Annotated in this window: 93 protein-coding genes, 1 other RNA gene and 4 pseudogenes; 68 read left to right on the top strand and 30 right to left on the bottom strand. The window is 45.7% G+C overall.

Going from position 1 to position 99,371, the window contains the following annotated elements:
- From HGT73_RS11235 to HGT73_RS11165, 15 genes and pseudogenes are all read left to right on the top strand, one after another.
- Positions 1–1,059: DUF2345 domain-containing protein (locus tag HGT73_RS11235; RefSeq protein ID WP_214215004.1), on the top strand; the 1,059-nt coding region annotated here is incomplete at its 5' end.
- Between the two features lies 1 nt (position 1,060).
- On the top strand, positions 1,061–3,070 hold the full coding sequence (locus HGT73_RS11230; RefSeq protein WP_214215001.1) for a lipase family protein: 2,010 nt from the start codon (positions 1,061–1,063) through the stop codon (positions 3,068–3,070).
- Positions 3,063–3,833, top strand: coding sequence for a hypothetical protein (locus HGT73_RS11225; RefSeq protein ID WP_214214998.1), 771 nt, complete (start codon positions 3,063–3,065; stop codon positions 3,831–3,833). The genes HGT73_RS11230 and HGT73_RS11225 overlap by 8 nt, the downstream gene beginning before the upstream one ends.
- Before the next feature lie 853 nt (positions 3,834–4,686).
- Positions 4,687–4,953: a PAAR domain-containing protein gene (locus HGT73_RS11220; RefSeq protein ID WP_214214996.1), complete on the top strand. Its 267-nt coding sequence runs from the start codon at positions 4,687–4,689 to the stop codon at positions 4,951–4,953.
- A gap of 33 nt (positions 4,954–4,986) precedes the next feature.
- Positions 4,987–6,117, top strand: a complete 1,131-nt coding sequence (locus HGT73_RS11215) for a hypothetical protein (RefSeq protein ID WP_244968542.1) — start codon at positions 4,987–4,989, stop codon at positions 6,115–6,117.
- The gene (locus HGT73_RS11210) at positions 6,104–9,517 is read left to right on the top strand and encodes an ImcF-related family protein (RefSeq protein WP_214214992.1); all 3,414 of its coding nucleotides are present in this window, start codon (positions 6,104–6,106) and stop codon (positions 9,515–9,517) included. Before HGT73_RS11215 ends, HGT73_RS11210 begins: the two co-directional genes overlap by 14 nt.
- On the top strand, positions 9,517–11,115 hold the full coding sequence (gene tssA, locus HGT73_RS11205) for a type VI secretion system protein TssA (RefSeq protein ID WP_214214990.1): 1,599 nt from the start codon (positions 9,517–9,519) through the stop codon (positions 11,113–11,115). Before HGT73_RS11210 ends, tssA begins: the two co-directional genes overlap by 1 nt.
- A gap of 72 nt (positions 11,116–11,187) precedes the next feature.
- Positions 11,188–11,661 (top strand): hypothetical protein, encoded by a 474-nt coding sequence (locus HGT73_RS11200; protein ID WP_214214979.1) that lies wholly within the window; start codon positions 11,188–11,190, stop codon positions 11,659–11,661.
- Positions 11,662–11,724: 63 nt separating this feature from the next.
- Positions 11,725–13,488 carry a type VI secretion system baseplate subunit TssF gene (tssF, locus tag HGT73_RS11195; RefSeq protein ID WP_214214976.1) on the top strand — a complete coding sequence of 588 codons (1,764 nt, stop codon included), beginning with the start codon at positions 11,725–11,727 and terminating at the stop codon, positions 13,486–13,488.
- A complete protein-coding gene (gene tssG, locus HGT73_RS11190; protein ID WP_214214973.1) occupies positions 13,443–14,546 on the top strand; it encodes a type VI secretion system baseplate subunit TssG in 1,104 nt (367 codons plus the stop codon). Before tssF ends, tssG begins: the two co-directional genes overlap by 46 nt.
- Positions 14,527–15,063, top strand: a complete 537-nt coding sequence (gene tssJ, locus HGT73_RS11185; RefSeq protein WP_214215027.1) for a type VI secretion system lipoprotein TssJ — start codon at positions 14,527–14,529, stop codon at positions 15,061–15,063. The genes tssG and tssJ overlap by 20 nt, the downstream gene beginning before the upstream one ends.
- On the top strand, positions 15,056–15,508 hold the full coding sequence (gene tssE, locus HGT73_RS11180) for a type VI secretion system baseplate subunit TssE (protein ID WP_214214971.1): 453 nt from the start codon (positions 15,056–15,058) through the stop codon (positions 15,506–15,508). Before tssJ ends, tssE begins: the two co-directional genes overlap by 8 nt.
- Positions 15,509–15,627: 119 nt before the next feature.
- Positions 15,628–16,005: pseudogene (locus HGT73_RS11175) on the top strand (GIY-YIG nuclease family protein); the annotation flags it as partial.
- A gap of 47 nt (positions 16,006–16,052) precedes the next feature.
- The gene (locus HGT73_RS11170) at positions 16,053–17,432 is read left to right on the top strand and encodes a VasL domain-containing protein (protein ID WP_214214969.1); all 1,380 of its coding nucleotides are present in this window, start codon (positions 16,053–16,055) and stop codon (positions 17,430–17,432) included.
- A gap of 324 nt (positions 17,433–17,756) precedes the next feature.
- A pseudogene (locus tag HGT73_RS11165) lies at positions 17,757–18,305 on the top strand (DUF4942 domain-containing protein); the annotation flags it as partial.
- A 567-nt stretch (positions 18,306–18,872) separates the two neighbouring features.
- Here the strand turns inward: HGT73_RS11165 and HGT73_RS11160 are convergent.
- Positions 18,873–19,781, bottom strand: a complete 909-nt coding sequence (locus HGT73_RS11160) for a LysR family transcriptional regulator (protein ID WP_214214957.1) — start codon at positions 19,779–19,781, stop codon at positions 18,873–18,875.
- A gap of 97 nt (positions 19,782–19,878) precedes the next feature.
- On the opposite strand from HGT73_RS11160, the gene HGT73_RS11155 reads away from it, so the two are divergent.
- Both HGT73_RS11155 and HGT73_RS11150 read left to right on the top strand, forming a co-directional pair.
- Positions 19,879–20,754: a pirin family protein gene (locus HGT73_RS11155; protein ID WP_214214955.1), complete on the top strand. Its 876-nt coding sequence runs from the start codon at positions 19,879–19,881 to the stop codon at positions 20,752–20,754.
- A gap of 12 nt (positions 20,755–20,766) precedes the next feature.
- Positions 20,767–21,435: an isochorismatase family protein gene (locus HGT73_RS11150; RefSeq protein WP_214214952.1), complete on the top strand. Its 669-nt coding sequence runs from the start codon at positions 20,767–20,769 to the stop codon at positions 21,433–21,435.
- Positions 21,436–21,708: 273 nt separating this feature from the next.
- On the opposite strand, the pseudogene HGT73_RS11145 reads toward HGT73_RS11150, so the two are convergent.
- From HGT73_RS11145 to HGT73_RS11125, 5 genes and pseudogenes are all read right to left on the bottom strand, one after another.
- Positions 21,709–22,638 (bottom strand): annotated as a pseudogene (locus tag HGT73_RS11145) (IS630 family transposase); the annotation flags it as partial.
- 44 nt (positions 22,639–22,682) lie between these two features.
- Complete coding sequence (locus HGT73_RS11140; protein ID WP_214214949.1) at positions 22,683–23,294, bottom strand: invasion associated locus B family protein; 612 nt, start codon at positions 23,292–23,294, stop codon at positions 22,683–22,685.
- Between the two features lie 8 nt (positions 23,295–23,302).
- Positions 23,303–23,800: an invasion associated locus B family protein gene (locus HGT73_RS11135; protein ID WP_214214946.1), complete on the bottom strand. Its 498-nt coding sequence runs from the start codon at positions 23,798–23,800 to the stop codon at positions 23,303–23,305.
- An 87-nt stretch (positions 23,801–23,887) separates the two neighbouring features.
- Positions 23,888–24,622: an outer membrane protein assembly factor BamE domain-containing protein gene (gene bamE / locus HGT73_RS11130; RefSeq protein WP_214214937.1), complete on the bottom strand. Its 735-nt coding sequence runs from the start codon at positions 24,620–24,622 to the stop codon at positions 23,888–23,890.
- A 37-nt stretch (positions 24,623–24,659) separates the two neighbouring features.
- Positions 24,660–27,401: an ESPR-type extended signal peptide-containing protein gene (locus HGT73_RS11125; protein ID WP_214214932.1), complete on the bottom strand. Its 2,742-nt coding sequence runs from the start codon at positions 27,399–27,401 to the stop codon at positions 24,660–24,662.
- A 773-nt stretch (positions 27,402–28,174) separates the two neighbouring features.
- Here HGT73_RS11125 and crcB point away from each other — a divergent pair.
- From crcB to HGT73_RS11040, 17 genes and pseudogenes are all read left to right on the top strand, one after another.
- Positions 28,175–28,552, top strand: coding sequence for a fluoride efflux transporter CrcB (crcB, locus tag HGT73_RS11120; protein WP_214214929.1), 378 nt, complete (start codon positions 28,175–28,177; stop codon positions 28,550–28,552).
- Between the two features lie 90 nt (positions 28,553–28,642).
- A complete protein-coding gene (locus tag HGT73_RS11115; RefSeq protein WP_214214927.1) occupies positions 28,643–29,509 on the top strand; it encodes a BadF/BadG/BcrA/BcrD ATPase family protein in 867 nt (288 codons plus the stop codon).
- A 400-nt stretch (positions 29,510–29,909) separates the two neighbouring features.
- The gene (locus HGT73_RS11110) at positions 29,910–30,209 is read left to right on the top strand and encodes a hypothetical protein (protein WP_214214922.1); all 300 of its coding nucleotides are present in this window, start codon (positions 29,910–29,912) and stop codon (positions 30,207–30,209) included.
- Between the two features lie 180 nt (positions 30,210–30,389).
- Positions 30,390–30,635: a hypothetical protein gene (locus HGT73_RS11105; protein ID WP_214214918.1), complete on the top strand. Its 246-nt coding sequence runs from the start codon at positions 30,390–30,392 to the stop codon at positions 30,633–30,635.
- Entirely contained in the window at positions 30,635–30,928 is a 294-nt protein-coding gene (locus tag HGT73_RS11100; RefSeq protein WP_214214915.1) for a hypothetical protein, read from the top strand. The genes HGT73_RS11105 and HGT73_RS11100 overlap by 1 nt, the downstream gene beginning before the upstream one ends.
- Positions 30,912–31,229, top strand: a complete 318-nt coding sequence (locus HGT73_RS11095) for a biofilm development regulator YmgB/AriR family protein (RefSeq protein WP_214214911.1) — start codon at positions 30,912–30,914, stop codon at positions 31,227–31,229. Before HGT73_RS11100 ends, HGT73_RS11095 begins: the two co-directional genes overlap by 17 nt.
- A gap of 505 nt (positions 31,230–31,734) precedes the next feature.
- Positions 31,735–32,061, top strand: coding sequence for an AraC family ligand binding domain-containing protein (locus HGT73_RS11090; protein ID WP_214214908.1), 327 nt, complete (start codon positions 31,735–31,737; stop codon positions 32,059–32,061).
- Between the two features lie 2 nt (positions 32,062–32,063).
- The gene (locus tag HGT73_RS11085) at positions 32,064–32,819 is read left to right on the top strand and encodes a glycosyltransferase family 2 protein (protein WP_214214906.1); all 756 of its coding nucleotides are present in this window, start codon (positions 32,064–32,066) and stop codon (positions 32,817–32,819) included.
- A 64-nt stretch (positions 32,820–32,883) separates the two neighbouring features.
- On the top strand, positions 32,884–34,566 hold the full coding sequence (locus tag HGT73_RS11080; RefSeq protein ID WP_214214905.1) for a hypothetical protein: 1,683 nt from the start codon (positions 32,884–32,886) through the stop codon (positions 34,564–34,566).
- A gap of 5 nt (positions 34,567–34,571) precedes the next feature.
- Positions 34,572–35,063, top strand: a complete 492-nt coding sequence (locus HGT73_RS11075; RefSeq protein WP_214214904.1) for a hypothetical protein — start codon at positions 34,572–34,574, stop codon at positions 35,061–35,063.
- A gap of 1 nt (position 35,064) precedes the next feature.
- Complete coding sequence (locus tag HGT73_RS11070) at positions 35,065–36,075, top strand: WavE lipopolysaccharide synthesis family protein (protein ID WP_214214903.1); 1,011 nt, start codon at positions 35,065–35,067, stop codon at positions 36,073–36,075.
- Positions 36,076–36,095: 20 nt separating this feature from the next.
- Positions 36,096–36,734 (top strand): PI-PLC domain-containing protein, encoded by a 639-nt coding sequence (locus HGT73_RS11065; protein WP_214214898.1) that lies wholly within the window; start codon positions 36,096–36,098, stop codon positions 36,732–36,734.
- Positions 36,724–37,362, top strand: coding sequence for an HAD family hydrolase (locus HGT73_RS11060; RefSeq protein WP_214214897.1), 639 nt, complete (start codon positions 36,724–36,726; stop codon positions 37,360–37,362). The genes HGT73_RS11065 and HGT73_RS11060 overlap by 11 nt, the downstream gene beginning before the upstream one ends.
- A complete protein-coding gene (locus HGT73_RS11055; RefSeq protein ID WP_214214896.1) occupies positions 37,356–38,075 on the top strand; it encodes a sugar phosphate nucleotidyltransferase in 720 nt (239 codons plus the stop codon). The genes HGT73_RS11060 and HGT73_RS11055 overlap by 7 nt, the downstream gene beginning before the upstream one ends.
- 29 nt (positions 38,076–38,104) lie before the next feature.
- A complete protein-coding gene (locus HGT73_RS11050) occupies positions 38,105–40,111 on the top strand; it encodes an autotransporter domain-containing protein (protein ID WP_214214894.1) in 2,007 nt (668 codons plus the stop codon).
- A gap of 52 nt (positions 40,112–40,163) precedes the next feature.
- Positions 40,164–41,236, top strand: a pseudogene (locus HGT73_RS15080) (acyltransferase family protein).
- A gap of 26 nt (positions 41,237–41,262) precedes the next feature.
- On the top strand, positions 41,263–41,514 hold the full coding sequence (locus HGT73_RS11040) for a FaeA/PapI family transcriptional regulator (RefSeq protein WP_214214889.1): 252 nt from the start codon (positions 41,263–41,265) through the stop codon (positions 41,512–41,514).
- A gap of 65 nt (positions 41,515–41,579) precedes the next feature.
- Here HGT73_RS11040 and HGT73_RS11035 read toward each other — a convergent pair whose 3' ends face one another.
- Positions 41,580–42,188 (bottom strand): hypothetical protein, encoded by a 609-nt coding sequence (locus HGT73_RS11035; RefSeq protein ID WP_214214887.1) that lies wholly within the window; start codon positions 42,186–42,188, stop codon positions 41,580–41,582.
- A 419-nt stretch (positions 42,189–42,607) separates the two neighbouring features.
- On the opposite strand from HGT73_RS11035, the gene HGT73_RS15005 reads away from it, so the two are divergent.
- On the top strand, positions 42,608–43,078 hold the full coding sequence (locus HGT73_RS15005) for a hypothetical protein (protein ID WP_214214885.1): 471 nt from the start codon (positions 42,608–42,610) through the stop codon (positions 43,076–43,078).
- Between the two features lie 49 nt (positions 43,079–43,127).
- On the opposite strand, the gene treF is transcribed toward HGT73_RS15005, so the two are convergent.
- Positions 43,128–44,792 carry an alpha,alpha-trehalase TreF gene (gene treF / locus HGT73_RS11025; protein ID WP_214214884.1) on the bottom strand — a complete coding sequence of 555 codons (1,665 nt, stop codon included), beginning with the start codon at positions 44,790–44,792 and terminating at the stop codon, positions 43,128–43,130.
- Positions 44,793–45,060: 268 nt separating this feature from the next.
- Between treF and HGT73_RS11020 the strand changes: the two genes are divergently transcribed.
- Positions 45,061–45,855, top strand: a complete 795-nt coding sequence (locus HGT73_RS11020) for a siderophore-interacting protein (protein ID WP_214214881.1) — start codon at positions 45,061–45,063, stop codon at positions 45,853–45,855.
- Here HGT73_RS11020 and HGT73_RS11015 read toward each other — a convergent pair.
- From HGT73_RS11015 to trmB, 4 genes are all read right to left on the bottom strand, one after another.
- Positions 45,834–46,841, bottom strand: coding sequence for an MDR family oxidoreductase (locus HGT73_RS11015; protein ID WP_407073162.1), 1,008 nt, complete (start codon positions 46,839–46,841; stop codon positions 45,834–45,836). The two genes, HGT73_RS11020 and HGT73_RS11015, sit on opposite strands and share 22 nt — an antisense overlap.
- 62 nt (positions 46,842–46,903) lie before the next feature.
- Positions 46,904–47,620: a DUF2884 family protein gene (locus HGT73_RS11010; protein ID WP_214214875.1), complete on the bottom strand. Its 717-nt coding sequence runs from the start codon at positions 47,618–47,620 to the stop codon at positions 46,904–46,906.
- 70 nt (positions 47,621–47,690) lie between these two features.
- A complete protein-coding gene (locus tag HGT73_RS11005) occupies positions 47,691–48,017 on the bottom strand; it encodes a YggL family protein (RefSeq protein ID WP_214214873.1) in 327 nt (108 codons plus the stop codon).
- A complete protein-coding gene (trmB, locus tag HGT73_RS11000) occupies positions 48,017–48,736 on the bottom strand; it encodes a tRNA (guanosine(46)-N7)-methyltransferase TrmB (RefSeq protein ID WP_214214870.1) in 720 nt (239 codons plus the stop codon). The genes HGT73_RS11005 and trmB overlap by 1 nt, the downstream gene beginning before the upstream one ends.
- Before the next feature lie 143 nt (positions 48,737–48,879).
- Here trmB and mutY point away from each other — a divergent pair, with 143 nt between their 5' ends.
- The 3 genes from mutY to mltC are packed head-to-tail and all read left to right on the top strand — an operon-like array spanning position 48,880 to position 51,364.
- The gene (mutY, locus tag HGT73_RS10995; RefSeq protein WP_214214868.1) at positions 48,880–49,953 is read left to right on the top strand and encodes an A/G-specific adenine glycosylase; all 1,074 of its coding nucleotides are present in this window, start codon (positions 48,880–48,882) and stop codon (positions 49,951–49,953) included.
- Between the two features lie 12 nt (positions 49,954–49,965).
- Positions 49,966–50,244 (top strand): oxidative damage protection protein, encoded by a 279-nt coding sequence (locus tag HGT73_RS10990; protein ID WP_214214865.1) that lies wholly within the window; start codon positions 49,966–49,968, stop codon positions 50,242–50,244.
- Positions 50,245–50,287: 43 nt separating this feature from the next.
- Positions 50,288–51,364, top strand: a complete 1,077-nt coding sequence (gene mltC, locus HGT73_RS10985) for a membrane-bound lytic murein transglycosylase MltC (protein ID WP_214214862.1) — start codon at positions 50,288–50,290, stop codon at positions 51,362–51,364.
- 55 nt (positions 51,365–51,419) lie between these two features.
- Here mltC and hemW read toward each other — a convergent pair whose 3' ends face one another.
- From hemW to HGT73_RS10965, 4 genes are read right to left on the bottom strand one after another with little or no spacing between them, the layout of a single operon-like run.
- Positions 51,420–52,565 carry a radical SAM family heme chaperone HemW gene (gene hemW, locus HGT73_RS10980; protein ID WP_214214860.1) on the bottom strand — a complete coding sequence of 382 codons (1,146 nt, stop codon included), beginning with the start codon at positions 52,563–52,565 and terminating at the stop codon, positions 51,420–51,422.
- A complete protein-coding gene (gene rdgB, locus HGT73_RS10975; protein WP_214215022.1) occupies positions 52,558–53,169 on the bottom strand; it encodes an RdgB/HAM1 family non-canonical purine NTP pyrophosphatase in 612 nt (203 codons plus the stop codon). Before rdgB ends, hemW begins: the two co-directional genes overlap by 8 nt.
- Positions 53,170–53,172: 3 nt before the next feature.
- Positions 53,173–53,727 (bottom strand): YggT family protein, encoded by a 555-nt coding sequence (locus tag HGT73_RS10970; protein ID WP_214214846.1) that lies wholly within the window; start codon positions 53,725–53,727, stop codon positions 53,173–53,175.
- A 13-nt stretch (positions 53,728–53,740) separates the two neighbouring features.
- Positions 53,741–54,445 (bottom strand): YggS family pyridoxal phosphate-dependent enzyme, encoded by a 705-nt coding sequence (locus HGT73_RS10965; protein WP_214214837.1) that lies wholly within the window; start codon positions 54,443–54,445, stop codon positions 53,741–53,743.
- Between the two features lie 14 nt (positions 54,446–54,459).
- Here HGT73_RS10965 and HGT73_RS10960 point away from each other — a divergent pair, with 14 nt between their 5' ends.
- On the top strand, positions 54,460–55,497 hold the full coding sequence (locus tag HGT73_RS10960; protein ID WP_214214836.1) for a type IV pilus twitching motility protein PilT: 1,038 nt from the start codon (positions 54,460–54,462) through the stop codon (positions 55,495–55,497).
- Here the strand turns inward: HGT73_RS10960 and ruvX are convergent.
- The 8 genes from ruvX to metK form a co-directional block, all read right to left on the bottom strand.
- A complete protein-coding gene (gene ruvX / locus HGT73_RS10955; protein ID WP_214214834.1) occupies positions 55,460–55,882 on the bottom strand; it encodes a Holliday junction resolvase RuvX in 423 nt (140 codons plus the stop codon). The two genes, HGT73_RS10960 and ruvX, sit on opposite strands and share 38 nt — an antisense overlap.
- Positions 55,882–56,445, bottom strand: coding sequence for a YqgE/AlgH family protein (locus HGT73_RS10950; protein ID WP_214214833.1), 564 nt, complete (start codon positions 56,443–56,445; stop codon positions 55,882–55,884). The genes ruvX and HGT73_RS10950 overlap by 1 nt, the downstream gene beginning before the upstream one ends.
- A 57-nt stretch (positions 56,446–56,502) precedes the next feature.
- Positions 56,503–57,453, bottom strand: coding sequence for a glutathione synthase (gene gshB / locus HGT73_RS10945; RefSeq protein WP_214214832.1), 951 nt, complete (start codon positions 57,451–57,453; stop codon positions 56,503–56,505).
- Between the two features lie 97 nt (positions 57,454–57,550).
- Positions 57,551–58,282: a 16S rRNA (uracil(1498)-N(3))-methyltransferase gene (gene rsmE / locus HGT73_RS10940; RefSeq protein WP_214214830.1), complete on the bottom strand. Its 732-nt coding sequence runs from the start codon at positions 58,280–58,282 to the stop codon at positions 57,551–57,553.
- An 88-nt stretch (positions 58,283–58,370) separates the two neighbouring features.
- Entirely contained in the window at positions 58,371–59,072 is a 702-nt protein-coding gene (locus HGT73_RS10935) for an endonuclease (protein ID WP_214214815.1), read from the bottom strand.
- Positions 59,073–59,165: 93 nt separating this feature from the next.
- On the bottom strand, positions 59,166–59,681 hold the full coding sequence (locus HGT73_RS10930) for a SprT family zinc-dependent metalloprotease (protein WP_214214805.1): 516 nt from the start codon (positions 59,679–59,681) through the stop codon (positions 59,166–59,168).
- A gap of 50 nt (positions 59,682–59,731) precedes the next feature.
- Positions 59,732–61,129: a sugar porter family MFS transporter gene (locus HGT73_RS10925; RefSeq protein ID WP_214214802.1), complete on the bottom strand. Its 1,398-nt coding sequence runs from the start codon at positions 61,127–61,129 to the stop codon at positions 59,732–59,734.
- Between the two features lie 362 nt (positions 61,130–61,491).
- Positions 61,492–62,646 (bottom strand): methionine adenosyltransferase, encoded by a 1,155-nt coding sequence (gene metK / locus HGT73_RS10920; protein WP_214214800.1) that lies wholly within the window; start codon positions 62,644–62,646, stop codon positions 61,492–61,494.
- 621 nt (positions 62,647–63,267) lie between these two features.
- Here metK and speA point away from each other — a divergent pair.
- The 10 genes from speA to HGT73_RS10870 all read left to right on the top strand — a co-directional run bounded on the left by speA (position 63,268) and on the right by HGT73_RS10870 (position 75,075).
- Entirely contained in the window at positions 63,268–65,244 is a 1,977-nt protein-coding gene (gene speA, locus HGT73_RS10915; RefSeq protein ID WP_214214798.1) for a biosynthetic arginine decarboxylase, read from the top strand.
- 55 nt (positions 65,245–65,299) lie between these two features.
- Positions 65,300–66,229 carry an agmatinase gene (speB, locus tag HGT73_RS10910; protein ID WP_214214792.1) on the top strand — a complete coding sequence of 310 codons (930 nt, stop codon included), beginning with the start codon at positions 65,300–65,302 and terminating at the stop codon, positions 66,227–66,229.
- A gap of 37 nt (positions 66,230–66,266) precedes the next feature.
- Complete coding sequence (locus tag HGT73_RS10905; RefSeq protein ID WP_214214790.1) at positions 66,267–66,677, top strand: YidB family protein; 411 nt, start codon at positions 66,267–66,269, stop codon at positions 66,675–66,677.
- Between the two features lie 123 nt (positions 66,678–66,800).
- Complete coding sequence (tkt, locus tag HGT73_RS10900) at positions 66,801–68,789, top strand: transketolase (RefSeq protein ID WP_214214788.1); 1,989 nt, start codon at positions 66,801–66,803, stop codon at positions 68,787–68,789.
- A gap of 286 nt (positions 68,790–69,075) precedes the next feature.
- Complete coding sequence (gene epd, locus HGT73_RS10895; protein ID WP_214214785.1) at positions 69,076–70,104, top strand: erythrose-4-phosphate dehydrogenase; 1,029 nt, start codon at positions 69,076–69,078, stop codon at positions 70,102–70,104.
- 40 nt (positions 70,105–70,144) lie between these two features.
- Complete coding sequence (pgk, locus tag HGT73_RS10890) at positions 70,145–71,308, top strand: phosphoglycerate kinase (RefSeq protein WP_214214783.1); 1,164 nt, start codon at positions 70,145–70,147, stop codon at positions 71,306–71,308.
- A gap of 88 nt (positions 71,309–71,396) precedes the next feature.
- Entirely contained in the window at positions 71,397–72,476 is a 1,080-nt protein-coding gene (gene fbaA, locus HGT73_RS10885) for a class II fructose-bisphosphate aldolase (protein ID WP_214214780.1), read from the top strand.
- A gap of 183 nt (positions 72,477–72,659) precedes the next feature.
- Positions 72,660–73,517, top strand: coding sequence for a small-conductance mechanosensitive channel MscS (gene mscS / locus HGT73_RS10880; RefSeq protein WP_214214778.1), 858 nt, complete (start codon positions 72,660–72,662; stop codon positions 73,515–73,517).
- A 134-nt stretch (positions 73,518–73,651) separates the two neighbouring features.
- A complete protein-coding gene (locus HGT73_RS10875) occupies positions 73,652–74,284 on the top strand; it encodes a LysE/ArgO family amino acid transporter (RefSeq protein WP_214214775.1) in 633 nt (210 codons plus the stop codon).
- A 23-nt stretch (positions 74,285–74,307) separates the two neighbouring features.
- Positions 74,308–75,075 (top strand): oxidative stress defense protein, encoded by a 768-nt coding sequence (locus tag HGT73_RS10870; RefSeq protein WP_214214773.1) that lies wholly within the window; start codon positions 74,308–74,310, stop codon positions 75,073–75,075.
- Here the strand turns inward: HGT73_RS10870 and HGT73_RS10865 are convergent.
- Positions 75,017–75,919, bottom strand: a complete 903-nt coding sequence (locus HGT73_RS10865) for a LysR family transcriptional regulator ArgP (RefSeq protein WP_214215019.1) — start codon at positions 75,917–75,919, stop codon at positions 75,017–75,019. The two genes, HGT73_RS10870 and HGT73_RS10865, sit on opposite strands and share 59 nt — an antisense overlap.
- A 151-nt stretch (positions 75,920–76,070) precedes the next feature.
- Here HGT73_RS10865 and rpiA point away from each other — a divergent pair, with 151 nt between their 5' ends.
- Positions 76,071–76,739: a ribose-5-phosphate isomerase RpiA gene (gene rpiA, locus HGT73_RS10860; RefSeq protein WP_214214771.1), complete on the top strand. Its 669-nt coding sequence runs from the start codon at positions 76,071–76,073 to the stop codon at positions 76,737–76,739.
- A gap of 227 nt (positions 76,740–76,966) precedes the next feature.
- Positions 76,967–78,205, top strand: a complete 1,239-nt coding sequence (gene serA / locus HGT73_RS10855; RefSeq protein WP_214214769.1) for a phosphoglycerate dehydrogenase — start codon at positions 76,967–76,969, stop codon at positions 78,203–78,205.
- A gap of 19 nt (positions 78,206–78,224) precedes the next feature.
- Here the strand turns inward: serA and HGT73_RS10850 are convergent, their stop codons facing one another.
- From HGT73_RS10850 to zapA, 3 genes are all read right to left on the bottom strand, one after another.
- Complete coding sequence (locus tag HGT73_RS10850; protein ID WP_214214766.1) at positions 78,225–78,830, bottom strand: 5-formyltetrahydrofolate cyclo-ligase; 606 nt, start codon at positions 78,828–78,830, stop codon at positions 78,225–78,227.
- Between the two features lie 73 nt (positions 78,831–78,903).
- A non-coding RNA gene (ssrS, locus tag HGT73_RS10845) (6S RNA) lies at positions 78,904–79,087 on the bottom strand.
- 41 nt (positions 79,088–79,128) lie between these two features.
- On the bottom strand, positions 79,129–79,458 hold the full coding sequence (zapA, locus tag HGT73_RS10840; protein WP_214214765.1) for a cell division protein ZapA: 330 nt from the start codon (positions 79,456–79,458) through the stop codon (positions 79,129–79,131).
- A gap of 163 nt (positions 79,459–79,621) precedes the next feature.
- Between zapA and HGT73_RS10835 the strand changes: the two genes are divergently transcribed.
- From HGT73_RS10835 to trhA, 9 genes are all read left to right on the top strand, one after another.
- On the top strand, positions 79,622–80,191 hold the full coding sequence (locus HGT73_RS10835; protein ID WP_214214763.1) for a YecA/YgfB family protein: 570 nt from the start codon (positions 79,622–79,624) through the stop codon (positions 80,189–80,191).
- 39 nt (positions 80,192–80,230) lie between these two features.
- Positions 80,231–81,577: a Xaa-Pro aminopeptidase gene (gene pepP, locus HGT73_RS10830; protein ID WP_214214762.1), complete on the top strand. Its 1,347-nt coding sequence runs from the start codon at positions 80,231–80,233 to the stop codon at positions 81,575–81,577.
- On the top strand, positions 81,574–82,752 hold the full coding sequence (gene ubiH, locus HGT73_RS10825; protein ID WP_214214751.1) for a 2-octaprenyl-6-methoxyphenyl hydroxylase: 1,179 nt from the start codon (positions 81,574–81,576) through the stop codon (positions 82,750–82,752). Before pepP ends, ubiH begins: the two co-directional genes overlap by 4 nt.
- A 15-nt stretch (positions 82,753–82,767) precedes the next feature.
- Positions 82,768–83,973: an FAD-dependent 2-octaprenylphenol hydroxylase gene (ubiI, locus tag HGT73_RS10820; protein ID WP_214214749.1), complete on the top strand. Its 1,206-nt coding sequence runs from the start codon at positions 82,768–82,770 to the stop codon at positions 83,971–83,973.
- A gap of 13 nt (positions 83,974–83,986) precedes the next feature.
- On the top strand, positions 83,987–84,643 hold the full coding sequence (gene pncA / locus HGT73_RS10815) for a bifunctional nicotinamidase/pyrazinamidase (protein ID WP_214214748.1): 657 nt from the start codon (positions 83,987–83,989) through the stop codon (positions 84,641–84,643).
- Between the two features lie 343 nt (positions 84,644–84,986).
- Positions 84,987–86,081: a glycine cleavage system aminomethyltransferase GcvT gene (gcvT, locus tag HGT73_RS10810; protein WP_214214746.1), complete on the top strand. Its 1,095-nt coding sequence runs from the start codon at positions 84,987–84,989 to the stop codon at positions 86,079–86,081.
- Between the two features lie 17 nt (positions 86,082–86,098).
- A complete protein-coding gene (gcvH, locus tag HGT73_RS10805; protein ID WP_214214736.1) occupies positions 86,099–86,485 on the top strand; it encodes a glycine cleavage system protein GcvH in 387 nt (128 codons plus the stop codon).
- 8 nt (positions 86,486–86,493) lie between these two features.
- Complete coding sequence (gene gcvP, locus HGT73_RS10800) at positions 86,494–89,364, top strand: aminomethyl-transferring glycine dehydrogenase (protein ID WP_214214734.1); 2,871 nt, start codon at positions 86,494–86,496, stop codon at positions 89,362–89,364.
- A 131-nt stretch (positions 89,365–89,495) separates the two neighbouring features.
- Entirely contained in the window at positions 89,496–90,149 is a 654-nt protein-coding gene (gene trhA / locus HGT73_RS10795) for a PAQR family membrane homeostasis protein TrhA (RefSeq protein ID WP_214214731.1), read from the top strand.
- 115 nt (positions 90,150–90,264) lie between these two features.
- Here trhA and ygfZ read toward each other — a convergent pair whose 3' ends face one another.
- Positions 90,265–91,230 (bottom strand): tRNA-modifying protein YgfZ, encoded by a 966-nt coding sequence (gene ygfZ, locus HGT73_RS10790; protein WP_214214724.1) that lies wholly within the window; start codon positions 91,228–91,230, stop codon positions 90,265–90,267.
- Between the two features lie 226 nt (positions 91,231–91,456).
- Here ygfZ and sdhE point away from each other — a divergent pair, with 226 nt between their 5' ends.
- Together sdhE and HGT73_RS10780 are read left to right on the top strand one after the other, a co-directional pair.
- The gene (gene sdhE / locus HGT73_RS10785; RefSeq protein WP_214215016.1) at positions 91,457–91,723 is read left to right on the top strand and encodes an FAD assembly factor SdhE; all 267 of its coding nucleotides are present in this window, start codon (positions 91,457–91,459) and stop codon (positions 91,721–91,723) included.
- On the top strand, positions 91,698–92,114 hold the full coding sequence (locus HGT73_RS10780) for a protein YgfX (RefSeq protein ID WP_214214723.1): 417 nt from the start codon (positions 91,698–91,700) through the stop codon (positions 92,112–92,114). Before sdhE ends, HGT73_RS10780 begins: the two co-directional genes overlap by 26 nt.
- Positions 92,115–92,118: 4 nt before the next feature.
- Here HGT73_RS10780 and fldB read toward each other — a convergent pair whose 3' ends face one another.
- Positions 92,119–92,637 carry a flavodoxin FldB gene (fldB, locus tag HGT73_RS10775; RefSeq protein WP_214214721.1) on the bottom strand — a complete coding sequence of 173 codons (519 nt, stop codon included), beginning with the start codon at positions 92,635–92,637 and terminating at the stop codon, positions 92,119–92,121.
- A 114-nt stretch (positions 92,638–92,751) separates the two neighbouring features.
- Between fldB and xerD the strand changes: the two genes are divergently transcribed.
- From xerD to lysS, 5 genes are all read left to right on the top strand, one after another.
- Positions 92,752–93,666: a site-specific tyrosine recombinase XerD gene (xerD, locus tag HGT73_RS10770; protein WP_214214718.1), complete on the top strand. Its 915-nt coding sequence runs from the start codon at positions 92,752–92,754 to the stop codon at positions 93,664–93,666.
- Between the two features lie 28 nt (positions 93,667–93,694).
- Entirely contained in the window at positions 93,695–94,396 is a 702-nt protein-coding gene (dsbC, locus tag HGT73_RS10765) for a bifunctional protein-disulfide isomerase/oxidoreductase DsbC (RefSeq protein ID WP_214215009.1), read from the top strand.
- A 4-nt stretch (positions 94,397–94,400) separates the two neighbouring features.
- Entirely contained in the window at positions 94,401–96,131 is a 1,731-nt protein-coding gene (gene recJ / locus HGT73_RS10760) for a single-stranded-DNA-specific exonuclease RecJ (protein ID WP_241623023.1), read from the top strand.
- Positions 96,132–96,216: 85 nt separating this feature from the next.
- Positions 96,217–97,315, top strand: a protein-coding gene (gene prfB / locus HGT73_RS10755) for a peptide chain release factor 2 (protein WP_214214716.1) whose coding sequence is annotated in 2 segments (ribosomal slippage) — positions 96,217–96,291 and positions 96,293–97,315 — 1,098 coding nt in all. Because the reading frame shifts where the segments join, the coding sequence is not laid out codon by codon here.
- A 9-nt stretch (positions 97,316–97,324) separates the two neighbouring features.
- Positions 97,325–98,845: a lysine--tRNA ligase gene (lysS, locus tag HGT73_RS10750; protein WP_214214713.1), complete on the top strand. Its 1,521-nt coding sequence runs from the start codon at positions 97,325–97,327 to the stop codon at positions 98,843–98,845.
- Positions 98,846–99,371: the final 526 nt, after the last annotated feature.

Below are 99,371 nucleotides of genomic sequence, written 5' to 3'. Positions count from 1 at the left end.
ACGCGTAACGTTATCCGCACAGCTGGCCTGAACAAGCTGCGGATGGAGGACAAGCGCGGAGAAGAGCACGTCAAGCTCAGTACAGAGTACGGTAGTAAGACCCAACTTAATTTAGGGCACAACGTCGATGCTTCTAGGGCTCTTCGTGGCGAGGGGGCGGAGCTGCGCACTAACGACTGGGTCAGCGTTCGTGGTGGTAAGGGGATTCTACTCACTGCAGATGCTCAGCCTGACGTCGGCAGTAAAATGCTTGAAATGGACAGGGCTGTAGAACAACTGGAGCAGGCACTCACGCTGGCAAGAAGCCTCCAGGCAGCAGTAAAGGGGGCGCAGGCAACGGTATCTGACATCGACAGCCAAAAGAGGCTAAATAGCTCACTGAAATATCTAAAAATGCCAGGATTGCTGGCCAGTGCTCCCGCTGGAATAGGCATTCTGAGTCCTGAGGCTGTCCGGCTTGCTTCAGGCGGGGCAAGTATTGGCATGATGTCAGGTAAAAACACCGATATCAGCACTGGGCAGTCGTTCACTGTAGCGGCAAGCGAGGCGGTAAGTTTGTTTGCTCAGGCTGCAGGAATGAAAATGTATGCCGGGGCAGGGAAAGTTGATATTCAGGCACAAGCGGACGCCATGAATGTCTCAGCATTACAGGACATCACTGTCGTCAGTGGTCAGGGGAGCGTGAAGGTAAATGCCAGTAAGCAACTGATTTTAAGTTGCGGTGGTGCTTATATAAAGCTTAGCGGTGGGAATATTGAGCTGGGATGTTCGGGAAATATTTTGCTGAAAGCGGCCAATGTTAATCAGACAGGCCCTGCCAGCTTAGATACCCCACCAGAGACTTTCCCGAAAGGGTACAGCGAAGGGTTTACCACAACGTCCTCAGCCAACGGAGCAGTCAAGCCTTTCACCACATATAAAATTACGACGGCTGAAGGGGACGTTTATGAGGGCATTTCTGGTGCAAATGGAGAAACATCTCCAATATTTACGTCTATGCCATCGCAGTTAAAAATCGAATATCCGCGAAATATTACTGATAGCCAGGAGGGCGAATAACATGACTACAGCTGTATCCTCACTCTGCCGTAAAAATCCCCATGCTCCATGCGAAGAGCAGATGCCCTACTGGGTTGAATTTCAACTGGTTGATGAGCAGGGCGATCCCGTGGCGAATATGCCATGGACTGTGGAAAGCGCTCATCCTGTCTCCGGGCTAGTGGAGGGATTCACTTATTCTGGTCAGAGCGATGCTGACGGACTAATCAGAGTCGATATGCCGCATGGGCTGGAACTGAGGTTGACGTTAGATAGCAATCAGCTGGCTACGGAAATGGAAAAACGTGCCTTGCGTGTTAGCAGGGATGCGGAAAATGATTCTGTTGTTCGCCCCGGTGCAGAAGATAAGGGTTATATCTGGCACTATGCGGTATTGGGCGAACTATGCCATCAGAAACCTGATTTGCAATTAAGAGAAGGGGAAGAGCTACCTTTATTCCATTTTCCGAACAGCAGTTCATTCCAGGGTGTTAAGGTCAGAACAAATGAGCTTGAAAAACGCCATATGATTGAAATATGCCCGTTCAGAGCCTGGGAGCTTGTTCTGTATCATCAAAAGGACTATTCCATTGCGAATGGGATTAACCTAGGGGCAGCAGCAACACTTGCTTATGCAGATGACAGTGCTCTGGACACCGTGTCAATTAGACGCTTTTTTATTAATCAGTGTCAGGATCTTTCTCGCTTACCCCAGCTTTGTAAAGACGGCTCTGCATGGAATACGCTGGTACAGGATGTTCCCTTTAGTGAACGATATTATCCCCCGGTATTTATAGATACTTCGCCTAAGGTAGCCAAGAATAATTCACAGGCAACAGCACAGGCAGAGGGCGATATTGCTGCAACAAAGGCGGACGGTGATACGCAGCTTTATTATGTTTATAACGCGGATAAGGTGATTGTTGCCTGGCGCGGAACTGCCAGTGTGTTTGATGTAGGAACGGATCTTGCGTTCAGACCTGTAAATTCAGAATTATGCGATATAGATAAAACGCAATGCACTCGGTTACTACCTGCTGGGAAAGTACATACTGGGTTTTGGAGTGGATATAGCCGGGTTGAGCGATTATTCTCCAAGGAAGTAAAAATACTCAAAGACCTGGCTGAACGATTAGATATATTTATCTGCGGTCATAGTCTTGGCGGCACCTTGGCATTGATTCAGTCCGTAAATTTAAAAATCGATGATCCTCTTTTATACACCTATGGAATGCCGCGAACCTTTACCCGCGATGCCATGGTTCAATTGTCGGGGATTACTCATTTCCGCCATGTCAATGATAATGATCCTATTCCAGCCCTACCGGCAGAAGCCAACCTTGATAACGAGTTATATAAATTATGGGGATGGTTTGGCGGAACACTGGGCTTTTTTTGGTCAGTGGGTGAGCTTCTTGCTTACCAGATGGTTACTTGGGGAGACTGCTTCTGGCACCACGGCAATACTGTGGCTTTTCTAACGGTCACCCAGAGCCGGGAATGGCATGAGTGTAAGAGGGATCTCCCCACTCCGGCGGGGTGTATTACCATCAGAAATCGACTTCCACTAAAGGCTAAGCTTTATCTGGTGCCCGCTCTGGCGGAACAAGAGATGCAACAGGCCGGGAAGAAACAGAAAGAATTTAAAGCATCATTGACGCAATCGGATTTAAAAGATTTCTTCCCTGAAGGCAGCAACCCAGACAGGGGGGTTAATATAAATATTTTTGAACACTTTATGACATCCTATATGCCCTATATGTATAACAAGTTATTAGAGCTGATTGATAAAGCTGGAATAGTGGAAAAACGCACATTTACCGAGCACAGGTATAATGTTGATTCATTCAGGGAGCAGATGGAAGAAAATAAAAATGACATTCCTGAGAAGGAATTGGTAAGAAATAGCATCTTTCTGATTATAGACGGGCTGCTTGGTATTTCTCTTGCCTCAACGTTATCCATGTCGTCAGGCAACGATACGCTTTTACGGTTTGCTCAATATGGAGAGGAGGTAATGGAAAATGTCTAATCAATCAAAAATTATTCTGCTTTCCCTAGTGTTGTTTTTCTCTGCAGGATGCAGTATTAGTCAAGTCGTTAACAAGACGTTATCTCCACCAACGGATACAAAGTGGGTCAATATTGAAGTGAGAAATCCATCTCAGTATACAAAACCTTTCCCGCTAGAAGTCAGATACATCTCGTATGAATGCAAGAAAAAGAGAATTAGCGGCTTTGATGGCTCAGTGATCACCGAGCCCAGCTATAACGCTATTAGTATCCCCATGCAGCAAGAGAACGGGGATATCTGGAAAGGGAAAGTGGCTGTAACCGGCGGTGGCTCCTGCAAATGGGCGCTTAGCGCCGTAACACTTGGCATTCAATATAGTGATGCCACTCATCTTGGTAAGGATCTTGTGCCTGGTACGGAAGTAGGGGTATCGCTTGCTTTTGATAATGATGCTTCGCGGAATGGGCAATTTACCTTTGTCACGGGAGATATAGATTTATCGCCTAAATATTATCCTTACATAAGAGAAAAGAAAATGGGGGGGGTAGAGAATAGCTTATCTCTATTTGGTAAGAAAGATTTCCTGTTATTACGTGTTGGTGATATTCGTTTCGTGAGGTTTTCCCCTGAAATAGATGAAGGGAAAATAACAAGATTTGTCGGATTAGAAAAAAAAGTAAAAGGAAAATATCCAAAAATAATTTATCCGGATGGGAGTATTGCTCCGGAAAAAACGCTTTTCCCTGATTTCGATAAAGTCGATAAAATGGGCGTGAAATAGAAAGTTGTATAAAATTTTTTTTAACTTGAGCTTGGGAAGGGCGTTTTTTTAACCACCGTGCGGTAATATTATTTTTTTATTTTTATCCGATAAAGAGAATAGGTGATGGAACATGTCTAATCAATAAAAAATTATTCTGCTTCCATTGGTATTATTATCATCAGGGTACAGCATAAGTAGAACTGTTAACAAAAAATCATCCCCGCCTGCGGATACAAAATGGGTCAATATTGAAGTGAGAAATCCATCTCAGTATACAAAACCCTTCCCGCTGTGAGTCAGATATATCTCGTATGAATGCAAGAAAAAGAGAATTATCGGCTTTGATGGTTCGGTGATCATCGAGCCCAGCTATAACATTATTGGGAACCCCATGCAGCAAGAGAACAAAGATATTTGGAAAGCAAAATTTAGGTATCGAGTATATAGACGCGATACTTCTTGGCAAAGATCTTGTTCCTGGTATGGCAGTAGGTGTGGCCCTCGCCTTTGATAATAATGTTTCTCGTAATGGACAATTTACCTTTATCGCAGGAGATGTAGATATATCTCCTAAATATTACCCTTACATAAGAAAGAAGAAAATGGGAGGAGTGTAGAATAGCTTATCGCTATTTGGTAAGAGAGAGTTTCTATCATTGCAAGTTGTTGAGATTAGTTCGATGAAATTTCCCATAAGATAGATGAAGTGAAAATAATAAGGTTCGTTGGTTTATAAAAGAAAATAAAAGGTGAATATCTAAAGGTTATTTATCCAGATGGAAGTGTTACTCCTGAAAGAACGCTTTTCCTATTTTAATAAGGTAGACAAAATGGACATTAAATAATTTTATTTATTTTTCTAGGATTAAAAATGACAAAAGGCTCAGTTTTGCTTGGTGACAAAACCTCACACGGCGGAAAAGTGATCTCCGCCTCTTCCAATATTACTGTTGATGGGAAAAAGGCCGCATTAGTGGGTGATAGGGTAAGTTGTCCGGTAGATGGGCATGGAACTAATCCTATCGTGGAAGGATCACCGCATCGTACCTTTGACGGTCGGGCTGTCGTCGTCGATGGCTGCAAATGTCAGTGCGGTTGTACTGTAATTTCAAGTGCTCAGAACAGCACAGTAGGATAATCAATGGGCTGGGAAAGGACGAAAGGAATAACGATGGAGTTACCTCCTGAGCCATCTTTTACGGGATGGCTGTTGGCAGGAGGGGGTGCCGCGGTTGTGGGTACTTTTCTGTTTATCCTGCATGCGTCAGGCATGGTTAGGGCACTGGCTGTATTCAATATCTGGTGGCTGGCATCCAGCCCGTTTCTTGGCTGGTTTTTCCTGTTTTGTTTGCGGGGATGGCTGTGGGGCAGAACAGTCAATGAATATCAGTTTTTGCAGAAGGAAGCGGAGTATGGACAGCAACAGTGGGAGGCCTGGGCTGGACGCTATCTGGCCGTGCTGGGAAGCAGCATATTGCTACCTTCCGGAGTAACCTCTGAGACCATTGCTAAATCAACTGCTGCAGATGCGCCGCAATTTCTTTCACTGACCAGCCATTTTGATACGCAATCGGTGAATTCCACCTCCTTGCTTGAACTGGGGCTGGCCGGTGTACAAAACGCGATTGCGATGTTGCCTGCGACAGTGCCGTTCAACATCACCATTGTAAGCGACATGATTTCGTCTGACTTCGAGACTCATTTCCGCAAATCATGGGGGAAAATTTATCCTGGGCGTGCGCTGACAGGCTCGGTCTCATGTTGTGAAACCCTTTCTTTTGCCTGGGTCGAAGAGCGCCTTAAAAATCCCGTTTTCGACATTGATTTAATCCTGATATTGCAGCACCAGGGGGCTGAACAGTATTCCGATGCACTCTCGGCGCTGCTACTTACCAGCGATGATGTTGCTGAAAAATACCAGCTTTCTCACTCTGCTCGCATATTGCGACCGATGCCGCTGGACATGAAAAATTTCAGGGCTGATATAGGTTTGTTCCTCGAAACACAAACAATCGCCTGTCAGACATCAAACGTATTTTGTGACTGTGGGCACTGGAATGACGGGTTTGCTGATCTAATGACCGCGTCTCAATCACATCTGACACTGTGGGTGCCCCAGGAAATAGATGTACTGGAAAAATATAACGGAATTCCAGGGGCCGGGAGTGCGTGGCTTCTAGCCTCATTACTGGCCGATATCGTGTCCGTCAGCAACAAACCTATTTTAGGATTGTTTACCTCAGGTAATGATCGTTTTGTCAGTACTGTTACCTCAGGGAGTAAAAATAATGATGCCGGGTAGTCCATGGAGCAGAGGGGGGCTTGCCGGCATAATAGCCTGCATCTCAGCGATTATAATGGCCATGATCCTTCATTTCGGCCCCTCGCATGGCCTTGATACCCGACCGATGCAAGTGCTTGCATTCATTGCCGTATGGATAGTCCTGCTGATTGTTTTCTATACGTCGTTCATGTTCCGGTTTATGAAGGAAAGGTATCATCGCTGGCGGGAACAGAAGAACAATGCGTTGCCTGCTGATGAATCAAGAGTTGCCCGGACTCCGCCTCGCAATGTCACCGTTGATACTATCCGTGACGCCATGCGTAACCTCTACGGTCGGTGCTGGGGACGTAAAACACGCATCCTGTTGATAACCGGTACTGCCACTGAAGTAGAACAACTCACTCCAGGTCTTACGGCTCATCTCTGGCAGGAAGATCGCGGCACGCTGTTGCTGTGGGGCGGTGACCTCAATACGCCAGCAGACAGTGCCTGGCTGACCGCGCTGCGCAAACTGCGCCGCCGTCCGGTGGATGGACTGGTGTGGGTCACTTCGGCCTTTGACCAGCTCTCAGCACTAGGGCTGGAGCAGCAGTTGCCGGTACCGTCTGAAAGCATCATGGATTCCCTGTCTCATGCCATCAGCGCCCGTATGGATGCGCTGGGCTGGAAGCTCCCTTTATACGTTTGGTCCCTGCATCCACGTGCCGGTAAGTCAGAAAGTCGCATCACGCAGGCGACCGGCTGTCTGTTGCCTGCCGGTTGTCGTAGCGAAGTTCTGGCAGAACAGCTCTCCGCCCTGACGCCCGAGCTGACTTCACACGGCCTGCAGCAGACCTGCTGTGAAGTGAAACATAACTTCCTGCTGACGCTTGCCGACCAGCTTATTCGTGAACCGGAGAGCGTTACCGCGCCGTTGTCGGTAATGCTCAACCCGTACCGCCCGCTGCCTCTGGCCGGTGTGGTGTTCAGTCAGCCCTCTGCTGGTGCCGAACGTGCCGTGATGCACCACTGGGGCATGGATAAGCGCTGGGATATTTTGCCTGAGTCTGTCCGCACGCTTCCTACCGGACTGCGTCCGTGCAAGCCGGGCATTCCATGGCGTAAAGTGGTTGTGTTAGTTGCTGCTCTGGCGATGGTGGGCTGGACTGTGTGGATGGGCATCGCGTATGTCACCAACCGGAGCCAGATTGCTGATGCGAATGCCCAGGCCGCACTTGCCGCCCGACAGAATCAAACCCTAGAGCAGCATCTGCATGCACTATCTGAACTCCAGAAAACGCTGGCCCGTCTGCAATACCGTTCAGAGCATGGCGTGCCGTGGTATCAGAAGGCCGGACTGAGTCAGAATAACGCGCTTCTGGCAGTCCTCTGGCCACGTTACCAGGATAGCGCGCTGCCGCTGCTGCGGGATGCGGTCGCAGACCATCTGCAAAAACAAGTCGGTACCTTTAACGCGCTGCCGCCGGGCAGTCCGCTGCGTGAGCAGATGGCAAAAACCACTTATGACCAGCTCAAACTCTACCTGATGCTGGCCCGCCCGGAACATATGGACGCCGCATGGTTCAGTTCGGCGCTGCTGCACGACTGGCCAAAACGTGATGGTGTAAAAGATGGCGTCTGGCAAGGCGTAGCCCCACCACTGCTGTCTTTTTATGGCGCTCAACTGGTTGCGCATCCTGAGTGGAAGCTCCGTGCTGATGAAAACATGGTCAGCCAGGCGCGCTCCCTGCTGGTTCGTCTGATGGGCGTACGTAACAGTGAATCGACCCTGTACCAGAAGATGCTCTCGCAGGTGGCGCACCAGTATGCCGATATGCGTCTGGAAGATATGACCGGGGATACCGATGCGGCCCGCCTGTTCAGTACCAGCGAAATAGTTCCGGGGATGTTTATCCGTCAGGCCTGGGAGCAGGCGGTGCAGCCGGCCATTGATAAAGTGGTGAAGGCGCGCCGGGATGAGCTTGACTGGGTACTCACGGACAGCAGGCAGCCGGTGAAGTCGCAGGATGAGACCTCGCCAGAAGCGCTGAAAAAGCGTCTGACGGAGCGTTACTTCGCCGATTTCAGTGGTGCCTGGCTGTCGTTTCTCAACAGCCTGCGTTGGAACCGGGCCACGACATTGTCCGATTCCATTGACCAACTGACCCTGATGGCCGATGTGCGCCAGTCTCCTCTGGTGGCGCTGATGAATACCCTGAACGTACAAGGGCGTACCGGACAGACCGGGGAGGCGATTTCCGACTCGCTGGTGAAATCAGCGAAAATTCTGCTCGGTGGTGACAATAGGGATGCCATTGACCAGAGTGCTGGTATTCACGGTCCGTTGGATGCAACCTTTAGTCCGATATTGGCGCTGATGGATAAAAGCAACACCGGTGCGCAGGCGCTGAGTCTGCAGTCCTATCTGACCCGTGTGACACAGGTGCGCCTGCGTCTTCAGCAGGTGACTAATGCTGCCGACCCGCAGGTGATGACCCAGACTATTGCCCAGACTGTATTCCAAGGCAAAGCGGTAGACCTCACCGAAACCCGTGACTACGGCAGCCTGATTGCCGCCGGTCTGGGGCAGGAGTGGAGCGGATTTGGCCGCACGGTATTTGTGAATCCAATGGAGCAGGCCTGGCAACAGGTACTGACCCCGGCGGCTGAGAGCCTCAATGCCCAGTGGCAACAGGCAGTCGTGGCTGAGTGGAACAGTGCTTTCGGAGGCCGTTATCCCTTTAACAACTCCAGCAGCGATGTTTCCCTGCCGCTGCTCGCCAAATACCTCAACGCGGATTCCGGGCGTATCGCCCAGTTCCTGCAAACCCGCCTTAAAGGCGTGCTGCACAAAGAGGGAAACCACTGGGTGCCGGACAGCATCAATTCGCAGGGGCTGACCTTTAACCCGGCGTTCCTCAATGCTATCAATACTCTGAGTCATATCTCGGATGTGGCCTTCACCGAAGGCAATGCCGGCATGAACTTCGAGTTGCGTCCGGGCACCGCCGGGGGTGTGATGCAGACCGATATGGTTATCGACAGCCAGAAACTGACCTATGTAAACCAGATGCCGGTATGGAAGCGGTTCACCTGGCCTGCTGATACTGAAGCCCCGGGGGCCAACCTGAGCTGGGTTAGCACGCAGGCCGGGACCCGTCAGTACGCCGATATTCCGGGTAGCTGGGGGTTGGTCCGCCTGCTGGATAAAGCCGCCGTCAGTGCCTATCCGGGTGTGAGCAGCAGCTACAGCCTGAGCTGGAAAGCCCAGGACGGTCGCACGCTTAATTACACCCTGCGAACCGAAGCAGGCGAAGGCCCGTTGGCGCTGCTGAAGCTGCGTAACTTCCGTCTGCCGGAAACCATCTTCAGCACCACCGGAGTTGCAGTGCCAGACCAGCTCGCCGGTTTGAACAGTGATGCCGAGGAGGTCTACTAATGAGCACACTCAATGCCTTACTCAGTGCCTGCCAGACAGAACAGGAACCATTACTGGTAGCAACCCGTGAACGCGTGGCGCAGTGGGACAACTGGCTGCAGTCGCTATCAGGATCCTTGCCCGTTGGCGAAGATCCGGGCTATGACGATGACTTCCAGCAGATGCGTGAAGAGGTCAACAAACTCTCCGGGGCAGACACAGATCTTATCTGTCGGCTAGCTGAGAAGCTGCTGACCACGACGGCCAAAGATATCCGTGTGGCGACGTACTACTGCTGGGTGAAGCTGCACCGGGAAGGTGAGCAGGGGCTGGCCGAAGGACTTGAACTACTGGCCGGTCTGCTGGAGCGCTTTGGGTCACAGTTGCACCCGCAGCGTGACCGCAGCCGAAAGGCGGCGCTGGAATGGCTGGCAGGATCGCGCATGACCGACTCGCTTTCACTGTATCCGGAAGTGGTCAGAGAAGAGGCGATACGAACTACCGGCGCATTGCTGCTGATATCACAGCTTATTGAGAATGAGCCGGATGAAACCCGTCCGGAACTCAATGCGCTTTACGGTGCGCTTGAAAGTCGCCTGCAGAAAGCGGGGGGCGTGGATGCGGTGGTACCACAGAACGCCAGTGTCAGCGATACCCCTTCGGCTGCCAGTCACAGCAATGCCCCTGCCATCGGGCGCATCACCTCCGGTCAGGATTTGCTGGCCCAGGCCCGCACCCTTACCGAATACCTGCGCGAGCAGCCGGACGGCTGGCTGTCAGCACACCATCTGATGAAGAGCCTGCGTCACGACACCCTGCGAGCCATCCCGGCCTCTGATGCACAGGGGCGTACTCGCATCGAACCGCCACGGGCAGATCAGCGTGCGTTACTCAAACGCCTCTACCTGCAGCAGAACTGGGCCGAAATACTGGAAACGGCCGACAGCACATTTTCCCGCGGTGCCAATCACCTGTGGCTGGATTTACAGTGGTACATCCACCAAGCGCTGACGAAATCCGGACAGGAGACGCTGGCCGACATTGTCGCGGCTGATCTGAAAGGGTTGCTGTCGCGCCTGTCCGGGCTGAAGACGCTGGCGTTCAGTGACGGCACGCCGTTTGCGGACGAAGTGACGTTGAACTGGATCCAGCAGAGCGTGCTGGACACCGTCGGTGGTTGGGGTAAAGACACGCCATCAGCCCCGGCCACCGCTGGTAACGACGACATTCTGTCGCTGGAGCCGGAGGCCGTGGCGATGGCCGACAGTGAGGGCCCTGATGCCGCGCTGGGCTGGTTACAGACCCGGCCGGGAATGACTACCGATCGTCAGAAGTGGCTGTTGCGCCTACTGATGGGCCGAATTGCTGAGCAGTACGGTAAAAATGACCTGGCGGTGCATCTGTTTGCCGAGTTGGGTGAGCGTGCCCGTGAGGTGACCCTCAGTGACTGGGAGCCTGAGCTGTTGTTCGAGGTACAGGCTCGCCATCTGAAACTCCTGCGCCTGAAAGCCAGTCGCAGTGAGGCTGATAAGGTCCGCCTGAATCCACTGATGGAACAGTTGCTGGCTGGGCTGATTGCGGCTGATCCATCAAGAGCTTCAGTGCTGTGCGGTTCGTGATCAGGAGCAGACCGTTTTATATCCCTTAGTTTGAAGAAAACAATTAGCGATTATTAAAAGGTGAGTATATTTATGAGGTTTTTTTATTTTGTTTTTGCCCTCTTATTTTTATCGGGATGCACTTCCTCTGTAAATGTCCATAAGGAATGGAGTGAACTTAAGTATTATCGCATTGATTTCTCTGGTCACGAGATAAAAAAACTACCTCAAGGTGCCAGACTGGTTAAGGAGAAAAAAGATGTTGCGATAGGCGTTCTGGATAGTAATGGTGATACCGGTGAATTTGTCGTTTCAGGACGTATTACCGAAAACGACTATATAATCGAACCAATGTGGCATTTTTATGATTATTCTGAAGGTTTTACAACGACCACTCGTGATGGCAAGGTAAAGCCTTTTATCACTTACAAAATTACTAATAAATGTCATCCAGATGATAGCTATACGGGAATAAGCGACAATCAAGGCAGGACGGTTCTGTTTGCAACAGAAAAACCATGTGAGTTGGAAATTACTTTCCCACGTGAAATACATCATGGTGAATAAAATGAAAATGGCAATTGCAAACCTGTCCGTTATTGTCGGGAATTCTTCTGAAGCGAGAGCATTATGGAAGATTTGACTCTACGTTATTACGACGCGGAAATGCGCTACCTCCGTGAAGCCGCAAAAGAGTTCGCGCAAATCCATCCCGATCGTGCAGCAATGCTTGACCTGGATAAGGCCGGCACACCCGATCCGTATGTTGAACGTCTGCTTGAAGGGTTTGCCTTCTCAATGGGGCGGCTGCGTGAAAAGATTGACGACGACCTGCCGGAACTGACCGAAGGGTTGGTCAGCATGCTCTGGCCACACTACTTGCGCACCATTCCCTCACTTTCGGTGGTGGCGTTTATGCCCGCGCTTCAGGCTGTGAAGATGGCGGAATTGATGCCCGCGGGTCTGGAGGTGTACTCCCGCCCGGTGGGGCCGAAAAATACGGTCTGCCGCTACCGTACCACGCAGGATGTGATGCTCAACCCGCTGAACATTTCTGGGGTAACCATGACCACTGAGCCTGACGGGCGCTCGTTGCTGCGGCTACGGTTTGCCTGCAGCACGCAGGCGGACTGGTCCCATGCGGACCTCTGTCACCTGAGTCTCTATCTCGGGGGGAGCGCACCCGTCAGCAATCAGCTTCACCTGATGCTGACCAAACGGCAAGCTGTCCTGTATATGCGTCTGCCCGGGCAGACCGATCGGATTCGTCTTGACGGGTACTTCTCGCCGGGGGGATTCGCGGAGGAAGACGGGCTGTGGCCGAAGGGCGATACCGCCTTCAGTGGTTACCAGTTGCTTCTGGAGTATTTCACCTTCTGCGACAAGTTTATGTTTGTCCACCTCAATGGCCTGGACGGTATTACACCGCCTGCCGGGGCAGAGTACTTCGACATCGAAGTCGTGTTCAGCACGCCGTGGCCATCAGACCTGCCGGTGACTGATGACGCGGTTCGTCTGCACTGTGTGCCGGTGATTAACCTATTCACCCTGGAAGCGGACCCGCTCACCATTACTGGGCTTGAAAGCGAATACCTGCTCCGTCCTAAGCGATTGCAGGACGGACACACAGAGATTTATTCCGTGGATTCTGTCACCGGCTCAAACCGCACCAGTGATGCCGAATACGTGCCGTTCAGCAGCTTTCGCCACAAGGGCGGGATGATGCGCCGTCATGCACCCCCCCGTTACTACCACACCCGCGTGAAGCGCAGCGTGACCGGACTGTATGACACCTGGCTTATCCTTGGGGGGCACCAGTGGGAAGATGACCGCCTGTTTGAGCGTGAAGCCGTGTCGCTGCAAATCACCGGCACCAACGGCCAGCTGCCGCGCCGGGCACTGCAGAGCACACTGCTTGACCGCTGCGAGCAAGTGGTCGGTACACCGCTTTCAGTACGCAACCTCTGCAAACCAACGCTGCCAGTTTATCCTCCTTCTGAAGACCGTTTCCACTGGCGGGTTCTGAGCCACCTCGGCTCCGGGTTTCTGAATATGATGAGTACTGCCGAAGTACTGCGTGGGACGCTGGCACTCTATAACTGGCAGGAAGATGAACTGAATACTCGGCGTCTGGAGGCGATTCAGTATGTGGAGCACCACCGCCTGCAACGTTTTGAGCAGGGCTACCTGCTACGGGGGCTGGATATTGCAGTGACCCTCGACAGCAACGGCTTTACTGGCGAGGGCGATATTCACCTGTTCGGTGAAATGCTCAACCGGTTCTTTGCTCTGTATGCTGATATGAACCAGTTTAACCAGCTCACCCTTATTGTTCAGCCAGAAGGAAAATGCATCCGGTGGAAAGAGAATCACAGTCCGCGTCTGCCCGGCTGATAGCGCAACTGGGAGACCGGCTGCCATATATCAACTTTTACCGCTTCTGCCAGTTGCTGGAGCAGAGCCAGCCGGACAAACCGGTTACGGGCAGTACTTGGCAGGTACGTCATGAACCGGTACGTTTTCGGCCACATCCGGGGATGGGCTTTCCGGCATCTGAAATCAAAGGGATTGAGCAGTCCGAGCATTCGCATTTACCGCCAACGGTACGCATCACCTTTATGGGGCTTTACGGCGTGGAGTCCCCGCTGCCGACGCACTATATCGATGACATTACCCAGCGACGGCAAGGGTATGAGGCCACCGCGGATTTCCTCGATATCTTCAATCACCGGCTGATTGCCCAGTACTACCGTATCTGGCGTAAATATTCCTACCCAGCGACATTTGAAGACGGCGGCAAGGACAACACCTCTCAGTACCTGCTGGGGCTAGTGGGACTCGGCATTGACGGCTGTGCACAAAACATTGCCACCCCGACCTCACGCTTTTTGGCACTGCTGCCGGTCATGTTGCTACCCGGACGTACCGCAGAAGGTATGGTCTCGCTGGTGCGTCTGCTAGCACCCAACACGCAGGCGAAAATCTGGCAGCACGATAAACGCCGTGTGCCGCTGAAGAAGCCGCTGACGATGAGCGTCAGCCAGCCCGTCACCCTGAAAAACCGCCCGGTGATGGGCAACTATGCTACTGACGTGAGCAGCCAAATACTGATGCGACTGGCCACCACTGACTCGGCAGAAGTGCAGGGCTGGCTGCCCGGCGGCGAATTGTACACGGACCTGATGGCGCTGCTGCATGTTTATCTTGGCTCCCGCCTCGATGTGCGGTTACAGCTGTGTGTCGACAGAAGTCTGTTGCCTGACGCTACCATGAGCAGTAAACCCAACGCCGGGGCAGTGCAGCTGGGCCGCACTGCCGTGATGCGACCGCTGAATACAGCTAAGACCGCATCACACCCAAAAACAATCACCATTAATCTGGGCCGCTATGAGCGGGTACAGGAAACTATTCACCGCAGGGAGACCGATGAAGATGGCGATTACCGCTGGTAAATTTCCTCTGGCTGCGCTGGCAACTGGTATCACCTTGATGCTGGCGGGTTGCGGGCTTACTCAAAAAGTGACAGACGGCACCATTGCTGTGACTAAATCGATTTTTTATAAGCAGATAAAAAAACTGCATCTGGATATTCGGGCCCGCGAGGCCGTGAACAGCAATGCTGGCGGCGTGCCACTGTCGACGGTGGTGCGTATTTATCAGCTCAAAGACCGGAAAACATTTGACACGACAGACTACCCGTCACTGTTCAAGGCGGACAGCCAGGCCATTAAAGCAGACTTGATAGCTGAGAAAGATATCCGCCTGCAGCCAGGTGGGGCGGTGATGGTGGATATGCCGATGGATGAAAATGCGCAGTATGTCGCAGTGGCTGGCATGTTTATGTTGCCGGACCAGGTGAACAACACCTGGCGGGTGGTGCTGAGCCGTGATGACCTCGATCCGGATAAAGCCCGAGTGATTGAGGCCGGTAACAACCGCCTGACCCTGAAGGCACTTAACGATGAGTGAGTCATCCCGTCCTTCACTGTATGAAACACTTTATGGCAACTTCACCGGCGACCTCGACCTGCATCAAGTCAGCGAGCAGAACCAGGTCATTTTGTCCGTACTCGACAATATGCAGCGTATCCTCAACTGTCGTGCCGGCACGCTGGCGCATCTGCCGGACTATGGACTGCCGGATATGACCAGAGTTCTCCAGGGTATGCCGGGTACCGCCCATGGGCTGATGGGTACCTTGTCGGCTGTTCTGCTCAAATACGAACCGCGTCTGAAAAAAATTACTGTCGTCCTGCTGGAGCAAAACGTCCCCGGCGAGTTTCGTTATGCCATTGATGCTGAGTTGAAGGGCATTGGCCTCGTACGCTATGGCACCGAGTTTATGCCCGAGGGACGAGTGATGCTGAGACATCTGAAGCAACAGCAGTATCTTGACACTGCAACCCGTCTGTAAGGCCAGATAAAACCATGTCAGTAAAATCACAGTTTCTCGAAAAATTGCAGATCAGACAGTCTGCTCCGGGTTCATCTGTCAGTAAGAGTCAGACTGATATTGCAGAGTTTCGACTGCGAATGGCCCAGCTCACGAAACAGGGACACGTGTATGTGATTTTGAATATCGGTTCCTTCGGTGAAAACGTCTTCAAAATCGGTATGACCCGACGGCTGCGGCCTATGCAGCGTGTGAAAGAACTGAGCGGGGCAGCCGTGCCGTTTGATTTTGACGTCCACGCCATGATTTCCTGCGATGATGCACCTGCGCTTGAAAAGACACTGCATGATCCTTTGGAAAGCTACCGGATTAACCTGCGTAAGGAGTTTTTCCGGGTTGAACTCAGTAAAATTATCGATGAGGTTGAGCGTCATCATGGGCAGGTTGAATATATTGCTGACCCGGTGGCGCTACAGTATCTGCAGAGCCTCGAATATGCAGAAAGCGAAGCCGCATAAGCCTTAATCATCCTTATTCCCGGACACGTCAAAATGGACAATTGGTCATGAATGACATTACCCAACGTAAGATTAAAACCGGCGGTGACCCGCGCTCGCTACCGGATTATGCCGCCTTGCGTGATGAGCTGAGTAAGCTGACGCATCCGGCTCGCCCGGATGTGAACTGGCGTTATGCGGAAAAACGCTGTCTCTCACTGTTCGAGCACAACGGTGTGGAATTGCAAACAGCAGCTTGGTATACGCTTGCGCGTACGCAGCTGGCCGGTTTATTCGGGCTCAATGAAGGGCTGGTGATACTCGAGGCCCTGATAAGCCATCAGTGGGGGGCACTGTGGCCTCAGCCAGTCCATGCGCGCATGGAAATTCTCAGCAGTCTGAGTCAGCGTCTGCAGCAACGAATGCGCTCGCTCCCGCTGAATTACAGCGACCTCAGCCAGTTGTACCGGGCGGAGCAACTGCTTACAGGTCTGGGAGATGTACTGCAGCGTCTGGAGCTTAAACATCTGAGTCAGCTTGAGACGTTGCGTACCCTGATGCACAACAGTGCTGTTCGGCTGGAAAATAGCGATGGCATAACCACTACCGGGTCGAGCATTCAGCCTGGTATCGTATTGCCTGCCACCGTGATGAATGATACGACAGCATCCACGAGAGACTTTGCTGGTGGACCGGATGAAGATACGCCAGCGAGTGCAGCGAAGTGGGTTTACGTTGCGCAACCGGAACCGCAGTCGAATGTGGAAGTGCTGTCGACAATGCCTGTTACGGTTAAAAAGTGGACATCCTTCACTGTCGGCATGTGTACCATGCTGGTGATAAGCATAGTCTCTGCGTGGAGCTGGCATTTTCTACACCGTCCAGACCCTCTACAGACTCAGCTTGTTGCTTCACTGGCTCCGTTCCCTGCACCTCTCACGTCTGAACAACTGGGGATGTTGCGTCAGCAGACTTCGCTACCGCAGGACATTATCGCACAGACACAGCATCAGCTTGCCCGACTGGATAAGTTGCCTCCTGACTGGGATATTGCATACAGCAGAAAACTCATCGAACAGGTTCAGGTATTGTGGCCGGATCAGGCTAAGACCCTAGTACAGCAGTGGCAGCAGCAGATTAATATCTCAGTACTTCCTGTCGATAAAACGAACGGCTGGCATGAAGGTATGACGCAGCTTCAGGCTCTTGCCAATAAACTGAATGCACTTGATGGTCAGAAGGGAAAATACATCACCGTCAGTGAACTTAAATCTCAGGTCTTTGGCATGCTGACAAGCTTCCGGCAGACCGTGCCGGTGGAGGAACAGCTTCGGCAGTTGAAGCTGCTCCCTGAAAACTCTCCGCAGCGTCAGCAGCAGATTCAGCAGGCTGAGCAGCACCTCCGGGCTCAGGTCTATATGCTGGCGCAGGAAAAACATCGTGAGTGATGCAAAAGGAACTGGCGGGGTGGGTAAAACATAGTGACACCGTAATCACCGGTCGGCCACCGAAGAAATTGCCACCAGACTGGGCAGAAGCGTCAGTGCAATGAGGGCGGCAGTGGTCAAATTTGACCTTGGAATAGGGAAAAATAGACCCTGGTCGGAAAGGGAAATAGTGTTTATGCATGCGCACTACAGTAAAGGGATTGATAAAATAAAAGCGCCGTTGCCGGATCGTACCCGGGAGGCCATTTTTGCCCAGACCGGAAAAATGGGGCTGACTGAGGCCCGGCTCTGGCAGCCTGTTGAGGACCCCTCACCGAACCCGAAGTGTTAACCGGCTACACCGACATAATTTGCTTCACTAATATTGAGCGTGTCGTCACGGGACGTAATAACGCACTGGAATGCATTGATACTCTGATCCAGCAACTTGATACGATCTCTCAGGTAACCATCAGCATTGGCGGCGGTACGTCTAATGACTGGGCCATGCGGAAGGGGCACCGTTATGGGAGCTGGTTAACAGAAGCGCCTGAAACTTCCATGAAAGCCATCACCCGCAATATCGGTCGTAGTATCTGGTGTAATCTGATGAAGAAATCCGACATGATCGCGCTGATGGACGCTCAGGCATGTGACGAGTGGTACAACAGTCTGGAGAGGGGTGACATACCCGCCATAAGTAAGGCCAATATTATCAGTACCTTTGAACAGTTGCATCAAAGCAAAGCAGAAGTCTTTGAGCGTGGGATCATTAACGTCTTCAAATCACTAAGCTGGGACTCCAAGAGCAACAGCCCCTGTATGTTCGGTAAGAAAATCATCGTCGATGGTCTGGTGCAATATGACCGCTGGGGATTTCATTTCCGCCATGGCCGCAGGCTACGGCTTCCAACGATTTGAAGCGATACAAGGTATTACGCCCGGAAAATACGGACCGAGGGTACAATTAAGGGTATAAAATTAATCACATCAAAAATAAACAATAAAAATCAATGTGTAATTACAACACATCGATTCCGAGTTCGGGCACCACTATTTAAAAGGCCTCGCAGAAATGCGGGGCTTTGTCGTTTCTGGGGTATGATCGCCATAATTAATGCATCAAGAAGGTTACTTAGCTTTCTGCAAGTCGTTTGCCTCATTTTGGGGGCTTTTTGCTGCAACTATTTATTTTTGCGAAATCGAATGGCCTTATTACGCGTTAATAATCCCCATAAGCGTTATTTTTCAAAAGATGCTATTTGTCGGATATTTCACAGTGCAGGGGAAGACAATAATTCTGTTGCAGCCACTTAAGTGCGATGGTTGTCATTGACTGGGCTATGACGTGATAAGGTTCGTGAGTGCTTTGATCGCGTATCGGCATTCCATAATGTATTTAATATTATTATCTGTAGATACACGATAAAATCGTTGGACCTTGTAAGACTTCAAACATCGTCAATTAGTTGGGGTCGTCCCCTGCTCAAGCGTTACTTTCAATATTTCATGGGCTATATCTATAAAAGCCCTAAGTTTTGGTGACATGTATCGGTGTCTTGGATAGATAAGATGAATGGGATCTTTTTTGGCATACCAGTCTGGAAGAAGGCGGACTAAACCTCCTCTATCGTAGGCCATGTTGCATTGATAGTCGGGGAGTAAAGCGATGCCTTTTCCCGCCATCGTCATGGTTTTAATCAGGCTGATATCATCGGCAACGATAGATTTATCAATCAGAATAGTCAGGCTTGTATCGGCATTATGTAATGTCCAGGCATCTCTACCCATTGGAGTGAATTGCAGACAGCAGTGATGCCGAATATCTTGAGGTGTAGTAATTTCCGGGTGTGTAGTCACATACTCCTGGCTCGCAAAAATTTGCCATTCCGCATAACCTGCTCGTTTTGCAATTAACGTTGAATCATCTAGATCACCAGTACGAATTGCGACGTCAATACCTTCTGCGATAAGGTCCATATATCTTTTTATCAGTACAAACTCTAATTTAACCTCAGGCCAGCGTTTATTCATTTCATCGATAATCGCTGAGAGCAGCGGATTACCAATATCAAAAGGTGCTGAAATTCTTAGTACACCACAAGGTTCACCAATCGCTTCAAAAATGGAAGATTCTGCATCGAAAATGTGAGCTAACCCTTCGGCAGCATGCGTATAATACTGCTTACCTGCATCCGTCAGATGTAACTGCCGAGTAGTTCTCTGCAACAAAGTCATCCCCAGCCTTTTTTCCAGCATAGCAACGCGATTACTCACTGTTGATACCGGGATATTCAGTAACCGAGCCGCAGCACTAAAGCTACCCGCCTGCACGACCTTCACGAAAACGGCAATTTGATTAAAGTCCATTATCCAATCCAATGGAAAGTTATTTCAATTTTTACATACTACTCTAAAAATAAATTAATGGTTAGATTATCACCATTATTTTTTGAGGAGAAATGACATGAAAAAGGTCGCTTTCATTAAACGTAGTAATGGTAAGCACTGGGTAGGTGATGGCTTTCCAGTCAGAAATATTTTTTCCTATAACGATATAGCTGAAGAAATGTCGCCTTTTTTACTCATGGATTATGCCGGACCGACTAATTTCCCAGCCACCAATAAAAAATTGGGCGTTGGTCAGCATCCACATCGTGGTTTTGAAACTGTCACTATTGTTTATAAAGGTGGCGTTTCTCATCAGGATTCTTCAGGTGGCGGTGGCAGTATTGGTCCGGGTGATGTGCAGTGGATGACTGCCGCATCCGGCGTTTTGCATGAAGAGTTTCATAGCCCTGAATTTGCAGCTACGGGGGGGGATTTTGAAATGGTTCAACTGTGGGTCAACCTTCCGGCTAAGGATAAGATGAGTCACCCAGGCTATCAAGGCATCTTAAATAACGATATTCCTGAAGTTTCCTTACCCAATGATGTCGGGACATTACGTTTAATAGCAGGAGAATATAACGCCTTACGTGGTCCGGCTAAGACGTTTACTCCGATGAACGTCTGGGATATTCGAGCCAAGGCAAATGCGAAGATAGTCTTTGAGCTTCCTGAAGGGCATACCAGCGCACTGTTTGTCTTAGAAGGATCTTTGAAGGTAAGCGAAGCACATAATGTGATTTCCGCTGAATTAGTAGTAATGGAAAGATCTGACACTAAATTGGTGATTACTGCGGAAAAAGATACAAAATTCCTTTTATTAAGTGGGGAGCCAATCAATGAACCCATTGTTGGCCAAGGCCCCTTCGTGATGAACAGCCGGCAAGAAATTATGCAGGCGGTAACAGATTTTCAAAGCGGACGTTTTGGAAAAATAGAACGAACTATCAATTAAGATGAGGTAATTATGAGTTCAACAAATGGAATGATCGATCCGGATGATGCCGTTATTTTATTGATTGACCATCAAAGCGGTTTATTCAATACCGTCAGAGATGTCCCGGTAAACGACTTACGCCATTATGTGACGGCGATATCAAAAGTCGCCTCACTACTTAATATTCCAGTAATCACTACAGCTTCTGTTCCAGATGGTCCAAACGGTCCACTCATCCCAGAAGTCCATAAATATGCGCCTCATGCGGTTTATGTCCCGCGTACAGGGCAGATTAATACTTGGGATAATCCTTTATTCGTTGATGAAGTTAAAAAAACGGGTAGAAAAACACTGATTATCGCCGGTACATTAACCAGTGTTTGTATGGCATTTCCAGCAGTCAGTGCGGTCAAAGAAGGCTACAATGTTTATTGTGTCGTTGATGCGTCCGGCAACTGGTCAAAAATGGCAACAGATATTACCATTGCACGTGTCGCGCAAGCGGGTGCAGTGCCTACCGATACCTTTGCGATTGTTGCAGAATTAATGCGTACATGGAACCGCTCAGAAGGATCGCAATTTGCTGAAATTCTTTCAGAGCATGTTTGCCATGAATACAAATGCTTAATAGAAAGCTTCGGTAAAGCACAGGCTGTTGTGAAAGATGGGCCGGAAACGAACTTGGAAAATTATCGATAATCTTATTCAGATCATCATAGGGCCGGAAAGATATATATTTACCATCAGAAATAACGCCTAATGAAGTAATGTCAGTCAGTTAAGTCACTGACTGGCTTTTTTATGTGCTTTTGGATACTTACGAGGTATTTGCTTCACTACTTTCGGAAAGGCGATCTCTCATCTTATCGGTAACTTCGGCATTTATGCCATAGCTGTAGTAATCAATAAAAACTGGCGATCCAGATAATTAGGGATCTCAATGTGTTCCCTAAATAGCTGCGCCTAATACCGCTACATTTTTACCAGTCCATGTTTCCCACCGGGAAACGGGCTGACAGTTTCCATAAAATGACGAACTTTCTTCAACAGTTGCCACATTGAACGGTACTGATGATTACGCGTTATCGTGTCATGAAGTGCCTGCCATAACCGTTCAACATGATTCACCTATGGTAAGTAAACCGGTTGGTAAATCACCCTGAACTTCGGATTTTCATGCAACCAGCGCTGCGTTTCTCGGCTTTTGTGGATTATGTAGTTATCCACGATCAGCGTTATTGTTTTTGCCCGCCGGTACGTCGCTTTAAGGTGTTTTAGCAGACTGATGAACAACAGCGAACATTTACTGCTCCCGCCTACATAGCTGACTTTTCCCGTTCCGCTGTGCAGCGCGCCTGCCAGATAATATTTTTCATTCTGTCCCGGTGTTATCACACGTTTTTGTTGTCCGCGGAGTTGCCCGTTCGCGCCGATTTTAGGATTGAGATGGATATCCACCTCATCTTCATAAAATACCGGATGTTCTGCGCTACATTCGTCCAATGCTTTATGGATGGCGGCCATCTTTTCATCTTTATGCGGGTCACGGATACGCAGAGTTGGCGCGGCTCTTCGCCATACCAGACCCGCTAAAGGTAGCCAGCGGCGGATTGTTCCAGGATGAAGTTTATATCCGGTTATCTCATTAATTTTTATCGCCAGAAGTTCTGTGCTCCAGCGGGAACGCTGGTAGCCAAAATCACCAGGAGCATGTCTGATTAGTTCACGTAATAGTGTGCAGATATGCTCAAATGGCCAGCGACGGGCACCCCCGGCGGGTAAAGACTTCAGCCCTTCAACACCTGACAGCGTGAACCCGTTAATCCAACGTCCAACGGAAGAACGGGCACAGCAGAGCGTTCTGGCAACGTGACTCACACGGTCACCCCGATGTAGCATCAAACTCAAATCAGTAACAAAAACAGCACTGATCTCACTGAGAAGATTTATTGATGTTGGTAGAGCGATAACAGCCGAGACAGTGCATCATTGAATTCGGAAAGGGACACGTCTGTCTCTGTTGGCTGAGGATTCTCAGGAAAATAATAGGTTATCCCAATATGATCAGCCGCTTTAAACTGGTCAATGATACTTATAGGGATAATTAATTTAAACCGGCAACCTTGGGTATTACAATTCAAATATGTAGAGTGTTGGCTCGCTTGTTCACCTTTTATGCTCATCGCGAAACGGATCCCTTTCCTGAGATCTACCCCTAAGGGGGCGAATGCTTCAGCGATTAATTGCTGTTTATCATTAACGTTAAAGGCTAAATGAACGGCATCATCACTTTTAACCGATGATAAGGTACAAGCTGATTGGCTATTAATAATACATTCAACTTTCCAATTTTGATAAATTTCATCAACCTGATTTACATGTAATGGGAGTTTTTCCCGATCCAGTGAGCCACTGATAACGTTACTACCCCTAACGTGTTTTACTGTCGTTTCCGGGAAATTAATATGAATGATATTCTTTTTCACCAGCAGGTATGCACCCACGATTACGATAACTATGGCCGCTAATGAAAATAGCAGGGTATTTTTATTTTTCACGATATCCCCTATTTCTTTGGTAGGATGCTTAATAATTGCTCAATGCCAAGTAGGCTGATTGAAAATCTTTTTATTTCATGAGGCGTTGATGAAAAATAAGAGATATTCATTATTTTATTGGAAGAGATACTACTTAAGTTGTCGACGTTAGCTTGTGACATACAACCTGTTTTGTAACAGGCAACAAAGGGGACATTAAAAGGAGAATTATCGGCTAAACTGAGTGATAAGTTATCGATTAAACTGACATCCAGAGGTGTACCTATATAGAGCGTAGCGCTATTTCTAGATTGCAGCTTAAAATTTACTAACAGGCTTCTAGTGTTATTTCCATCAAAAATTTGAGAATAGAGTATACATTTATCAAAGGATTGGCCTGTACACTGAAGGGTCCATTGCCCAGCCGTCGCTTTAATAGGAAATGAGCTATGTTTTGTTTTTGGTGTAGCAAGAGCCATTTGGCTAGTCATCGCGGCAAATATAATAAAAAAAATAATTTTCTTCATGCTATTTCCTAAAATTAAATACCCTTTATCACTTATCAAAGCGAAAACCTAAATCGATCCTTAATAGATCAATCTAGGCTTCTATTTTTATTGTGATTTGATATAAATATCGACACGTCTAAAGTTCTGAGCACAGGGCATACTATCATCGCTTTGTGTAATACATTGCTGTTGAACGGCATCTAAGTCAGAGTCACTTTTTAGTGTAAATTGGCCGGGTGCAAGACCTAACTGCGTTGCCAATAGTTGCTGGACAGTTTTTGCTCTTTCTAATCCTAGGGTATAGTTAGGCAATGTTTGGCCAACGGTATCAGCATTACCCACCAGTGTAATGTGTTCAATATTTATTGATGATGATTTCATTTGGTTCACTAATGCAGTAAGTTGTCGCTGACTGCTTGGATCTATATCAGTGGCCCTATATTTAGCAAAGCCGAAGAGAACGCTCGCTGTCTTAATATTATTCACCCTATCATTGGGACATTGTTTCCCTTTCCAAGAGAGTTTTTGTGCAATATCGTTCTTAAATGTAATTTTTAACTGACAGCGGTTATAGCTATTGGTATTTAGGTTATGGATATCTAAAACATAATTCCAGTTATTTGAAATAAACTCATTAAATTGTGGGTTACCTAACGCGACACGTACAGCATCTTTGTTTGTTCCAACAGTAACATGAGCGACTTGCTCAGGTTCGTATTTAATGACCTGAGATAAATAACTATCCTCAATTTTTGGAAAGCCATCCGGACCGTAACTTGTACAGCCCACCAATGTCGTCATCGCGATAAGTAGTAAATTTTTGAATCGATTAATCATCATTATTATGCATCCAATGTAAGTGAGTAGTGATAATGGCTTAGTTAATGACACCACTAATACCGACTCTGACAATAGGTTGACCTTCAGTCCCGACAGCAGCCCCTGCAGTAAGAGACCAGCGTCCATCATCCGCCGTTCTCCTAAAGGTTATGCCTAACGCACCTTGATCATTGTAATAAGAGCTACCCATTGCGTAAGTAAATTTACCGGCAACGTAAGGCGCAGGTTCCATTGCGGCAACCCCAGCGATACCTGATGATAATCTCCGTTCCACTTTATTAATATGATGATTCATTTGGTCAAACCCTTGTTGCGTGTCATAAGCGAGGTTATCGACTTTATTATCGACGGCGCCTAAGGCATCCCCAACATTATTGTAACTTCCCCCTGCAACATTATAGGTGGGGGCTGTAATATTCCCGTTGGCATCGACTTTTGAACCACCACCAAAGTAGTTTGCAACACTACTATTCGTTTTATAGAGCTGCGCACCATTAATCGCATCGTGAGAAGAAGATGAAATTTCACCGGCAGCAACATTGGTTATTTTTTGATTGCCTGCGTTGATACCTTGATCATTAATCGTGACATTCCCTACATTCACAGAATTAGAATGCACTGAATTAAAATTAACGTCTTTAGAGGTGGCGACAGTGTAAATAGTGTGGCCATCCTTTGCGTCATTAGAACTTGTGACTTGAATATTATCTCCGGCATCAACCTCTGTTTTTGCCGCTTCAACAGCAGAACTATTTTGTTCGCTCAGTGCATGCAATTGATCTTCAGTCGCGGCCTGGCCTGAAACATAGTTATTCGGATCCCACGTTGTATTGGTTAAACCATCTTCTGTACCAGTGCTACCATTAATCGTGATTTTCCCTGCTTGAACAGTCCCGGTATTACCATTGATAGCAACTCGATTGTCACCGGTACCATCGGTAATCGTGCCGTCCTTACCGTTTATTTCAATGGCGTTATTATTACTGCCGATAGTGACGTCATTACTCAGTGCAACTGAAACGTTATTACCACTATTCGTTACCGAAATATCTTTATCACCAGTTATGGTTACCGTGCTAGTGGGGCTAACATTACTTTTCGCGTTTTCACCGCTATCCGTTTCAATATTCCACCCTGCGGAGGCGATATTCTTGACGCTATTGAGTTGACTTACATTAACCGCATCATCATCTGCCGTGCCTGCTGCAAGATGGGTAATTTTCTCTCCTCCCATATCAATACCTGTATTCGATATGATCACTGGGCCAACGGTTACTTGATTCGCAGTAATTGCATCGAAGTCCGGATCTTCTGCCAACTGTACTTGAATACCGCCTTTACCGTCGGTGACGGTCTGCACGTTTTTCGCCGAGTAACTCCCACTCACTGGCGTTGAGCTGCTGTCGAAGGTGACCCCCGAGGCGGCAGTGGTGGCGCCATAGAGATTAAAAGTCGACCCTAAAGGCAGGTTAAAGCTATCGCCGGACGGGGCGGCAAAGGAGTAGCCCTCTGCAACGGTATCCTCAACAGAGTAAAGTTGGCTGCCATTGATGGCATCCGTTGAACCTTGACTCACTAATCCGGCGGCAACATTCTGTATTCTTCTTTGCGAAGAGCTATTTCCTACTGAAACGACCCCTGATGATTGGCTTCCAGCATAATTCGAGAAAGTTGTCGCATTATTCTCACTGTTTGTAATGGTGGTACTTGCAACACTACCATTCCCACCAGTCGTTGAATCAGCATCGACATAAGAAGAAGCGTCCCCTAGAAAAACCGAATTATCTAAGGTTGAACTGATATTATTGCCTAATGCAAAAGTATCTGCTGTTTCAATACTATTATTGTTGCCGATTGCAAAACTATTCGCTGCGCTAACGGTACTCTGGTTACCTAGAATACCGGAGCTAGTCGCTGTTGATGTCACATCGCTACTATCACCTATGCTGATCGCATCGGCAGCATCTGCTTTAGCATAGGTTGAAATTGCCAACGCATTCTCTGCACTCGTCTCAGCCCAGTTACCGATAGAAAATGATTGTAGCGCTGTTGCTGAAGAGTTATCACCAATGGCAAACGCCCTATTTGCCGTTTTATTGGCTTCATAGCCAATTGCTGCACCAAAACCCCCAGATGCTGACGACTGAGCGCCGTAAGCTATATCTCTGGAACCGGTTGCAGAAGCGCTACTACCAATGGCGGAAGATGAGTCACCGGAACTCGTTGCACCAAATCCCATCGCTAACGATGATCCGCCAGAAGCTACTGCCTTAAATCCATAAGCCGCGTCAAAAGTATTGAGCGATTCTGATTCAAATCCGGAGGAGAGGGACCATTTTCCTAATGCTTTAGACTCTTCCCCTAAAGCAGTAGAAAATTCATCGGCTATAGCCCTAGTTCCAAGAGCGATACTATCGTTATCATTGGTTTCAGCTCCAGCGCCTATAGCTGTCGAATTCAAGCCATCTGATACTGCACCTATACCGATTGCAATGCTTCTAAGCTGCTTTACCTCTGCACCATTTCCTATTGCCACACTATCAACGGCATTCGCGTCTACCTTTGAACTAGAACCTATCGCGATACTGTCTGTTGCTGTCGAGTCGACACTTCCCCCGCCTAATTCAAGGCTATCCGCGAAAACTGAACATGAAATAAGGGTGAGTACAGAGGAAGCTAATGCTTTCTTAAATAAAACTTTCTTTGATTTCGCGAACTCAGATGTCACACACCAAGCAGACAAGCTAGCATTCCAAACAACATTGTATACTTTGTTCATATGAGCTCCATTATGTATTTTTATATAAATCGTCGACTTAAGATAAACATCTGCTTGCAACTTCCAATAAAGCTATATGTTTAATTCAACGTTTATACTGTTATTTTTTATTTAGAATAGATGCTTTTCCCTATTGGTTTTCTTTTTTTATAAAAATATTTTTTAAATATGCATATGGATACTTATATGTTTCTAGGTGTAATTTTTTTTACATTATTTATTAATTAAAATTTCACTATGAAAAAATGGATTTTTTTGTTTATTAACAATGTGTTAATGGTTATGGATGGTGTGGCTTTAACTGTTTTTTCGTGAAATTTTATCTTTTTAGTATGTTTTTTATTAATTGATAGAAAATCCTTATATCCATCAGGCTAAATAAAATTTTGAGGGGGTGGTGGCTATAACAATAGAGAAGCAGTCTAGATATGTCAGTAAAGTATTAGTTCAAAACGGCATTATTAATGTATAAAATTTTTATAAAAAAATACCTATCAGAACAATGCTTTATAAAAATATTACACACGAATAAAGTATATTTTTACGATGGAAATAACGCCTCCTAATAGTTATTAACTGGGTATTTTCTAATGAAAATGTATTGCACTTTTTTATGCTTTAAACGTAGTGGTTTTGTTCATATCCATCGCTAACCAGGAGGGGGAGGTAAAGGTTTTTAAAATTTTTCTAACACCTATCTCTTTTTCTGACAATTGCAGAGAACTTGATATGATAATGCTTTAAACCTTAATGTTATCAATCAGGAATCATCCATGTTCAAATCCTTACTAGCAGTCATTATCGGAGGGGCTTTAGGGTGTATTATCCGTTGGTTGCTAGCGCTTAGATTAAATAGTTTATTTCCTACTTTGCCGCCAGGAACACTGTTAGTGAATCTTATCGGTGGCTTTATCATCGGTGGCGCGGCAGCCTATTTTCTTCGACAACCGCAACTTGATCCCTTTTGGAAGGTTTTTATCACAACAGGGCTTTGTGGCGGAATGACAACGTTTTCAACTTTTTCTCTGGAAGTATTTTCACAGTTACAAGGGGGCAACTATCTCTGGGCGCTAGGATCAATCTTCGTCCATATTATCGGCTCACTACTGATGACGGCCTTAGGGTTTGTGATCGTTTCCGCTATCGTATAAAAAGGCGCTGTGGGCTGAACTGAAGCCAATACTGTTCTAATCATTTTCCATGATAGACGGTCATGCATTATTGATGAGGATAAAAAGAATATGATTCAGTATCGAATAGGGATTGACGGTGGCGGTACGCATTGTCGTGGGCGATTAGTTAATCAGCAGGATCAGTGTTTGGCTGAATTTACCGGGGGACCCGCCAATATTTATAGCCAATTTGAGTCGGGATTGAAAGAAGTAGAAAAAGTCGTTACAGAGCTATTTAAACGTGCCCACTTATCGACAACAGAATACGCAAACAGCGTTATGGTGGCTGGGTTAGCGGGTGCCAATGTTCCTTCGATAAAACAACGCTTAACACAGTGGAATATTCTAGGATTAAAGCATGCCATAGTTTCTGACGTCGAGACAGCCTGTTTTGGTGCGCATCTGGGACATCCGGGCGGAGTTTTTATTTGTGGGACGGGTAGTCAAGCGGCAGTTTGGGATGGAACTCGATTCTATTTACTCGGGGGATGGGGGGCTCAGTTGTCAGATCTTGCCTCGGGAGCGGTATTGGGGCAAAAAGCATTACGCATGGCACTACTGGCCCATGAAGGAATAATGACAAGCAGTCCTTGCATGCAATACATAATGGAAGACTTTAAAAACGATGCGGAGATCATGCTGTTATGGACTCAGCACGCCGAACCTAAAGATTGGGCAAAGTATGCGAAAGCAGTCTATGAATTCGCTCAGTGTAGTGATCATCATGCCACCACTTTAGTGAAACAGTCTGCAGTCGACGCGGAAATGATGATTACGGCTGTAATGCGCTACACTCAAGACAATATTACGCTTTTAGGAGGGATAGCAAAACCACTGATACCTTGGCTATCCGATGAGATACGTTACCGCATTTCTCAAGCGAAAGGCGATGCTCTCGATGGAGCATTATTATTGTCCAAACATTACTGGGCATAAAATTACTGGTTTCACACTGTAACATAAAGTTAATAGATGGTTTATTATGTTGAGATTATGTTATTTATGTGATGCTATGCGTTAAATGTCGATGATAGTAAGTATCATAATTTTTATGAGCCCTACACTTTTTCAGAAAGCCACCAAGAGAGCCAGCGATGAAGTGGGTGAATAATATAATAAAGAGTTAGTAATTTGTAATGTTATCATAAGGTTATTCATAATATCTTTACATTAAAACCGGTGTCCTCCTATACTGATATTATCTTAATCAAAAGCGTGCAATGGCATTGTATAGAAGAAGCACATAAGTAGGTGCTGACTAGAAATAACGCGTTTTTAGACTATACTTAGTTGCATAGTAAGATATGTATTTTTACTCCAGTGTAAGGAGGTCTATTTGTATATTTCTGATGAAGTAAAGCGTAATGAATTGATTGGTGAAGTTACCATCCGCCTTATCTTCAACAGGGAAGAAGTCACAACAGATAATTTAGTCAGTGAACTTAAGTCGATGGCTGAAAATGAAACTGATGAGGTCCGATTACTGCTGATGCATGAAGTTAGGCGCTGGCTGTTAGGCTACCTAGGTTTAGGATGCTTAACCCCTGAACGTGCAGGCTGGTTAGATAAGTTAGATTCTGCATCGTTAGGTTCACCGGCGGATTTACGACTAGTGGTCTCCCGTGATGAAGATTAACTCCGCTAGGAGGGCTTGCAGTCACATTGCAAGCTCTCTTGACTTTTTGAGCCAAAATCCTACTTTTGTAAATTCCTCCCCGATAGATCAATAAAATTAATCTTATCTGTACAATTGAAGAACTTTTGTTTATTTTATAGGAAATAGTTAGGGTCCTATTAAATAGACAAGGAGTTAAAGATGCGTCAGCAAACCTATGACTTACATCTTGCCAAAAGAAATGGCTCTTCTGCAATAAATGAACAGTTATCCAATGACCAGCTGATGGGGATGCTTATCGTTGAGCTGCTTGAGTCCGGTAAAACCCTTAATCGTAAAAGTATCTGTACTAAATTGATGAACTGGATTGAGCTGGCTGAAAACGATAACCTGATTAAGCGTTACCAAGATTTGATGCTTTTGGTGCTTGATCGAGAACTGAATTAATGTCTAAGGACAATGGCTTTACGCAACAGCATGTGGACGACATGATCGGTGAAGCCGTAATCATCCTGCTGAAAACAGGAGGTCCAATAACGACAACTGAATTGTTGAATCAGTTATCAAATATGGCAAAAAAAACAAGCAATCCCCAGAGAGCAGAAGCATGTTTGCAGGGTATCTACGAGATAAAACAAAGTATCTCTAAAAATTATCAGAAACGTAGTCAATTTCTCAAAAACCAAAGCTTAATCTTTGAAAGCGGTACTCATAGATATCAATATGACACTAAACATTAATTTTTTCTTAGGAGAGACGACTTCTAAGCCTTCCAACACACTTACTCACTTTTCTTCGGTAAGTCATACAACTACGGCGGTAGAATTTATCCCAACTATTGACACCAGCTTTGAGAAAGAAAAAAAAGTTCTCGGGCGAACTGTAAAACAGCTATTAATTGAAACTGGTCAGGTCAGCAACAAAGCTATTATTATTAGCCTGGTTAAACAACTTGAAATTTCACAGGAAAGCAAAAAGACTCACATTCTACGAAGTGCCCTTGAGATCATCGTTGGTATCACGCCTGACGATATTTTTTAACCCCTTATCTTTACATCTAAAATTCTTCCCCAATATTAATCCATCATCTAATCAGTAGTTATTATCATATTTATATATTATAAAAACATTTAAAAATAATACATGATACTGTTAAAATTCATTATAAAATAAATTATTTTAATTATTGGTTTTAAATAAATTTTTAATATCGTATTTTCCTAGTAGACGATCTTTTAGAATAATTAGCCATTTTATATTGTTATATTTAAATCGCTAATTATTACTCTGCTAGATGAATATATCGCTAATAAAAAACATCAGCATCTTAAATTTTTTCAGATTTATTTTACAGCGTGAAAAAATCGATATACTATAGCGCACATAAAAACTGGACAGTTAAATATATATATAAATATATAATTCAACATGCTATTTATCTATAAAGAATCGATATTTAATATTATTTCGTTAAGTTAAACCTATAAGAATTTATCCTATTATTAACTTTTTTATTGAACTTTGAGTAATTAACTAGGTGAGTAAAATGAATATAGGAAAGCTAGAGCTTATGCATAAAGGCTGGTTTATTGGTAATTTTATTCCATCCCTTTATCCTACTTGTGATGTGGAAGTTGCAGTTAAGTACTATCAGCAGGGAGACCACGAACCAAGGCATACCCATAAAATCGCTACTGAAATTACTGTTATCATTGAAGGTGAAGCGAGAATGGATAAAAATCACCTTAAAAAAGGCGATATTATAACTCTTTTACCAGGTGAAGAAACGGACTTTCACGCAATAACAAATGTGACAACAGTGGTTGTTAAACTCCCCAGTGTTAAACATGATAAATATATGAATATTGAATAAATATGATAAATATAATAATTCCTATGGCTGGAGAGGGTAGCCGATTTAAAAAAGAGGGTTTCCCTGATCCAAAGCCACTGATTAAAGTTAACGATAAACACATGATAGAGCTAGTGGTCAATAATATAAAACCTACTTGCGAACATCGATTTATATTTATTTGCCAAGCTGAACATTTATCTACGACTCATTTAGAGAAAATATTGAAAAGAACCTGTGATAACGCAATTATTATCTCTATGGATAGGAAAACAGCCGGGGCAGCGGAAACGGTATTAGTTGCAGAAAAGTATATCAACAATGACTCACCATTGATGATAGCTAACTGTGACCAATGGATAGATATCGATATCAATGAATATCTTGATGCTTTTAATCACCAAAAGAGTGATGGCATGATAATGACAATGACAGCTAACGATCCCAAATGGTCTTATTTACGTATCGCGCAACAAGGATATGTATGTGAGGTACGAGAAAAAGAAGTCATCTCCACTGAAGCATCGGTGGGTATTTATAACTTCAAGAGGGGGAGTGATTATTGTTATGCTGCTAAAAGAATGATTGAAGATAATAATTTATCTAACGGTGAATATTATGTCGCACCCACCTATAATTACCTAATTCAAGAAAGAAAATCAGTTATTGATTTTTATAATATCGGGGAAGAATACAAAGGAATGTATGGCTTAGGAATTCCTACAGACCTTAGTAAATTCTTAAAAAATAGTATATCAAAAAAAGCCACTGATTTTTAAGTTAGTTATGAATATTATACATTGTAAAAATGACAAGAAATTATGCCTGAAAAAAACATTCAGGGTGTTCAATAAAGATAAGTATAAAGATTTTTTATCTGAAAGTACGACTGTCATTACCTTTTCAAAAATACACCCTACCGTTTCAGCGGAAAAGTTGATTATTAATGGTGTGAAAAGGATATCTTTATCAAGTCATGATGATATATTTCTTCATAATGTGCAGTGTGAATCACCTTTCTATGCTCAAATACTTTGGGATATTACTCACCAACTTCATTTGGGTGGCTTTATTTATATAGAAGAGCCTTTACAGGTTGATAATCTTCTACAAAAAGACTACTACCATCAATCCTTTGAATTAGTTGAGGTGATTGACGGTTGTATATATAAATATAAGAAAGTGATGCCCCTACCAATTGAAAAAGATAGAGGGCTTGAATGCTGGTCATTCTGTATTCCTGTAGGTAACGATGATCCAGTTTTTCTTAATAAATGCATAGAAAGAATAATTGAAATAAATATACCGCATAAAGAAATTATTCTATGTGGTGATCCACATCCTGAATTTAAATTTTTTGACAAGGTGAAGATAATAAGTGATGAGCGTCAGAGTGAAGAAAACCATATCACAAAAAAGAAAAATTTACTGGTAAACGCTGCACTATATAATAATGTTTGTATACTCCATGATCGGGTACTATTACCTCTTAATTTTTATGATGCTATTACAACATTCGGTGATTTTTTTCCAATAACCGGCTTTCAATCTTTCTATTTCCAAGATAAGCATAATTTTCTACCAAGGAAATATTCAGATTTTAATACAATATCGCAAGATCTTACTAAAGAGATAAATATAAAAGATGTAGTGAGAGAAAATACTAAACTCATTAGTAAACTTTTTTACTGTTATCAGCATCCTGCGCGATCACATTTTGGACATGATTATCTTACAGGTAGTTTATACCTAACTAAAAAAAGTCTATGGACTAAATACCCACAAAATGAGAATTTATTTTGGAATGATTATGAAGATATAGAATTTGGTATCAGAATAAGTAGTCATGGTGTTCCCTGTAGAATAAATCCCAATACGATAACGCAAAGCATGAATTCACGCTCAGTCATTCATTATTATGGATATGTCGCAACCAATAATATCAGTGGCAAACTAACTATGTCTCGTAGCGTGACTGAGCAAATACCTTTTATAAAAAGAAAACCGCTATTTCGTATCTCTAAAGAAGAAGCGAGAGAAAGAATTTATTCTTTTGCAAAAAAATATGGAGCAAATAAAAATACGTTATTTCAAATATCTTGTTCCAGCATGTCTGGACTATCAAGATATCTTATTATTAAAAAAGTCATTAGTGATGTGACGGTAAAACTTCCCTATATCGAGGAGTTTATGGCCGATTTTTCCGCCAATATTCTCTGTGAACCAATGGCACCTAATGAATATGAAGACATTATCAGAATTATGTTTTCATCGGCCAGTCCAAAAGTAAAGAAAAGAACACTAGTGATGAGTTTTATTTTGAATAACCAACTTTTTCATTCCTTTAGCTCATCACCTTTTTATAAGAAAAATGATGATTGGTTTATCGAAAAATGTAAGATGACTAATATTGGGAATTTCATCTCAGCAATAAACTTAAAATATATTATCCCAGGCGTTTATTTCCCTCATGGTATTAAAGAAGTTTATCGATGTCTACATGGCACGACGCTTTGGAAGGAATAAGAAATATGAAACTGCGTATCAGTGGCGTAACTGAAGAAGAATATGGTCTATGGCGTAATAATGGTGTATCAAAGCATATTTCATATACAGAAAATAATGAATCAATTTTTACCAAAATTGGTTTTCAACTAGAAGATATAAAAAGTTTTGAGTTGGATCTAAATCATACTAACCATATTATTTTTGTGAAGATTCATAATAATAAGACCTACGATCTATATCGAGAACATTTAATTACACTAATAAAAATGATGATTATTAATAAAAAAGAGTATGATGTTCATATATATATTGTTTCAGATAAGAACCAAGACTATAAAAATGAGTTAACTAACTTTTTTAATCTCAATACTCATTACGAAAAAAAACAAACCTATGGTGAGAATATGGCAATTATTAAATGCCTATCTATGAGATTTCTAGGTTTTACTATCACTAATTTGTTTTTGAAAATCAGTAGTTGTTCAACGTATTTTCTAAAAAAAGAAAGTAAGTAGTATGCATCAGATATCTTTTGTTTTTCAAGGGAAAGTGTTTTTTGATGAAAACTGTACCAGAGTTATAGAGAACATAGCGATAGTAAGAAAGAAATACCCGAACTCTGAAATTATCATCTCCACTTGGGAATTAGAAGCTGACGAAAGGAGTTTGTTTTTAAAAGAAATAAAACCATTAAATGCTATCGTTATATTTAACAGTGATCCCGGCCCTTTAGTTTATCGAGAAGGGAGTTATCAGTGGGTTACCAATATAAATAGGATGATTGTTTCTTCTTTTAAAGGGATTGAACGTTCAACTCGCGATTATATAGTAAAGCTAAGAACCGATAGTTTTTTATATAATGATAACTTAAGAAAGATTTTTTCACGTAAAAAAATGATCGACAATCTATTTACTAGAAGCAGAGAGTATTCTTTTTTTGAAGAAAGAATGATCAATTGTAATTTATTTGCAAGACATAGTCGTTCCTATCGTTCTTTTCTTTTTCATCCAGGAGATATTATGCTACTTGGTAAGAAGAGTGATATGTATGAGCTGTACTGCACCCCATTAGTTGATAGATCTATATTTGAAGTTACATTTAATTATTCCTTGTTTAGTTTGATGAAGTACGTGCCAGAACAGTTTATCTGGGTTAACTATCTTAAGAAGAAAATGAATGGTTTACAATTTTCTGGAAATAAAGAAAACTCCAAAAAATTAATGTTACTTTCTGAGAGGTTATATATTAATAATTTCATTCCATTAAGTTGCTATCAACTTGGCTTTATATGGCCAAAGCATACTACTAAATATAAAAATAAAGGGGAGGATACTATTTACCAGTTTAAAGACTGGGTTATCTTAAATAATATCCATAATGGAAAAAATAAAAATAGAGATGTTACTTATCCTATCAGTTTCAATGTCAAAGTATCTTTAATGAAACTATGGTATTTCATTCTTTACTTTCCATTAAGATGGCCTGCTATCAGGAGAGTTATAATGGATATGAAAAGTAGAGAATAATTATAAATGGAGTCAAAGGAATGATCTCAATATCACATCGAGGATATTGGTTAAATCCATCTGAAAAAAATACAATTAGTGCTTTTAAACGATCCTTTTCACAAGGGTACGGTACTGAGACTGATATTAGGGATTTCAATGGAGAACTAGTGATTAGTCATGATATTCCTTCCGTAGAGTGTATTAGTTTCGAGTGTTTTTTGAAATTATTTATAGCCTACGATTATAGGCTGCCTTTAGCACTAAATATAAAATCAGATGGTTTGGCAAAAAGGATAAACGAATATCTAAAGTTTTATAAAGTGGATAATTATTTTTGTTTTGATATGTCTATACCCGATACTCTTCATTATATAGAAGAGGATATGAATATTTTTATGCGCCGTAGCGAATATGAAATCGATAACGATCTTTTCAAATATGCGAAAGGTATTTGGTTAGATAGTTTTCATCGGGATTATTTGGATGAAAAAAATATTATGAGTTATCTCGAAGCTGGAAAAAAAGTCTGTATCGTCTCGCCAGAGTTACATCGAAGAGATGAGAATGAGATGTGGAATAATATAAAGTTATTATCTAGTGACTATTATAACTCCGAGCAATTAATGCTCTGTACAGATAAAATCGAAAAAGCGGTAGAGTTCTTTTATGAAAAATAAAATTAAAGCTGTAATTTTTGATATGGATGGTGTTCTTATCGATGCTCAGCAGTGGCATTACTATGCTTTAAATAGGGCATTGGAACTGTTTGGTCTACAAATTGATTATGAGCAGCATCTTCGACGTTTTGATGGTTTACCAACTAAAAAAAAGTTAGATATTCTTCGTAAGGAGAAAGATCTACCTTTAAAGTTATTTGATTTTATCGATCAACTAAAACAGAAATATACACTTGAAATTGTCGAGACTTGCTGTCACCCACAATTTCAACATGAATATCTGTTATCTCGATTAACGGCGGAAGGATACAAGTTAGCCGTTGCTTCTAATTCGATAAAAAATACTATTGAAGTCATGCTTACAAAGGCAAATATTCTTCATTATTTTGACTTTTATCTCTCTAATCAAGATGTCGTACAGAGCAAACCATCACCAGAAATTTACCTAAAGGCAATTGATAAACTGAATCTCTTACCGCAAGAATGTTTAATCATCGAAGATAATGAAAATGGGATTAATGCCGCCAAGGCCAGTGGCGCTCATGTCCTAGCGATTGGTAAAATTGAAGAGGTCAATTACATCAATATAAAGAATAAAATATCTGTATTGGAGAAAGGACTATGCTAACAATTATTACTCCTATGGTAGGTGAGGATTTATATCAAACATCCTCTGAAAACTCATTCCCAAAGATTTTGAATGAAATTGATGGAAAAACTATTTTTGAATATTCACAATGTTATTTGAAATCAATCGAAGATAACTATAATAAAATCTATATTAGACCTAATTTTTCTAATCAGCAATATATGATTGATAACATTATTCAAAGAATAGTCGGGGAGGACGCGATATTGATTAACGTTAACAATAATACTGCAGGTGCTCTTTGTACATGTCTTCTAGCGGCTGAATACTGGGATGATGATGATGAACTCATTATAACATCATCCGATCAATATCTTGATATTAATTGTCAGTCAGTTATAAATGAATTTAGGGAAAGTAATACCGATATTGGGTTGATAAGTTTTTCTTCTGTGCATCCAAAATGGTCATACATTAAAAGAGATGACAGTAACTCAATAATTGAAGTTGTCGAAAAAAAAGCAATCAGTGATGAAGCGATGGCAAGTTTTTTCTATTTCAACAAAGCCAGTCTATTTTTTAAATTAGCTAAATCTGCATTATTAAAATCAAGATCAACTAATAATATATTTTACTTGTCAGCATGTGTGAATGAAGCAATTTTAGATGGGGGTGTCGTCTCAGCAAAAATAATTGAAAATAAAGAGTATTACAATTTCTACGATTTCAATGCCATTAATAGGTTTAGTTAATACATAACGTTGTTTAATAAGGATATTAAATGAAAAAATCATTTACATCACTGATATTCCTATCATTTTTCAATACATCAGTATGTGCTTTTGAAAATGTGGTAAGTTTTGGTGATAGTTTAAGTGATGGTGGTGCATTAGATTTTTTGAACTCTAAAACGAGATATATATCGGGTGATAACTCCCTGCTCTATAATGAAATAATCTCACTCAATTATACAAATAAATATCTTACTGTTAGTACTGAAGGGGGGAATAATTACTCTTTATCAGGTGCGACAGCAAGTAAAACACCTCTTCTAATTTATAAAACTGAGAATCAAATCAATGAATATTTGAATAGAAATAATGGAAAAGCGAATAAAGATGATCTCTATTTATTTTGGGCCGGTGCAAACGATATCACCGCTGACGTGGAAATGAGTTTATTAACCCTTAATTTCAAAAATCTCTTTAACGATGGGGTAAATTACCAACTCTCTGATGCACCGGTGGCTGTGGCAAGGCAAGTCGGTACGTTGCTTGATAAGGGGGCTGGACTTGTTGTGGTTCCTAATTTACCTAATGCAGGATTAAGTCCTTGGACGGCAACAGCGCTATTCGGATTTTCACAAATGTTACTCGGCGGTAATCTCCTTGACCTACCTAGCCTGTACAAGATCCAAGATCAATCGTTACGACAAGAAGGTAACGTATATGGTGAAGAACAGCGTCAAGAGGCGATTATTAACTCTTTATCAAAAGTGCTTAATAACTACGGTCTACAGTTTCCACACCAAGTTATTGCCAATGTCTATCGAACGTTACTCTCTATGGAGAACCGTCTTACCGTTCAGTTTAATCACGATTTGGAATCGAGCCTCTCATCATTAACTGGAAATATTGCCTATATAGATAGTTATAGCTTGTTTCAAGAAATGATCGACCATCCGACTACTTATGGGTTTGATAATATTTTAGTTCCTACCTGTCAAATTGGTGTGGGGGCGCCGTTCTGTGATCCATCGCACCCTACATGGCACAATGATCAAACCTATCTTTTTTCTGATTGGTTCCATCCAAGTCCTGAAGCACATGCCATCATTGCTCAATACATTACTGCGCTTGTTAATGCACCAATGATGGTTAGTCAGCTGGCTGAACCTGTGCGCGCACTGATGTTGGGGCAAAATAGCTTTTTGATGTCTCAGCTTAGTCTTTTTCGCCAAAATAAGGTTAACAGTCGTCCTTACCAACTCTTTGGCGGCTACCAAGGACAGTCTCTTTTTTCTTCTTCGACCAGGAATCAATCACGAGGGCAAAGTAACATTGGCATTATTATTCAAGCAAATAACGCGCTCAGTGTAGGCGGGGCATTGAGCGTAGGCCAAGCGAATCGTTCTCGATTGAGTCCCTATCTCCATACTCGGTTTATGAATAAAACCATGTCTGTTTTTGCTCAATTGTTATTGGGTCAAAGTTGGTTATCGACACAAGTTAGTATGGGGGATATTAAATTTGATGAGGTGAAACGTATTATTCCTTTGGGTAAAGCATTAAGGGCAGAACGTTCGACGACCAAGGGGAACCATTTTAGTGGTTCGATTAACGCAGGTTATGACTTTTTGTTAAACAATAATATCTCTCATGGCCCTCATGCTTCTGTGCTTTATAGAAAGGGTAAAATTAACGGGTTTACTGAAAAAACGTCTACAAGCAGTTCAATGATGTTTAGCCGTCACCGTTTCTCAGACAGTTATTTATCGACAGGATGGCATTTCTCTTGGAAGAAAAATAGGTTTAATCCTTTCTTGGAAATTAACTATTTACATCCCTTGTATACAAAACAGAGTGCAATAAAAGCTAGTCTTAAAACGACGGATACAAAATTCAGTACAGAAATAAAAAATAGTGAAAGTTCTAATGTTAATATTAAATTAGGTGCGGCATTTAATATTAATAATAGAACTCAGGCTTATACAACGGTAGATTTCCCTAAATTAAAAAATGGTCTTTCTGATGCCTATTATGTAGCAGGTCTTAATTTTACGTTTTGATAAAGTTCTAATAGAGGGGGAACCCTCTATTAGATATAAGGTAGATTTAAAAATGAATGATAGAACAACCCTATCAGCGGTAGCCTTTCTGAGAGGTTTTGCGGTAATCGCAGTCGTTCTCTATCACTACAGTTGGTTTGTGCATCCCTTAGAGTCGACAATTTTACGTAAAGGTTATATTGGCGTTGATATTTTTTTTATTATCAGTGGTTTTTTAGCATGCCATACTACAAGAAAAATAAAAGGGTCTTTATCTAGTTTACTAAAATACATTTTGTCAAGACTGATACGCATTTATCCTGCCTACTTTATTATCACTATAGGTTACGTAATAACTCAAAAAACTTTATTTTCAACTTATCCTGATTTTTCAGTGTTGGTTAAAAGTCTACTTTTTTTTCCTCAATCTGATTCAGGCAGTCCCGTCTATGGTTCACCTGTTGTAGATGTGGGATGGACATTGAACTACGAGTTTTTTTTTACCTAATAGTTTCATTGAGTCTGTTTTTCAATAGATATAGACAATTAGTCGTTATTGTTATTTTAATGGCTATTATTTCTATTAAATACTGTTTTAAAACTCTAGGGTTACAGGTTAATGGGAATATAATTGCGTGGTTTAACTTCTCCACTAATCCCATTATTGTGGAGTTTATAATAGGCTATTTTCTTGCCTTTTATTATGATTCTTTAATACTTTTACTCACACGAACTAAACATATTATTTTTATTTTGTTAATGTTGATTTCATTTTTATCAATAATTGTAGAGTGGAGGTTAATTAATTTCACTGATGATATGCATATAGGACTGATGCTTATCCCTGCACTCATTTTTTTTATATACTGTATAAAAATATTTGATATAGATAAAATATCCGTCCCTAATTTTATTTCGTTCACAGCGAGGATATCTTATTCCATTTATTTACTGCATATGGCAGTAATCTTTTCACTAATAGAGCTTTCAAAGCTAACATTTGGAGAGCAGGTATTCGATTCTTTTAATGCTAGATTTAATCTGTTTTTTTTATCTTTACTCTTTTCTTGGTGTATTAGCTATCTTTTTTGCATAAAGGTTGAAGAGAAAATATCCACGCTAATGAAAAGTTATATATTTAAATAGTTATTTAATGATAATGGAGATATCAAATGACTAAAAAAGATGAAGTATTAAATGCTGTGTCTGAACTTTGTGAAAAATATACTCATTCGATGATACAGAAGGGACAGTTACCCGATTTGGATTTCTGGCCAAAAACACGAGATATTTCAGATCGCTGCGATTCAAGCATCTATGTGACACGGAGTTTACTTTTACAATTGGTTGAAGAGGGGAAGGTGATAAAATCCCCTCAGTTATATTCTAACTCTTTACGCTGGTTTATTAAGTCACCACGTTAAGGCCAGTAGATATTAGTATAAAACGCTAAAGGCTCCGCTTTTAATATAACGTAGCCTTTAGCGCATTAAGGATTGATGAGTCTCCCAATATCCTTATAAAAACTAGGTCTATTTTTTCCTTTTCTTAGTGTACCTTCACGATAGAAATAGACTTTTCGTAGGTTACATTGCAAAATATCGGCAATATCTTTGGTGTTGAGGTTCAATAGATAACCACGTAGTAAAGAGACTTGCTCTTTAGATAAGTTGATTCTATCGTAAAAAACGACACTGTAGTTTCTCTTACATCTTTCACCATCATCTTGGCAGAGTATACGAGTAAAAAAATTGAAGTCCTCTAATGATAATCTTTTATCAATTTCATAATCTGCGCTTTTTATTGACATAAATTGATGGAGTATTGAGAAGATACAAATTTTTACACCATTAATATTATCTCTAATTTTTCTTATGTCTAATTCGGGATCAATAATAATACTATTAGTCGTTAGCGTATCATAGAACACGAGATCGACCTGAGAGCGTTGAGGGTGTTGAATTAGTTCTTGTACTGAATTAAAACGTAATACTAATATTTTATTAGAAATTTGCTGGCAGACTGATTCAATTGCAATCTTAGTGAAATTGCACGTATCAATGATAGCTATAGAACGAACGTATTCCTTGTTATTCATATAACACCATAATCATCACGGTTAAAGTTAAGTGTAGGTTGTTTTATTAGCAATGAATTATTAATGTAGCGAGCTTTTCCTCTTAATTTTAAATTAGATTGTGTCGATTATGTCAGGCTTTCTCTCTATCTTCCATATGCAAATTTAAAAAACTCTTAAAATAGGATTGTTTCATATATTATTCTTTTTATAAGTTAATTTCCTAGTTGTTAAGCATTATTTTTATGAGTTTTTTAAATAAATACTTTGCATTTTTTTATTAATGTTTCTATTAATAATTATGTTCAATAAGCGAGTCATCGGTCCCTTGGACAGGGAAGGTGGATAAGAATATTCCGTTTTAAACCTAATTACTTGTCAGTTTTTAATTTGGTTGCTATGTTTTTAACAGGTATTACTACTTACAAGGATTGAATAAGATGAAAAAGACACTTACTGCTGCTGCCCTTTCAATGACGTTTTTGGCTTCTCATGCTTTTGCTGACACCACGCCAACGCCTACTGAGCAGCTACAGGAGAAAACTCAGCAGCTACAAAATCGTGCGTCTGAGACATCTCAAAAAGCGCAAGATCGTGCTTCTGAAGCGACGACTGAGTCTAAAAATCGTCTCAATGAAAATGTTAACAAGGCGAAACATCGCCTACAGGGTGACAACAGCAACACCACTAAAGCGAAGGAAAATGCTGAGCACCGCTGGAACAAGACTAAAGAAGGCGCGACTAAAGGCTGGAACAAAACCAAAGAAGGCACAACCCAAGGCTGGAATAAAACCAAAGAAGTGACTTCTAAGGGCGTAGATAGCACTAAGCAAGGTGCGAGCAGCGCATGGCAAAAAACAAAAGATGCCGCGGCCAGTGCAAAAAAATCAGTTTCTGATAGCACTAACTAAGCTCCCGCTTCTCCGTTTTTCTGATCAAGCCTCCATCAGGAGGCTTTTTTTATTTGTTGAGCAGATGACCATACTCACTGATCAGGCATCGCGTCACACCGTTAGTCCAACCAAATCCATCTTGTAGTGGGTATTCACCGCCACCGCCGTGTGCGTTGGACTCATTCATCACATTATATTTTTCGACTAACTTATGATTTTCTTTAAATACTTTATTAACGGTCGTCAGCCAGCGAATCGCAATTTCTTCTGCGAGATCGAAGTGCCCATATTTTTTTAATCCCTGAATAGCCATCCATTGTAGAGGGGCCCAGGCATTAGGTTTGTCCCATTGTTCACCGCTCTCAATAGTTGTTGTGAGAAGTCCACCGGGGGCAAGAAGCTGCTCATTAATTTGCTGCGCGATACGTGCAGCTTGCTCGGGCGTAGCGAGCCCGGTAAATAAGGTGACCGGTGCTGCGGCACTGAACAACCCAAACTGCTGTCTACACCAATCATAGTCACGGAAAACGCCATTCTCTTCATCCCATAACCATCGATTGATCGCAGTCAGTCTCTCTTTCGCTTTTTTCTCCCAGGCGCGTGCCGTTAACGTTTCCCCTGCTTTCTCGGCGAGGGTTGCAATAGTAACCTCCAGTTTATAGAGCAAGGCATTGAGATCGATAGGTATATATTGCGTAGTTCGGATACTGGCGAGTCGGGTAGGATCTCGTAGCCAGCGGGAAGAGTAATCCCAGCCGGAAGCAGCGCCAGCCCGTAAATCACGAAAAACTTCTTTTGCCGGTCTGTTAGAAGAGGATGCCGTTTCAATATCTTCGCGCCACGATTCATCGCGTGGTGTATCGCGGTCATCCCAGTAACGATTAAGCATTGATCCATCAGACATCTTTACCACATGCCGAAAAGCCTGATGGGCATTTAATGATCCTGATCCATCCATCCAATAGTGATATTCAGAGATAAGGTAGGGCAGGTACTGCTCAGAGCCGACAATATTGACGGATTCACATAATTCGACCATTAACGCAAACACAGGCGGTTGTGACCGACTAAGATAGTAAGTTCTATTACCGTTAGGGATATGCCCATATTTCTCAATTAACCATGCAAAGTTATCTGTCATATTTTTGATCAGATCGAGGTTTCCACTTTCTGCCAACCCCAGCATAGAAAAGTAAGAATCCCAATAGTAGACCTCAGTAAAACGTCCTCCCGGTACAACATAAGGCTTCGGTAAGGGAAGTAACGATGTATTGGGGTGATAACTCTGCGGGTCTCTAATCATAATGGGCCACAGGGCATCAATATGCTGACGGAGAGTTCTCTTTTCATTCTCATCGTGTGCATAATTATGACTCTCCTCGGGTAAGTGAAAGTGATCTTTCACAAATTGGTGGAGGGAGAAATCTTGTGACCGGCGGGTGAGCTTACGATACAGAATAAGGATATCGACAGGATCGTATTTGGGTGCGCAATCAGCAAAGGTTTTACTGTCCTCGAAAATGTATTGGCTTTGTACATCTTCAAATAATTCTAAGTAGCGATCAGACGGTGTCAGGGCATCTGCCGAAGGCATCCCCGCAATATACTCAGGCTCTGGTTCATGGTTATCGTCATTGCTCAACCAACCAAGTTCTTGCGGTGTATCATGATGACCATCGTCGTAAACACTGCCATTATTTTCAGTGAATTGTTCTTTTGATTGTCGCGACATAGCTCATCGCCTCCTTAACATATGGGCAGGATCACCCATTGGTGAATTCATTAAGTATAGTCAATCAAGAGTTGTTAGCCTGTCCTGAGCGGAGATCCCCGAGACACATTTTATTTACACTATAGCGTTGGCGTTGGGGCATCGGCGTTCCTATGCTAAGTGGGTTGTGTAAATCGAGATAAATCTTAGTAACATGATAATAAGAATTATTACTATTAATGTTCGGGATCCAGCAGTAAACTTACCTCATAATTAATCAGGAGAACCTATGTCTAACACCTTAAGTTCGGGGAAAAAAATACCCCATCGTGTACGTAATGAACTGAAATTTCGGACGTTAACGGTCAGTGATAAACAACAGGTGGCGGGTCAATTCTGGCGGGTTACTTTTCAGTCAGAGGCGCTGGCAGGCTTTGATTCCCCAGGCAGTGATGATCACATTAAATTGTTTTTTCCTGAGACGGGACAACGCGCGCCGATACTCCCCACCATCAGTGAAGAAGGGATTGTTTGGCCTGAAAATCAACGCCCTGAGTCACGAGATTACACCCCCTTAGCGTTTGATGGAAAAGGCTCTTTGACGATTGATTTTTATCGTCATGAAAAAGGGCTTGCCAGTGAATGGGCTGAACACGTCGCGGTGGGGGACTTACTCACCATCGCTGGCCCTCGCGGATCGCTTGTTATTCCTGGCGACTATGCAGAACAGCTTTATATTTTTGACGAGACTGGCTTACCCGCCATGAAACGAAGACTGAGTACAGTCAGCGCCAATCATATAAAACTTATTGCATTTGCTGACCGCCATGTAATCGACGCCTATTTAGGGGAATTACTGGGCGGACACGAGTTACACTGTATTGAAGGGGATATGATCGACTCAGCCAATATTGAGCAAGTTATCACGCTGACCGAATCGTTATCTTTCCCAACAGACGATTACTTTGTTTGGGTAACCGGGGAAGGTAAAGCGGTTAAAAACTTAAGTGACTATTTTATTCAACAACGCGGCTGTTCACCGGAATTAGTCAGGGCGGTGGCCTACTGGCACGGTAAAGAGTAGGGCTTAGCCAACGCAACAATAGTACGTCCACGGTTATTCCCTTCCAACAGCTTTTCGGCGCTTTCTATAACCTGATCAAGGTCGATAGTTTGGTAGGGAATAGGCAGTGCTTCTTCGCTGAGTAATGTACTAAAACGCTGCCAAGCAGCTTGGCGCTGTGCAGTTTCACAGTAGACACTGTCTACGCCTACTAAGCGAACACTGCGCAGAATAAAAGGCGCAACACTGGTATCTAATGTCAGTCCTTGTGCCATACCACAACTGATAACACATCCATTGCGTTGTGTTGCGGCAAGCAGATTCGCGAGCGTGTGACTTCCCACGCAATCGATCGCCCCGGCCCAGCGTTCAGCGAGTAATTTTTTTCCCGGCTCAGAAAATTCAGCGCGCGGGGATAGCGAGGTGGCTCCTAATGTCTCCACCAAATACTCGGTTGCCTGACAATCACCGGTAATCGCCACAACCTCATAGCCGAGCTTCGCTAGAATCCAAGTACTAAAGCTGCCCACTCCACCGCTGGCACCACTGACAGCGATTGGGCCACGTTCGGGAGTGATCCCTTGTTGCTCAAGTTGCAGTACCGCAAGCATTGCCGTGAGCCCTGCGGTACCAATGACCGCCGCATCGATAGCAGATAATTGTGGGGGAAGCTCCATCAACCATTCGGGTTTGGCATAAAAAATTTCGGCTAATCCGCCATGATACTGCTCACCAATTCCCCAGCCAGTGACTACGACTTGCTGGCCGACAGCCCAGTTCGGGAGTTGGCTGGCTATCACTTCTCCCACCATATCGATCCCTGGAACCAGTGGAAATTGACGTATTACGGGAGCTTTACCGCAAATAGCCAGCGCGTCCTTGTAATTCAATGATGAATAAAGGACACGAACCGTGACCGGAAAATGCGTCAGTGCAGACGCTTCAATCTCTGTGCTTGCCGAGATGGGAGAGCCCGTTGAGTGAGTGAGCCAAATTGCTTGCAACATCATGACGTGTTACCCCCATTCGCGATTATCAAGATAAAGAGGCTCAGAACGAGCCTCATCGATTATTTTACCGCCTTGTAGAGCGCATGACGCTGTGTTTCTAGCAGCGTGACACGTTGACAAACTTGTTGGCCAAATTGTTGGAAATCATCTTCGTGTTGTTTCCATTCTTGTTGAACGGCTTGTTGTAACCCACCAAGATTCCCCATCAGCGCTTGCAATGGATTACTCGTACTACTGAGATTTTTCATATTACCCATCTCATTGAGACTATCTTGCAGTACGCCACCCATCGCATTTTGTACCAATTTTTCACTGTTTTGATGCACGCTATCGATCGCGCTATGGTGATAGGTCATCACGCCATTATCTTGCGAAAGCACACGGGAAAATTGTTCCTTTAACTGAACATCCAAACTATTCAAGCGTTTGTGGATCCCACTGTCCGCGCCTAATTTTTCGGTAATAATACGATCTAATGCTATTTTAGCTTGATCGAGGCGTTGATGAGCGCCTTGATTGATCCACGGCATGTCTTTACGAACAGCTGCTTGATAAGCAATGGCTTGTTGACGCACAGTGGCAGAAGGTTGCCGCGCACTACCGTTAAAGGTGATATCGCCAGTTGGGGTAATGGTCATATTGCCATCACTTCCCGTGATCGCCACGCTTTGAGGTGAAACGGTAATATCGTCTTTAGGAATTGAGTCACATTGGTAGGCGGCATGAGCCTGTACTGCCGAGACTAGTAAAGTAGCTAATAGGATCTTGCGTAACATGGAGATTCTCCAGAAGGGAAAAATTGACGGATAATCCTTTGATGACTATCCGTCTGGGGACTATCCTAACTTAGTCCCACCAAACATCAAACAGTTCCGTAACTTGAACATTCTCTAACCCTTTTTGGGTCAGCCACTGTTTTACCGCGGCACGATGTTCATCGGTACATTTTCCGGTTTTTTGCAAACATACCAATCCTTCCCACTGCAAATACCCACTCCCATCATAGGCAAGGCCTTGTGGTTCGATCACTTCACGGATGAAATCATCAACCGTTTGATCAATGGTTGCGGTATCGCTACCTGCCGGAAATGACCAAGCAACGGAAAAGCCAAATTCTTGAAACTCATCAATATGTAATTTTTTACGTAAACGACGACTACGGTTAACAGCCATTATTTAATCCTCTCAAACATTAAATCCCACACACCATGCCCTAAACGGTGACCCCGTTGTTCAAACTTAGTGAGCGGACGTGAATCAGGCCGTGGAACATAGAGTCCGTCAGGCGCTTGATTGATATAGCCTGGAATAGACTGCATCACTTCCAACATATGTTCTGCATAATTTTCCCAATCAGTTGCCATATGAAAGACGCCACCCAGTTTCAGCTTGCGAAGAATTAACTCAGCAAAAGGGACTTGGACGATACGACGTTTATTATGGCGAGCTTTGTGCCAAGGATCAGGGAAAAACAGTTGGGTTAAACGTAACGAATTATCGGGGATCATTTTTTCAAGCACTTCCACCGCATCGTGACACATAACCCGTAAGTTCGTCACACCCGCTTCGTGAGCGCTCGCTAAACAGGCACCGACACCGGGTGCATGCACTTCAATACCCAGAAAGTTCTGATGTGGATTGGCTTTTGCCATTTCGACTAACGATGCACCCATACCAAAACCGATCTCTAATACTAATGGTGCTTCCCGCCCAAAAATAAGCGCAAAATCCATCGGTTCTGCGGAGTATTCAATACCATTGATCGGCCAGAGCTCGTCCAAGGCTTGTTGTTGCCCTTTAGTAAGGCGGCCTTGGCGTCGAACAAAACTTCTTATTCGGCGTAATGGACGCCCATTCTCATCAAATTCTGGTGTAATGACGTCATTAATCATAATAAGCCTGCGAGTTTTTCAATTTTAAACGGGGATTATGCAAAGTTAAGCCTGATAAGCAAGCGTTTACCAAGCAGTGGTTTACTTAATGCTGGGTCTATGCTGCAATTTGGACTTCTCTCTTCGCAAATTCTATATAAACGATGTCAAAAACCACTACCGGAACTTCTTTTTCAAGCCTCGTGCTGACATGGTATCACCAGTTTGGACGAAAAACGCTGCCGTGGCAGCAAGAAAAAACGCCCTATAAGGTGTGGTTGTCTGAAGTTATGCTTCAACAGACACAGGTTGCCACGGTTATCCCTTATTTTGAACGTTTTCTGGCACAATATCCAACGGTCGCCGCACTAAGTGCCGCCCCCATCGATCATGTTCTTCATTTATGGACTGGGCTAGGTTACTACGCGCGGGCGAGGAATCTTCATAAAGCAGCCTGCCAAGTGATGAGTGAACATCAGGGGATATTTCCTGAAACGTTCGAGCAGGTCGTTGCGTTGCCCGGTATTGGGCGCTCGACTGCGGGGGCAATACTCTCGCTATCATTAGGGCAACATCACCCTATCTTGGACGGCAATGTAAAGCGAGTGCTTGCCCGCTATTATGCCGTTGAGGGCTGGCCGGGGCAGCGTGAGGTTGAAAATAAATTATGGGCCTTAAGTGAGTCGGTCACACCGAGCGAAGAAGTGGCGGCCTTCAACCAAGCGATGATGGATTTAGGGGCGATGGTCTGCACGCGTTCTCGGCCGAAATGTCAACTTTGTCCCTTAAACGAGGGCTGTATCGCCTCGGCACAACAACGTTGGCAAGATTATCCGGGAAAAAAACCCAAAAAAGATCTTCCAACCCGCGAAGCTTGGCTATTGTTATTGAAGCAAGAAAACCGCGTTTTGCTTGAGAAGAGACCGGGGGCCGGTATTTGGGGTGGGCTGTATAGTTTCCCCCAGTTTGCTACACAAACAGAGATGGTGCAATGGCTAGAACAACAGGGGATTAAAGGCCAATTACAGCCTTTGACCAGTTTTAAACATACGTTTAGCCATTTTCATTTACAGATTATTCCGGTACTGATTGATAAGCCAACTTTCACGGCTTTAATGGAGGAATCTGTTACTCTCTGGTATAACTTAACCCTGCCGCAATCCGTCGGATTAGCGGCACCCGTTCAACGTATATTGCATGAGTTAAGCCATGAGCTAGCCATGGCGAATAATCAATAACAGGATTGACCTATGAGCCGTACCATTTTCTGCACATTTCTACAACAAGACGCTGAAGGCCAAGATTTTCAATTGTATCCCGGCGAGATAGGAAAACGTATCTTTCAAGAAATCTCAAAGCCCGCTTGGCAACAATGGATGGCAAAACAAACTATGCTTATCAACGAGCAAAAGTTAAATATGATGAATCCTGAACATCGTAAAATTATCGAGCAAGAAATGGTGAATTTCCTGTTTGAGGGAAAAGAGGTTCACATTGACGGTTATACGCCTCCTGCACAGTCAAACTGAATAACATCGACCACATTATGCTAAGCAGCCAGAACTTCACCTTATGAAAAAATTGCTTCCTCTCATACTCATCGCGCCATTGCTCGTCTCATGTTCTGGCGATAAAAAAAGCGTTTATCATGAAGATTGGGTTAAAGATACGAATGGTTTTGACATTCTTATGGGACAATTTGCCCATAATATCGAAAACATCTGGGGGATAAATGAAGTTCTGATTGCCGGGCCTAAAGACTATGTAAAATATAGTGATAATTATTACACGCGTAGCCATATCAACTTTGAAAGCGGTAAAATTACCATTGAATCGGTCTCTTCCTCCGACCCTGTAGGCAGCTTACGTGATGCGATTATCACAACCTTATTAATTGGTGAAAATCCGGGGAATGTTGATCTCTACTCAGATGCCAACGACATTAATTTGAGTAAAGAGCCCTTACTTTATGGTCAGGTATTAGACAATACAGGTCAACCGATACGCTGGAAAGGGCGTGCCGGTAGCTTTGCTGATTACCTTCTCAGATATAAATTACATCGTCGGGTCTCGGGTATTCATGTTATTTGGTCTGTCACCATTCCAATGGTACCTAACCACCTAAATCAACGTGCGCACCGCTATTTACCTATGGTACGACAAGCCTCCGATCTCTATGGTGTTGATGTCTCGTTAATCTTGGCAATTATGCAGACCGAATCAAGTTTTAACCCCTATGCAGTGAGTAACTCAGATGCGTTAGGATTAATGCAGGTTGTCCAACATACTGCCGGGGTGGATGTCTTTAAAATGAAGGGCAAGTGGGGCAAACCCAGTCGCAGTTATTTGCTCGATCCTGAAAATAATATTGATGCCGGAACGGCTTATCTCTCTATTCTGCAAAATAACTACTTGGCGGGTATTACTGATCCGGAATCTCGGCGTTATGCGGTGATCACGGCCTACAACGGCGGTGCTGGCAGTGTATTAAGAGTTTTTTCTAATAATAAAGATAAGGCGATTGAGATCATAAACGCCATGCCACCGGGTGAAGTTTATCGAATTTTGGTTCGTAATCATCCAGCCGCTGAATCGCGCCGCTACTTATACAAAGTGGATAAAGCGCAACGAAGTTATTTTCGTTATTAATTAAATGCCCCCAAAGGCCAGATGTGTCGTTGGGGGCATTGCCGATAAAACGGTGTTAATCGTTGTCAGGTAAGAATGCTTCGAGTAATGAATTTAAGAACAGTTTTCCTTTTGATGTAATCTGCCAGTGCTCGGCAGTTTCGTCGAGATAACCCGCCTTAATAGCCTTATCAAGAGCCGGACGTACCTGCTGTTCTGACAAACCGGTGAGGCGTGAAAACTCCTCTCGAGGACAGGCTTCTAATAATCGGAAACGATTCATAAAAAACTCGAAGGCTTTATCGTCGTCAGCGACCATAAATTGACGATCGAGATACTCCCCGCGCATATAGCCTTTTGGATGACGCGTTTTCACCGTTCGCAGAATATTGCCATCAGCAAGGGTTATTTTGCCGTGAGCTCCGCAACCAATACCGAGATAATCGCCAAATCGCCAGTAGTTCAGATTATGCTCGCAACGATAACCCGGTTTAGCATAAGCCGACGTTTCATATTGCTCGTAACCCGCTGCTCGCAGTAATTGATCGCCTTGCTCGAAAATATCCCACAAATCATCATCGTCAGGTAATTGTGGTGGACGCGAGGCAAACAGGGTATTCGGTTCGATGGTGAGCTGATACCAAGAGAGGTGAGGGGGATTAAGGGCAATAGCTTGACGTAAATCGTCCAAGGCTTGCTCAATACTCTGATCGGGCAGTCCATGCATCAGATCAAGGTTAAAACTCCGTAATCCCAACTCTGTCGCCAAATGCGCGGCACGTACGGCTTCTTCAGGCCCGTGGATCCTACCCAGTCTCGTTAACTTTGCTGCCTCGAAACTCTGTACCCCAATAGATATACGGTTAATCCCTGCTTGTTGGTAGGCACTGAAACGTTCTGCCTCAACGGTACCGGGATTGGCCTCCATCGTAATTTCACATTGGGCCGAGAGAGGAATACGTTGGCGAACTCCCGCCATCAGCTGGTGCATGGCTTGGCTACTGAGAAGGCTCGGCGTTCCACCACCAATGAAGATCGTTGCTAACTGCCGTCCTTGAACCAGATGCAGGCTATCCTCCAAATCATTAAGCAGATGTTCGACATACTCTTGATGAGGAACTTCACCTTTCAACGCATGGGAATTAAAATCACAATAGGGGCACTTTTGTACACACCACGGGATATGAATATATAAACTTAACGTTGGCAAAGGGTTAGCCATTACGTAATGCTTCCATGAGTTGCTTTAAGGCTTGGCCTCGATGTGACACTGCAGATTTTTCAGCTTTAGTCATTTCGGCTGCACTTTTTTGATGCTCTGGCACATAAAAGATAGGATCGTAGCCAAAGCCACCGTTGCCACGTGGCTCGCGAGCAATTACGCCGGGCCAACGTCCATAACAGACTATGGGTGTTGGGTCATCAGCATGCGCTAAGTAGACTAAAACACAGTGAAAAGCGGCTTGGCGCTGGCCATCGGGCACCGTTTTCATTGCCTCAAGCAGCTTGGCAAGATTGTCACCATCTGTTGCCCCTTCTCCGGCATAACGAGCGGAATAGATACCCGGAGCCCCTTGTAATGCATCCACAGCCAACCCTGAGTCATCAGCAATGGCAGGAAGGCCGGTGATCCGAGCCGCGTGACGGGCTTTGATTAAGGCATTTTCAATGAAGGTCAGGTCGGTCTCCTCGACGGAACCAACGCCCAATTCTGTTTGGGCGATGATGGTTAATCCCCTATCAGCGAGTAAATCGGCCAGTTCATTAACTTTACCGGCGTTCCCGGTCGCCAACACAACCTTTTGTGCAGAACAGTGATTTGCCATCATTTATAACCACATCCATAAGTTAGGGAACAGATCCATACCAAGATAATTTAACGCGTACAGAATAAGGATAACGATCATGGCTGAGAAGTCGATCCCTCCCATCGCGGGTAACCAGCGTCTAATCGGTGACATTAGGGGTTCGGTAAGTTGATACAGAACATAATCGACAGGGCTGCGACCTTGGCTTACCCAGCTCATGATCGAGCGAATCAAAATCACCCAAAACACTAAATTACCGGCGGCTTTACACAGCGATAGTACGCCGATGAGCAGTAGACCGAAGGAAAGCGAAAATCCGCCATTGTTAATAGCCACCAGCAGTGGATATTTCAGGGCGGTTAAGACGAACGCGAGCAGAAGTGATGCACTGTCGATCGGGCCGATTGCCGGAATCACACGACGAAGCGGTGCAATAATCGGTTGTGTGAGTTTAACGACAAATTGCGCGAGAGGATTATAAAAATCACAACGCGCCCATTGCATCCAAATGCGTAACAGTAAGACGAGCACGTAGAGCTCGATAAAAGTTTTGACCAAAAACGTCAAGGTATACATAATTTTCCTTAGCTTATGAAGATGAAGAAGGGTACTGACGGGCACCAAATATCGCGCTACCCACTCGTACAAGGGTACTGCCTGCGGTTATCGCCGCATCGAGATCGTCACTCATTCCCAGCGAAAGCGTATCAACCTGTGGATAATCATTGGCCAAAGAATGATAAAGCGCCGCCATACGTTGGCAGACAATAAGTTGTTGTCTGTGATCGGGTTCAGGAGCCGGGATCGCCATGATCCCACGCAGTGTTAGACGGGGGAGTTGGCTTATCTCTGCCGCTAACGCATTGAGTGCTTCTTCACGGATCCCCGACTTACTGGACTCATCGCTGATATTAATTTGAATTAACACATTTAATGGCGGCAAATGTTCAGGGCGCTGCGCGCTGAGGCGCTGTGCTAGCTTTAAACGATCAATGGTATGACACCAAGCAAAGTTTTCCGCCACCAAACGGCTTTTATTTGACTGCAATGGGCCAATAAAGTGCCAGTCAATATCGGCCAAGTGGGAGAGAGCCGCTATTTTGCTGACCCCCTCCTGCACATAATTTTCACCAAAGCAGCGTTGTCCCGCTTCATAGGCTGCGGTGATGTCGCTCTCAGGTTTAGTTTTGCTCACCGCAAGTAACGTTATTTCTTGAGGCGCTCGCCCACATTGCGTGGCAATACCCGCGATTCGTTGTTCCACTGAGCGTAAGTTTAACGAAATGGATGTCATAACTGGGAACCACTATGGAGTTAACAGAATTAGTTGCGCTTAGTGTAAAACATAACGCGAGTGATCTACACCTGTGCTGCGGAGAATTTCCCCGTTGGCGTATTCAAAACAGCATTAACACCATCCCTCATACCGAGAAACTGACAGAGGCCTGGTTTCAAGCCTTTAGCGCTCAAAGGCTAACGCCCGCTCTACGACAACAGTTGAAGAGGTTGGGGCACTGCGACTTTGCTTTCTCTTGCGGCGAGAATATTCGCCTTAGGGCATCGCTTTTTACACAGCGGCAGGGACTCTCTTTATCACTACGCTTACTGCAATCTCAAGTTATTGCGGTTGAACGCGTAAAACTGCCCTCATCCTTACTGACGCGCATTATGGCTGATAAGGGATTGTTTCTCGTCACGGGGGCTACAGGTTCTGGCAAAACGACAACATTAACGACGCTTATCGATTACCTAAATCGGCACTGTCAACGCCATATCATTATGCTTGAAGACCCGATCGAATTTTGTCATACCAATCATGGCTGTTTAATCCAACAGCGCGAGATTGGCGATCATCTTAGTGATCTGAACAGCGGAATTATCGCGGCATTACGTCAAGACCCCGATATTATTGTGATTGGCGAGCTACGAGATAAAAAAACCATCCAGTTAGCGCTAAGCGCAGCAGAAACTGGCCATCTTGTTCTGGCAACCCTTCATAGTACCGACACCATGCATGCATTACAGCGACTGGTTGAGGCCTTTTCTCCTGCTGAGCGAGACACCACACGCCATCAACTCGCACAAATATTGAGTGCCGTGCTGGCACAACAATTATGGTATGAGGCAGAACAGGTAAATGTGGTGTTTGAACTGTTACTCAATACCACGGCAATGGCGAGTCTGATTCGGGAAGGAAAGTTTCATCAGATCCCTGGACAACTAGAGCAGGCGAACCAAGAGGGTATGGTCTCATTTCGTCAATCCATAGCACGGCATCTAACGCCGCACACAGACCCTGTAGAAACTGTTACGAATAGAGATTTTCAAACCAACTTTCTAAAATGATCACGGCAGATTGTGAGTCAACACGCCCTTTGGTTAACGACTTAAATCCCCCTTTCTCGAAGAGGCGAGCGCGGGCTTCTGTCGTGCTTAAACGTTCATCTTGAAGCTCAACTTTTTTTCCCAGACGGCCATGTAAACGATTGGCAAATTTTCTGGCTCGTTGCGTCAACTCTTGCTCACTGCCATCCATATTGAGCGGTAAACCAACGACTAAATAATCGGGCTGCCATTCAGTGATAATTTTCTCAATCAGGCTCCAGTCAGGGATACCTTCATTCGCCTTGACGGCTGAAAGCGGTGAAGCCGTCGCCGTTAAGGTTTGGCCGACCGCAACACCAATACTGCGAGTCCCGAAATCGAAGGCAATAATTGTATGATTACTCATTAACTATGTCCTGCTTCACTGGCAATCATATGAATATTAATCCCAAGTTTAGCCGCCGCGGCAGCCCAACGCTCAGACGCCGGTAAATGGAACAGAATATCGCTACTGGCGGGAACCGTCAGCCAAGCGTTCTCTAAAATTTCATTCTCTAACTGCTGCTGTTCCCAAGCACAATAGCCCAATGCGACTAACACATGTTCAGGATGGTCATGAGCGGTTAGGGCTTCGAGAACATCTTTCGAGGTGGTCACCACTGTTTCTGGGGAAACTTCAATGCTTGACGCGTATTTCTGCGGCATCGAATGAAGAATAAAGCCTCGGTCCTCAGCCATTGGGCCGCCGGTAAATACGGGTTGTCCAAGGTGACGCGGTGAGTCATCGCCAGAAAGCTCAATATCAAGTTTTACTAATACGCCTTCGACATTGATATTTTCTAGAGGCTTATTAATGATAATTCCCATGGCACCTTCATCGTTGTGTTCACAAATGTAAACCACAGAGCGCTTAAATAATGGGTCTTCTAGCGTGGGCATGGCGATGAGAAAATGGTGCTGTAAATTCATAACGTCTCGAATCGTTAAGTTTCGGGTCACATCACAGCGACCCGAAAGGGTGGAAAATTATGCTGTGGCCAAGCGTTTTTCTATAGCATCCATCAGCATACCAGTAATTGATACCGGAAATTCAGCTTCAATTTCCCGAATACAGGTAGGACTGGTCACGTTTATTTCCGTTAATTTGTCGCCAATAATATCTAGCCCAACAAAAATTAGTCCCTTTGCTTTGAGGGTAGGGGCGACCTTACGTGCAATGGCCCAGTCACTCTCTGTTAATGGGCGTGGTTCACCACGTCCACCAGCGGCTAAGTTGCCGCGTGTTTCCCCTGACTTAGGGATCCGTGCTAAACAGTAAGGAACAGGTTCACCATCAACGACTAATACGCGTTTATCACCCTGCTTTATTTCAGGAATAAAGTTTTGTGCCATACAAAATTGGGTTCCCTGCTGAGTTAGGGTTTCCCAAATCACAGAGAAGTTAGGGTCGTCGTGTTTGACGCGAAAGATAGAGGCACCGCCCATACCATCAAGAGGTTTCATGATGATGTCGCCATGTTCTTGCCAAAATTTATGCAAGGTTTCACGGTTACGCGTCACTAAGGTATCTGGGGTCAAGTCGGCAAACCAAGCGGTGAACAGTTTCTCATTACAATCGCGTAAACTTTGCGGTTTGTTCACAATTAAAGTGCCTTGCTCTTCTGCTCTCTCTAAAAGATAGGTGGCATAGACAAATTCAGTGTCAAAAGGGGGATCCTTACGCATCAGGATCACATCAAGATCAGCGAGAGGGAGCGTCTGCTCACTGGTAAAGGTAAACCAGTTTTCGCTATTTTGCGTAACGGTTAAGCCGCGTGTTCGTGCCGAAGCGACCCCTTTTCGCAGAGATAGATCGCCCATCTCCATATAGTGGATTTCATAACCCCGTCGCTGAGCTTCCAATAACATAGCAAAACTGCTGTCTTTCTTGATGTTGATGGTCGCAATCGGATCCATCACAATACCCAGCTTAATCATTCCTAACCTCTTCAAAATATTTAGTGATAGCAAGCAATGAAATCAGTATATCAGCGGATCACCGGATCATTTCACTGAAGATGCCAGGCAAGTAAAGTTAACCCAAATCGCCAAATCTTACCTGTAATGCAGTAATGGCCGTTAAGGCGGTAGTTTCCGTGCGCAACACACGTGGCCCAAGCAGAATATCCGTAAAATTATCCGCACTGGCTTGCGCGATCTCTGCTGCCGATAAGCCGCCTTCAGGACCAATCAGTAAGCGAACTTTGGTGATTGGGAGAGTCAGGCGATTGATACTTTGCGAAGCACGCGGGTGTAAGTTCAGTTTTAGTGCATCACTGGGCTCAGCAAGCCATTCAGTTAATGTCATCACCGGACGGATTTCTGGAATACGGTTACGCCCACACTGCTCACAAGCTGCAATAGCAATTTTTTGCCATTGTAAGAGTTTCTTTTCAAGCCGCTCGTTATCCAGTTTTACACCACAACGCTCTGAGATCAAAGGCGTAATCGTGTTCACGCCCAATTCGATAGATTTTTGGATGGTGAATTCCATTTTTTCACCGCGTGATAGTACCTGCCCTAAATGAATATCAAGGGGGGATTCGCGGTCATCAAGTTCACCGACAGAGGTTTCTACCGTTACCTGTTTTTTACTGGCTTCCACAATGTCAGCGAGAAAAGTATGGTTGCTACCATCAAACAGTAAAATTTGTTGCCCGACGGCCATTCGTAATACGCGACCAACATGATTGGCCGCATCTTCAGAGAGTTGAAGACGTTGATGGCTATGAAGTGCTTCAGGATGATATATGCGAGGAATGCGCATGGCCTAATCTCTTAATAATAAAAAAAATGGATAACCTTCAACACTATACCTTATAGGTTGAACATCGATAGGAGTAATTATAAGCGACTCAGTGCGTGGTTGAAGGGCACTGTTCCGCCACCCAAGGGTTAACGTTGCCTTGGCGTTGCGCGATACGTTGATCTCGTTGACACTCCCACGCTGTAACGGGATACATCTTATTCCACGCCATAAACAGTTGGGTTTGTTGGCGTGATAAAGAAAGATGGTAACGATCACGCATATACAGGGTGATACGCGCAATGGGGCCGCGGGCGCGTTCTGCCGGTTGCGTCAACTTGGCCTTAAAATCGTTAATCATTTCACAAGCCCCATACTGGAAAGGTTTACCATTCCATTGGCTGTACGCAAAGTTATTCCGGTCACCATTGACCTCTCCAATAGCCGGTTCAAGATTATGCAAATCGGCTTCAATACGACGGTACTCGCTGTCCTGCTGACAATTTTTTCTTCCCCCATGCTGCCAACATTGGCGTTGGTGGCCAAACACCCAAGCGGGGACAACATGTTCCCATTCAATGCGTGATGCACGCTCCACACTTTTTCGAGGTTGATAACCACAGGAAGCTAAGTCTGGGATCCCTTTTTTACCTTGCCATTGAATACGACAACCACAATAAAACTCGGGAGCACCTTGGTTAATCTCGACCGCAGCGCGCTTAGCCGCTTGAAAGTTATTTTGCTGGTAGACGTTTGCGAGAGTCTGAGATGAGAAGACAATCAAGGCTAAAACACTAATTTTGAGGGGCATATTCAATTAAATAAATTCGAGTGACATCAAAAGGCTATCATACCTTATTCTTACGCAAGAAGGCGGAGGAAAAGTCAGACTCTTTGCCCCTTATCAAGGCTCAGAGCATTCACTGATCTGGAGCGGCTGACCGCAACGGCGGCAGCGGTACTGAGTTTCTTTTCGCAGCACGCGATTATGGCGACGCAAAGTAAGGAAGTGCTGCTGACACTGGCAATGATAGGCGAAAGTTTTTCCTGCCACGGAGGTGGTCGCAAAGCTATGGGTGCGTTCAGCGTTGACACCGAAAACCTCTTCCATCATCCAGCGCCATTCACGGCCGTGGGGAGCGACTCGGCCGAACTTTTTCCACACCAGAAGGTGCGCGAGCTCATGGGGAATGACCTGTTCGGCAAAAGCGAGTTGATTTTCTAAAGCCAGCACAGGATTAAGCCGGATTTGCCACTCATTAAGCCAAGCACTACCGGCTGTCGTGCCTCGCTGTTGCCAACTAATCGTCGGTACTTCTATAGGCGTTTCAAAAAGCGGAGCGGCAAGCGTCAAATAGTGGCGGAGCGAACGGTGGAGTGCTTGTTGCAAGGCAATAGGGAGGCGAGAGGGTGTTTTCATAGGCTAAGCTTAACATAAAACAAGGGGTGAACCAGTCACCCCTTTATCGATTAATCGCGTGAACCTATATCTTTCAATTTTTTACCTAACATCAGGTTTCTTTCAATGTGCTCAAGGGAAACGTTCTTGGTTTCTGGAATTAAGCAAATGGTTAAAACGATGAAGATAACGTTTAACGCGCCATATAACCAGAAAGTGCCCGCATTCCCTAAACTGTTTAACAAGGTTAAGAAGGTTGCGCCAACAATCATATTTGCAATCCAGTTGGTTGCCGTGGAGACGGTAATCCCAAAATCGCGACCTTTTAACGGTTGGATTTCAGAACAAAGCACCCAAATCAATGGACCTGCACTCATCGCGAAGCCGATAATAAACATTAATAACATAGCGATAGCAAAGTATTGGGCACCGGCAGATTGAACGCCGACATGTATCATTGTGCCTAATACACCCATTCCCGCAGCCATCACGATAAAGCCTAGAATTAATGTAGGTTTACGTCCCCAACGGTCAACCAATCCAATGGCAATAAAGGTAGCGAGGACATTAACCAGGCCAACGATGACCGTTCCCCACATTTGTTGCGTGGTATTTGCGAAACCCGCAATCTCAAAAATCTTCGGGGCATAATACATAATGACGTTCATACCGGTAAACTGCTGAACAACTTGCAGTAACACACCGAGATAGACCGCACGACGAAAGTGACTATTTTCTTTAAATAATGCCCAGCCAGTTTGTTTGATTTTCAGGCTCTCACGAATCTCATCGAGTTCCCGCTTAGCTTGTTCACTGGTATCACGCAGACGATCAAGTACCTTTTTGGCATCATAAAACTGGCCTTTCGCGGCCAACCAACGTGGGCTATTCGGTAAGAAAATAACACCGACCAGCAGCAGCGCCGCAGGGATAGTGATCACACCTAGCATCAAACGCCAATTGCCACTGTAGCTCAATGCCGTATCCGAAAGGTAGGCACCTAGAATCCCGATAGTAATCATCAGTTGATAGAGCGAAATCATGCTGCCACGGATTTTCTCCGGCGCAATTTCAGAAAGATAGAGTGGGGCGGTATAAGAAGCGATACCGACGGCCAAGCCTAAAAGCACGCGAGCAGTAATCAACATTTCTGGAGAAGTCGCCAAGGCCGACCAGAGTGAGCCAATGACAAACAGAACAGCGCCTGCCATTAAACTTTTTTTACGGCCAAGGGAGGAGGACATCCAGCCACTGCCGATAGCGCCAATCGCAGCCCCGAACATCATAGAGCTGACTATCCACTCTTGTTGATGAGGGGTGACATTGAATGCTTTAGCGATGAAGGGGAGAGCTCCTGCGATAACCCCGATATCTAAACCAAATAATAGCCCTGCGAGTGCTGCGAGAAAGCAGACGAAAAACGTCATCATCTTATTTGATGTTCTGCGTCTTGAGTTATTTACAGGCATGAATGCCTCCGATGTTAAATTTCTTATCGTTATGATTCTACGTAATTACCGATCAACGATCAGTGAGCCAGATCACAACGATGTAATCGATTACATTTGAAAATCATTAAATATCGATCACAAACTGACTTTGGCTCTCTTTAGCTGAAAATTGACGTAACTACATACAAATAGCCTTTATATATAGCGGTTATCCTACTTTTAATCATATCTTTTTCGTCGATTGATGAAATAGTTGTTACCTAGGCAGATAGAACTTAGTGTAAACGTTTCCACTGAGTGGTAAAAAAGAGAAAGGGAGGGGCAGGGAGTGGGAGCAAACAATAAGAAAGGGCGGCTATTCGCCGCCCTTAACGAAAGGACTATTTTAAATTTGCAGCATCGCGAAGGGCTTCAGCTTTATCTGTTTTTTCCCAAGGGAAGTGCTCACGACCAAAGTGGCCGTAGGCGGCTGTTTCACGATAAATAGGGTGTAACAGATCTAACATTTGGATCAGACCATAAGGGCGTAAGTCAAAGAACTCACGTACTAACAGTGTTAACTGCTCGGTAGGCAGCTTTTCAGTTCCAAAGGTTTCCACCATAATTGACGTAGGTTCCGCTACGCCAATTGCGTAGGAAACTTGAATTTCACAGCGATCAGCCAGACCAGCAGCAACAATATTCTTTGCCACGTAACGCGCCGCATAAGCCGCTGAACGGTCAACTTTTGAAGGATCTTTACCAGAAAATGCGCCACCACCGTGACGAGCCATGCCGCCGTAAGTATCGACAATAATTTTACGACCTGTTAATCCACAATCGCCCATTGGACCGCCGATGACAAAGCGCCCTGTTGGGTTAATAAAATATTTGGTATTGGCAGTCAGCCACTCAGTCGGCAGCACAGGCTTAATAATGGTTTCCATTACAGCTTCTTGAAGCTCTTTTTGACCGATTTGCTCAGCGTGTTGTGTTGATAAGACAACCGCATCAATGCCAACGATTTTGCCATCATCGTATTGGAATGTAACTTGGCTTTTCGCATCAGGGCGTAACCAAGGTAAGGTGCCATCTTTACGCACTTCTGATTGACGTTGAACTAAACGGTGCGCGTAAGTTACTGGCGCAGGCATCAGGACATCGGTTTCATTTGTCGCGTAACCAAACATTAAACCTTGGTCACCGGCACCTTGATCTAACGGGTCTTGACGGTCAACACCTTGGTTGATGTCTGGAGATTGTTTACCAATGGCATTCAGGACTGCACAGGAATTTGCATCGAATCCCATATCTGAGTGAACGTAACCAATATCACGCACGGTCTTACGAGCTATTTCTTCAATATCAACCCAGGCAGAGGTTGTAATCTCACCCCCCACTAAAACCATACCGGTTTTAACGTAAGTTTCACACGCAACACGTGCTTTAGGATCTTGCTCTAGGATCGCATCTAATACTGCGTCAGAGATTTGATCGGCGATTTTATCGGGATGCCCTTCTGAAACGGATTCTGAGGTGAAAAGATGTTTAGCCATTTATGTAGTTACCTTGCTTAAGGGATTTAATTCGCGTGCACGCATGGTTCAGTGCTTGCTCAAACACGCCATTTATGGCGATAACGCTGCGACGTTGAATAATAAAATAAAAAGGAAAACACTAACGGATGGTTTTCCGTCTGGACGTCTATTCTAGGTTAGTATCACCGGGTAATTCCAGCGATTTTTCTGAATTACCGCATCGATAGCCACATAGACCCGGCTATTAGCCTAGACGCAAGACAAACTTTTTGCATTTTTACCCCCTTAGGGGTATAAATCGCGAACCGTTTTATCCTCTTTTTTAAATCGCTTTTGGTGGAGGAAGAGGATTTTAAAGTATTATTTTACAATTACTTACCAAATCTAATAACGCTAATGGCGCAATATGTCTTGCGGTAAACACAGACGTCTACTGTACAGTGCTAATCGCTTTGAAAATACGGTAAGCGATTAGTCTTAGCCTATATCATTACAGTTATACTATTTTCCTAAGTTATCCCAGTATAAAAGGTCGTGAAAATCGACGAAGGGCTTACTCCAGTACGAGTATTTGCAGTGCTTGGCGCGTTGCGTTAGGGTAAATACTTATCCGTTTTTTATCTAAGATAGAGGCATGAGATGACCGACGTCATTAAGAACATTCGAGGTTCATCCGCTGGCGAACATGGTGAACTGCGTTCAATGCAAGAGGTAGCGGTTAACGATCAAGAAGCAAGCCGCATGTTACGAACCTATAACATCGCATGGTGGGGGAATAACTATTATGACGTCAATGAATTGGGTCACATTAGTGTCTGCCCCAATCCAGACATCCCATCCGCACGTGTCGATCTGGCCAAATTAGTTAAAGAACGTGAAGCGCAAGGCCAACGTTTACCGGCCCTTTTTTGCTTCCCGCAAATACTACAGCACCGCCTGCGTTCAATTAATGCAGCCTTTAAACGGGCAAGAGAGTCTTTTGGTTACCGTGGGGATTACTTTCTTGTTTATCCCATTAAGGTCAATCAACATAAGCGTGTCATTGAGTCTCTGATCAATTCAGGTGAACCGCTCGGGCTAGAAGCGGGCTCAAAGGCTGAATTGATGGCGGTATTGGCTCATGCTGGACAAACTCGCTCGGTCATTGTGTGTAATGGTTATAAAGATCGCGAATATATTCGATTGGCGCTGATCGGTGAAAAACTAGGACATAAAGTCTACCTAGTGATCGAAAAGATGACCGAGATACGTCTCGTCCTCGAAGAAGCTGAACGGTTAAACGTAGTACCGCGCTTAGGTATCCGCGCACGCTTAGCTTCACAAGGGTCAGGTAAATGGCAGTCAAGTGGGGGAGAAAAGTCGAAGTTTGGTTTGTCGGCATCCCAAGTGCTCGAATTGGTCGATATTATGCGCCAAGCTGGACGACTTGAAAGCCTACAGCTGCTCCATTTCCATCTTGGCTCACAAATGGCCAATATTCGTGATATCTACACTGGCGTACGCGAATCAGCCCGTTTTTACGTCGAGCTGGCCCGTTTAGGGGTGCAAATCAAATGTTTTGATGTTGGTGGCGGTTTGGGCGTCGATTATGAGGGAACTCGCTCGCAATCTGACTGTTCGGTCAACTACGGCTTAAACGAATATGCTAACAATGTCATCTATGCAATTGGTGAAGCCTGTGAAGAGCATGGTTTAGAGCATCCGACGGTGATCACCGAGTCTGGACGCGCAGTCACGGCACACCATACCGTTTTAGTCTCCAACATTATTGGCGTTGAACGTAACAGCTTTACACCGCCCAATCCGCCGGAAGCTGACTCGCCACGTCCATTATTAAGTATGTGGAAAACCTGGCAGGAGATGCACGAATCGCAAGGACATCGCTCACTACGGGAGTGGTTACACGACAGCCAAGTTGATTTATCGGATATCCATACCGGTTACTCCTCAGGCAATTACACCCTGACACAACGTGCGTGGGCTGAGCAGCTATACTTAAATATCTGCCATTTTACGCAGCAGCACCTTGATCCGAGTAATCGCGCACATCGACCGGTCATTGATGAACTGCAAGAGCGTATGGCTGATAAAATCTACGTCAATTTCTCGCTGTTCCAATCGATGCCAGATGCATGGGGAATTGATCAGCTTTTCCCCGTTCTGCCGTTGGAAGGCCTAAATAAGCAACCTAAACGACGTGCGGTACTGTTAGATATTACCTGTGACTCGGATGGCACCATTGATCATTACATCGATGGTGATGGCATTGCTACCACCATGCCGATGCCTGAATATGATGTTGAAAACCCGCCAATGCTTGGTTTCTTTATGGTCGGCGCCTACCAAGAAATCTTGGGGAACATGCACAACCTTTTTGGTGATACAGAAGCGGTTAACGTCTATGTCACTGAAAACGGTGAAGTTGATGTAGAGTTATCGGACGAAGGGGACACCGTTGCGGACATGTTGGAGTATGTTCAACTTAACCCGCAAGAGTTACTCAGCCTGTTCTATCATCAAGTGAAATCTAGCGATATTGCAGAAGAGCTGCGCGATCAATTCTTATCTGAATTTGAAAGCGGCTTATACGGCTACACTTATTTAGAAGACGAATAGTTTTACGACCTAGGCGCTGAAATCTCAGCGCCCTCATAAGAGTAAAGGATAAAATATGTATAATACCTTAGGTAACGAGTATGACAACTCACTGGTGTCTAACGCCTTTGGTTTTCTGCGTTTCCCCTTGAATTTTCAACCTTACACCAGCGATGCTGAGTGGGTCATTACTGGCGTTCCCTTTGACGCAGCAACATCAGGGCGTCCGGGAAGCCGTTTAGGGCCTAACGCCATTCGTCAAGTCTCTACACATCTTGCATGGGAAGGGTGTCGTTGGCCTTGGCACTTCGACCTACGTCAACAATTGAAGGTTGTCGATGGGGGAGATTTAGTCTACGCCTTCGGTGATTCTGCGGACATGTCAGCCAAATTACAGGCACATGCCGAAAAATTATTGGCAAAGGGTAAACGGATGCTGACATTTGGCGGTGATCATTATATTTCACTGCCGCTGTTACGAGCACATGCAAAGCATTTTGGAAAAATGGCGTTGGTACATTTCGATGCCCACACCGATACTTACTCCAATGGCCCGACCTTCGACCACGGCACTATGTTTTACACGGCGCCACAAGAAGGTCTTATCGACCCGGCACACTCCGTACAAATCGGTATTCGTACTGAGTACGATCCGTCACTCGGTTTTAATGTCTTAGATGCCGGATGGGTTAATGACACCTCAGTCGCGGAGATCGTGTCTAAAATTCACGAAACGGTGGGGGATTTACCGGTTTACCTGACCTTCGATATCGACTGCCTTGATCCTGCCCATGCACCGGGAACCGGTACGCCTGTCATCGGGGGATTGAGCAGTGATAAAGCCACGAAAATACTTCGCGGACTTCAGGGCTTAAATATCGTGGGTATGGATCTGGTGGAAGTCGCTCCTGGCTATGACCATGCTGATATCACAGCATTAGCAGCGGCGACCGTAGCATTAGATATGCTACACGTACAAGCGGCTAACAAGCAGGCGAAACGCTAGTTTTTATCCAGAACAGTCAATTGATGAGGAGTGAAAGATGGGATTACTTGATAGCATTGTCGGATCATTGGTGGGTGGAGAAGGGCAACAAAACTCGCTGAGCCAACTGCAAACAGTCTGGTCTTGGGTACAAGAACAGGGCGGTATCGAAGTCTTGATTCAAAAATTTCAGCAAGGTGGCTTAGGAGAAATTCTCTCTTCATGGCTAAGCAATGGCACCAATCAATCGGTCAGCCACAGTGACATTCAATCTGCGTTCAGTCAGCAAGATTTACAATCGTTGGCAGACAAATTGGGAACCGATGTGCAAGGAGCCTCCAGCACTCTTTCCCAAATCCTCCCGCAATTGGTTGATAAAATCTCACCGCAAGGCGAAGTACACGCCGAGGCGAGCGGTAATGCTCAAAATGATCTCGGTTCATTAGTCGATTCTATCTTCAAGCGTTAAATAGTGCGGATCGAATGTACTTTCGTTCGGTACATCATGTACATTGAAACAACTAGATTTTTACTTTTTGTTGAAAGTATTGAGAAATCAGCACAACTAAAATCATCCGATCTGGAGTGAAAAATGCCTTCTGAAAAAAAACTTGCCAATGCGATTCGTGCACTCAGTATGGATGCCGTCCAACGCGCTAAATCTGGACATCCTGGTGCACCGATGGGAATGGCGGACATCGCTGAAGTACTGTGGCGTGAATTTTTAAATCATAACCCTAAAAACCCATCATGGGCGGATCGTGACCGCTTTGTATTATCAAACGGCCATGGTTCAATGCTGATTTATAGCTTGTTGCACCTCAGCGGTTATGACTTACCTATTGAAGAGTTAAAAAATTTCCGTCAGCTGCACTCTAAAACCCCTGGCCACCCAGAATACGGTTATACCGTTGGGGTTGAGACGACAACTGGCCCATTAGGCCAAGGTATCGCCAATGCGGTTGGCTTTGCGATTGCAGAGCGTACACTGGCCGCGCAATTTAACCGTCCTGGACACGATATCGTCAACCACTACACCTACGCCTTTATGGGTGACGGTTGTATGATGGAAGGGATCTCACACGAAGCCTGTTCATTAGCGGGAACGCTGCAACTGGGCAAACTGATTGCCTTCTATGATGATAACGGTATCTCCATCGATGGTCATACTGATGGTTGGTTTAGTGATGACACTGGCCTGCGTTTTGAATCCTACGGCTGGCATGTTATTCGTGGCGTTGACGGTCATAATAACGAGTCAATTCGTCGTGCAGTGGAAGAAGCGCGCGCTTCAGATCGCCCAACGCTTATCATGTGTAAAACGGTCATTGGTTTTGGTTCACCGAACAAAGCAGGCACCCATGATTCACATGGCGCACCACTTGGTGATGACGAAATTGCACTGACCCGTAAACAATTAGGATGGGACGCTGCGCCGTTTGAAATTCCTGCTGATGTCTATGCAGCCTGGGATGCAAAAGAAGCGGGAGCGAAGAAAGAGCAAGCATGGAATGAAAAATTCGCAGCCTATGCGAAAGCATTCCCTGAATTAGCGGCAGAATTTTCACGCCGTACTGCAAACCAGTTACCTGAAAACTGGGCAGCAGAATCACAAAAATTCATTGAGTCGCTACAAGCAAATCCACAAAAAATTGCGAGCCGTAAAGCCTCTCAAAATGCTATCGAAGCCTACGGTAAACTCCTGCCTGAATACCTGGGCGGATCTGCGGACTTAGCACCGAGTAACTTAACCATGTGGTCAGGCTCAAAATCTATCAAAGATGATGCTGCCGGTAACTATATCCACTATGGTGTTCGTGAATTTGGGATGACCGCGATTGCTAACGGTATCTCTCTGCACTCAGGCTTTATCCCTTACACTGCAACATTCTTAATGTTCGTCGAGTATGCGCGTAATGCTGCGCGTATGGCCACGTTGATGAAACTACGCCAGATCTTAGTCTATACCCACGACTCCATTGGTTTAGGCGAAGATGGCCCGACTCACCAACCGGTTGAACAAGTGGCGAGCCTGCGCACGACCCCTAATATGAGCGTCTGGCGTCCTGCAGACCAAGTTGAAACTGCCGTCGCTTGGAAAGCCTCTATCGAACGTCAGGATGGCCCGTCAGCGTTAATTCTTTCGCGTCAAAACCTCGCGCAACATGAGCGTACTGCTGAGCAATTAGCCGCCATCAACAAAGGTGGTTACATCCTTAAAGAGTGTGAGGGTCAACCAGAATTGATCTTTATCGCCACAGGTTCAGAAGTTCAGTTAGCGGTTGATGCTGCAGAAAAACTGACCGCAGAAGGCCGTAAAGTTCGCGTGGTCTCTATGCCGTCAACGGATCATTTTGACAAGCAAGACGCCGCCTACCGTGAATCAGTACTGCCAGCTGCAGTCACTGCTCGTGTTGCGGTCGAAGCAGGTATTGCCGATTACTGGTACAAATATGTTGGCTTACAAGGTGCCATCGTAGGTATGACCACCTTCGGTGAGTCAGCACCGGCAGAGCAACTTTTTGAAGAGTTTGGCTTCACTGTCGATAACGTTGTCGCGAAAGCGAAAGCTATCCTGTAATTCCATTACGACTCCATATAAAGCATGGCATCTGCCATGCTTTTTTTTTACTTCCTTTGACGACTCAGGGTGTTGGTAGTCGTTAAATTGTGTGATCATGATCGTAGTTTGAACTGACGGTTGATCTCAATCATTCCGCTAAGTAAAGAGTTGATTTATTCTCAGGTGAATCGTTCCAGCTTGGCTGAATTAGGGTATCTAAATGGCGTAAATCGTTGTAGCCTCAGTATAGAATATTTGTATCATGGCGAATTTCCCCTACGTTCATCAAGGTAATAGATAAGCAATGACTCTAAGAATTGCGATTAATGGTTTTGGTCGGATTGGTCGAGCGGTGGTTCGTGCATTATATGAAACCGGTCGTCATCTTGATGTGACAGTCGTGGCGATCAACGAAATAGCCGAAAGTCGTGGTATGGCGCATCTGTTGAAATATGATACCACTCACGGTCAATTCGCATGGGAAGTCAAGCTAGAGGGCGAACAACTTTTTATTGGTAGAGATGCCATTACACTACTGCACTACAATACGCTTACTGAATTACCTTGGGGTGATTTAGATATTGATATCGTATTAGATTGTACCGGCGTTTATGGTAGCCGTGCAGAAGGAGAGGCTCATTACCGGGCAGGGGCTCGCAAAGTGCTGTTTGCTCACCCTGGCGAAGCTGACTTGGATGCGACCATCGTCTACGGTGTCAATCATACCACACTGCGTCCTGAACACCGTTTTGTCTCCAATGCCTCTTGCACCACTAACTGTATTATTCCCGTTATTAAATTGTTGGATGATGCCTTTGGCATTGAATCGGGAACCGTCACCACGATCCATTCGGCAATGCACGACCAACAGGTCTTGGACGCTTACCACCCTGACTTACGCCGTACTCGCGCTGCCAGTCAATCGATTATTCCGGTCGACACTCGTTTGTCCGCCGGTATAACGCGTATTTTTCCAAAATTCTTGGACCGATTTGAGGCGATAGCTGTACGTGTTCCGACGATTAACGTGACCGCCATCGACCTGAGCGTTACGCTGGAAAAAAAAGTCACTGCTCAGCAAGTCAACCATTTGCTGCAAGAGGCTGCTAGCGGTTGCTTTCATGGTATAGTCGACTACACAGAGCTTCCACTGGTCTCGGCAGATTTTAATCACGATCCACACAGTGCGATTGTCGATGGCTCGCAAACGCGAGTCAGTGGTGGCCACCTTGTAAAAACGTTAGTATGGTGTGACAACGAATGGGGCTTCGCAAACCGAATGATCGACACCTGTTTAGCGATGTCTGACAACACTTTCAAACCTATCGCATAAGCGGTGGGATAAACTTAAAGAATCAATAAGAGGATTCACCATGTCTGTAATCAAAATGACCGATCTGGATCTTGCTGGAAAACGTGTTCTGATTCGTGCTGATCTTAATGTACCAGTAAAAGATGGGAAAGTGACGTCAGATGCGCGTATTCGTGCCTCACTACCAACCATTGAGCAGGCGCTTAAGCAAGGGGCGAAAGTGATGGTTACCTCTCACTTAGGTCGTCCGACAGAAGGCGAATACAATGAAGAGTTCTCCTTGCTGCCAGTCGTCAACTACCTCAAAGAAAAACTGGCTAACACATCGGTCAGTCTCGCGAAAGATTACCTTGACGGTGTTGCAGTGGAAGCTGGGGAGCTGGTGGTATTAGAAAACGTTCGCTTTAACAAAGGCGAAAAGAAAGATGATGAAACCCTATCCAAAAAATATGCAGCACTCTGCGATGTCTTTGTCATGGATGCTTTTGGTACCGCACACCGCGCGCAGGCTTCTACTCATGGTGTAGGCAAATTTGCTCCGATCGCCTGTGCGGGCCCACTGCTTTCAGCAGAGCTTGAAGCTCTGGGTAAAGCGATGAGTCATCCCGCTCGTCCAATGGTAGCGGTCGTTGGCGGATCTAAGGTCTCAACCAAATTTGATGTTCTGCAATCTCTAGTCGGCATTGCAGACACTGTCATCGTAGGCGGTGGGATTGCGAACACCTTTGTAGCGATCGAAAACAACGTCGGTAAATCGCTCTATGAGCCAGATTTTGTCGAAGCAGCTAAAAAGTTACGTGACGAACATGGCATTCCGGTACCGGTAGATTCTCGTGTGGGAACTGAGTTCTCAGAAACAGCTCCGGCAACCGTGAAAAAAGTCGATCAGATCCAAGATGACGAAGAAATCATGGACTTTGGTGATGAAACAGCCGCTAAAATGGCTGAAATTCTGAAAAGTGCCAAAACTATTCTTTGGAACGGCCCAGTGGGTGTTTTTGAATTCCCTAACTTCCGTAAAGGGACTGAAATTATTGCTAATGCGATTGCTGACAGCGAAGCCTTCTCTGTGGCTGGCGGTGGCGATACCTTAGCGGCGATCGACCTATTCGGTATCGAAGATAAAATCTCTTATATCTCTACCGGTGGCGGTGCATTCCTTGAATTTGTGGAAGGTAAAAAACTTCCTGCTGTAGCAATGTTAGAAGAGCGTGCGAAACAATAATTAATGACGAGGGGCGTTTGGGCGCTCCTCAATTTTCTACCGCTGAAAGTAGATCTCAGCTTACGACCAACGAAACAGGACAACACTTATGTCTAAAATTTTTGATTTCGTAAAACCGGGTGTCGTTACGGGCGAAGACGTACAAAAAGTTTTCCAAGTAGCTAAAGAGAATAAATTCGCGTTACCTGCAGTAAACTGTATCGGCACTGACTCGATCAATGCCGTCCTTGAAGCCGCGGCAAAAGCGAAAGCCCCGGTCATCGTACAGTTCTCTAACGGTGGTGCCGCGTTCCTAGCCGGTAAAGGCTTCACCTCTGATAAGCCACAAGCTGCGGCAATTTTAGGGGCTATCACTGGCGCACAGCATGTCCATCTCATGGCTGAACAATACGGTGTACCGGTAATTTTACATACCGACCACTGCGCGAAAAAATTACTGCCTTGGATTGACGGACTTCTCGATGCGGGTGAAGCACACTTCAAAAGCACCGGTAAACCGCTTTTCTCTTCGCACATGATTGACCTTTCCGAAGAATCATTAGAAGAAAACATTGAAATCAGCGGTCAATACCTTGCTCGTATGGCAAAAATGGGCATGACCCTTGAGATTGAATTAGGCTGTACCGGTGGCGAAGAAGATGGCGTGGATAACTCACACCTTGATAACTCCGCACTTTACACCCAACCTGAAGATGTGGACTACGCGTATCAAAAACTGAGCGCGATCAGTCCTAACTTCACCATCGCGGCATCTTTCGGTAACGTACACGGTGTTTATAAGCCGGGTAACGTGCAGTTAACGCCAAAAATCTTGAGAAATTCTCAAGACTACGTAAGCGAAAAACATAACCTGCCGCACAATAGCTTAAACTTCGTATTCCACGGTGGCTCAGGCTCTTCAGCGGAAGAGATCAAAGAGTCTATCGAATACGGGGTGATCAAAATGAACATCGACACCGATACCCAATGGGCGAACTGGGACGGTATCCTGCAATTCTACAAAAAGAATGAAGGCTACTTACAAAGCCAACTGGGTAACCCAGAAGGTGACGATAAACCAAACAAAAAATACTATGACCCACGTGTTTGGTTACGTGCAGCACAAAGCTCAATGGTCGTTCGCTTAGAACAAGCCTTCCGTGAATTAAACGCGATTGACCGCCTTTAATCTCACCCCAAACGCCAGCATTGCTGGCGTTTTCCCCGCCGTTAATTCCATCTGTTCGAGTAATTTTCTCCAAGTTACGTGACGAGGTTGGCAATTTGTCTGTTTTTAGTTACCCTTTTTCACTGGACGTCTTGTACAGATGCTCCAGCGCTATTTATTGGAAACTAACGACAGGATGCTCTAATGCAAGATCTTAATGTAGTCAATGGCCTACACAGTGCCGGTAACTGGATAGAACGCAATCAGGGGCTTTTACTAAGCTATGTCGTCAACGTTGCGGCAGCGCTCGTTATCCTATTTATTGGTTTTACGGTCGCAAGAATCGTTTCTAGAACCATCAACAAAATCTTAATCTCACGGCATATTGACCAAACCGTTGCAGATTTTATTGCGATGATCGTTCGCTATGCTGTCATTGCCTTCACACTTATTGCTGCCGTTAGCCGAGTAGGTGTACAAACAGCATCGTTTATCGCGGTCCTCGGTGCCATTGGTGTCACCGTTGGTTTAGCCTTACAAAATTCACTCTCTAACTTTGCCGCAGGGGTACTGCTTGTCACCTTTAGGCCAATCCGAGTCGGTGAATTTGTTGATGTCGGTGGCTGTTCAGGCACAGTATTGAATGTACAAATTTTCCAAACTACGCTGAAAACCTCAGACGGTAAGATTGCGGTCGTCCCTAACGGCTCGATCTTTACGGGGAAAATTATCAACTACTCACGCGAACCTGAGCGTCGTAATGAATTTATTATTGGCGTTGCTTACGATGCAGATATCGACGTAACGATGAAAGTGCTACGTGATGTGGTCGAAGCCGACCAACGCGTCATCAAGGAAAAGGGGATCGTTGTTGCCTTAAACGAAATGGCACCTTCCTCGTTAAATTTCATCGTACGTTGTTGGAGTAGCAGTGGCGACCTGCAACAAGTGTATTGGGATTTGATGGCGGACTTTAAGCGGGCGCTTGATAAAAACAATATCGGCATCCCTTTCCCGCAAATGGATGTGCATGTCATCCGTAATAATGACACTCACGACTAAGCTCTCTCCCGCAGCCAATCATTGATTGGCTGCAAACTATTAGTTTGGCTAATACCCCCTCTCTTTTTTCAATTTCCTTTCTATCCCAAATCTGTTGCACACTCCCCGTCATTGACAAAAATGAGAGGCGAACCATGATCTATTTCTTACAAGGACTGGCGGTTGGCGCAGCACTAATTCTTCCCCTAGGTCCACAAAACACGCTAGTGCTACGCCAAGGAATAGTGAAACACTACGCCTTTATTGCCGCGACATTTTGTGTACTCAGTGACGCGATACTCATCACAAGTGGCGTCATGGGGGGGAGTGCATTATTACAAAAATCACCCACGGTGCTTCTTATTATTACTTGGGCGGGGGTGTTGTTTTTACTCTGGTACAGCTATGGGCTACTCAAAGAAATAAAACAGCCTGCGGTATTTTCGGCCAGTCAGCCATCGTCAGCAACCTTGGCAAAGGTGCTGCTAACCTTGATGCTAGTAACGTGGCTAAATCCCCATGTTTATCTTGATACCTTAGTATTATTGGGAAGCATCGGTAGCCAAATTCCAGCCCAACAACGCTACCATTTTGTACTGGGTGCACTGCTTGCATCACTACTCTGGTTTTATCTGCTGGCGGGAATTGGACAGATGTTATCTTCGTGGTTAACGCGCCCGGCGGTACAACGGGGTATCGCCTGTGGGGTGATGGTGATTTTATTGAGCATGGCTTTTCGACTAACAAAGGAAGGCGTGATACTGTTTAATCAGATTTTTCATCCTTAATCGGTTGCCTGAGGGAGAGACGCATGAAAATCATGATAACCGCCGTAGCAATAGTGAGTGCAAGCCTTGGATTACCGCGATTCGCTCTAGCTGAATCGACCCCCAATGCCCCCTATATCAGCATCTCGGGGCAGGGTAATGTCCAAGCGCAACCGGATATGGCTACCCTCGTTATTGACGTGAGGGTGGCACAAGCACAAGCCTCAGACGCGAAAAAGCAAGTAGATGCGCGGGTTGCCCATTATTTCGATTTTTTACATCAACAGGGTATTACCGATAAAGAGATCAATGCCGCCAATGTGGTGACAGACGTGCAATATGACGACTCTGATCACGGAAAGCCCAAACAAGTGGGTTATCAGGCCTCTCGCCATGTGACGGTCACGCTGCATCAATTAAGCAAGCTCAACACGCTGCTTGATGGCGCGCTTGCGGCGGGATTAAACGAAATTCGCTCAGTCTCAATGGGCGTAGAACACCCTGAACACTATCAGCAACAAGCCCGCCAAGCGGCGATTCGCGATGCGCTAGTCAAAGCTAAAGAGGTCGCGGCAGGATTTAATGCAACCTTAGGCTCGGTATGGAGTATCGATTATCAGACTCCGCCTAGCCAGATGATGCCGAGGATAAGAATGATGAGCGTGCAAGCGAGCGCGACTCAGACTACGCCCGATCACACTTATCAACAGCAAAAACTCGATTTCTCGGACAAAGTTGACGTCGTTTTTACGCTTAACACTCACTCTCTTGGCGCAGAACCCGACGACCATACTCCACCAACGAATCCGTAACGCGCCCCATTACTCGACTTTCTGGCGCGAATCTGTGCCAGTAAAGCATCCGGCGTTGATAAAGCCCTGGTGTTAGATCAATCAGCGATCCTTCTGCCAGTTCGGCTTCAATCTGCAAATGCGGGATCATACAACACACCGATCCTTGCTTGGCTAATTGTACAAAAGCCTCTGAAGAGTTAACGATATGACACGGCAAACTACCTGGAGGTAAATCGAAATTCTCTTGCAAAAAGGCTTGATGCATATCGTCTAAATGGTCAAAGGACACTGCTGGAGCTTTAAGTAGCGTTTGACGATTTACCCCTCGCGGAAAATAACGTTTAGCGAATTGCGGGGAAGAGACAAATAAATAGTCCAGTGCACCTAAAGTATCGACATGACAACTGGGCAGAGCACGAGGCTGAATACTCACAGCCCCAACCACTTCACCACGTCTAAGGCGCTCTAAGGTACGACTTTCATCTTCGACTTGCAGATTAAGACGAACGGGCAAATCGGCTAAGACATCACGCAATGCAGGCAGTAACCAGGTCGCCAGACTATCGGCATTCACCGCAATCGAAAGCAGTAGGGGAGTAGTACCGCCTTTTTCATCCGTTAACCACTGCTCTTCAAGAAGCTCTACTTGATGTAACAGCGCTAATAATTTTTGGCCCTGTTCAGTCGGGCGGGGGGGAACCGTACGCACCAGTAAAGGTTGACCAAACTGTGTCTCTAGCTGTTTTATTCGCTGTGAAACTGCCGATTGTGTAATACAGAGTTTTTGTGCCGCTCGTTCAAATCCTCGTTCACGAATCACGATATCAAGGGCTTGAAGGTTACGGTAATCGGGTCTTTTAATCATGTATTCTCAGTCCCTGACTGAAAGAGATAAATTCGGTTATAGTGAGATTGCATCCATAAAGCCACGATCCAATCAACGAAAGATCACTATTTAAGGTAAGCTTGTTTTATACTAAGGCTACCTAAACATGTATAGGTTTTAACATACCATGACTCAGGACGAACTTAAAAAAGCAGTGGGCTGGGCGGCACTAGACTACGTTCAGCCTAACACGATAGTCGGCGTCGGTACGGGAACAACCGCCGCGCATTTTATTGATGCACTGGCCACCCGTAAAGACGAGATTATCGGTACTGTCTCCAGTTCAGAAGCGTCGACTGAACGCCTAAAATCGTATGGCATTCCTGTTTTTGACCTCAATGATATCGACTCGCTTTCGCTGTACATTGATGGTGCTGACGAAATCAACCCCGATCTGCAAATGATTAAAGGCGGTGGCGCGGCACTCACTCGTGAGAAAATCATCGCCGCCGTTGCAAAAACCTTTATTTGCATTGCCGACCAATCAAAACAAGTCGCTCGCTTAGGCCACTTCCCGCTACCGGTTGAAGTTATCCCTATGGCTAAAGCCTATGTCTCGCGTGAGCTCGTCGCATTGGGCGGTCGTCCTGAATATCGTCAAGACATTATCACGGATAATGGTAACATCATTCTTGATGTCTATGATTTGTTAATCGATGATCCTAATCAGCTCGAAATCGCGATTAACGCACTTCCCGGTGTGGTGACTGTCGGTCTCTTCGCAAAGCGGGGTGCAGACATCGCGTTAATTGGTGGTGACGGCGGCGTTAAGAAAATTATTCGTGGCAATAAATAAAATACCACATAAAAATAATCAGTCATTTATAGCGCTTAACGTGCTCTATTCACACTAATCCGCTGGCTAGTCTCAGCAAAAGAGTGATTTGACGCTAATTGACGGAGAAGTAAACGATTGCGTGGCTTCTTTTCATGTTTCAAGGGTGTTGCTCTTAGCCTATTTTTTTCTTATGTTGGCGGTTAGCTAAGGGTACTAAACGAAAATCAATTTTATAGGGTTGGGTAATGGCTAAGGTTTCACTAGAAAAAGATAAGATTAAGTTTCTATTAGTGGAGGGTGTTCACCAATCTGCCCTCGATAATTTAAAAGCAGCGGGTTACACCAATATTGAGTTTCATAAATCCGCACTCAGTCCTGAACAACTCAAAGAGTCAATTCGCGACGCGCATTTTGTTGGTCTTCGTTCCCGTACTCAACTGACTGAAGAGATCTTTGCTGAAGCAGAGAAACTAATTGCGGTCGGCTGTTTCTGCATTGGAACAAACCAAGTTGATCTGAATGCTGCGGCATCGCGGGGTATTCCCGTCTTCAACGCGCCATTCTCCAACACGCGCTCAGTCGCCGAGCTCGTTATCGGTGAGCTGTTACTACTTATGCGTGGGATCCCAGAAGCGAACGCTAAAGCGCACCGCGGTATCTGGAACAAAAATGCTAAAGGCAGTTTTGAAGCACGCGGCAAAAAACTGGGGATCATTGGCTACGGCCACATTGGTATGCAACTGGGCGTATTGGCAGAAAGTTTAGGGATGTATGTCTACTTCTATGATATTGAAAGTAAACTGCCTCTGGGTAACGCCACTCAAGTCGACTCTTTAGATAAACTCTTGGCAATGAGTGACGTAGTAAGCTTACACGTACCTGAAACGGCCAATACCCAAAATATGATCAGCAAAGATCAACTGGCAGCAATGAAGCCGGGTGCACTGTTAATCAACGCCTCGCGTGGCACAGTGATCGATATTCCTGCATTGTGTGAGGCATTAGAAAGCAAACACTTAGGCGGTGCGGCGATTGATGTATTCCCAGTCGAACCGGCCTCGAACAGTGATCCTTTCGACTCGCCGTTATGTCAATTTGATAACGTCATCCTAACGCCACACATTGGCGGCTCGACGCAGGAAGCTCAAGAAAATATCGGTATTGAAGTGGCTGGGAAACTGGCGAAATACTCGGATAACGGCTCAACACTTTCTGCAGTGAACTTCCCTGAAGTCTCTCTACCGGCACATAGCGTGTCTGCGAGCCGTATTCTGCATATTCATGAAAACCGTCCCGGTATCTTAACGGCGATAAACAATATCTTTGGTGATCAAAATATCAATATTGTCGGTCAATACCTACAAACCTCGCCGCATTTAGGCTACGTGGTGATTGATGTGGATGCGGAACAAGAAGTGGCGGACAACGCGCTACAACTGATGAAGCAAATTCCTGGCACAATTCGCGCTCGACTTCTCTACTAAGTCGCATATAAAGGGGCCGTTAGGCCTCTTTATTTCCCCACTGCCATAATTTATTAGGGGTAATGACTGCTGGTAGCGGAATATCCCAAGGTTGAATGGGCAACGTATCTTGATGTTGGCAATTATGCGCTACACCAATAGGTAACACACCTGCCTCTTGCCAGTTAACCAGTAAGCGGTCGTAAAAGCCGCCTCCCATTCCTAATCGCTGACCGTCGCTATCAAACGCCACTAACGGCACGATCACTACATCTAAGTCAGTGAACGGGCGACACTCATCGCAATTTTCCTCTGGCTCCATCATACCGAATCGATGCTTAACTAGCGTCGTCTGTGGCGTAAAACGTTGAAACAGTAGCGTCGTAGGCTGATGCGGATTAATCCGGGGTAAGTACACACTTTTACCCAAATGCCATAATCGAGCAATTAAGGGACGAGTATTGATTTCGCCATCCATCGACATAAATAAGGCGATATGCTGTGCTTGCTGAATGGGTGAAAATAAAATGGCATGTTCGGCAAGCTGCTGACCGGCGGCAAATTGTTGGGGTTCGCTTAGGGAGCATCGTAAACGGCGTATATGCTGGCGCAACGACTGGCGTTGTTGAACGAGAGAAGGTTCCATAGTCGGTAATCCTTGTGAAAACACTGAAGGATAATAGGCGGTGAGAAACTGACAGTAAAGAGAAAAGAAGGAGGGGATCTCCGAGATGCCGCTGCGAGCTGTAACCCTTGAACCCTTGGTTCAAGGTGAACATGTCGTCATACCTATTAGGCTTCTCGGACGAACCGAGCATGCACACAAGATATGAAGCGCCACATTCTAGTAGTACTAAATATCGGCTCAGGGGACTGGCCCGCTTGCAAACATCTCAGAGAATTCGTTGTTCAGGGAAAATTATAGCACAGGATCCCTGAATACTTTATTCAAATTTACTTTCTGGGCGATCGCTGATGCGCCCTTGTTCGACTAATGCCTGTTCAATAGTCTGTTGCAATACACGAATACGTTGTTCCATATTGCTGGCATAATCACGGGTTTTGCTTTTTTCTTGGGCAAGTTCGTGACAAATATTTAATGCTGCAATGAACACTAATTGTTCAGTATTCGTGACGCGAGTTCGATGTTTTAAATCCTGCAGACGCTGGTCAAGATCTTCGGCCGCAGAAAGTAGAGCTTCTTTTTGTTCTGGAGGACAGTTCACTCGAAGTGAACGACCAAAAATATGAATATCTACCGGTTGCGCAGACATGTTACCTTCCTGATAATTACGTTGTCCGCTTCCAAAGTCACTTGCTGAGGAAGGGCGCCACTATATATACCTGAGGCAGAAGTTACAACCCCTTTTCTGGAATCTACAAGGGAGCTAATGGTAGCATAGATCCTACTTCACTTTCCCAAGGCTATGAATAACGATGACTTCACCGAACTATAACACGCTTAATAGCGACCTGACGACACAAGGTGTCGGTATGACAGCCGCTGAGATGCATGGCTTACTCAGTGGCATCCTCTGCGGTGGCACTAAAGATCATAGCTGGAAAGCACTGGTACATGACCTAACGAACGATGGCATTGCGTTTTCGGCTCAACTCAACCAATCCTTACAAGCTGTCTACGATAATACACTGCACGCCTTCGAGGAAGACGGTTTCAACTTTCAACTCTTCCTTCCGGTCGATAACCACGACAATGTTTTTGACCGCGCAGATGCTTTAGCCGGATGGGTCAATCATTTTCTACTAGGATTAGGGGTAACACAGCCTAAATTAGATAAAGTGAAAGATGAGGCGGGTGAAGCGATTGACGATTTGCGTACTATCGCTCAACTAGGTTACGACGAAGATGAAGATTCGGAAGAACTTGCACAATCTTTGGAGGAGGTCATTGAATATGTCAGAGTTGCTGCATTACTCTGCCATGAAACCTTCAATGCCCCGCAAGCGGATACTTCAGCCGTAACGCAGGTGCCGACATTACATTGATCCTCGAACGGTAAATGGGGATGACAGGGAGCTTAAGGTATGATTTCACAGAAAAACTACAGTAAACGGCGCCAGGCGCTTCTTAAACAGATGCAACCGGGAAGCGCAGCCTTAATTTTTGCTGCACCGGAGGTCACCCGTAGCCGGGACACTGAGTATCTTTTCCGTCAGCATAGCGACTTCTGGTACTTCACTGGGTTTAACGAGCCTGAAGCATTGTTGATCTTAATTAAAAGTGACGATCAGCATAACCACAGCATCCTCTTCAATCGTTACCGTGACCCACATGCGGAAGTCTGGTTTGGACGACGCCTTGGGCAAGATGCCGCAATCGAAAAACTTGGGGTTGATCGCGCACTCCCTTGGGGAGAGCTTGACCAACAGCTCGCGCAAATTCTTAATGGATTAACCACGGTTTATCATGCCAGTGGTGAATATGCTTTTGCCGATGAAAAAGTGAATCATGCACTTGAAACCCTACGGGCGGGATCGCGTCAAAATCTCAAGGCCCCGACAACGCTCATCGACTGGCGGCCGATCGTCCACGAAATGCGTCTCTTTAAAGATAAAGAAGAGCTGGCTATTCTGCGTGATGCGGGACGGATCAGTGCTCTTGCACATCAACGTGCAATGCAGCAATGTCAGCCGGGGATGTACGAATACCAGTTGGAAGGAGAGATCCATCATGAGTTCTCACGTCATGGTGCCCGTTTTCCATCCTACAACACTATTGTAGGGGGCGGTGAAAATGCCTGTATTCTCCATTACACCGAGAATGAGTCGCTACTGAAAAAAGGCCAACTGGTACTGATTGATGCAGGCTGTGAACTATTTGGCTACGCTGGCGACATCACTCGGACATTCCCCGTGGACGGTAAATTCACCCCAGCGCAACGTGAACTGTATGACATAGTACTGCGTGCCTTAACCACTGCGCTGGCTCTCTTCCGGCCGGGAGTCAGTATTGCTGAGGTCACTGAAGCTGTTATCCGAATCAAGGTTGAAGGGTTAGTTGAACTCGGTATTTTAACGGGTGATGTTTCACAATTAATTGAAGAAAAAGCCTATCGGCCATTCTTTATGCACGGACTAAGTCATTGGCTCGGTTTAGATGTGCATGATGTAGGAGGATATGGGGGCGCTGACCGTTCACGACTCCTAGAGCCTGGGATGGTATTGACCGTAGAACCAGGATTATATATCGCTCCTGATGCCAACGTTCCAGAACGCTACCGTGGCATAGGGATCCGTATCGAAGATGATATTGTTATCACTGAAACCGGCCATGAAAATTTAACCGAACAGGTAGTGAAAGATCCTGATGCAATCGAACAATTGATGCATATCGCGCAAACAAAACGTCTAGGTGAAAATAACCCACTATGAGCGTAATAATTGTTGGGGGAGGTATGGCAGGTGCAACCCTAGCACTGGCTTTATCGACCCTTTCTCAAGGAAAATTACCCGTTACCTTAATTGAGGGAAGCTCTCCCGATACTGCAGCACACCCAGGTTTTGATAGCCGGGCGATTGCATTAGCGGCAGGCACTTGCCAGCAACTTGAGCGTATTGGCGTCTGGTCGGCCCTCAAATCCTTGGCAACCCCGATTACCGATATTCATGTTTCTGACCGAGGCCATTTGGGGCAGGTTACCCTTAACCGTGATGACTATAATCTGACGGCTTTGGGTAACGTAATTGAGCTACATGCTGCTGGGAAAGTATTATTTCAGCGATTACAACACGCCCCAGGTGTTACCTTACATTGCCCGGCGAAAGTTGCCAGTATGACCCGTTATGCAGATAACATAGCAGTCACGTTAGAAAATGGATCGTCGCTAAATGCCCAGACATTAATCATTGCCAATGGCAATCGATCCCCCATCGCGCGGCAAGCCGGGTTTGAATGGCAAAGGGAGAACTATGAACAAGTCGCGATTATTGCCAACGTCAGCACGACTCAACCGCATAACGGCCGGGCTTTTGAACGCTTTACGACACAAGGGCCTATCGCATTATTACCCATGTCGGGCAATCGCCTATCGCTAGTATGGTGTGTATCGGCCCATAGAAGCGCATCGTTATTGTCGGCAGAAAAAAGCGAGTTTTTACAACAACTCCAACAGACTTTCGGCTGGCGTTTAGGGAAATTTACCGACGTCGGACAAAGAGAAGCCTACCCGCTGAGCTTACAACAGGCACACTCCGTCACCACGCATCGCTGCGTGGTCATTGGTAACGCCGCACAATCGCTACACCCCATTGCCGGACAAGGGTTCAACCTAGGCATGCGCGATGTGATGAGCCTAGCCGAAACTTTGACACAGGCTTTCTTGCAGCAGCAAGATCTGGGCAGTTTCCCGGTACTTAATCGTTATCAACAGCGCCGAGTAGACGACCGTGCGACCACCATTGGTATTACGGATGGCCTCGTTCGCCTTTTTGCGAATGACAATATTCCGCTGACCGTCGGGCGAAATCTCGGGTTATTCACAATGCAACGATTTACCGGTTTTAAACACCACCTTGCCAGTCGCACCCTCGGCTGGGTTAAACGTTAATTAAAGAGAATATTCATGCAAAGCTACGATATTATTATTGCTGGTGGTGGAATGGTCGGGCTCGCTGTTGCGTGTGGTCTGAAAGAATCAGGGCTGAGTGTGGCGGTACTGGAGCAAGGGCCGGCCCCCCATTTTTCTCAGCAAGCCCCACTCTCGGTGCGCGTATCAGCCATCAACCGCGCTAGCCAGCGTTTGCTAGATAAAATAGGTGTTTGGCAAAATATTCTACAGATGCGCGCAAGTTGCTATCACGGCATGAAAGTATGGGAAAAAGACAGCTTTGGCCGAATAGCTTTTGATGATAACGAAATTGGCGGTCAGGGCTTAGGCCATATCATTGAGAATCATGTCCTACACACGGCCCTGTGGCATCAAGCACAAACTCTCTCGCATATCACCCTGATCCCAGAGGCGAATTTACAGCAAGCGGCATTTGGTGATAACGAAACCTTCGTGAGCCTCCAAGATGGTTCCATGCTCACAGCACGCTTAATGATTGCTGCGGATGGTGCGCACTCTTGGCTGCGTGGCAAAGCCGACATCCCGCTAACCTTTTGGGATTATAAGCATCATGCACTGGTCGCTAACATTCGTACCGAACAGCCTCATCAAGGCATTGCACGTCAGGTATTTCATGGCGACGGGATTTTAGCATTCCTGCCTTTTGCTGATCCCCACAGCTGTTCTATCGTCTGGTCAACCGAACCGCAAACGGCGAAAAAACTCAACACAATGGACGCGTCGCTATTTTGCCAACAACTCGCAGTCACCTTTGACATGCAACTCGGTCCTTGCACGCTGAACAGTGAGCGACAAACCTTTCCCCTGACGGCACGTTATGCTCGCCAGTTCGTCAGTCACCGTTTAGCCTTAGTCGGGGATGCGGCGCATACCATTCATCCACTTGCCGGGCAGGGCGTTAATCTTGGTTTTATGGATGCAGCAGAGCTTATCGGCCAACTCATTCGCTTACAGCAAGAGGGTAAAGATATTGGTCAACACCTCTATTTGCGGCGTTATGAGCGCCTTCGCAAGCTCAGTGCGGCAAAAATGTTGGCAACCATGCAAAGTTTCCAAGACCTCTTTGCCGGACAGAATCCGTTGAAAAAAGTTATTCGGGATATTGGGCTGACGCTTGCCGATAAACTACCGGGCATTAAACCACAACTGATTAAACAAGCCCTTGGCGAACACGACCTTCCTGAATGGTTACGTAAATAGCGGAGAAAAAGTGATGGCGGCTGCAACACTCAATATCGACAACAAAACAGCACTACTCGTTGTCGATGTTCAAAACGACTTTATGCCAAACGGCCCGCTCGCGGTGCCACAAGGGAATGAGGTGATCCCAGTCATTAACCGTATTGCAGCGCATTTTCATCAGGTTGTGATTACCCAAGATTGGCACCCTGCCGGGCATCTTTCTTTTAGTAGCGCACACCCTGACTGCCAAGATTACCAAACCATCACTATGCCTTATGGCCCTCAATGTTTATGGCCGGAACACTGTATACAAGGCAGTAAAGGGGCGGAACTAGCCGAGGGTCTCGCCATCCCTCATGCAAGATTAATTCTTCGTAAAGGCATCCATCGAGAAATTGATAGCTATTCAGCGTTTTTAGAAGCGGATAGGCGCACCGCGACCGGTCTGCTTGCTTGGTTACAGGCTCACGACATTCACCAAGTCGTTGTTGTTGGGCTTGCCACCGATTTTTGTGTTGGCTGGACCGCCATCGATGCGGCCAAGGCGGGGCTATCAACCTGGGTAGTTGAAGATGCCTGTAGAGCGATTGATCTTAACGGTTCACTCAGTCGCGCTAAACAGGCCATGCAGGAAGCGGGTGTAAAATTTATCACCGCCGCTCACTTGCACCATCATAGTGAGAGTTGATTTATTCTAATTATTGGAAGTTTTTAGCCTTAGATAAACTAATCCGAACAAAGGCGAGGACTTCCCATTCACTGCACAACTTTCTTTTCTCTTTTCATTAAATCCTGATTTTTGCAGCATTTCTCCTGCTTATTGGCACATCTTTTCTATTTTGTGACTCAATACCCTCGCGTTATTGTTACGCACCATTATGATGCATATCACTTTTATCCCTATTTAGGCTTATGGCTAAGCCTGGCAATGAGTGATAACTTACCTAAAGGATATCGTTTGCGTAGCGAGTATTCCCCGTTAGGTCCAGCAAATTCATTCACCGCAAATTTGCCGCGGAAGAAGGAGTGTTATGAGTCAACGAACCCCTCTTTTTATACAACATGAAGCCTGTGGTGCTCGCCTCGTCGATTTCCACGGATGGTTAATGCCCCTGCACTATGGTTCACAACTTGATGAGCATCACGCAGTCCGCCGCTCAGCAGGAATGTTCGATGTTTCCCACATGACCATTGTCGATCTGACCGGTCCTCGGACCCGGGAGTTTTTACGTTATCTATTGGCTAACGATGTTGCGAAGCTGACTGTACCGGGTAAAGCGTTATACAGCGCAATGCTTAATGGTTCAGGCGGCGTCATTGACGACCTAATTGTCTATTTTCTCAATGAACAGCACTTTCGATTAGTGGTCAACTCAGCAACGCGGGAAAACGACTTAACCTGGATCGCAGAACAATCTCAGCACTATGGCATCGCGATCAAAGAGCGCAGAGACTTAGCCTTAATTGCAGTACAAGGTCCACAGGCGATAGAAAAAGCACAGTCAGTGATGTCGACGACACAGCGTCAAGCCGTGGCCGATATGAAACCGTTTTTTGCTGTAGAAAGTGAAGGCTGGTTTATTGCCACCACCGGCTACACTGGGGAGCAAGGCTATGAAATCGCTCTTCCTGCCGAACAGGCACCCTTGTTATGGGAAAAGCTGCTTGAAGCTGGCGTTAAACCCGCGGGGTTAGGGGCTCGTGACACATTACGCTTGGAAGCGGGTTTAAACCTTTATGGACAAGAAATGGACGAATCTATCTCGCCACTGGCGGCCAATATGGCATGGACTGTCGCATGGCAGCCGGATGACCGCGAATTTATCGGGCGACAAATACTGGAGCGTCAAAGAGAGCAGAGTACGCAAAAATTAGTTGGCGTGGTGTTGCACGAAAAAGGGATGTTACGAAATGGTTTATCCCTCTTTTTTACTGACAGCAATGGTCAACAGCAAACAGGTACCATCACCAGTGGGTCTTACTCGCCGACACTCGGTTGCAGCATTGGTCTTGCACGTGTTCCCGCGACCATTGGCGACAATGCACAGGTACGGATTCGTGAACGTGAGCTACCGCTTTTAGTCACATCCCCCTGCTTTGTGCGTGCAGGTAAATCGTTAATTTAATCATGGAGAAGAATAAAATGAGCAATGTACCGCAACAATTAAAATACCGCGACAGTCATGAGTGGGTGCGTCAAGAAGGTGATGGCACGGTAACGGTAGGCATTACTGAACATGCACAAAGCCTTTTAGGAGACATGGTATTTATTGATCTACCCGCCCTTGGACGTCAAGTCACCGCCGGTGACGACTGTGCAGTCGCAGAATCGGTCAAGGCTGCTTCAGACATCTATGCACCGGTAAGCGGTGAAATCATCGCCATTAACGAAGCATTAAACGACAGCCCTGAGCAGGTCAATAGCTCACCTTATGACGACGGTTGGTTATTTAAAATCAAGCTGAGTCACGACGATGAACTTGGACAACTGCTTGACGCAAATGCCTATCAATCTTTAATTAATGAGTGAGTAATACGATGACGCAACCACTTAGCCAATTAGAAAATCCAGATGCCTTCGTTCGTCGCCATATAGGTCCTGATACTGAACAACAGCAGCAGATGTTACATCAGATTGGTGCATCTGAATTGTCGAAGTTGATTGCGTCTATCGTGCCTGAAGATATACAACTTTCGTCCTCTCCTCTCACATTACCTTCTTGTACTGAACATCAAGCCTTAGCGGAACTAAAAACAATTGCGGCTAAAAATCGCCGTTACAAATCTTGGATTGGAATGGGGTATAGCGCAGTACACACGCCCCCCGTCATCCTACGTAACTTATTGGAAAACCCGGGTTGGTATACCGCGTATACCCCTTATCAACCTGAAGTTTCACAAGGGCGTCTTGAAGCACTCTTGAATTTCCAGCAAGTCACCCTAGAGTTAACCGGAATGGAGGTTGCCTCCGCCTCGTTACTCGATGAAGCCACCGCTGCGGCTGAAGCCATGGCAATGGCAAAGCGGGTCAGCAAGCGCCAAAACGCCAATACATTCTTTGTGGCAGACGATCTGCACCCTCAAACGTTGGACGTACTGAAAACGCGTGCGGAACGTTTTGGTTTTGAGATCGTGGTCGACAAGGCTGAACGGGCCATTGAGCACCAAAATTTATTCGGTGTTTGCCTACAATATTGTGGCACGCAAGGGCAGTTGCATGACTACCGTTCACTGATTGCAACCTTAACTCAGCAAGGGGTGATCATCTCAATGGCCGCCGAGTTTATGGCGCTAGTGCTGCTCCAATCACCCGGTGAAATGGGCGCTGATATCGTGTTTGGTTCTTCTCAACGCTTTGGCGTTCCTATGGGCTACGGTGGACCGCATGCGGCCTTCTTTGCCACTAAAGAGGTTTTTAAACGGGCGATGCCGGGTCGTATTATCGGCGTTTCTCGGGACGTTCAAGGTAACACTGCGCTCCGTATGGCAATGCAAACCCGCGAACAACATATCCGTCGTGAAAAAGCCAATTCCAATATCTGTACATCGCAAGTACTGCTGGCCAATATGGCGGGTATGTATGCCGTTTGGCATGGGCCTAAAGGGCTAAAGCGTATCGCACAGCGCATTCATCGCTACACGCAGATCCTTGCAAAAATAATCCAAGATAACGGCCTTAAACTTCGCCATCAGCTCTGGTTCGACACGCTAACGGTAGATGTTGCAGATAAAGCCGAAGTTCTTAAGCGAGCAGAACAGCATCAATGTAATTTACGCAGTGATCTCCATCACGCAGTGGGCATCACCCTTGATGAAACCACCCAACGTGAAGATATCATCGTGCTAGCTCAGATCCTTCTTGGTCGAGCGATTGATCTCGATATCGACCAATACGATCATACCGTTACTCAGCATCCGATAATCCCTGACGATCTCTTGCGCCAACAAGCTATCTTGACGCATCCCGTATTTAATCAGTACCACAGTGAAACGGAAATGCTGCGCTACCTTCACAAACTGGAGCGCAAGGATCTCGCACTGAATCAAGCGATGATCCCGTTAGGTTCATGTACCATGAAACTTAACGCAGTGGCTGAAATGCTACCGATCACTTGGCCAGAATTTGCCGAACTCCACCCATTCTGTCCGACGGAGCAGGCGGCGGGTTACTTAGAAATGATAGAGCAACTCTCTCATTGGTTGGTCGTCCTAACCGGCTATGATGCGCTATGCATGCAACCCAATTCTGGTGCACAGGGGGAATATGCCGGGCTACTGGCGATTCGTCGCTACCATGAAAGCCGTCACCAAGGGCAACGTAATATTTGCCTTATTCCTGCATCAGCGCATGGGACTAACCCTGCCTCTGCCCAAATGGCCGGTATGGAGGTTATCGTCGTAGCCTGTGATAAGCAGGGCAATATCGACTTACTCGATTTACGCACGAAAGCCAGCCAAGCGGGTGAGCACCTCTCCTGCATTATGGTGACCTATCCCTCCACGCACGGGGTATATGAAGAGACAATCCGTGAAGTCTGTGACGTTGTTCATCACTATGGCGGACAAGTCTATCTTGATGGGGCCAATATGAACGCGCAAGTGGGGATCACAACTCCTGGCCATATTGGAGCGGATGTTTCACACCTCAACCTTCATAAAACATTCTGTATTCCGCATGGTGGCGGAGGTCCGGGAATGGGGCCGATTGGCGTAAAAGCACATCTAGCGCCCTTTGTGCCAGGACACAGTATCATCCAATCGTCATTGCTAACCGAGCAAGGGGCGGTAAGTGCGGCACCTTTTGGCAGTGCATCAATCCTTCCAATTAGCTGGATGTATATCCGAATGATGGGTGGGGAGGGATTAAAACAAGCCAGTTCAGTGGCAATTCTCAATGCGAACTACATTGCGACACGGCTAAAATCGGCCTACGAAATTTTATATACAGGGCCAACAGGGCGGGTTGCACATGAATGTATTCTCGATATTCGTCCGCTTAAAGAACGGGTAGGGATTAGCGAAATGGATATCGCTAAACGTCTTATCGATTACGGGTTTCATGCCCCAACGATGTCCTTTCCCGTTGCCGGTACGCTGATGGTTGAGCCGACAGAATCAGAAAGTTTGCAAGAACTGGATCGATTTATTGACGCGATGCTCGCCATTCGAGAAGAGATCGAGCAGGTCGCCCAAGGAATCTGGCCACTGGAGGATAACCCACTAGTGAATGCTCCACATATTCAACAGGAGCTACTCGATAACTGGTCGCATCCTTACTCACGAGAAACCGCTGTTTTCCCAGCGGGAACAGAGAACAAATATTGGCCTACGGTCAAACGCTTAGATGACGTTTACGGCGACCGCAATCTATTCTGTTCCTGTGTACCGGTTGGCGATTATTCACCTTGATAAAATCCCCCCTGAAAAGGGGGGTTACACCTATTCACAGTTTTATTTGAGCTTACACTTGTACTCTGAATTTGATCTCAGTTAGTCTATTCATTCGCTTATTAGATTAACGAGGAGTTAACCTAGCAATTATGGCTAAGATACAGACTTTCTCTACTGGATATTCATTTTCGGAAGAAATCGCGAATAGTGTCAGTCATGGCTTGGGCTGTCTGTTTGGAATTGTCGGTTTAATACTGCTGCTTAATCAAGCTATTGAACGTGATGCTGACCTGATCACCGTTATCAGTTATAGCTTGTATGGGGGGAGTATGATTATTCTCTTTCTTGCATCGACCCTCTACCATGCTATTCCCAATCCCGATGCTAAGCCGTGGTTAAAGAAAATTGATCACTGTGCTATTTATTTATTGATTGCCGGAACTTATACGCCATTCTTACTGGTTGGATTACGATCACCCTTAGCGGAAGGGCTGATGGTCGTAATCTGGGCATTGGCACTACTGGGAATTATTTTTAAATTAGTCTTTGCCCATCGATTCAAAGTGTTATCGGTCGTCACCTACCTACTTATGGGCTGGTTATCCTTAGTCGTCATTTATCAGATGGCGACTAAACTCTCTGCTGCAAGTGTATGGTTGCTTGCTATTGGTGGAATCGTCTATTCATTAGGGGTGATTTTCTACGTCAATCGTCGAATTCCCTACAACCATGCAATATGGCACGCCTTTGTTTTAGGGGGCGCTATTTGCCATTTTTGTGCTATCTACTTTTATATAAAGTAGCGTGTTGTGGCTGGAAAATAACATCAAGTATCTCCCCCTATCCGCATCGTTTTTGCTTTTAGGGGGAAGTCATTGTCATGTAATTTTAATGAAGACAGGGACGGGAGTTGGTCGGTTACGCATCGTCCAGAGAATAGGGCAATGGCTGAATGCGTAGTTCACTTTCAGCCTCACCTTCTCGCCGAAACAGATGCTCGCTATCGAGATCGTTATTTAAGATAACCTGTACCCATAACTGGCACTCATCGTGCATCACCGAACAGAGAACTGTCCCGGTCTTACGCCAGTTATCGCCCATTTGTAGTTCAACGGCCTCTCCCGGCGCAATAGCCGCCATTGCAGATCCAGACAACCAATAGAGAGCACGCTTATTTGCCCCTCGGTACTTGGCACGGGCCACCATCTCCTGCCCGCTATAGCAGCCTTTTTTAAAGCTAATCGCCCCTAAAGCCTGCAAGTTGGCGGCTTGTGGAATAAATTGAGCACTGTTAGCTGAATCGATAACGGGAATGCCGGCGGCAATCTCAGCGGCTAACCACAATTGCTGGTCATAAACCGCAGCAGGGGCGTGATTAAGTAACGCTTGAGCCGTTGCAGGTTCAGCAATCACGATATAGCGATTTTCCGGGGTCGCTAACCACAAGAGAATAGAAGTGCCTACTCTCACCAAAGGGTGAGTGGCATCTGGCAGCTGAGCAAAGTGTTGCTGTAAAACCGCCGTGGCGTGTCGGCCCATCACGCCAATAATCGCGCGACTATCATCGGCAGCCAAGGTCACTTTGGAGAACACGGCATATTTCTTCAGTTCGGTCAGTTGTTGCTCGCGCACGCTGCGGCGCAATAAATAACAATAGCCTTCGCCCTCATGAAAGATGCGCAGATTACTCCACATCTTGCCCTTTGCATCACAATGGGCAGCAAGCTGATGACTATGTTCGGGCAGTAGACTCAAGTCTGCGGTGAGTTGTCCCTGCAAATAAGCCGTCGCATCGGCGCCTTGAGCCGTAACCAATGCCCAATCGGTGAGTGCACAAAACACCAAATCGGCATGGGTAACGGTATTATCTGGTTGAGAAAGCATGTTATCTCCTGTCGTACAACAGTGAACAGAAACGCGTAATATCGCATTCCAATATTGGCATCATTATTCAATAAAGCGTAAAGCCTGAAAAGCGGTAAGCAAACACAAAAGTGCGAGTTAACCCGAATAGACGGCGATTGACACTGCCGTTCGCCCAAGCTCTGCGTTACACTCTATACACTTGATTAGGGTCATTATAGAGGAACTGAGTGTGGAAATAGCAGAAATAGGTATTCAAGACACATCACGTATTCACTGGGCGTGCCGACGCGGCATGTTGGAACTCGATATTGCTGTACGGCCTTTTTTTGAGCACGAATACCATACGTTAACCGACCAGCAAAAGCGCGCCTTTATCGCCTTACTCAAAGCCGATGACCCTGATCTCTTTAATTGGTTAATGGGGCATGGACAACCCGCGAATCGTGAGCTTAAAGAAATGGTCGACTTAATTCGGACACGTAACAGTGCGCGCGGTCCTGTGGCAAACTGAAATCCATGTCTCGCGCTATGCTCTCTATGCCGCAAAGGGTTGGATGCTTTTACTCTTGGTGGTTATGCTGATATCGCCTTGGTTTGGAATCTTTTATCTACTTAAGCCTTTGGCGATTATCGGGCTCCTTTACGAAAGACAACGCACCTTACGGCGCCTTTTATCAAGAGTAGGAACCCTGCATATTGACGATCAAGAAGCCTGGTACTGGCAGCAACAATCATGGCGCGTAGTCTCGCCACTCTGTTGGTTACCTTGGGGCGTGATGATCAGCTGGCGTTGCGGGCAGCGCCATCAACACTTTTGGTTGATGGCCGATAGCATGTCGCAGCAAGCGTGGCGAAACCTACGCTTCTACTGGTTAAAAGGCCGTAATCGACAGTGGAAATAGGTCGCTACAGCAGCGCGGAAACTTCGGTTAAAATCTGTTCGCACCAGTTCTCGATACGCGTATCCGTCTCATCGAATTGATTCACATCATCTAAGGCTAGGCCCACAAAGTGCTGACCTTCCGCTGTCAGCGGCTTTTTACTGATAAACTCATAACCGGTAATCGGCCAGTATCCGACAAAAGAGACACCCTTTGCTTGCAACAGGTCGTGTAGCATCCCGAGCGCATCCAAAAACCACTCGCTATAACCAGCTTGGTCACCCAGGCCGTACAGCGCGACAATCTTTCCTGAAAGATCAAGGTCGGCTAGGGCCTGCCACTGAGCTTCCCAATCTTCTTGGAGTTCGCCAAAATCCCAAGTCGGCATACCCAGAATAAGCAAGTCATACTCAGTCATTGCCGAGAGATCGGCCTCTTTAACATTATGCAGGCTAACTAAATCATGGCCGATAAAATCCTGAATTTTCTCCGCCGCCATTTCGGTATAGCAAGTGCTCGAACCGTAAAATAACCCTATTTTCATTTTCGATTGACTCTTAGGCGCATATTTTTTGCTGAGTGTAGCAGAAAGCATACAGCCAGACGTAGTTGATGCATAATAGGCGCTGTTTAGCTCAGGCCATTTGATGAGGAACCTATGCAAAGCCCGACATCATTGCCCACGATCGACCCCTTAATTGAAGGATTTATCGATCAACTCTGGATAGAACGTAATTTAGCCGCCAACACCCTTGAAGCTTATCGCCGTGATCTAACACAACTGACCGAGTGGTTAGCGGCCCATCATTTCGCATTATTAACGGTGAGCGCCCCGGACTTACAAGCATTTCTTGCAGAAAAGCTCGAAGGTGGCTACCGTGCCACCAGCTCTGCGCGTCAGCTCAGTGCGATGCGCCAGCTCTTTCAATATCTCTACCGCGAGCAACTGCGCAGCGACGACCCCAGTGCCTTACTCTCATCCCCTAAACTTCCGCAGCGTCTGCCCAAAGATCTCAGCGAAGCGCAAGTCGCTCGATTACTTGAAGCGCCCTCCACGGAAATTCCGTTAGAACTGCGTGATAAGGCGATGATCGAGCTACTCTACGCCACGGGACTTCGGGTCTCTGAGCTGACCGGGCTTAGCTTAAGCGACCTGAGTTTACGTCAAGGCGTTGTCCGTATTCTCGGTAAGGGAAACAAAGAGCGACTAGTCCCGTTAGGGGAAGAGGCCATCTACTGGCTAGAAAATTATCTGGAACATGGTCGTCCTTGGCTGATTAATGGCGCAAAAATTGATATAGTCTTTCCCAGCAATCGTGGACAGCAAATGACCCGCCAGACTTTCTGGCACCGAATTAAGCATTACGCAGTAATCGCCGGTATTGATAGCGCCAAGCTCTCTCCTCACGTGCTACGCCATGCCTTTGCCACACATTTACTTAATCACGGTGCCGATTTGCGCGTCGTCCAAATGCTATTAGGTCACAGTGACCTCTCAACCACGCAAATTTACACGCACGTTGCCAACGAACGACTTCGTCAACTGCACCAACAGCATCACCCACGCGCTTAGCGGGGGAAGCAAAAAGGATACGGAAATGCTGAAAAAAACCTTAATCCCGATGGTGGCGCTACTCGCCAGCGTCTCTACTGCTAGCTATGCCAACAATGCGGCCATTATCCAATCTCTCACTAAATTGGGCGTAAGCATCAGTGACATTCAGTCATCACCTTTACCGGGAGTGAGCACCGTATTAACCGATAACGGTGTGCTCTATGTCACGGATGATGGCAAACAGATGATCCAAGGGCCGCTCTACAATATCAGCGGTCAATCACCGGTTAACGTCACTTTTCAAACATTAGACAAAAAAGTCGAAGCCTTAGCGCCAGAAATGATCGTTTATAAAGCGCCTAAAGAGCAACATGTGGTGACGGTATTTACCGATATCACCTGTGGCTATTGCCACAAATTACACCAACAAATATCCGACTATAACGCGCTGGGGATCACCGTACGCTATTTAGCCTTCCCGCGTGAAGGTGTACAAGGCGACGTAGCGAAAGCCATGAAAAATATCTGGTGTGCAAAAGATCCTAAAGCCGCGTTTGATGCCGCGATGGCCGGCAAAACCCCAGCCGCTGCAAGCTGTAATATCGATATTGCAAAACAATACCAACTCGGCTTACTTTACGGTATTCAGGGTACTCCAGCGATTCTGACGAAAAACGGAGTCATGATCCCCGGTTATCAAGGCCCGAACGAACTCAAACAATATCTGGATCGCATCAACGCAGGATAATCCCTTGTCTTCACGCGCAATACCTGAACTTAAACGACGTCAGCCCTTGGCTGACGTCCAGCTCGCAGCAACGCTTCCCCCCTTACTGCAACAGTTATACCGACAACGCGGCATTGATAATGCCGCGCAGCTTGAGCGTGGGGCCAATTACCTCCTACCGCCCACTGGCCTAACAGGTATTGAGCAAGCGGTAGCGCTATTGCATCAAGCCATGCGTGATAACCTGCATATCATGGTTGTGGGGGACTTTGATGCCGATGGGGCGACTAGCACCGCACTGTCCGTGCTAGCCCTAAAACAATTTGGTGCAGAACAAGTCAGCTACCTAGTGCCGAATCGGTTTGAGCAGGGCTATGGATTGAGCCCCGAAGTGGTTGACTTAGCGCATGCACGCAAAGCACAACTGATCTTTACGGTTGATAACGGTATCTCCTCAATTGCCGGTGTCGACTATGCCACAACGCTTGGGATCCCGGTTATCATCACCGATCACCATCTTCCCGGCGAGCAATTACCGGCAGCGGCAGCCATGGTTAACCCCAATCTGCATGACGCCACCTTTCCTTCAAAACATCTTGCCGGAGTAGGCGTGGCCTTTTACGTGATGCTAGCACTACGTGCTTACTTACGTGAACAAGGGTGGTTTACCGGCGCTGTCCCGAATCTTGCCGATTTGTTGGATCTGGTGGCACTGGGCACCGTTGCCGATGTCGTGCCTCTCGATGCCAACAACCGAATTTTGGTCTGGCAAGGCTTACAACGTATTCGCGCAGGCAAATGTCGACCGGGGATCCGCGCCTTGGTCGAGGTCAGCCAACGCCAAGCCTCACGGCTTGCGGCCAGTGATTTAGGTTTTGCCCTTGGCCCGCGACTCAATGCCGCGGGACGTTTGGACGATATGTCGCAAGGGGTAGAGCTGTTACTCACCGAAAATGACGCGCAAGCGCGCATGTTGGCTGTCGAACTTGATGCGCTCAACCAGACTCGCAAAGAGATTGAGCAGGGCATGCAGCAAGAGGCACTGGTGATTTGTGAACAGTTGGCGCAACAGCAACATCTTCCCAGCGGGTTAGCCTTTTATCACCCAGAATGGCATCAAGGGGTGGTCGGGATTGTTGCCTCGCGTCTCAAAGAGCGATTCCACCGCCCGGTAATTGCATTTGCGCCAGCGGGGGAGGGGATCTTAAAAGGTTCGGGGCGCTCCATTGCCGGCTTGCATCTACGAGATGTACTAGAGCGGTTAGATAGCCAACAACCGGGGTTACTCCTCAAATTCGGGGGGCATGCTATGGCCGCGGGATTAAGTTTATCCGAACAAAACTTCCCACTTTTTCGCGATAGCTTCGCGCAATTAGTCAACGAATGGCTCGATCAGGATGCGCTAAAAGGGGTTCTCTGGTCGGATGGCGAACTGGCGGCTGGGCAAATGACGGTAGAGACGGCGGAGATGTTACGCAATGCCGGGCCGTGGGGACAGATGTTTCCAGAACCGCTTTTCGACGGTGAATTTAAACTATTGCAACAACGGTTAGTCGGACAAAAGCACCTAAAACTGCTACTCGAACCGGTCTGCGGTGGCCCGCTTATTGATGGCATCGCCTTTAATGTTGACCTACAACAATGGCCTGACCCGAGTATTCAACGGGCGACTTTGGCTTATAAACTGGATGTTAATGAGTACCGCGGACAGCGCAGCGCGCAACTATTAGTCGAATACCTCTGGCCAAAAGCCTAAAAAGAGGTTACACGCCGAGGGTGGTTTCGGGTAGAATCTGCACCCTCTGTTTCACTTTTTTATCTTCAACTTAAGACAACAAACTATGTTTGAAATCAATCCGATAAAAAATCGTATTCAAGACCTTACCGAGCGCAGCGATGTTCTTCGGGGGTACCTTTGACTATGATGCAAAAAATGAGCGTTTAGAAGAAGTTAACGCAGAACTTGAACAATCTGATGTCTGGAACGATCCTGAGCGCGCGCAAGCCTTAGGGAAGGAGCGCTCCACGCTTGAAGCCATTGTCGAAACCTTCGACCAATTGGCGCAAGGCTTAGAGGATGTCAGTGGATTACTCGAATTAGCCGTCGAAGCCGACGACGAAGAAACCTTTAACGAAGCGATTGCCGAGCTAGAGACGCTCGACAAAAAACTCGCAGAATTAGAGTTTCGGCGGATGTTCTCCGGCGAGTATGACAGCGCTGATTGCTACATTGATCTGCAAGCAGGTTCTGGCGGAACGGAAGCTCAGGATTGGGCAAACATGTTGTTACGGATGTATCTACGTTGGGCGGAAGCAAAAGGCTTTAAAACCGAAATCATTGAAGTTTCCGACGGCGACGTTGCCGGTATTAAGTCCGCAACCGTAAAAATTATCGGTGATTATGCCTTTGGATGGTTAAGAACCGAAACCGGTGTTCATCGTCTTGTGCGTAAAAGTCCCTTTGATTCAGGAGGCCGTCGCCACACCTCCTTTAGCTCTGCCTTTATTTATCCAGAAGTGGATGAGAATATCGATATCGATATCAACCCGGCAGACCTACGGATCGATGTTTACCGCGCCTCTGGGGCGGGCGGTCAGCACGTCAATAAAACAGAATCAGCGGTCCGTATTACCCATATTCCAACCGGTACCGTAACTCAGTGCCAGAATGACCGTTCTCAGCATAAGAACAAAGACCAAGCCATGAAGCAGATGAAAGCGAAATTATATGAGCTGGAAATGCAAAAGAAAAATGCTGAGAAGCAGGTGATGGAAGAGAATAAATCCGACATTGGTTGGGGCAGTCAAATTCGCTCATATGTCCTAGATGACTCGCGGATCAAAGATCTCCGCACCAGTGTTGAAACCCGAAATACGCAGGCCGTCCTCGATGGCGATTTAGATCGATTTATTGAAGCTAGCCTGAAAGCTGGCCTATAAGGAACCCTCATGTCAGAACAAACTCCCGCGCCGGCGGATCTAGCCCAAGAACTCAATAACGAACTGAGTTCACGTCGCGAAAAACTGGTAGCTTTACGTGAAAAAGGCAACCCATTCCCGAATGACTTCCGTCCTGAGCACCGTTCTGATGTCCTGCATCAGCAATACGATGAGCAAAGCCAAGAAGCCTTAGAAGATTTAGGTATCGAGGTAACGGTTGCTGGTCGTATGATGACGCGTCGTATCATGGGTAAAGCCTCTTTCGCGACCTTACAAGATGTTGGCGGCCGAATTCAGCTTTATGTTTCCCGTGATGATCTGGCGGAAGGCTACTATAACGAACAATTTAAAAAATGGGATCTGGGCGATATCCTAGGAGCACGCGGTAAGCTGTTTAAAACCAAAACCGGTGAGCTCTCTATTCACTGTAGTGAATTACGCCTGTTGACTAAAGCACTGCGCCCGCTGCCAGATAAATTCCACGGCCTAGCTGATCAAGAAACCCGTTACCGTCAGCGTTATTTAGACCTGATTGCTAACGACGAATCACGTCATACCTTCCAAATTCGCTCAAAAATAATGGCCGGTGTGCGTCAATTTATGGTCGACCGCCAGTTTATGGAAGTCGAAACCCCGATGATGCAGGTGATCCCAGGCGGTGCTTCTGCACGACCTTTTATTACCCATCACAATGCGTTAGATATCGATATGTACCTGCGTATCGCGCCAGAACTCTATCTAAAACGTTTAGTGGTCGGTGGGTTTGACCGCGTGTTTGAGATTAACCGTAACTTCCGTAATGAAGGGATCTCACCTCGCCATAACCCAGAGTTCACCATGATGGAACTCTATATGGCGTATGCCGATTACCGCGACCTGATCGAACTGACCGAGAGCCTGTTCCGTACCTTGGCACAAGACGTACTCGGCACCACCGAAGTCCCTTACGGCGAGTATACCTTCGATTTCGGGAAGCCGTTCGATAAGTTGACGATGCGTGAAGCGATCAAAAAATACCGTCCAGAGACCGATCTCGCCGACCTTGAAGACTTTGATAAAGCCGTCGCCATCGCGCAAAGCATCGGTATAAAAGTGGAAAAAAGTTGGGGATTGGGCCGTGTTGTCACGGAAATCTTTGAGGAGACTGCTGAAGCACAACTAATTCAGCCAACCTTTATCACCGAATACCCAGCCGAGGTTTCTCCGCTAGCACGTCGTAATGATGATAACCCAGAAATTACTGACCGCTTCGAGTTCTTTATTGGTGGGCGCGAAATTGGTAATGGCTTCTCCGAGTTGAACGATGCACAAGACCAAGCCGAACGTTTCTTACAACAAGTTAACGCTAAAGACGCCGGTGATGATGAAGCGATGTTCTATGATGAAGATTACGTCACCGCCCTCGAGCATGGTCTACCGCCAACCGCGGGTCTTGGCATTGGTATCGACCGTATGGTGATGCTATTCACGAATAGCCATACCATCCGTGATGTCATTCTCTTCCCAGCGCTACGTCCGGGCAGTAAATAACAACGCAGTCACTGCTGACCTAAACCCGCTTCGGCGGGTTTTTTTATGCCTATTGATAAGTGGTCTTAACCAGAAAAAGGCAAAAATTGAGAGTTAATCTGTAGTATTCCTAGATAGAAATCTATGATTAAGATAGATAATTTTTCTATAAATTGAATATTATTTAACTATCTAATAATAAATAGTGTTACGTGCTAGTATGATATTGAAAGTTTTTTAGTGTTTTCTAGGGTTTTTATCCTGATATCATATAGGTAACCAAATAATAGGTATCGCGCATCTATAAGTATCAAGTCTGTTATCACTCATTTCTGAAATATCAATCTGATGGCCATGATCGAGTATTAACAAATCAATATAAGCCCTATTGTAATGAACAATAGGTTAGAGTTGGGCACAATGCTTTAAAAAAACCATGTATAGATTAAAAAATTGTTGTTCCATAATCTGGTAATCCCCCCGAAAAACCGGTGTGTTCATAAGTAGAATTTTCTCGTAATCTGAACAGGGGAGATCTCTATGAAAA

The sequence above is a fragment of the Rosenbergiella australiborealis genome, from assembly GCF_018494035.1.
GTDB classification, from domain to species: Bacteria; Pseudomonadota; Gammaproteobacteria; order Enterobacterales; family Enterobacteriaceae; genus Rosenbergiella; species Rosenbergiella australiborealis.
Note: the sequence above shows the minus strand (reverse complement) of the source record. Positions and strands in the feature narration are given on the sequence as shown.

Coding starts and splice junctions, on each gene's coding strand:
- HGT73_RS11230 (WP_214215001.1), top strand. CDS start 1,061: ATGACTACAGCTGTATCCTCACTCTGCCGTAAAAATCCCCATGCTCCA.
- HGT73_RS11225 (WP_214214998.1), top strand. CDS start 3,063: ATGTCTAATCAATCAAAAATTATTCTGCTTTCCCTAGTGTTGTTTTTC.
- HGT73_RS11220 (WP_214214996.1), top strand. CDS start 4,687: ATGACAAAAGGCTCAGTTTTGCTTGGTGACAAAACCTCACACGGCGGA.
- HGT73_RS11215 (WP_244968542.1), top strand. CDS start 4,987: ATGGAGTTACCTCCTGAGCCATCTTTTACGGGATGGCTGTTGGCAGGA.
- HGT73_RS11210 (WP_214214992.1), top strand. CDS start 6,104: ATGATGCCGGGTAGTCCATGGAGCAGAGGGGGGCTTGCCGGCATAATA.
- tssA (WP_214214990.1), top strand. CDS start 9,517: ATGAGCACACTCAATGCCTTACTCAGTGCCTGCCAGACAGAACAGGAA.
- HGT73_RS11200 (WP_214214979.1), top strand. CDS start 11,188: ATGAGGTTTTTTTATTTTGTTTTTGCCCTCTTATTTTTATCGGGATGC.
- tssF (WP_214214976.1), top strand. CDS start 11,725: ATGGAAGATTTGACTCTACGTTATTACGACGCGGAAATGCGCTACCTC.
- tssG (WP_214214973.1), top strand. CDS start 13,443: ATGCATCCGGTGGAAAGAGAATCACAGTCCGCGTCTGCCCGGCTGATA.
- tssJ (WP_214215027.1), top strand. CDS start 14,527: ATGGCGATTACCGCTGGTAAATTTCCTCTGGCTGCGCTGGCAACTGGT.
- tssE (WP_214214971.1), top strand. CDS start 15,056: ATGAGTGAGTCATCCCGTCCTTCACTGTATGAAACACTTTATGGCAAC.
- HGT73_RS11170 (WP_214214969.1), top strand. CDS start 16,053: ATGAATGACATTACCCAACGTAAGATTAAAACCGGCGGTGACCCGCGC.
- HGT73_RS11160 (WP_214214957.1), bottom strand. CDS start 19,781: ATGGACTTTAATCAAATTGCCGTTTTCGTGAAGGTCGTGCAGGCGGGT.
- HGT73_RS11155 (WP_214214955.1), top strand. CDS start 19,879: ATGAAAAAGGTCGCTTTCATTAAACGTAGTAATGGTAAGCACTGGGTA.
- HGT73_RS11150 (WP_214214952.1), top strand. CDS start 20,767: ATGAGTTCAACAAATGGAATGATCGATCCGGATGATGCCGTTATTTTA.
- HGT73_RS11135 (WP_214214946.1), bottom strand. CDS start 23,800: ATGAAGAAAATTATTTTTTTTATTATATTTGCCGCGATGACTAGCCAA.
- bamE (WP_214214937.1), bottom strand. CDS start 24,622: ATGATGATTAATCGATTCAAAAATTTACTACTTATCGCGATGACGACA.
- HGT73_RS11125 (WP_214214932.1), bottom strand. CDS start 27,401: ATGAACAAAGTATACAATGTTGTTTGGAATGCTAGCTTGTCTGCTTGG.
- crcB (WP_214214929.1), top strand. CDS start 28,175: ATGTTCAAATCCTTACTAGCAGTCATTATCGGAGGGGCTTTAGGGTGT.
- HGT73_RS11115 (WP_214214927.1), top strand. CDS start 28,643: ATGATTCAGTATCGAATAGGGATTGACGGTGGCGGTACGCATTGTCGT.
- HGT73_RS11105 (WP_214214918.1), top strand. CDS start 30,390: ATGCGTCAGCAAACCTATGACTTACATCTTGCCAAAAGAAATGGCTCT.
- HGT73_RS11100 (WP_214214915.1), top strand. CDS start 30,635: ATGTCTAAGGACAATGGCTTTACGCAACAGCATGTGGACGACATGATC.
- HGT73_RS11095 (WP_214214911.1), top strand. CDS start 30,912: ATGACACTAAACATTAATTTTTTCTTAGGAGAGACGACTTCTAAGCCT.
- HGT73_RS11090 (WP_214214908.1), top strand. CDS start 31,735: ATGAATATAGGAAAGCTAGAGCTTATGCATAAAGGCTGGTTTATTGGT.
- HGT73_RS11085 (WP_214214906.1), top strand. CDS start 32,064: ATGATAAATATAATAATTCCTATGGCTGGAGAGGGTAGCCGATTTAAA.
- HGT73_RS11075 (WP_214214904.1), top strand. CDS start 34,572: ATGAAACTGCGTATCAGTGGCGTAACTGAAGAAGAATATGGTCTATGG.
- HGT73_RS11070 (WP_214214903.1), top strand. CDS start 35,065: ATGCATCAGATATCTTTTGTTTTTCAAGGGAAAGTGTTTTTTGATGAA.
- HGT73_RS11065 (WP_214214898.1), top strand. CDS start 36,096: ATGATCTCAATATCACATCGAGGATATTGGTTAAATCCATCTGAAAAA.
- HGT73_RS11060 (WP_214214897.1), top strand. CDS start 36,724: ATGAAAAATAAAATTAAAGCTGTAATTTTTGATATGGATGGTGTTCTT.
- HGT73_RS11055 (WP_214214896.1), top strand. CDS start 37,356: ATGCTAACAATTATTACTCCTATGGTAGGTGAGGATTTATATCAAACA.
- HGT73_RS11050 (WP_214214894.1), top strand. CDS start 38,105: ATGAAAAAATCATTTACATCACTGATATTCCTATCATTTTTCAATACA.
- HGT73_RS11040 (WP_214214889.1), top strand. CDS start 41,263: ATGACTAAAAAAGATGAAGTATTAAATGCTGTGTCTGAACTTTGTGAA.
- HGT73_RS11035 (WP_214214887.1), bottom strand. CDS start 42,188: ATGAATAACAAGGAATACGTTCGTTCTATAGCTATCATTGATACGTGC.
- HGT73_RS15005 (WP_214214885.1), top strand. CDS start 42,608: ATGAAAAAGACACTTACTGCTGCTGCCCTTTCAATGACGTTTTTGGCT.
- treF (WP_214214884.1), bottom strand. CDS start 44,792: ATGTCGCGACAATCAAAAGAACAATTCACTGAAAATAATGGCAGTGTT.
- HGT73_RS11020 (WP_214214881.1), top strand. CDS start 45,061: ATGTCTAACACCTTAAGTTCGGGGAAAAAAATACCCCATCGTGTACGT.
- HGT73_RS11015 (WP_407073162.1), bottom strand. CDS start 46,841: ATGTTGCAAGCAATTTGGCTCACTCACTCAACGGGCTCTCCCATCTCG.
- HGT73_RS11010 (WP_214214875.1), bottom strand. CDS start 47,620: ATGTTACGCAAGATCCTATTAGCTACTTTACTAGTCTCGGCAGTACAG.
- HGT73_RS11005 (WP_214214873.1), bottom strand. CDS start 48,017: ATGGCTGTTAACCGTAGTCGTCGTTTACGTAAAAAATTACATATTGAT.
- trmB (WP_214214870.1), bottom strand. CDS start 48,736: ATGATTAATGACGTCATTACACCAGAATTTGATGAGAATGGGCGTCCA.
- mutY (WP_214214868.1), top strand. CDS start 48,880: ATGTCAAAAACCACTACCGGAACTTCTTTTTCAAGCCTCGTGCTGACA.
- HGT73_RS10990 (WP_214214865.1), top strand. CDS start 49,966: ATGAGCCGTACCATTTTCTGCACATTTCTACAACAAGACGCTGAAGGC.
- mltC (WP_214214862.1), top strand. CDS start 50,288: ATGAAAAAATTGCTTCCTCTCATACTCATCGCGCCATTGCTCGTCTCA.
- hemW (WP_214214860.1), bottom strand. CDS start 52,565: ATGGCTAACCCTTTGCCAACGTTAAGTTTATATATTCATATCCCGTGG.
- rdgB (WP_214215022.1), bottom strand. CDS start 53,169: ATGGCAAATCACTGTTCTGCACAAAAGGTTGTGTTGGCGACCGGGAAC.
- HGT73_RS10970 (WP_214214846.1), bottom strand. CDS start 53,727: ATGTATACCTTGACGTTTTTGGTCAAAACTTTTATCGAGCTCTACGTG.
- HGT73_RS10965 (WP_214214837.1), bottom strand. CDS start 54,445: ATGACATCCATTTCGTTAAACTTACGCTCAGTGGAACAACGAATCGCG.
- HGT73_RS10960 (WP_214214836.1), top strand. CDS start 54,460: ATGGAGTTAACAGAATTAGTTGCGCTTAGTGTAAAACATAACGCGAGT.
- ruvX (WP_214214834.1), bottom strand. CDS start 55,882: ATGAGTAATCATACAATTATTGCCTTCGATTTCGGGACTCGCAGTATT.
- HGT73_RS10950 (WP_214214833.1), bottom strand. CDS start 56,445: ATGAATTTACAGCACCATTTTCTCATCGCCATGCCCACGCTAGAAGAC.
- gshB (WP_214214832.1), bottom strand. CDS start 57,453: ATGATTAAGCTGGGTATTGTGATGGATCCGATTGCGACCATCAACATC.
- rsmE (WP_214214830.1), bottom strand. CDS start 58,282: ATGCGCATTCCTCGCATATATCATCCTGAAGCACTTCATAGCCATCAA.
- HGT73_RS10935 (WP_214214815.1), bottom strand. CDS start 59,072: ATGCCCCTCAAAATTAGTGTTTTAGCCTTGATTGTCTTCTCATCTCAG.
- HGT73_RS10930 (WP_214214805.1), bottom strand. CDS start 59,681: ATGAAAACACCCTCTCGCCTCCCTATTGCCTTGCAACAAGCACTCCAC.
- HGT73_RS10925 (WP_214214802.1), bottom strand. CDS start 61,129: ATGCCTGTAAATAACTCAAGACGCAGAACATCAAATAAGATGATGACG.
- metK (WP_214214800.1), bottom strand. CDS start 62,646: ATGGCTAAACATCTTTTCACCTCAGAATCCGTTTCAGAAGGGCATCCC.
- speA (WP_214214798.1), top strand. CDS start 63,268: ATGACCGACGTCATTAAGAACATTCGAGGTTCATCCGCTGGCGAACAT.
- speB (WP_214214792.1), top strand. CDS start 65,300: ATGTATAATACCTTAGGTAACGAGTATGACAACTCACTGGTGTCTAAC.
- HGT73_RS10905 (WP_214214790.1), top strand. CDS start 66,267: ATGGGATTACTTGATAGCATTGTCGGATCATTGGTGGGTGGAGAAGGG.
- tkt (WP_214214788.1), top strand. CDS start 66,801: ATGCCTTCTGAAAAAAAACTTGCCAATGCGATTCGTGCACTCAGTATG.
- epd (WP_214214785.1), top strand. CDS start 69,076: ATGACTCTAAGAATTGCGATTAATGGTTTTGGTCGGATTGGTCGAGCG.
- pgk (WP_214214783.1), top strand. CDS start 70,145: ATGTCTGTAATCAAAATGACCGATCTGGATCTTGCTGGAAAACGTGTT.
- fbaA (WP_214214780.1), top strand. CDS start 71,397: ATGTCTAAAATTTTTGATTTCGTAAAACCGGGTGTCGTTACGGGCGAA.
- mscS (WP_214214778.1), top strand. CDS start 72,660: ATGCAAGATCTTAATGTAGTCAATGGCCTACACAGTGCCGGTAACTGG.
- HGT73_RS10875 (WP_214214775.1), top strand. CDS start 73,652: ATGATCTATTTCTTACAAGGACTGGCGGTTGGCGCAGCACTAATTCTT.
- HGT73_RS10870 (WP_214214773.1), top strand. CDS start 74,308: ATGAAAATCATGATAACCGCCGTAGCAATAGTGAGTGCAAGCCTTGGA.
- rpiA (WP_214214771.1), top strand. CDS start 76,071: ATGACTCAGGACGAACTTAAAAAAGCAGTGGGCTGGGCGGCACTAGAC.
- serA (WP_214214769.1), top strand. CDS start 76,967: ATGGCTAAGGTTTCACTAGAAAAAGATAAGATTAAGTTTCTATTAGTG.
- HGT73_RS10850 (WP_214214766.1), bottom strand. CDS start 78,830: ATGGAACCTTCTCTCGTTCAACAACGCCAGTCGTTGCGCCAGCATATA.
- zapA (WP_214214765.1), bottom strand. CDS start 79,458: ATGTCTGCGCAACCGGTAGATATTCATATTTTTGGTCGTTCACTTCGA.
- HGT73_RS10835 (WP_214214763.1), top strand. CDS start 79,622: ATGACTTCACCGAACTATAACACGCTTAATAGCGACCTGACGACACAA.
- pepP (WP_214214762.1), top strand. CDS start 80,231: ATGATTTCACAGAAAAACTACAGTAAACGGCGCCAGGCGCTTCTTAAA.
- ubiH (WP_214214751.1), top strand. CDS start 81,574: ATGAGCGTAATAATTGTTGGGGGAGGTATGGCAGGTGCAACCCTAGCA.
- ubiI (WP_214214749.1), top strand. CDS start 82,768: ATGCAAAGCTACGATATTATTATTGCTGGTGGTGGAATGGTCGGGCTC.
- pncA (WP_214214748.1), top strand. CDS start 83,987: ATGGCGGCTGCAACACTCAATATCGACAACAAAACAGCACTACTCGTT.
- gcvT (WP_214214746.1), top strand. CDS start 84,987: ATGAGTCAACGAACCCCTCTTTTTATACAACATGAAGCCTGTGGTGCT.
- gcvH (WP_214214736.1), top strand. CDS start 86,099: ATGAGCAATGTACCGCAACAATTAAAATACCGCGACAGTCATGAGTGG.
- gcvP (WP_214214734.1), top strand. CDS start 86,494: ATGACGCAACCACTTAGCCAATTAGAAAATCCAGATGCCTTCGTTCGT.
- trhA (WP_214214731.1), top strand. CDS start 89,496: ATGGCTAAGATACAGACTTTCTCTACTGGATATTCATTTTCGGAAGAA.
- ygfZ (WP_214214724.1), bottom strand. CDS start 91,230: ATGCTTTCTCAACCAGATAATACCGTTACCCATGCCGATTTGGTGTTT.
- fldB (WP_214214721.1), bottom strand. CDS start 92,637: ATGAAAATAGGGTTATTTTACGGTTCGAGCACTTGCTATACCGAAATG.
- xerD (WP_214214718.1), top strand. CDS start 92,752: ATGCAAAGCCCGACATCATTGCCCACGATCGACCCCTTAATTGAAGGA.
- lysS (WP_214214713.1), top strand. CDS start 97,325: ATGTCAGAACAAACTCCCGCGCCGGCGGATCTAGCCCAAGAACTCAAT.